Raw genomic sequence first — 105112 nt, 5'->3', positions numbered from 1 at the left:
CGTCCGCACAGCGCCCCGCCTCCGTACATGGACCGCGTCCGCACAGGAACCCGCCCTCACGCAGCGCCCACGTCCCCGCCAGCGCGTGTCTCAGCTCGGCTGGAGGTCACGCGTAGGTTCCGACTGGGCGGCTCCGGCGGGCATCGCGGGGTGCATCCCCAGCAGGACGATGCCCGCGACGACCGCAGCGAGCCCCAGCGCCTCCCAGGTCAGCGCGGCGGTGTCGGTGCGCAGCCGGTCGCCCAGGAAGCCCACCCCGCACACGATCCCGGCCAGCGGCTGGGCCGCCGTCAGTGCGGGCAGCGACATCCGCAGCGGCGCGGTCTCGAACGCGCTCTGCACCAGGACGAGCCCGGTGACACCGAGGGCCAGCACGGCGTACGGCTGCCAGCCGGTCAGCAGCTCCGCGAGGCCGCCCTCGGAGAAGCGCTGGCCGCTGACCCGGGTGAGGGCGTCCTGGACGCCGTACAGCAGCCCGGCCGCCAGGGCCAGCAGGACCGGGCCCCAGCTGAGGCGGGAGCGCTTGGCATAGGCCGTGAGCAGCAGGGAGAGGCCCACCATGACGCCGATGATCAGCCAGTGGCGGAAGGGGTCGGTCACCGCCGTACCGCCGCGCGGCTCGCCCGCCACGATGAACGCGGTCACCCCGCCCGCCAGCAGCACGAGCCCGGCCCAGCCCTGCCGGCCCAGCGGCTGTTTCGTCTGCTTGCGGGAGAGGGCCAGGGCGAAGAGGAGGTTCGTCGCGAGCAGGGGTTCGACCAGGGAGACCTCGCCCTGGCCCAGTGCGATCGCGCCGAGGACCATGCCGGCCACCATCAGACCGATCCCGCCGAGCCAGCGCGGCACCTTCACCAGGTCGAGGAGCAGCCGGGGCGAGAGGAAGTCGCTCAGCGGGGCCTGCTGGGCCGCGTTCTGCTGGAGCACGAAGCCGAAGCCCAGGCAACAGGCAGCACTCACGGCGAGAGTCAGAACCAGAACCGACACGCTGCGTACCTCGATCGTCCGGCCGGGCGGCGGGGTGGTAGTCGCCGACTTTAGCGTCCCAGTGTCCGGCTTGCCCCTGGGAGTACCCGGATTCGGGCCGTCGACTCGGCCACCGAACCATTCTCGGCGGCGGGTGTCCCGTCATGGTGCGGTGCGGGGGAAGGAGGACGCCATGGCGTACGCCACAGAGGAGGTCCCCGACCCGTCCCCACCAGCACAGCGTCGCCACAACTTCCTCTCAGTCATGGAGACTTGACGCGTGTAATGTGCCTTCGGCCCTTGACGCAAACCATTGTCGGAGGGTTGGCTGTGCGTGATCGGTCGATGGCGGTGCGAATCGACCCCCCGACCTGTCCACATCGCCTGTCGGCCTGCCAGCTCGTCAGCCTGCCCGCATCCGCTCAGGCGCCCCGTTCCGCCTTCCCCTCGCATTCCCTCCACTCCTCTCCTCCGGCCCACCGCATCCTCCGCAACTCCAGAAGCCCCCTGCTCAGCCGCCCCACCTGTCTCAGCCCCGCACCCCCGTCCCACCCGCCACGCCCCACCTTCCGTGAGGAAGACCCACCCGGTGTCCCCGCCCCCACCCTCCTTCGGCCGCAGTCGGAAACGCGCCTCCCAGGCCTTCGACGCGGCCCTCGACGACGCCGAACTCATCGACGCGCGCGCCGCGTTGGCGCAGGGCAGGTGGCAGGCGGTCCGGGCGCTGCTCACCCGGACGGGTGACGACTGGGACCGACGGGGTCACCGGGTCACGGTGCTCGCGGCCGAGCCGTACAGCGAGGCCTGGGCCAGGGACTGGCTGGTGGCCGAGCCGGACTCCGCCGACGCCGCCGTACTGCTCGCCCTCGCCCTGGTCCAGCGCGTCCGGCGGGGCAAGGGGAAGCCCGCGGCGGCCCGCGAGGCCTGCCGGACCGCGGCCCAACTCGCGCCCGCCGACCCCACCCCCTGGCTCGGCCTGCTCCTGCTGGAGCGCGACCTCGGGGCCGCTGACGAGGTCGCCGACGTCTTCGGCGAGATCCGGCAGCGGTACGCCGACCACCACCACGCCCACCATCTGATGGTCGCCCGGCTCGCCGAGCGCCGTGCCGAGACCGGACCCGACCCGCTGCACGAGGTCTACGACTTCGCCAACTGGGCCGCCGAACAGGCCCCCGCCGACTCGCCGCTCGCGATCCTGCCGGTCATCGCGCACGCCGAGCGCTACCGCGCCCTGGCCGCGGCGGGCCACGAGCCGCGCGACCCCGCCGCCTCCGCCCACTGGACCGGACGCCGGGCCCGGCAGGTGATGAAGGCGGCCTTCGACTGGTGGCTGGAATGGGAGCACGAGGGCCACCCCCGCCGCCTGGTCGACCTCAACTTCCTCGCCCACGCGAAGGTCTGCGAGGGCCGCAGCGCCGAAGCCGCCGCCCTCTTCCACCGCATCGGCGAACGCCCCACCCCGGCCCCCTGGTCCTATCCGGACCGCGAGCCGTACTCCGCCTTCCGTGCCGCCCGCGACCACGCGCTCGGCACGGTGTGACACCCCCGAACCCCAGAAGGACGGTCCCCATGGCCACCGAGAGTTCCAGCAAGAGCAGACCAGGCATCAGTACGTTCAAGGGGCAGGACCGCGCCCTGCGCGCCGGCCGCCTCGGCACCGGAGGCCTGCTGCTCTCCGTCCTCGCGGCGACCGCGCCGCTCATGGTCGTCGCGGGTGTCATGCCCACTACATTCGCAGTGATGGGGATCGTCGGCCAGCCCCTTCTCTACGTCGTCCTCGGCGTGGTCCTCGTCCTGTTCAGCGTCGGTTACGCCGAGATGAGCCGGCACGTCCACAACGCCGGAGCCTTCTACGCCTACATCTCCCGCGGCCTCGGCGGCACGGCCGGGGCGAGCGCGGCCCTCGTCGCCCTGGTCGCCTACAACGCGCTCCAGGTCGGCATCTACGGCATCTTCGGCTTCGAGGTCTCCGGGCTGTTCGCCACCTACACCGACCTGTCGGTGGCCTGGTGGATACCCGCTCTGGTGGCCGCGCTGGTCGTCGGCGCGCTCGGCTGGCTCAAGATCGACGTCAACGCGCGTGTGCTCGGCGTCCTGCTGATCGTCGAGGTCGCCCTGGTCGTCATCTTCGACATCGCCGCCGTCGCCGACCCCGCGGCCCAGGGCCTGTCCCTGCACGCCTTCAACCCGGACACCCTCAGCGGCGCCGGCGTCGGCACCGCCCTGTGCTTCTGCATCGCCGCCTTCCTCGGGTTCGAGCAGGCACCCGTGTACGCCGAGGAGACCAGCCGCCCGCACATCCTGGTGCCCCGCGTGATGTTCCTGGCGGTCGGCGGCGTCGCCGTGTTCTTCGCGCTCAGCAGTTGGGCCCTCACCGTCGCCACCGGACCCTCGGCGATCGTCGCCGAGTCCCAGAAGCAGAGCGCCGGACTGCTCTTCGGGCTCACCGAGTCCCGCCTCGGCGGCACCTTCACGGACATCCTGCACGTCCTGTTCGTGACCGGCATGTTCGCGGCCATGCTCAGCTTCCACAACGTCGTCGCCCGCTACGCCTTCGCCATGGGCCGCGAGGGACTGCTGCCCGCCGCCTTCGGCCGCACGAACAGTGCCAGCGGCGCTCCCGGCACCGGCTCGCTGCTCCAGACCGCCGTGTCCGTGGTGGTCGTGGCCGTCTTCGCGATCGCCGACGACAAGCCCACCGGCGACCCGACCGTGCCGGTCCTGCACCTGTTCACCTGGTTCGGCAACATCGGCTCCCTCGGCGTCATCGTGCTGATGGCGGCGGCCTCCGCGTCCGTCATCGTCTTCTTCGTCCGGCGCGGCGCGGCGGGCGCCCAGGCCTGGCGGCTGGTCACCTCGGCGCTCGCGGGGATCGCCCTGCTGGTGATCGCCGTCTACACCGTGAAGGACTTCGACGTCCTGGTCGGCGCGGGCCCGGGCTCCTCGCTGAGCTGGGTGCTGCCCGGCATCATCGGGCTGGCCCTGCTGGTGGGCGTGGCTCAGGGACTGCTCCTGCGGGCCCGCAGGCCCGAGGCGCACGCCCGGATCGGGCTCGGCAACGAGGCGTTCCAGCTGGAGAAGGCGGCCGGGGAGACGTCGTAACCCCGCGCACCCTCCGCACAGGCCTCCACGCGCCGGATGCTCACTGAGAACCGGGGGAGAAGTGGTTACGGAAGTCTGACGAGCACCCGCGAGTCCTGGTCCCGCAGGCCTCGCGGGTGTTCGAATGAGTACGTGAACTCCGAACAGCCCGAGGAGCAGCGCGGTACGCCGATCGGCCGCCGTGTCCTCCTCGGCACCCTCGGCCTGGGCGCGCTCGGCGTGGTCGCCGCGCCCACCCTGCAACGCGGTCTGGAGGCCTTCCTCGGCAGCGCCGCCGACAAGGACCCCACCGGTCTGACGGGCCTGCTCCCCAACGGCGGCGGCTTCCGCTACTACTCGGTGACGTCGTCGGTGCCGCACAAGAACACCGAGAACTACCAGCTCAAGATCGACGGCCTGGTCTCGCGCCCGCGGACGTACACCCTGCCCGATCTGCGGGCGATGCCCCAGACCCGGCTGGTCAAGGACGTGCAGTGCGTAACGGGCTGGCGGGTCCCGGACACGCCCTTCGAAGGCGTACGGCTCTCCGCGCTGCTGGACGCCGCCGGGGTGACCGCCAAGGCGGGCGCCGTCCGCTTCACCTGCTTCGACGGGGCGTACTCCGAGAGCCTCACCCTCGACCAGGCCCGCCGCCCGGACGTCCTGGTAGCCCTGCGCATGCAGGACAAGGACATCGGCCACACCCACGGCGGCCCGGTCCGCCTCTATGTCGCGCCGATGTACTTCTACAAGTCGGCCAAGTGGCTGTCCGGCATCACCGTCACCGAGGGCGTGGAGCCGGGTTACTGGGAGGACCGGGGCTACGACGTGGACGCCTGGGTGGGCCGATCGAACGGGCGGGACGATGACCCTACGAGTTGACGCGCCCTCGCAGACACGCCTCCGGCGTTTCGGCCGGAGCCAGAAGTGGGTCCACCGCGCGACCGCCGCACTGATGGGCGTGTGCGTGGTGACGGCGGCCTTTCTGTACATCCCCCAGTTCGCCGAACTCGTCGGCCGCCGTGAGCTGGTGGTCCGGGTCCACGAATGGGCGGGCCTGGCCTTGCCGCTCCCGGTCCTCCTGGGCCTGGCCTCCCGCGCCCTCCGCGCCGACCTGGGCTTCCTGAACCGCTTCGGCCCGCACGACCGGGTCTGGCTGCGGGCCGCGTTGCGCCGCGACAAACGCCGGGCATCCCGTCCGGCGGGCAAGTTCAACGCGGGCCAGAAGGTCTACGCCGCCTGGATCGCGGGGGCGAGCCTGGTCATGCTCGGCACCGGCCTGCTGATGTGGTTCACCCACCTCGCGCCCATCCAGTGGCGCACCGGCGCGACCTTCGTCCACGACTGGCTGGCCCTCACCATCGGCGTCGTCCTCGCGGGCCACATCGGCATGGCCCTCGGCGACCCCGAGGCCCGACGGGGGCTGCGGACGGGGTCGGTGAGCCGGGAGTGGGCGGAACGCGAACACCCCCTGTGGCGGCCGTAGACCGACAGGGGGCGCCGCAGCCGCCGTGCGCCTAGATGATCAGCGAGAGCAGCAGGACCAGACCGCCCGCGACCACCGAGATGATCGTCTCCATGATCGACCAGGTCTTGATGGTCTGGCCGACGCTGAGGCCGAAGTACTCCTTGACCAGCCAGAACCCGGCGTCGTTGACATGGCTGAAGAAGAGCGAGCCGGCGCCGATGGCGAGGACGAGCAGGGCCGTGTGGGTCGTCGACATGTTCGCCGCGAGCGGCGCGACCAGACCGGCCGCGGAGACCGTGGCCACCGTCGCCGAGCCCGTCGCCAGGCGGATCGCCACCGCGATCAGCCAGGCCAGCAGCAGGGCCGGGATCGACCAGTCCTCGGATATCTCCAGGATCATCCGACCGACACCGGAGTCGATCAGGGTCTGCTTGAAGCCACCACCCGCGCCGACGATCAGCAGGATGCCGGCGATGGGCGCGAGGCCCTTCTCGACGAGCGGGGTGAGGCGCTCCTTGCCGAACCCGGCGGGGCGCAGCAGCGTGAAGATGCCCACGAGCACCGAGACCAGCAGGGCGATCAGCGGGGAACCGATGACGTCGAAGACGCGCTGCGCGGTGTGGTCGGGGTCGTCGATCACGATGTCGACCAGCGCCTTGGACAGCATCAGGACGACGGGAAGCAGGATCGTGGCGAGGGTGGCACCGAAGCCCGGGCGCTTCTCCAGGTCCTCCGAGGCACGCTGCGGGACCATCCGGTCGGGCGCCGGCACGTCCACCCAGCGGGCCGCGACCTTCGAGAAGAGCGGACCGGCGACGATCACCGTCGGGATGGCGATCAGCACACCGAGCGCGAGGGTCACACCGAGGTTGGCCTGCACCGCGTCGATCGCCACCAGGGGGCCGGGGTGCGGCGGGACCAGACCGTGCATCACGGACAGGCCGGCGAGGGCCGGGATGCCGATGCGCATCAGGGAGTAGTTGCCGCGCTTGGCGACCATCAGCACGACCGGGATCAACAGCACGACGCCGACCTCGAAGAACAGCGGCAGACCGATCACGGACGCGATCAGGACCATCGCCCACGGCATCGAACGGCCGCCCGCCTTCGCGAGGATCGTGTCGACGATCTGGTCGGCCCCGCCCGAGTCGGCGAGCATCTTGCCGAGGATCGCGCCGAGGGCGATCAGCACGCCGACGCCGGCGACCGTGGTGCCGAGCCCGGTGGTGAAGCTGATGATGGTCTTGTCGAGCGGTGCCCCGGCGACCGCGCCGAGCACGAGCGTGCCCAGGGTCAGCGACAGGAACGCGTGGAGCTTGAACTTGGTGATGAGCAGCACGATGACGGCGATGCCCACCAGGACGGCGATGCCCAGCTGAGCGTGACCGGCCGAGGTGATCGGCTCCGGTGCGTCCGCTGCCAGCATCTCGACACTGAGTCTGGTCACGGGGGGTCCCTTGCAGGTACGGAAGATGTGCTTCGGAAAGGGGGATGAAAAGGGGTGTTACGGGAGCTCGGCGAGCGCCTTCGCGGCCCGCCCGGTGATCTCCTCCGGGCTGCCGGAGACGTCCACCACGACCCCGGCCTCGTCCTCCTGGAGGGGCTGGAGCGTGGCGAACTGCGAGTCCAGCAGTGTGGTGGGCATGAAGTGCCCCTGTCGGTGCGACATCCGGCCCTCGATGACCGAGCGGTCGCCCGCCAGGTGCACGAAGACGACCCCGGGCGCCTCGGCCCGCAGCCGGTCCCGGTACGACCGCTTCAGCGCCGAGCAGCTGACCACCCCGCCGAGCCCCGCCCGCCCGTGCGCCCAGGAGCCGATGGCGTCCAGCCACGGCCACCGGTCGTCGTCGGTGAGGGGGGTGCCGGCCGACATCTTGGCGATGTTGGCCGGGGGATGGAAGTCGTCACCCTCGGCGTACGGGACGCCGAGCCTGGCCGCGAGCAGGGGACCGATGGTGGTCTTCCCGGTGCCCGCGACGCCCATGACCACGACGACCTTCGGGGTACTCATCACTGCCTCACTGTCCGCTGTCTTCGTCGACACCTTTGATGCGTTGATGCGAGCAACTGAAACCGATTAGGTAGTACTAATTCAAGACCCTGTGATGATTAAGTCTGACTTTTTCTGGGTGTGACGTGCCCCGTACTCTGAGTGCATGAGCACATTGGGCCGGGGGCTGCACGGACGCGTACTGGAGGCCCTCGGACCGGCGATCACCGCGGGCGAGTACCCGCCGGGCAGTGTTCTGCGCACGGACGAACTCGCGCAGCGTTTCGACGTCTCACGCTCGGTGATGCGCGAGGCGGTCCGCGTCCTGGAGTCCATGCACCTGGTCGAGTCCCGCCGCCGCGTGGGCGTGACGGTGCGTCCGAAGGCCGAGTGGAACGTGTACGACCCCCAGGTCATCCGCTGGCGACTGGCCGGCGCCGACCGCCCGCAGCAACTGCGCTCACTGACCGTGCTGCGCTCGGCGATCGAGCCGGTGGCGGCGGCCCTCGCCGCGAAGCACGCGACCGCCGAGCAGTGCGCCGAGCTCACCGAGTGCGCGCTCGGCATGGTCGCCAACTCCAAGGGCCACCGGCTGGAGGGCTACCTCTTCCACGACATCGCCTTCCACCGGGTGATCCTCAACGCCTCCGGCAACGAGATGTTCGCCCGCCTCGGTGACGTGGTCGCCGAGGTCCTCACCGGCCGCACCCGCCACGAGGTCATGTTCGAGGACCCCGACCCCGCCGCCGTCACCCTCCATGTCCGGCTCGCCGAGGCGATCCGCGCGGGTGACGCGGGCCACGCGGAGGCGCTGACCCGCGAGATCGCGGAGGGCGCGCTCCAGGAGCTGGACATCCTCGCGCCGTAGGTCAGTCGAGGAACTCCCCGTCGACGTACACCCAGGCTCCGTCGACACGCTCGAAACGGCTGCGCTCGTGCAGCGAACCACCTCTGAACGAGGCGCGGAACGTCACGGTGCCCGTGCTGTGGAACGCCGAGCCGTCCCCCGTGCCGAGGATCTCCAGGCCGGTCCAGCGCATGCCCGCGTCCAGGTCCAGAGAAGCGGGCCGGGTCCGTGGGTGCCAGGTGCGCAGCAGGTAGTCCCGCTCCCGCTTCACGAAGGCGCTGTAGCGCGACCGCATGAGCGCTTCGGCGGTGGGCGCCGCCGACTCACCCGTGGGGGTCCCCCCGGTCGAGGTTGTTCGAGACTGGGGGAGGAAGCGGCCGCAGCAGTTGTCGTACGTCGCTTCGAGGCCGCAAGGGCAATGGGGCCGTTGCCGGGAGGCGCGCCGGGTCACGGCTGCACCGTGCCGGTGTTGGTCGGGGGATGCGCCGGCCGTGCCGGTATCACCGTCGGCAACGACGGCAGCGCCGTCCCGTACACCCACGCGTCGAACAGCCCGTTCAGCGACTCCTCCGTGAACCGGTTCACATGGGCGGTGAACGTCGAAGTGGTCACGGCCCCGCCCCGGTGCAGCCCCGCCCAGCCGCGCAGCATCCGGAAGAACGCCTCGTCGCCCATCGCACAGCGCACCGCGTGCACGGTGAGCCCGCCCCGCTCGTAGAGCCGGTCGTCGAACATCGACTTGCGGCCCGGGTCGGCCAGCCGCAGGTCCTGGGGGAGCGAGGACAGCAACCGGTGCGCCGCGGCGGCCAGTTGCTGTGCCGTACGGCCCCCCGAGCGCTCCGACCACAGCCACTCGGCGTACTTGGCGAACCCCTCGTTGAGCCAGATGTGCCGCCAGTCCGCGATGGACACGCTGTTGCCGAACCACTGGTGCGCCAGCTCGTGCGCGACCAGCCGCTCCCAACCCCGGGCGCCGTCCACGTGGTTGGCGCCGAACAGCGACAACCCCTGTGCCTCCACGGGCACATCGAGCTCCTCCTCCGTGACGACGACCGCGTACTCGTCGAACGGATACGGCCCGAACAGTTCCTGGAACAGCTCCATCATCTGCGGCTGACGCGCGAAGTCCCGCGAGAACTCCGGAAGCAGGTGCGCCGGGATGTGCCCGTGCTGCGGCACCCCGCCCGGACCCGGGTCGCCGAGCAGCACCGTCTGGTACTTGCCGATCGACAGCCCGACGAGATAGCTGGAGGTGGGCGCGGCCTGCTCGTACACCCAGGTCGTCGTGGACGCCTTCGCGGTACGGGTCAGCAGCCGGCCGCCCGCCACGACCGCGTAGGCGGAGGGCGTGGTGATCGAGATCTGGTACGACGCCTTGTCCGCGGGCCGGTCGTTGCACGGGTACCAGGACGGCGCCCCGATCGGCTGGCTCGCCACCAGCGCCCCGTCCTCCAGCTCCTCCCAGCCGAGCCCGCCCCAAGGGCTGCCGACCGGCTGGGGGTTGCCCGACCAGTGCACCTCGACCGTGAACGCGGCCCCGGACCGCACCGGCTTCGCGGGCCGCACCCGCAGCTTCCCGCCCCGGTGCGTGTAATGCGCGGGACGGCCGTCCACCCGCACCCGCCCGATCTTGAAGTCGGAGAGGTTGAGCATGAACTCCGGGAGCGGCGAGCGCCCCGCTATGGCGTTGATCCGGGCGCTCCCGGCCAGCCGGTTCGGGGCGGGGCGGTAGTCCAGCGCGAGCTCGTAGCGGTGCACCCGGTACCGGGCGTCACCGTGGTCCGGGAAGTACGGGTCCGGACCCGCCGCCTGCTGAACTGCCACTGCCGCTTCTGCTCCCTGCGCTGCGTTGCCGCTCGGATCCGCCGGTACACCGCTCACCGACTCCGAGTGGCCCGCGTTCAGGGCCGCCATGCCTCGATCGGGTTGCCGAGCCAGCGGGTGTCGTCCGGGACGGACTCCGCGGCCATGACGAGCGACGCGGGGCCCAGCGTGGTGCGGGCCCCGATCGTGCTGCCGGGCAGCACGATCCCGCCAGGGCCCAGCGTGGCACCCTCACGGAGGACCACAGTATCCGTCCGCAAGATCCGGTCGTGGAAGAGGTGGGTCTGCAGCACACAGCCGCGGTTCACGGTCACCGCGTCCTCCAGCGTCACCAGATCGGTCTCCGGCAGCCAGTAGCTCTCCACCCAGACGCCCTTGCCGATCCGCGCGCCGAGCCCCCTGAGCCACGCCGTCAGCACCGGCGTACCGGGCACGGAACCCGCGAGCCACGGCACCGCCAGCACCTCGACGAAGGTGTCCGCGAGCTCGTTGCGCCACACGAAGCCGCTCCACAGCGGGTGCTCCCCGCTGCGGTGCCGCCCCACCAGCAGCCACTTCGCGACCACCGACACCAGCCCCGCCACCGCACCGGCCGCGACCAGCACCACCCCGGCCAGCAGCCAGGCCCACGGTCCCAGCACGCACAGCGCGGCCACCGTCAGCACGGCCAGCCCGGCCGAGCAGAACACGGGCACGATCCGGCACAGCTCCACCAGACCGCGCGCCCACAGCAACCCCGCCGACGGCTCGTACGTCCGGCTCTGGTCGCTGCCGGCCGCGCTGCGCGGCAGCTTCACCGGCGGCAGCCCCAGGTACGAGGTGTCCTTCTTCGCCTTCTTCGGCGTCGCCGACAGCACCCCGACGAGCCCGCCGTCCGGCACGCTCCGTCCCGGCGCGGTCATCCCCGAGTTCCCGAGGAACGCCCGCCGCCCGATCTCCGCCCGCCCGATCCTGACCCAGCCGCCCCCCAGCTCGTACGGCGCGGTCAGCGTGTCGTCGGCCAGGAACGCGCCCTCGCCGACCGTCGTCAGGCTGGGCAGCGCGAGCACCGTCGACACCTCGGCGCCCCGCCCGATCCGCATCCCGAGCAGCCGCAGCCACACCGGCGTGACCAGCCCGGCGTACAGCGGGAACAGCGTCTCGCGCGAGCGGTCCATCAGCTGCGTCACGGTCCACGCCTGCCACCCGATCCGGCTGTGCGTCGCATACGTCCCCGCGCGCAGCCCCAGGCTCAGCAGCCGTACGGAGATCAGGAGCAGCAGCGCGAAGGCCGCACCGAAGGCCAGCGTCGCCGGGACGAGGGCGAGGAAAGCGCCCCGCAGCGGAGCGTCGCCGGCGAGGAAGGGCCGCGCGACCAGGAAGGCCGCCCCGCCCGCGAGCACGGGGAGCAGGGTCAGCGCGAGACCGGTGAGGCCGTACATCACCCGCCAGTACGTGCCCCGGGCCGGCCGTTCCTTCGGCCAGTTGCGCTTGGCCTTGCCGAGCTTGACCGCGGGCGCGCCCGCCCAGCGCTGACCGGTCGGGATCTGCCCGGTGACCGCCGACCCCGGCGCCACCTCGGCCCGCTTGCCGACCCGGGCACCCGGGAAGAGGATGCTGCGCGTGCCGACGACCGCGTGCGCGCCCACCTTGACCTGGCCGATCTCCAGCCGGTCGCCGTCCAGCCACCAGCCGGACAGGTCCACCTCGGACTCCACGGCCGCGCCCCGGCCCAGCTTGAGCATGCCGGTGACCGGCGGCAGCGAGTGCAGGTCCACGTCAGGACCGACCTTGGCGCCCAGCGCCCGCGCGTACCGCTCCAGCCACGAGCCGGTCAGCGAGGTCGCCCCGGTGAACTCGGCGAGCCGCTCGGCGGTCCACAGGCGCAGGTGGACACTGCCACCCCGCGGATGGCGGCCGGGCTGGACGCCTCGCAGCAGCAGCCGGGCCCCGCCCGCGGCGATCACGAGCCGTCCGGGCGGGCTGAAGAGCGCGAGGCCACCGGCGCCGATCAGCCACCAGGAGGCGGTCGGCAGCCAGCCGTAAGAGGGCAGGAGGTTCCCGACGGCGGCCAGCGGGACCAGCCAGCGCAGGCCCAGCAGCGTGAACAGGGGGAGCAGGACCAGGAGTTGGATCACCTGGGCGCCGAGCGGCACCGGCGCGATCACCCGCGCGACCCCGTCGTCCTGCGCGGACTCCTCCAGGTGCCGGGCCAACTTCCGCAGGGTGGGCCGCTGGTAGATGTCGAGCACGGCCGCGCTCGGGTAGCGGGTGCGCAGCCGGGTGGTCAACTGGGCGGCGGCCAGGCTGGAGCCGCCGATCGCGAAGAAGTCGTCGCGGGCACGGGAGACCGGGACGCCCAGGACTTCCGTCCACTGCTCGGCGAGCCAGGCCTCGGTGCCGTACAACTCCTCCGCGGGACCCCCGGTTTCGAGCCCCTCCAGCGGCCACGGCAGTGCGTTGCGGTCCACCTTGCCGGAGGTCCGGGTCGGCAGGTCGGCGACGGGAGCGATCAACGGCACGAGCGCGGCGGGCAGTTCGGCCCGCAGCTTCTCCACGGCCGCCGCGTGGTCCCAGCCGTCCTGGGCGACGACGTACCCGACGAGAAGCTGGTTGCCGCTGCGGGCCGTGCGCACGGCGGCGGCCGCCCCCGCGACCCCCGGCAGCGCCTGGAGAGCCGTGTCGACCTCACCGAGCTCGATCCGTCGGCCGCCGAGCTTGATCTGCTCGTCGGCCCGCCCGAGGAAGACCAGCCCTTCGGGCTCCGCCTTCACCAGGTCACCGCTGCGGTACGCCCGCTCCCAGCCCAGCGACTTCAGCGGCGCGTACTTCTCCGCGTCCTTCTCCGCGTCCAGGTACCGGGCGAGACCGACCCCGCCGATCACCAGCTGCCCGCTCGCGCCCATCGGCACGGGCTCCCCGGCCTCGTCGACGACGGCCAGCTCCCAGCCGTCCAGCGGCAGCCCGATCCGGATCGGCTCCGCGCCGCTCATCAGCGACGCACAGGCCACGACGGTCGCCTCGGTGGGCCCGTAGGTGTTCCACACCTCGCGCCCCTCCGTCACCAGCCGCTGCACCAGCTCGGGCGGACAGGCCTCCCCGCCGAAGATCAGCAGCCGTACCTCGTCGAGGGTCTCGGGCTCCCACAGCGCGGCGAGCGTGGGCACCGTGGAGACCACGGTGATCTCCTGCTCGACCAGCCAGGGCCCTAGATCGGCCCCACTGCGGACCTGGGAACGCGGCACCGGCACCAGACAGGCCCCGTACCGCCACGCCAGCCACATCTCCTCGCAGGACGCGTCGAAGGCGACCGACAGCCCCGCCATGACCCTGTCACCAGGGCCGATGGGGTCGTCGGTGAGGAACAGCGCGGCCTCGGCGTCCACGAAAGCCGCGGCACTGCGGTGCGAGACGGCGACGCCCTTGGGTCTGCCGGTGGAGCCGGAGGTGAAGATGACCCAGGCGTCGTGCTCGATGCCGGGCCGGGCGGCAGGCGCCTCGCTCCGCTCGTTGACGGTCAGCTCGTGTCCGGCGCCCACCACGGCCCGCACCTCCGCCTCCCCGAACACCAGCTCGGCCCGCTCGTCGGGGTCCTCGGCGTCGACGGGGACGTAGGCGGCACCGGCGGAGAGTACGGCGAGGATCGCGACGTAGAGGTCATTGGTACCGGAGGGCACCCGGACGCCCACCCGGTCGCCGAGCCCCACCCCGGCCCCGGCGAGCCGCCGCCGCAGCCGCTCCACCTCGGCGGCCAGGGCGCGGTAGGTGAGCCGGGTCGTCCCGTCGTCCAGGGCGAACTCGTCGGGGCAGGACCGTACGGAGGCGTCGAAGACGTCGACGAGCGTGCGCGGGGAGGCGGCGGGCCCTCCGGAGAAACGGGCGGTGTCGCCGAACTGTTCGCGGATCTCCGCGCCGAGCTCCTCGTTGAGCAGGCCGAGAGCGCTGCTCTCTTCTGTGGCTGCCATCGGTCCTCGCGTCTCGATCCCGGAGCCCCCGGGGCGCTGGCGGGCCGCAGGTCTGCCTGGGGTTGTCCGGCTCCAGCTCGTAACAAGCCGGAAATTTTAGTACGACGCTAGGTTCGCACCCCCGAAACTGCCACTGGGGAAGACTGTTCGAGGGGCGCGACGGCTCGGCCGCGCGCCTGTGACCTGGTGATCTTCACGCCGAGCGAGAGATGCGCCACACACAGCACACAGGCCGTTGTATACGACGAATCCCCCGGCCGCTGAGCGGCCGGGGGATTCGGCTGGTGTCCGAGGGGGGACTTGAACCCCCACGCCCGATAAAGGGCACTAGCACCTCAAGCTAGCGCGTCTGCCATTCCGCCACCCGGACAAGGTGTCTGTCGCGCGGGGTTCCCCCTCGCGGCGACGAAGGAAACATTACCAGGCTTTCGAGGAGGCCCGATCACCCCCATCCCGTCCCGGGACGCGCGTGAACGGCGTGTGACGGGCCGGGTCCGGTCTTGGGGCCGGGCAGGTCACGGGGAGAGGATGAGGGCGACCACCAGCAGTGACAGCGGGAGGAACAGCGTGAGCGACACCGACACGGCCAGGGGCGTCACCGGCGAGGACGAGGTCGTGGACCTCTGCCGCGAGCTGATCCAGTTCGACACCAGCAACTACGGCGACCACTCCGGCCCCGGCGAGCGCAAGGCGGCCGAGTGGGTCGCGGGAAAGCTCGCCGAGGTGGGGCTCGACCCGCAGATCTACGAGTCGCACCCGGGCCGCGCCTCCACGGTGGCCCGGATCGCGGGCGAGGACCCGTCCCGGCCCGCCCTGCTGATCCACGGCCACCTCGACGTCGTACCGGCCAACGCGCAGGACTGGACCCACCACCCGTTCTCCGGCGAAGTGGCGGACGGGTGCGTGTGGGGCCGGGGCGCGGTCGACATGAAGGACATGGACGCGATGACCCTGGCGGTCGTCCGTGACCGGCTGCGCAGCGGCCGCCGGCCGCCCCGGGACATCGTCCTGGCGTTCCTCGCCGACGAGGAGGCCGGCGGCACCTTCGGCGCCCGGCACCTCGTCGACCACCACCCCGACCTCTTCGAGGGTGTGACCGAGGCGATCAGCGAGGTGGGCGGATTCTCCTTCACGGTGAACGAGCAGCGCCGGCTCTACCTGATCCAGACGGCCGAGAAGGGCATGCACTGGATGAAGCTGACCGTGGCCGGTACCGCCGGGCACGGCTCGATGATCCACCGGGACAACGCCATCACCGAACTGTCGGAGGCGGTCGCCCGGCTCGGCCGGCACAAGTTCCCGGTCCGGGTCACCAAGACCACCCGGGCCTTCCTCGACGAACTCGGCGACGCGCTGGGCACCGAGCTGGACCCCGAGGACATGGAGGGCACGCTGGCCCGGCTCGGCGGTATCGCCAAGCTCATCGGCGCGACCCTGAGCAACACCGCCAACCCCACGCAGCTCGGCGCCGGCTACAAGGTCAACGTCATCCCGGGCGAGGCCACCGCGCACGTCGACGGGCGCTTCCTGCCCGGCTTCGAGGAGGAGTTCCTCGCCGACCTCGACAAGATCCTCGGCCCCAAGGTCAGGCGTGAGGACGTGCACTCCGACAAGGCCGTCGAGACCACCTTCGACGGCGCGCTCGTGGACGCCATGCAGTCCGCGCTGGTCGCCGAGGATCCGGCCGCCAAGGCGATCCCCTACATGCTCTCCGGCGGCACCGACGCCAAGTCCTTCGACGAGCTCGGCATCCGCGGCTTCGGCTTCGCGCCGCTCAAGCTGCCCCCGGAGCTGGACTTCGCCGGGATGTTCCACGGTGTCGACGAGCGGGTGCCCGTGGACGGGCTGAAGTTCGGCGTGCGGGTTCTCGACCGGTTCATCGACGCGAGCTGACGCGTGTTGACGTGATGATTCGGCCGCGCGTGCGAGATCGCCCGGGAAGGGTGAATGCGCTCATAAGCTCGTATCCCCATTACTCCTTCCTCGTTACAGGTGATGCGATCCGCTGATTGGGACCGCATTGCCAACAAGGAGGAATAATGATCAAGAAGATTGTCGCCGCTGCTGCTGCCACTGGTGGTCTGGTTCTCGCGGGCGCGGGTCTTGCCGTCGCCGATGCGGGTGCGCAGGGTGCCGCTGTGGGCTCCCCGGGTGTGCTGTCCGGCAACGTCGTGCAGGTTCCCGTTCACGTCCCGGTGAACGTCTGCGGCAACACGGTCTCCGTGATCGGTCTGCTGAACCCCGCCTTCGGCAACACCTGCATCAACAAGTGACGTTGTGCCTCGCCCTTAGTTAACAGGGATGAGCTTGTCGGCCCCGGAGTGCAAGCCATGCGCTCCGGGGCCGACCGGTCTTTTCGAAAAGAAAGTGAGCCGCGAGGCAGCGGCATTTCGGGACAAGGTCGAAAGCAGGGAATCGGTACATGCGACAAGTCACCCGCAAGGGCTTGATGACAATGGCGGCGGCGACCGGCGTGATCGCCGCCGCGGGAGGCGCCGCCCACGCGGACGCGGGCGCGAGCGGATCGAGCGCCAACTCCCCCGGCGCACTCTCCGGCAACACGGTGTCGGCGCCGGTGCACGCCCCGGTGAACGCCTGCGGCAACACCGTGAACGTGGTCGGGGTTCTCAACCCGGCGATGGGCAACAGGTGCGCCAACAAGGGCGGCGGCAGCGGGGCGCCCGGCGGGTACGGCGGCTCGGGCGGCTCCGCGGGACACGGCGGCGCAGGTCACGGGGGGCACGGGCCTGGCGGACACGGGCCCGGCGGACACGGCGGTTCCGGGGGCCCTGGTGGTTCCGGTGGCTCTGGGGGCTCCCACGCGGGCGGTCACACCGGTGGCTCGCCCGGCGTGGGCTCGGGCAACCACGTCGAGGCGCCGATCGACGTTCCCGTGAACGTCTGCGGCAACAGCGTCGACGTCATCGGCATCGGCAACCCCGCCATGGGCAACGACTGCGGCAGCGGCTCCGGCGGCGGGCAGCACACCCCGCCCGGATCGCCGGAACAGCCCGGCACCCCGGGACAGCCCGGCCACCCCGGCCACCCCGGCAATCCGACGGAGCCCGGCCACCCCGGATCCCCGGCCACCCCGTCCGGGGCGCTCGCCGGCACACCGGGCGGCGCCAACCACCCCGGAACCCAGACGGTCACCCAGCCCCTGGGCAGCGCGCAGCTCGCCCGGACCGGCAGCGACCTCCCGATCGGGCTGGTCCTCCCGGTCGGCGCCGGGGCACTCCTGGCGGGCGCGGTTCTCTACCGCAAGGCACGGGCCTCGGTCTAGGACGTACCGCGTGAAACGGAGCGGGCCCCGCCGCGGCGGGGCCCGCTCCGTTCGTCCCGTCTCACCACGTGGCACGCACCTGGCGGATGATCCGCCGGCGCAACCGCACCCTGCGGCTGCCGTCGCGCATGAGACTCAGTCGGTCCAACTCCCAGTGTCCGTACTCTGCATGGTCCGTCAGTAGACGTGTGGCGTCCTTGCGGGAGACCCCCCGCGGTACGTACACGTCGACAAATTCGTATTCCGGCATCGCATCTATTGTGCGGGCCGGGGCCCGCTACGGATAGCGTCTGCACTATGTCTGATGCTGTGCAGCCCACCGCTGCCGAGGTACGTGCCGCCGCCGACGCGGTCAAGACCGCGCTCGACCGCCACCTGGCCGCGGTCGAACGGAGGTCGGGCGAGGACGACCCGGCTGTCTACGAGGCCTTCAACGAGCTGGCCGCGGCCGCCGAGGTGTACGACGAGCTGCTCTACGACCGTTACGACGAGGTCACCCCGTTCGAGATCCCGGGCGCGGAGGACGCCCCGCCGTACACGGGCCCCGAGGAGCCGAACGCGCTGAGTGTGCTGATCCGCCGTGACTACGCCGTGGTGGAGCCGCAGCGGTTGCTGGCGCAGGCCCAGCGGGTCGAGGCGGCCGACGAGGGTCTCGGCACGGAGGCCTCCGGCACGGTGCACGGCGCGCTGGAAGTGCTGTTCGGCGAGTTCGAGCCCGACGAGATCGCCACCCGGCACAAGGAGTTCGGCCTCGAGGAGGGCGACTCCACGCTGTGGGTGACCGCGGCGGACGAACCGGCCGAGCCGGGGGAGTGGCTGGAGACGCCGTTCGAGCAGGTCGACGTCGAGCGGGTGGTGTGCCGGTTCGATGTCAGCGCGGTGTTCGACGACGACCTGGACGACGACGCGGACGAACCCGACCTCGAGGACCCCGATCTCGAGGACGAGGATCTGGAACCGTTGGACGTGGATCGCCGCTGAGGCACATGAGGGCGCGGCCCCGGAGAGATGATCTCCGGGGCCGCGCCCCTTTTCCGTTCCGGGGCGGGTCAGCCGGCCGTCGGCGACTGTGTCCCGAGGAGGGTGGGCAGCCGAGTCGTCCGGGGCTTGGCCGGGATCTCGGCGACCGCCCTCGCAAGGGCCTGTTCCACGCCGTGGACCACGGACAGATGGCGGTCCGCCCTGCCGAACGCCGTGTAGACCCAGGGCCGGCTCAGGGCCTGCGCCGCGTCCCCGGGCAGGACCACGACCGCCGCGGGCCAGCGGCCGCCCACCGCCTGGTGCGCGGTCAGCGCCCAGCCGTGCCGCACGGACTGCTCCACCCGCTCCTTCGGCACGACGACGGGCTCGCCGGAGCAGGTCAGGTGCAGGCCGTCCGCGTCGGCCCCCACCACCTGACCCGGGAGCGTACGGCCCGGTACGGGGGAGTAGGCGACGCGGTCACCCGGGTCGAATCCACCGAAGCGGCCGGGCCCGGGGTTGAGACGCTCCTTCAGAGCCGCGTTCAGGACGCGGGTGCCCGCGGCGCCGCCGTGGCCCGGGGTGATCACCTGGGTCTCCTCGGGGGGGACCCCGATCGCCCGCGGTATCGAGTCCGCGACCAGCTGCACGGTCCGGTGCACGGCCTCACCCGCGTCCCGCACCGGCACGATCACGACCTCCTTGCCGGGGGCCTCGACCTGGTTCAGCTCACCGATGCCGATCCCGGAGACCAGCTCGCCCAGCGGGCCGGGGTCCGGCCTCCGCGAGGCGATCTGCGGGCAGATCCGCGCGGCGAGCAGATCCGCGAACACCCGTCCCGGCCCCACCGACCACAGCACCGCCGGATCCCCGCCCAGCACCAGCCGCGCCCCGTCCGGCAGGGACTCCACGAGCAGCGCGGCCGTCTCGACATCCAACTGCGGCGCGTCGAGCACGACGAGCAGGTCGAGATCGAACGCCCCGTCGCCGTCCCGACCCGGCCCTTCCGCCCCGGAGAGCAGCCCGGCGACGGTGGTGACGGGCTCCGGCGACACCGAGTCGCCCGGACGTCCGGCTTCGAGCAGCGCGCCGAAGCGGTCGCGGCCCACGGGGCTGTGGGTGGCCGCCCACGCCCGCAGCCCCAGACCCCGCGCCGCTGCCAGCAGCGCCGCCGGTTCCGTCAGGGACGCCTCGGCGCCGGTGTGCAGGACCAGACCGCCCGCCGCGACCGCGCGGATCAGCTCGGCGGCCGAACCCTCGGCCGACGCTGCGGCCCGCTCCCAGTCCTCGGCCGAACCGTCCTCCTTGGGCACGGAGTTGATCAGCCGGGCCAGTCCGTCGGCGAGGCTCTCCTCCGCGAGGGCGTACCGCTCGAGCCCGATCAGGATCCGGACCGGCCGTTCCGCCCCCTCCTCGTCGTCCTCCGCGGGCTCCGGGGCGGTCGGGTCGAGGGCGTCCTGGAAGACCAGGGCCTCGGCCTCGGCGATCGTGCTCTGTACGGCCGCGTCGGCGTCCGGCACGCCCCGCTGGGTCAGCGCGGCGGTCAGCGCCGGCATCTCCAGCGCGGTGTGCCCGGCGAGGGCCGCCTGCTCCAGGAGCCAGACGGTGACCGCCCGCCCCCGCCGCTCGTCGTCCGGTGCGCACTCCGCGCCGAGCAGTGCCCGGGCGAACCCGTCGGCCTGCTCGGGCCGTACGCCCGTGACCCGCAGCAACTGCCAGGGATCGGCCCGCAGTTCGTCGTCCGCCCCGTCCCCGAGGACCGCGGCTGCCTGTGCCGCGAGGGCCTCCGGCGCCCCGCCCTCGGCCAGTACCCGCCGTACGGCCTCCACGGTCTCCGGCGCGGACGGGCCGACGGCGCCGGCGACACCGACCGCACCGCCGGAACCGGCCGCCTCGGCCGACACCGGCCGGGGCCGCACCGGCTCCTGGGCGGGCCGACGCGGTGGCTCGGGCTCACTGAAGACGGCGGCCACGGGCTTCGCCCCGCTCTCCACCGCCCGTACGGCCGCCAGGAGGTCGGCCGCCTTCCCGCTGAGCTTGGCCCCGCTCTCGACAGGCCCCTGCTTCTCGGCCTTCCGCCGGGTGATCCGCTCCTGTTCGATCCGCTGCGCCGCCAACTCGGCCTCGGCCTCGGACAGCTTGGCCTTGGCCGCGTCGTCCGCGTCACCGCTCTCGCCCTCGGCCGCCCCCGGTTCACCAGCGCCGGCTCCCCCCTCGCCCGGCCCTGCCTCACCACCGCCCGCAGAAGCCCCCGCGAAGGCCTCGTCGCCGCCGCTTCGGTCTGCCCCGGCAGCCCCCCGGCCCGTCGATTCTTCGCTGTCGGCGTGCGGTCCCCCGGTCGACCCCTCCGGCCCCGCTTCGCCGCCCCCGGCGCCCGCCCCGGCGCCGTCGGTCTCCGAGCCCGGTGCTCCCCCCGTGCCCTCCGGCTCCGGTGCGGCGCCCCGCGTCCCCGGTTCGGTCTTCTCCGTGGGCTCCGGCTCCGTGCTCACAGCGTGCTCCAGTCGTGATCGGGATAGCGGTGCACGGGCGCCGACACATCGTCGAGCGCCCGGCAGATCTCGTCAGGAAGACTAAGGGCCTCCACTGACAATGCCGCCGTGAGCTGCTGCGAGTTGCGCGCGCCGACGATCGGCGCGGTCACCCCGGGCCGGTCGCGGACCCACGCGAGGGCCACCTGGAGCGGCGTCACCGCGAGCCCGTCGGCCGCCGTGGTCACCGCGTCCACGATGTGGCTCGCGGTGTCGTCGAGGTACGGCGCGACGAAGGGCGCCAGGTGCTCCGAGGCACCCCGCGAGTCGGCCGGGGTGGAGTTGCGGTACTTGCCCGTCAGGACGCCCCGCCCCAGCGGTGAGGAGGGCAGCAGCCCGATGCCCAGGTCGAGCGCGGCCGGCAGCACCTCCCGCTCGAGCCCGCGCTGCAGCAGCGAGTACTCCAGCTGGGTCGCGGCCAGCCGGGTCCGCGTCCCGGGCGCCGCCAGCTGCCAGGTCCCCGCCTTGGCGAGTTGCCAGCCGCAGAAGTTGGACACCCCGGCGTAGCGGGCGCGGCCGCTGCTGACGGCCAGGTCGAGGGCCTGGAGCGTCTCCTCCAGAGGGGTGTGGGGATCGTAGGCGTGGATGTGCCACACGTCGACGTAGTCCGTGCCGAGCCGGGCCAGTGAGTCGTCCAGCGCGGAGAGCAGATGCCCGCGCGAGCCGTCGACACGGACGTCCGGGTCGGGCACGCTGCCCGCCTTCGTGGAGATGACCAGGTCCCGGCGCGGGACCAGTCCTTCTATGAGGCGTCCGAGCAGGTACTCGGCCTCCCCGTCGCCGTACACGTCCGCCGTGTCGACCAGCGTCCCGCCTGCCTCCCAGAATGTTTTCAGGAGGTCCGCCGCGTCGTGCTCGTCGGTGTCCCTGCCCCAGGTGAGGGTGCCGAGCCCGATGCGGGACACACGCAGGCCGGTACGGCCGAGATGCCTCTGCTCCATGAACGCCGAGATTACTGGCCACGACCTGTCGCGTGGGGGCCTGTGGACAACGGATTGGGACAGGTGCGCGAGAATCGCGCCCCGTCACGGCACGGGCCGCGACCTGCCCCGGCGAGCGCGGCCGCGCTAAGGTCTGCCGACAAGGACGTTACTGATCGGTAAGGGGAATCGGCCATGCAGCTCGGGATCAACCTCGGCTACTGGGGCGCCGGAATGGACGCGGACAATCTCGCCGTCGCCCAGGAGGCCGACCGGCTCGGATACGCCGTCTGCTGGGCCGCCGAGGCCTACGGCTCGGACGCGGCCACCGTGCTCACCTGGGTCGCCGCCCAGACCGAGCGCATCGACGTCGGCTCGGCCATCTTCCAGATCCCGGCCCGCCAGCCGGCGATGACCGCGATGACCGCCGCCACCCTCGACTCCCTCTCCGGCGGCCGTTTCCGACTCGGCCTCGGTGTCTCGGGACCGCAGGTCTCCGAGGGCTGGTACGGCGTCAAGTTCGACAAGCCGCTGGCACGCACGCGTGAGTACGTCGAGATCGTACGCAAGGCCATGTCGCGCGAGCGCCTCTCCTACGAGGGACAGCACTGGACGCTGCCCCTGCCCGGCGGCCCCGGCAAGCCGATCAAGCTGACCGTGCACCCCGAGCGCGAGCACATCCCCCTCTACATCGCCGCGATCGGCCCGAAGAACCTGGAGCAGACCGGCGAGATCGCCGACGGCGCCCTGCTGATCTTCCCCTCCGCCGAGCACCTTGAGGACACCGCGATCCGGCATCTGCGTGCCGGGCGCGAGAAGGCGGGCAGGACGCTCGACGGGTTCGATATCGCCCCGACCCTCCCGCTCGCCCTCGGCGAGGACAAGGACGTCACCACGCTCGCCGACACCTTCCGCCCCTACACCGCGCTGTACGTGGGCGGCATGGGCAGCCGCAAGCAGAACTTCTACAACCAGCTCGCCCAGCGCATGGGGTTCGAGGCGGCGGCCGCCGAGATCCAGGACAAGTACCTGGCCGGCGACAAGGAGGGCGCCGCGGCCGCCATTCCGCACGAGCTCATCGACAAGACGACACTGCTCGGCTCCGTGGACCGCATCGCGGACCGCATGAAGGAGTACGCCGCGGCCGGCGTCACCACTCTGACCCTGGCCCCCGCCGGCTTCACCCTCGACGAGCGCCTCGCCTCGCTCCGCGCCGGCACCGAGGCCCTGGAGCGCGCCGGACTCGCGTAACCGGTGCTCAGAAAGCTTCTACGGCCGTGGTGGGGGCTCGGGGGTCTTCCCCGCCACGGCCGTCACGTGATTCAACGCGCCCGCGTCCGCGCGGTTACGCCCCCGGTGTGACCCCGGTGGTCCTCCTTTTGGCGCAGTTGTCCGGCACAGCTGTTGCGGCACCTCTCGCGCCGCATTTGACTCTTTCTTTGCGGGTTGCCGCGGAGTCCGGCAGAGAGGTGCCCCACGATGCTTTCGGCCAAGAGCGTGTTCCAGGAGATCCTCGACCACGACGAGTCCTTCCGGCTGTTCTGCTCCATCGCGGCCAGCGGTGAGTCGCAGGGCGGTTGGGAGAACGCCCGTATCGCCGCTCTGGTGCCGCCGAGCGAACGCGACCTCGCCCCCAAGATCTCCCGGCACGGCGCCGACGAGGACAAGCACGGGCGGATCTTCAACGCCCTGATGAGGAAGCGCGGACTCGAACCCGTCCCCGTCCCGCCGGAGACGGACTACACGATGCTCCTGGAGCAGCAGGGCATCGGTCTCGCCCACGAGAAGCTCAAGGCCGACCAGCCGCTCACCGTGCAGGACGTCATCACGTACCTGGCCCACAGCCGGGTGACCGAACAGCGTGCCGCGGACCAGATGGTGATGCTGCGGAAGTTCTTCGCGGACCACCCTCAGGTCGGCAACGCCGTCAAGATGATCTCCCACGACGAGGACAACCACCTCGCGTACACCCACGAGGAACTGCTGCGTTTCGCGGCCGACGGGCACGGCCCGTACATCCAGCGGACCTTGCGCGCGTGCGCGCTCGCCGAGATCCGCGTCTACCGGGACGTCAGCCTCGCGACCATGGCCCACATGGGCGGCATCCTCGGCTGGCCGACGGCCAAGTCGGCGGTACTCGCGGCGGGCATCGACGCGATGTACGCCTACGAGCGCCTCGGCGGCTGGCGCCGCATGGTCTCCCTGAAGACGCCCGACCGCCGCGACGCCCTCGGCGGACCCGCCACGCCGGCCCCTGAGCTCGCCTAGAGCCATCCCCGGCGTTTGAACGTCCGGTACAGCAGTACTTCCAGCACGCCCATCAGCGCGATCACCGCCGGATACGCCCACACCCAGTGCAGCTCGGGCATGTGGTCGAAGTTCATGCCGTAGATCCCCGCGATCATCGTGGGGATCGCCGCCATGGCCGCCCACGCGGAGATCTTCCGCATGTCGTCGTTCTGGCGGACGCTCATCTGCGCCAGATGCGCCGACAGGACGTCCGACACCAGCCGGTCCAGGCCCTCCACCGACTCGTTCACGCGCGAGAGGTGGTCGTTGACGTCCCGGAAGAAGGGCCGCGCCCGGTCGTTGACGAACGGCACCGTCCCGCCGTACGCCCCCACACCCGCGAGCCGGGTCAGCGGCATCGAGAGCGGGACGGTGGCCCGGCGGAACTCCAGGATCTGCCGCTTGAAGGTGTAGATCCGCGACGCGGTGCCCCGTGAACCGCCGCCGTCCGGCGAGAACACCTCCGCCTCCAGCTCCTCCAGGTCGGTGCCGAGTTCCGTCGCCACCTCCAGATAGTGGTCCACGACGGCGTCGGCCACCGCGTACAGCACCGCAGTGGGCCCCTTGCCGAGCAGCTTCGGTTCATGCTCCAGGCGCTCGCGTACGGCCTTCAGCGGCGAGCCCACGCCATGACGGACCGTCACCACGAAGGCGTCGCCGAGGAAGAGCATGACCTCGCCGGTGGACACGGTGTCGCTCTCCGGCTCGTACACCACCGGCTTGAGGACCACGAACAGCGAGTCGTCGTACACCTCGAGCTTGGGCCTCTGATGCGCCTTGAGGGCGTCCTCCACCGCCAGCGGATGCAGTCCGAACTCCTTCGTGACCAGCTCGAACTCCTTCTCCGACGGCTCGTGCAGCCCGATCCAGACGAACCCGCCCGCCAGCCGCGCCTGATCCAGCGCGTCCGACAGGTCCTCGGGCCCCTCCGAGCGGTGGCCCTCCCGGTAGATGGCACAGTCAACGATCACGGAGCGTGTTCTCCCCTCGCTCGAAGGACGCCGCAGTCCGGCGTACGCCTACCCTGGGCCGCATGCCCACGTTGATCCTTGTCAGGCACGGACGATCCACCGCGAACACCGAGGGGCTGCTCGCCGGGTGGACGCCCGGGGTCGCCCTGGACGAGCGCGGCTCCGCGCAGGCCGCCTCGCTGCCCGGCCGCCTCGAAGGGGTGCCGATCTCCGAGGTCGTCGCCAGCCCCCTGCAGCGCTGCCAGGAAACGATCCAGCCACTGCTCGACGCCCGCCCCGGTCTCCCCGCGCACAGCGACGAGCGCATCGGGGAGTGCCACTACGGCGACTGGTCCGGGCGCAAGCTCGCCGAGCTGGGGGACGAGCCGCTGATGGAGGTCGTCCAGGCGCATCCGTCGGCGGCCGCGTTCCCCGGCGGCGAGTCCATGCGAGCGATGCAGACGCGCGCGGCGGAGGCCGTACGCGAGTGGAACGCGCGCGTGGAGCGCGATCACGGAGCCGACGCCGTCTATCTGATGTGCTCGCACGGCGACATCATCAAGTCGCTCGTCGCCGACGCACTCGGACTTCATCTCGACCTCTTTCAGAGGATCTCTGTTGAACCGTGTTCCATCACCGTCATCCGTTACACCCGTCTGAGGCCGTTTCTCCTGCGCCTCGGTGACACCGGTGACTTCGCCTCCCTGGTGCCGCGCGAGGAGGCCGCGGGCGGTGACGCCCCGGTCGGTGGTGGTGCGGGCGCACCGTGATCGTCGCGCGCAGTAGGGTGAAGCGGTTCGCACAAGCGGTTCACACAAGCGCGTTCACGCATGGACGTTCCCGTCGTTGCCGTCGTTCCCTTACTCACGAATCCCATGGAGACAGGACGTGTCCCGTCAGGTGTTCCTCTATGACCCGCCGGACCGCTTCGTGGCCGGAACGGTCGGACTGCCCGGACGCCGTACGTTCTTCCTCCAGGCCACGGCCGGCCCCCGAGTGACCAGCGTGGCCCTGGAGAAGACGCAGGTGGCCGCTCTCGCCGAGCGGATGGAAGAACTCCTCGACGAGGTCGTGCGCCGCAGCGGCGGCAGCGCCCCCGTGCCGGCCGTGCCGCCCACCGAGATCGCCGACACCGCGCCCCTGGACACCCCCGTCGAGGAGGAGTTCCGGGTCGGCACCATGGCCCTCGCCTGGGACGGCGAGGAGCAGCGCATGATCGTCGAGGCGCAGGCCCTCGTGGAGCTCGAGGCCGACTCCGAGGAGGACCTCGCCGAGGCCGAGGAGAGACTCCTCCAGGACGAGGAGAACGGACCCCCGATGCTGCGGGTCCGGCTCACCGGCGCGCAGGCCCGAGCCTTCGCCAAGCGCGCCCTGGACGTCGTCAACGCGGGGCGGCCGCCGTGCCCGCTGTGCAGCCTCCCGCTCGACCCGGAAGGACATGTATGTCCGCGCCAGAACGGATACCGCCGCGGAGCGTGAGCACGGCAGAGCTGCTCGCCCGGGGTGAGCTGACGGTACGCGGGCAGATCCGGGACGCCTCCAACGCGGTGCTGCACTGCTCCGTCTCGTACGAGGGCCAGGAGGTCCTGTGCGTCTACAAGCCGGTCCGCGGCGAGAGACCACTGTGGGACTTCCCCGACGGCACCCTCGCCCAGCGCGAGGTCGCCGCGTACGAGGTGTCCGAGGCGACCGGCTGGGGGCTCGTGCCGCCCACCGTGCTGCGGGACGGGCCCTTCGGCGAGGGCATGTGCCAGCTGTGGATCGAGGGTGCGCCCGGCAGTGAGCTGCTCGCCCTGGTCGACGGCGAGGAGCCCGAGCCGGGTTGGAAGGCCATCGGCTTCGCCGAGGTCGACGAGGGCAGGACCGCGCTGCTGGTGCACGCGGACGACGAGCGGCTGCGCAGGCTCGCCGTCCTCGACGCCGTGATCAACAACGCGGACCGCAAGGGCGGCCACCTGCTGCCCGCCGAGGGCGGCCGGCTCTACGGCATCGACCACGGTGTGACCTTCAACGTCGAGAACAAGCTGCGGACCCTGCTGTGGGGCTGGGCGGGGGAGCCGTTGACGGGGGAGGCGGTCGACGTCCTCAAAGGCCTCAAGGAGGCCCTGTCGGGCGAGCTGGCCGCCCGGCTGGCCGCTCTGATCACCCCGGCCGAACTCGACGCCACACGCGCGCGTGTCGACGCGCTGCTGGACTCCGGGAAACACCCGGAACCGAGCGGCGAATGGCCGGCCATTCCCTGGCCGCCCGTTTAGCAGGACACTGCACACGGGCCCGTACCTCGCAAGAAGGCCTTACCGGCCATCCGGCCCGGTCCGGTTCGTATACGGAACATCCGTCCGGTTAGGCTCATGACATGCATGCCTGGCCCGCTTCCGAGGTCCCCGCCCTGCCTGGTCAGGGCCGCGACCTGAGGATCCACGACACCGCGACCGGTGGCTTGGTCTCCCTTGCCCCCGGTCCCGTCGCCCGTCTCTACGTCTGCGGCATCACGCCGTACGACGCCACCCACATGGGGCACGCGGCGACCTACAACGCGTTCGACCTCGTGCAGCGCGTGTGGCTCGACACCAAGCGCCAGGTTCACTACGTCCAGAACGTCACCGACATCGACGACCCGCTCCTGGAGCGCGCCGAGCGGGACAGCCTCGACTGGGCCGCCCTCGCCGAAAAGGAGACGGCCCTCTTCCGCGAGGACATGACCGCCCTGAGGATGTTGCCCCCGCGGCAGTACATCGGCGCGGTCGAGGCGATACCGGGGATCGTGCCGCTCGTCGAGCGGCTGCGGGACGCCGGTGCCGCGTACGAACTCGAAGGGGACGTCTACTTCTCCGTCGAGTCCGACCCGCACTTCGGCCAGGTCTCGAACCTCGACGCGGCCGCCATGCGGCTGCTGTCCGCCGAGCGCGGCGGCGACCCGGACCGCCCGGGCAAGAAGAACCCGCTCGACCCCATGCTGTGGATGGCCGCCCGCGAGGGTGAGCCGCGCTGGGACGGCGCCTCGCTCGGCCCTGGGCGCCCCGGCTGGCACATCGAGTGCGTCGCGATCGCCCTCGACCACCTCGGCATGGGTTTCGACGTCCAGGGCGGCGGCTCCGACCTCGCCTTCCCGCACCACGAGATGGGCGCCTCGCACGCCCAGGTGCTGACCGGCGAGTTCCCCATGGCCAAGGCGTACGTCCACGCCGGCATGGTCGGCCTCGACGGCGAGAAGATGTCCAAGTCCAAGGGCAACCTGGTCTTCGTGTCGCAGCTGCGGCGCGAGGGCGTCGATCCCGCCGCCATCCGGCTGGCGCTGCTCGCCCACCACTACCGGGCCGACTGGGAGTGGACCGACCAGGTCCTCCAGGACGCCGTGGAGCGGCTGGGCCGCTGGCGTGCCGCCGTCTCGCGGCCGGACGGACCGTCCGCCGAGACCCTCGTCGAGGAGATCCGCGAGGCCCTCGCGAACGACCTCGACGCGCCCACCGCGCTGGCCGCCGTCGACCGCTGGGCCGCCGTGCAGGAGGAGCAGGGCGGTACCGACATGGGCGCGCCCGGTGTGGTGACACGTGCGGTGGACGCACTGCTCGGCGTGGCCCTCTAGAACGGCCTCTGCCAGAAGCCGCAGCGACAGGGAAGCGGCCCTTGTCGCTGCGGCCACCGGTCAGGCCCCGTGCCGAACTGCCGCGGTCGCGGCGGGAGTTCATGGCGATAAGGACTGTGACGGCGGCCGTCATGTGATGGGGTGGGAGCGTCGCCTGACCGTTCGGCCGGCCGTGCGCCGGCCCCCTTGCAGAAGGACGCACCATGGCACTCGCAGACCGTTCCTTCGCACGTCGCACACTCCTGACCACGACCGCCGCGCTGGGCGGAGCGGCCCTGCTCGGCGGCACCGCGCACGCGGCCGAAACCCGGCACGCCGCGTGGCCCGCGCAGTTCCCCCTCCCCGACGGCTTCCGGCCCGAGGGCATCACCATCGGCTCCGAGCCGTACGCCTACTTCGGCTCGCTGGCGAACGGCGACATCTACCGGGCGAGCCTGGCCACCGGCCGCGGCAAGGTCGTCGCGAAGGGCTCCGGGCGCCCGACCGTGGGTCTGAAGATCGACCGGCACGGCAGACTCTTCCTCGCCGGCGGCGACAGCGGCGAGATACGGACCGTCGACGCCCGCTCCGGCGTGACCGAGCAGGTCTACGCCACCGGCGGCACCTTCGTGAACGACGTGATCCTCACGCCGGGCGCCGCCTGGTTCACCGACTCCTTCAAGCCGGTGCTCTACAAACTGACCAAGGGCGCGCTGACGACCGTACCGCTGACCGGGGACTGGCAGCAGGGCCCCGACTTCACGGCCAACGGCATCGAGCGCACACCCGACGGCCGCGCCCTGCTCGTGGTGAACGACTTCGCGGACGGCGGCAGTCTCCTGCGGGTCGACCCGCGCACCGGCGCCGCGCGCGCCGTCGACCTGGGCGGGGCGAAACTCCCCAACGGCGACGGTCTGTTGCTGCGCGGCCGGATCCTCTACGTCGTCCAGCAGCGGCAGAACGCGATCGACGTGTTCCGGCTGAACGACTCGGGCACCCGGGGCACCGCGATCGCCCGGATCACCGACCCGCGCTTCCGCATCCCGACGACGGTCGCCGCCTGGGGCGGGCGGCTGTATCTGCCCAACGCGCGCTTCGACGTGGAGCCGACACCCACCACGGACTACGACGTGGTGGCGGTGCGGCAGGTCTGACACGGCCGAGGGCGGTGCGCATCCCGCGCACCGCCCTCACCATCCTGACCGACCCCGGCCCGGCCCCGGCTCAGTCCTCCGGCGAGGAGTCCTCGTCGTCCGTCTCCGGCTCACGCTCCGGTTCCGTCTCCGGCTTCGGCGCCTTGGGAGGCTTCGTACGACCACCGGGGCTGTCCCGCAGATAGGTCGTGCTGTCGCTGCCGTCCGCGGTCGCGTGTCCGCCCGGCTGACCCGGCTGGCCGCCGTCCCGGCGCCGCAGATACCGCTCGAACTCCCGGGCGATCGCCTCGCCCGAGGCCTCCGGCAGCTCCGCGGTGTCCCGGGCCTCCTCCAGCGTCTGGACGTACTCCGCGACCTCGCTGTCCTCTGCGGCCAGTTGGTCCACGCCCACCTGCCAGGCGCGCGCGTCCTCGCCCAGCTCGCCCAGCGGGATCCGCACGTCGATCAGGTCCTCCAGACGATTCAGGAGGGCCAGCGTCGCCTTCGGGTTCGGCGGCTGCGACACATAGTGCGGTACGGCCGCCCACAGCGACACCGCGGGCACGCCCGCGTGGGTGCAGGCCTCCTGGAGGATGCCGACGATGCCCGTGGGGCCCTCGTACTTGGTCTCCTCCAGGTCCATCCGCTGGGCCAGGTCCGGATCGGACGTGGTCCCGCTGATCGGCACCGGACGGGTGTGCGGGGTGTCACCGAGCAACGCGCCGAGGATCACCACCAGTTCCACGCCCAGTTCATGCGCGAAGCCCAGCAGCTCGTTGCAGAACGAGCGCCAGCGCATCGACGGTTCGATGCCTCGGACGAGTACGAGATCGCGCGGCTTCTCCCCGCCGACGCGGACCACCGACAACCTTGTCGTCGGCCATGTGATCTTGCGCACTCCGCCGTCCAGCCACACCGTGGGGCGGTTCACCTGGAAGTCGTAGTAGTCCTCGGCGTCTAGCGCCGCGAACACCTCGCCCTTCCACTCCTTGTCCAGATGCGCGACCGCGGTGGAGGCGGCGTCGCCGGCGTCGTTCCAGCCCTCGAACGCGGCCACCATGACCGGGTCGATCAGCTCGGGAACCCCCTCGAGCTCGATCACCCAGCGCCTCCTTCCGACGTGCCCTCGCCTAACGCACCAACCTTACGGCGTCCGGCGGGGGCGCCCGCAGCCCCCTTGCACGGGGGAGTGAACGATCACTGCCCCGTTCGCCACCCCCGAACACCCCGCCCTTCGGGCAGGCCGTCCCCGGAGCGGCTCACAGCGTGGAGCGCAGCCATTGTTCGACGCTCGCGATGTGGACCGTCGCCCAGGAGCGGGCCGCCTCGCCGTCCCGGTCCCGCAGGGCCGCCAGGATCGCGCGGTGCTCGTGCAGCGTGCGGCTGACCGCGTCCTCCTGGGTCAGGCCGCGCCAGATGCGGGCCCGGGTGGTGGGCCCGGACAGGCCGTCAAGGAGGGAGCAGAGCACGGAGTTGCCGGAGCTCTGCACGATCCCGCGATGGAAGTCGAGATCGCAGGCGACCAGTTCCTCCACCGACGGGCTGTCGCCCAGCTTGTCCAACTGTGCGGCCAGCGCGTCCAGTTGCTGCTCGCTGATCCGGGAGGCGGCCATCGCGGTGGCGGCCGGCTCCAGGATGCGGCGCACGGCCAGGAACTCCAGGACCGTGTCGTCGCGGTGGAAGTCCACGACGAAGCTCAGCGCCTCCAGCAGGAGCTGCGGGTCCAGGCTGGTCACGTAGGTGCCGTCGCCCTGGCGCACGTCCAGGATGCGGATCAGTGACAGCGCCCGTACGGCCTCGCGCAGCGAGTTGCGGGACAGCCCCAGCTCGGAGGCGAGCTCGCTCTCCTTGGGGAGCCGGTCGCCGGGGCGCAGCGCGCCGGAGACGATCATGCCCTTGATCTTCTCGATCGCCTCGTCGGTGACAGCCATGTGCGGCCTCCTTCTCGCCCCGTGGTGCGCTGAGACGTCGGATGTATCAGCTCATTATGAGGTCCCCACAGGACGGGGCGCGTCCAGACCCATAGTCGGAGCGGACCGCCGACCGGGTCGTTCCCCCAGGCCATGTACGGTGGCGAGACTCACCGCAATATCAGGAGTGCCCCGAAATGCCCCAGGAACTGCGTGCTGTCGAATGGACAGGATCCGGCCTCGCGCTCATCGACCAGACGCTGCTCCCGCATCGTACCGAGACGAGGGTGGTCCGCGATGTGGACACTCTGGTCGACGCGATCCAGCGCCTCGTCGTGCGGGGCGCCCCGGCCATCGGGGCGGCCGGGGCCTACGGCGTCGCGCTGGCTCTGATCGAGGGGGAGCGGGAGGGGTGGTCGCAGGCCGAGGTGCGTGCGGCCGTCGCCCGGGTCCGGGAGGCCCGCCCGACCGCCGTCAATCTCATGGTGTGCGTGGACCGGGTGATGACCCGCTTCGAGGAGGGGCTCGACGCGGTGCTGCAGGAGGCCGAGGCGGTCCAGCGCGAGGACGTCTCGGCGAACCGGGCGATGGGCACGTTCGGTGCGGACTGGCTGCTCGAACGGGTCGGCCGGGACCGCCCGTTGCGGATCCTGACGCACTGCAACACCGGTGCGCTGGCGACGGCCGGGTGGGGCACGGCCCTCGGCGTCATCCGTGAACTCCACGCGCGCGGGCGCCTGGAGGTCGTCTACGCCGACGAGACGCGTCCCCTGCTCCAGGGGTCCCGGCTCACCGCCTGGGAGCTGGTCCAGGAGGGCATCCCGCACTACGTCCAGGCCGACGGGGCCGCCGCAGGAACGATCCTGCGCGGCGAGGTCGACGCGGCGATCGTCGGGGCGGACCGCATCGCGGCCAACGGCGACACGGCGAACAAGGTGGGCACGGTGGCCCTCGCCCTCGCCTGCGCCGACGCGGGCATCCCGTTCCTGGTGGCGGCACCGACCACGACGGTCGACCTCGCCACCAAGAGCGGCGACGACATCCACATAGAACTGCGCGCCGAGTCCGAGGTGCTGGAGTGGGGCGGTGTGCGGACGGCTCCGGCGCGGTCCCGCGGCCACAATCCGGCCTTCGACGTGACACCGGGGCGCCTGGTGACCGGTCTGGTGACCGAGCGGGGCGTGCTGGAGGTCTCGGCGGGCGAACTCCCGGGCGACCGGCTGAAGTAGCCGCCCGAAACAGCGGGGATCCCCGGAACCGGGGATCCCTTCCGCCGTCTCAGCGGCCCGTCAGCTCCAACTCCAGCAGCCACTCCACCACTTCGGTGTGATGACGGGCCTGCCGGGGATCCGCACCCCACACGTACAGCCCGTGCCCGGCCACGACCACCGCCGGCATCCGGGGGTCCCGCGCCGCCTCCAGACGGTCCCCGAGCACCTTCATGTCCTGGCTGTTGGCGATGACCGGCAGGGTCACCTCGACGTCGTGTGCGCTCTGGCCGACGCCCTTGAGCATCTCCAGGTCGCTGAAAACGATGCCGCCCGGCTTCCGCCTGCCCATGGCCACCGAGGCGACGGTGTGTACGTGGACCACGGCACCGGCCCCGGTGAGCGCCGCGACGCGCGCGTGCAGCTCGGCCTCGGCGGACGGCTTCCCGCCCTGCACCGCGGCCCCCTGACCGTCGACCAGCACCACGTCCGCGGGCGTCAGTTCACCCTTGTCGTGCCCGCTGGCGGTGACGGCGAGCCGCAGCGGCTCACGGGAGAGCACCACGGACAGGTTCCCGGACGTCCCGCGCATCCAGCCGAAGGAGGCGAAACGGGCGGACTCGGCGGCGAGGACCGCCCCCGCCTCCTCCAGGTCGAGTGCGCTGATGTCGGCGGTCACGAAGTGCTCCTTGAAACGGTGATCTCGTCGAACGTCCCCGCCACGGCGTGGTCGCCGACGCCCTGTTCGAAGTACGGCTCCCCGGGCCGACGGATCCCGACGGCATGCCAGCCCGCCTCGCGGGCCGCGTCCAGCTCGCCGGGCCGGTCGGAGAGGAACAGCAGGCGGCCCGGCGCGACGCCGGTCGCCGAGGCGATCCGGCGGTACGACTCCGCCTCCTGCTTGGGCCCGGCGTTCTCCGTGTCGTAGAGCCCGGAGACCAGCGGGGTGAGGTCGCCCTCCGGGCTGTGGGTGAACCACGCCCGCTGCGCGGCGACCGACCCCGACGAGTACACGTGGAGCCGTACGCCCGCGGCGTGCCAGGTGCGCAACCGCGGTACGACGTCGTCGTAGAAGTGCGAGACGAGGTCGCCGCGGGCGAAGCCCTCGGACCAGACGATGCCCTGGAGGGTCTTGAGCGGGGTCGCCTTGCGGTCCTCGTCGAGCCACGCGTTGAGCGCCTTCTCGACGCGGACAGCGTCGGCGTCCGGTTCGCCGATCTCCTCGCGGACCTGAGCGACGGCCCGTGCCACCTCGGGGTCCCCGGACCGCTCGGTGAGCAGCGCGGCGAACCGCGAGCGGGAGTACGGGTACAGCACGTCGACGACGAACCCCGTGGCGCTCGTGGTGCCTTCGATGTCGAGCACCACGGCGTCGACGTCGTAGTGCAACGTCATGCGGCGGTCCTGTCGGCCTCGTAACCGGCCGCGATGGTGTCGTAGTCCGGGAAGCGGGAGGCGATGGGGGAGCCGGTGAAGGTGCCGACCCAGCCGTCCTCCTCGTGGAAGAAGCGGATCGCGGTGAACGACGGACGGGTGCCCATGTCGAACCAGTGCGTGGTGCCGCGCGGCACGCCGAGGAGGTCGCCCTTCTCGCAGAGGACCGCGTGCACCTCGCCGTTCACGTGCAGGTAGAAGATGCCGGAGCCGGAGACGAAGAAGCGGACCTCGTCATCGTCGTCGTGGGTGTGCTCCTGGAGGAACTTCTCGCGGGCCGCCTTGGCCTTCGCGGGGAACTCCGGGTCGTCGCTCGGGTGCAGACCGAGGACGTCGACGGTGGTGAAGCCCTCCTCGGCGTTCAGCTTGTCGATCTCGGGGCCGTAGGCGGCGAAGACCGTCTCGCTGTCGGCGTCGGACGGGACGTCCTCGCGGACCGGCCACTGCTCGTAGCGCACACCGATCGGCTTGAGCGCCTCGGCGATCTCGACGGGGTCCGAGGTGCGGCGGACCAGGGTCTCGGGGCCGGACTCGGACCAGGTGGTCAGCAGCGTCATGGGAGCAACTCCAGGCTTCTGGAAGGAAAGTCCGGATACTGAGACGAGCACCGGACGGAAGGGGGAGGAAGAGGGACGGCGGAGGACGGTCGGCGGCGGTGGGTCAGCCGCGACATGACGCGCCGGGACAGCGGTGCATGCCGGGCATACACGTCGCTTTCGCGCCAGGTGTCGTCATCGGAGCCTCACTGTGCCGGGTCGGGTGCCGGTTCTGCGATGGTAACTCCGGGCAGGCAGGCGCTCCGGTGTGACGTAGTCGTTGTCTCACCTGCTGAGAAAGCGGTTCCATATCTTTGACGTGTGGCTGAAAACGTTCTCATGATCTGCGTATGAAGACGCTGCTGCTCGTGCGGCGGCTGTACGTGGACTTGCTCCGGTCGACCACAGCCAGCTGTCGCTGACCCCTCCCGGAGCCCTCGCGCGCCCCCGCCACCCCTGACATCAGTGGCGCATTTCTTTCGCTCGCTCCGGGACACGCACTCCCTCTGTCTTCCTCACCCCGTACCTGGAGCCCCTCATGTCCCGTACCCGTCTGCCCCTCGCCGCGCTATCCCTCGCGTCCGTCTCCGCCCTCGTGCTCTCGGGCTGCTCGCAGTCCACGGACGCGTCGAAGAACACCGGCGACACCACCGCCTCCGCCTCGGCCGCCACCGGCAAGAAGCCCGCCCCGTTCAGTGCGGGCGCGGTCAAGGTGGCCCTGGTCCGGCAGAGCGGCGCCGGCGACTACTTCGAGCAGTGGGGCAACGGCGCCAAGGCCCAGGCCAAGGCCCTCGGCATCGACCTGACCGTGTACGACGCCCAGGCCGACAACGCCAAGCAGGCCACCGACCTGTCCTCGGCGATCAACTCCGGCGCCAAGGCGATCATCATCGACCACGGCTTCCCGGCCACGATCCAGCCGGAGATCGACAAGGCCGTCAAGAAGGGCATCAAGGTCGTCGTCTACGACGTCGAGACCCCCACCAAGGGCGTGGTGAGCACCGAGCAGGACGACGCCAGCATGGCGCAGGCCGTCCTCGACGTGATGTCCAAGGACCTCGGCAAGAACGCCAAGGTCGGCTACGTCAACGTCGCCGGCTATGCCGCCCTCGACAAGCGGAACACCGTCTGGGCCAAGGAAGTCGCCGCGCAGGGCTGGAAGCAGCAGTTCAAGGTAGGCAAGGTCACCGACTCCACGGCCACCGACAACGTTCCCCTGGTCTCGGCCGCGCTCACCCAGCACTCGGACGTGACCGGCGTCTTCGCCCCCTACGACGAGCTGGCCAAGGGCACGGTCCTCGCGGTGCAGAACAAGAAGCTCCAGGACAAGGTGAAGGTCTTCGGCGCGGACGTCTCCAACGCCGACATCCAGCAGATGACCGCCGCCGACAGCCCGTGGGTCGCCACGGCGGGCACCGACCCGTCCGCGGTCGGCGCCGCCGTCGTCCGCACGACCGCCCTGGAGCTGGCCGGTCAACTGGGCAAGAGCTCGGTGGAGTTCCCGGCCGTCGCCATCACCCAGGACTTCCTGCGCGAGAAGAAGATCGAGAACATGGACCAGCTGCGTGAGGCGCTGCCCGCGCTGAACCTGTCGCAGGTGTCGACCGCCGACTGGATCTCGAATGTCGCCCACTGAGGCTCCCGCTGTCGCCCTCACCGACGTCAGCATGGCGTTCGGCGGCAAGACCGTCCTCGCCTCCGTCACCCTCGACATCGCCCCGGGCAGCGTGACCGCGCTGCTCGGCGCGAACGGCGCCGGCAAGTCCACGCTGATCAAGATCCTTTCGGGGGTGCACACGGACCACGGGGGCCAGGTGCGGGTGGCCGGCGAGCCCGCGGCTCTGCGGTCCCCGCTCGCCGCCCGCCAGTTGGGCATCCAGACCGTGCACCAGCGCATCGGCGAGGGCATCGTGCCGGGCCTCACGGTCGCCGAGAACCTGGTCTTCGAGGAGCTGGCACAGGCGCGCGGCAACCCGTTCCTGAACAGGCGCCGTGTCCTCGCGCGGGCCCGCGAGATCCAGGCGGGCCTCGATCTCGGCTGGAGCGACTCGGTGCTGCGCCGCGATGTGAGCGAACTCGGCATATCCGACCGCCAGTTGCTGATCCTCGCCCGCGCCCTGGCCACCCGCCCCCGGCTGCTGATCCTCGACGAACCCACCTCGGCCCTGTCCGCCACCGAGGCCGAACGCCTCTTCGCGCTCGTGGAGAAGATGCGCGACGACGGCATCGCGGTCCTCTACGTCTCCCACCGCCTCGGCGAGATCGACGCTCTCGCCGACCGTCTGGTCGTCCTGCGGGACGGCCGTCTCACCGAGGACCAGGCCAAGCCCTTCGACTGGGACAGCGCCCTGCGAGCGATGCTGGCGCAGGCCCACGAGGCGACGACGGCACGGCCGGTGCGGGAAGGCGCAGAAGGCGGTGTCGCCCTCTCGCTGCGCGGCGTACAGCTCTTCGAGGGCCGTTCGCTCGACCTCGAACTGCGCACCGGCGAGGTCACCGGAGTCGTGGGCCTGTTGGGCGCCGGCAAGACCGAGCTGGCCCGCGGCCTTTTCGGCGCCGAGCCCTTCGCGGCCGGGTCCATGCACCTGGACGGCACACCGTACGCGCCGAAGAGGCCCTCCGACGCGATCCGCAAGCGCGTCCACCTCGTCCCCGAGGACCGGCACGCCGACGCGCTCGTCCCCGGCTGGTCCCTGGCCCAGAACATCTCGCTGCCGTTCCTGAAGTCGCTGTCCAGGACGGGGCTGGTGAACACGGGCAAGGAGGACGCCCTCGGCCGCCACACCATCGAGGCCCTCGGCGTGGTCGCCCGCGACGAGCACAGCACCGTGGAGGAGCTGTCCGGCGGCAACCAGCAGAAGGTCGTCGTCGGCCGCTGGCTCGCCGAGACACCCCGTGTCCTCATCCTGGACGAGCCGTTCCGAGGCGTGGACATCGGTGCCCGGCGTGACATCGGCCGCCGGGCCCGCACCCTCGCCGCCGAGGGCGCCGCCGTGCTCGTCCTGTCCGCGGACGTCGACGAGGTCCTGGAGATCGCCGACCGGGTCGTCGTGCTCGCCGCCGGTGAGATCCACCTCGACGCGTACGGCGAGGACGCGGAACGCGACCGCGTCATCCAGACCATCTCCGCGTCCGTGTGACCCCGGCTCCCTGAGGAACTACGCCATGACCACCACCCAGAGCACGGAAGTCCCCACGAAGGCGGAGCTCCCGCCCGCCGACAGCACCGCCGTACGCGTCCAGAACGCCGTCATCAAGTACGGCTTCATCTTCGTCACGGTCGCGCTGTTCCTGTACTTCGCGCTGAGCGAGGGCTCCTTCCGCGAGTCGGCGACCCTCCTCGACACCCTCCGGTACGTCTCCGTCGCCGCGATCCTCGGCCTCGGCGTCACCCTCACCATGGCCGTCGGCGGAATGGACATGTCCGTCGGCGCGGTCGCGGGCCTCGGCGTCTCGGTCGCCGCCCAGACCATGGTCGTCCAGAACCAGGTCGGCGCGGTCGCGATCACCGCGGTCCTCGTGGCGGGCGCCCTCGCGGGCCTGCTCAACGCCCTGCTCATCGTCGTACTGAAGATCCCCGACATGCTCGCCACCCTCGGCACCATGTTCGTCATCCAGGGCGGCAAGCTGATCCTGGTCGACGGACAGTCCATCACCCCGGGGATGACCCTGGACGACGGCACCACGGCCCCCGGCAAGTTCACCGCCGGCTTCCTGCGCATCGACCGCGGCACCGTGCTCGGCATTCCCGTCTCGGTCCTCATCTTCGGCGGACTGACGGTCGCCGCCTGGGTGTTCCTCGCCCGCACCCGCTGGGGCCGGGTGCTCTACGCGATCGGCGCCAACCCGGAGGCCTCCCGCCTGGCCGGCATCCGCGTCGGCGCGTACCGGGCACTGGCCTACGTCGTCTCCGGCGTCCTCGCCTCCATCGGCGGCCTGATCCTCGCCTCCCGCATCGGCCAGGGCGACGTCTCCGCGGGAACCTCCCAGCTCCTGGAGGCGGTGGCCGTGGCGCTGGTCGGCACGTCGGTCCTCGGCCGGGGCCGCCCGAACGTCTGGGGCACGGCCCTCGGCGCGGTGCTCATCGGCATCATCACCACCGGCCTGACCATCAAGGGCCTGCCGTACTACACCCAGGACGTCGTCGAGGGCGCGGTCCTCATCCTCGCCCTGGTCTTCAGCTTCACCCTGTCCAAGCGCCGTACGTCTTGAGGAGACACATGGGCTACCGCATCCTGGAGACCGACGACATCCCGGCGTACCTGCGCGAACGCGGCCACTGGGACGACCTGGGCGACATCGCCGTACGGGAGGTCTCCGACGGCAACATGAACCGGGTCTTCCTCGCTTCCTCGGCCGACGGCAGCCGCAGCCTCGCCGTGAAGCAGGCCCTGCCCTGGGTGCGCGTGGCGGGCCCGTCCTGGCCGATGAACCCGGACCGTGCCGACGCCGAGGCCCGCGCCTACGAGCAGATCGCGAAGGTCGCCCCCGACGAGATCCCGGCGATCCACGGCTACGACAGCGAGAACTACGCGCTCGTCATGGAGGACATGTCGGACCTGGAGGTCCTGCGCACCCTCCTGAACGAGGGAGCGTCGTACGGCCCCCACACCTCGGCCCGCGTCGGCGAACTGGTGGCCCGGCTCTCCTTCGCCACCAGTGACTTCGGCATGCCCTCCGCCGAACGCAAGGCGCTGATCGCGGCCTCGGTGAGCCCCGAGCTCTGCAAGATCACGGAAGACGTGGTGCTGTCGGAACCGTACATCGAGCACGAACACAACCACTGGCACGAGGGCGTGGACGACCTGGCGGCCGCCTTCCGCGCGGACGCGACGCTCCGCACGGAGGTGGCCGAGCTCAGGCACCTGTTCATGACCAGCGCCCAGGCCCTCCTCCACGGGGACCTGCACACCGGCAGCATCATGGTCGGCGACCGTGAAGGGGCCCAGGTCGTCCGGGTCTTCGACCCCGAGTTCTCCTTCGTGGGGCCCATCGGCTTCGATCTCGGCCTGTACTGGGCCAACGCCCTGGTCTCGGAGGAACGGGCCCGCGCGCTGGGCGGCCTTACGGACCACGCCGACCAACTCCGGCTGTCCTGGGAGGCGTTCGAGACGGAGTTCCGCCGCCTGTGGCCGACCCGGGTGGACAGGTTCTTCGACGACGCCTACCTGGACCGCTTCCTGAGGAGGGTCTGGACGGAGTCCCTCGGCTACGCGGGCACGGAAATCATCCGCCGCATCATCGGCTTCGCCCACCTCACCGACCTCACAACGCTCCCGGACCAGGTCCCGGCATCCCGGCGAGCACTGCTGCTCGGTCGCGAACTCATCGTGCGCCGCGCTGAGTTGACGTCGCCGGGCGCCGTACGCGATCTCGTGGCGTCACTCGTCTGAACGCTCTGCGGTCGTGTGTCCGACGACGAATCCGAGGCTGGGCTGCAGGTCGATATAGACGTCGCTGTCGGCAAGTTCGTGAGCCGCGGTGATGACGGTCATGCGTGCTCTGGCCCTCAACGGACGCCGGGCCCAAGCACTTGAGGTGATTGGCAGGTTGCGGACCCGGTTGGTCGATGAGATCGGCATCGACCCCGGCCATCCGCTGCAGCAGCTCCAGCTGAAAATTCTGGACTCACGCACTACTGAATACTTGCCACTGGCCGCAGGATAAACACCAGACGACTGGTTGAATGCATCACATCAATTCTACCGCCAAGCTACTGCTTGCTCGGCGGTAGAATCGAACTTAATCGACCAAAGCGATGGAAACCTCCAAGTAGGCCATTTCCGAATCTCCATATGTTACATCGCCAAAGATAACTCGGTCGGTTCGGCAGGAGAGTACGGAATTCTGTCGTGCGTATCCCTACTGAGAGGATGGCCGGATGTCCACAAGTTTGTGACCCTTATGGGCGTGCACGATGAGTGTCTGATTGCGGCAGCCGTAGAAATCAGTACGACCACGCGCAACGGCGTTGTACGGGTACCAAGGCGATCGCCTCCCGTTGGCTCCACTTGATCACTCGTTCTCAGGCCTTCTGGGCAGGCCAGGCGAGCGGGGACTGGTGAACGCGACCAGTCCCCCTCGGGAGAGCACCACGATGGCGTTGCAACTGTACTGGCAGTATTCGATCTCGCCGTCGGATGTCGAGTGGCTGGACAGCAAGTTCCAGGCCGGCTGGCTCAGAGAGGCGGTACAGCCCCACTCCTGCAGCGGGCAGACTTCCTGAGTCTCAAGATCCGGCGCCTGCTCATCCCGGCTGCGCCGAGGGCTTTCGGTGCTGCGGGTGGTCAGTCGTGGTCGGGCCGGGCGTGAGAGAGCGCGGCATCGGTGTCGTCTCCCTTCAGATGTGCCGCAGCCCCAGGCTGCGGAATGACGGGTTCGAGAAGGGTGCGGAAGAACAGCCAGCTCAGTGCCGGCATGAGGACGAGTGGTGCCAGGGCGGTTTGCAGGGATGTCGCGTCGGCGAGACTGCCGATGAGGGGACTTGCCAGGCCGCCGATGCTGACGGTCAGGCCGAGCGTGATTCCGCTGGCGGTGCCGACGCGCGAGGGCAGGTAGTCCTGGCCGAGCGTGACCTGCAGCGAGAATGGGACGTACAGGCCGGCCGAGGTCAGCGCCACGAACAGGTACAGGGCCGGACCGGGAATGAACACCACGCCTGCGACCGATCCGGCCGTGAGCAGGTACGACCAGCGGGCCACGGTGACCCGGTCCCAGCGATTGGCCAGCGCGCCGCCCAGTACGGAACCCACCGCGCCGCCGAGGTAGAGCACGAACAGCGCCGCGGTGCCCGCCGCCGTGCTGCCGCCCATGCGTTCCTTGGCGTACAGCGAGATGAAGGTGCTCAGGCCGATGAAGACGATCGAGCGACACACCACGGCCAGGGACAGTTTCACGAACGATGCTGTGTCGTCGGCCCCGGCCCATACGGCCGCACCGGCCCCGGCGGACTTCTGCTGCTCCAGCGCGCGCAGCACGGGCAGGCACAGCGCGGCACCCACGAGCGCTGGCAGCACCAGCAGCGGCGTCAGGCGCAGCCCCCCGGTGGTGACAACAGCGGCGACCACGAGTGGGGCCGCCGCGAAGCCGAGGTTGCCGCCCAGTGAGAACCAGCCCATCCCGCTGTGGTTGCCTCTGCTGGCGAGCCGGGCGACCCGTGCGGACTCGGGGTGATAGGCAGCAACGCCCACCCCGGACACCGCCACGAACGCGAGTGTCAGCGCGTAGGAGCCGTTCACCCCGCTCAGCGCGATGCCCAGACCACCCAGCAGCGTGCTGGCCGGCAGTAGCCAGGGCATCGCCCAGCGGTCGGTGAGGACGCCGAAGGCCGGCTGCACCACTGATGACAGGAGGGAGGCGGCGAGGACGATGCCCGAGACAGCGGCATAGCTGTAGGCGCGCTCGACGACGAAGAACGGCACCAAGGACGCTACCGCGCCCTGGTAGACGTCGACGCAGGCGTGCCCGATGGACAGCAAAGTGATGGATGCTTTTCTTCGCACCCCCTCATGGTCGACGCCAGGCAGGGTGTCGCACTTCCGATAAACTGCCAGACAATGACGAACATCCGCCATGAGCCGGTAGCACCGACCCGCACCCAGTGGCTGGCGCCCGGCGCCGCGATAGACGCCCACCGCCACGACGACCACCAGATCGTCTACGCCGGCCGCGGCGTACTGGCCGTCACCACCAGCGCAGGGTCCTGGGTCGCCCCGGGCACCCGCGCCATCTGGGTACCGGCCGGAACCGTCCACGCCCACCAGGCCCACGGCGAGCTCGAACTACATCTTGTGGGGCTGCCCGCAGCCGAGAACCCACTCGCCCTGACTACACCGACCGTACTCACAGTGGGTCCCCTGCTGCGCGAACTGATCGTCACCTACACACGCACCGAGGACGACCACAGCCCCGAACGAGCCCGCCTGCGCGCAGTATTGCTCGACCAGCTGCGCGCCTCCCCCCAGCAGCCCCTGCACTTGCCCACCCCCACCGCCCCCCTGCTGCAGACACTGTGCGACATCCTGCGCGCCCACCCGGCCGACAGCCGCACCCTCGCCGACCTGGGCCGTCAGATCGGAGCGAGCGACCGTACCCTCTCCCGGCTGTTCCGCAGCGAACTCGGCATGACCTTCCCGCAATGGCGCACCCAACTACGGCTGCACCACGCACTGGTCCTGCTGGCCGACAACACGCCCGTGACCACAGTTGCACACCTGTGCGGCTGGTCGTCCACCAGCGCCTTCATCGACGCCTTCCGCCGCACCTTCGGCCACACACCAGGCACTCACCCAAGAACCTGACCAGGCACAGCGACCCGGTCGGCGTCCCGCTACTACCGGGGCGGGTCTGCCAAACGAGCGGCTCTGACACGTAGTCGGTGGTGACGCCGGGTAGCCGTCCTTGATCATGATCTTGTGATAGATGCCAACCCCCTTGTCAGCACGGTGTTTTCCGGGCTTTCGGTGCTGGTCGTCGTGGACGTGGCGGACGGTGGTGACGCGGTACGACCCAGGAGGGGCGATGATCGAAGACGGGCTCTCGATCGGGAAGGGGCTGGGGCTCGCCACGGCCGAGGGTCGTGCCCCGGCCCGCGGTGGTGGTGAATGCCATCCTCGAACCCGGTGGCAGGACGGTGACAATCGGGACGGATCCGTAGCGGACGTACAGGGCAACCGTCACGGGTGGTGGTGGGTCGTACGGGGGGCAAGGGCACAAGCCCGCGCATTCGACGGGGGAACCAATGGGGGAGACCATGCAGATCCGTACCCGAGGCATCCGTACCACTGTGGCCGCGCTGGCGGCCGTGGCCGGTGTCGCCGCAGCCGCTGTCCCGGCCGCCGCCGCCACGCCGGCCTCCGACACACCCCGGTTCGTGGAGCCGGCCGACCTGCCGCCCCACCCGTCCTCGCCGTGGTACGCCGGAGCGGTCACGGCCGGCCAGCCCGACCCGCTGCCGATGTGCGTGGGCGACGCGCTGCCGTCCACCACCTGGCACCGGGAGTACTGGACGGAGTACGACACGAACGCTCAGCAGCTCACGGTCGAAGGGCGCAGCGAACAGTGGGCGAAGGACTTCGCGGCGCTGTTGCGCAAGGACCTGGCCAGCTGCGCGAAGAAGCTGATGCAGCAGGACCCGGACATCACGGCGACGCAGAAGTACTACGGCCGACTGAACGTCGAGGAGGGCGCCGACGTCTACGGCATCCACACAGCCTCCGCCTGGGGATCCTCCGACATCGGCCTCTTCTCGGTCGGCCGCGACGGCGCCACCGTGACGGTCGTCCGGTGGGGCCAGATGGGCACCTTCCAGCACGCCCAGGTGGCCGACTTCAAGGCCACAACCGTCACGGCGGTGAACAAGCTGTACTGAGCTTGTCGCGCACCACCACGGCGCCCCCCGTCCCCGGGAGGGCGCCGTCGTTGTTCCCGGCCGGAATGGAGCAGCGTCGGTAGAACCAGGTAGACCGGATTCTTCTGGAGCAGCAGAACAAACCCATCGTCGCCCGCGGAGACAGAGGAGGTGGCCTCCGGGCCGCGAGCGGGACGGCGGTGGCCGGCGTGGTTACCCCGGCTCAAGGCCCCGGGCAACTGGCCAGCCGCCGACGCCGAGACCCATGACCATCCACCCCAGGACGCCGACAACCTCACCACACAGGGCGTGCATCCCGCGGAGTCGGATCCGCAACCAAGTCGCTAGACCCACTGCGGCTGCCACCGCCCCGACCCCCCCGAACGGTCTCTGTAGACGAGCTGTACCGCCAGGCCATCAAGACCGGGCACGCCGTCTACGCACTGACGGCCGCCTACAACCTCGCATGTCGCTCAGACGATCCGGAGACGAGGAGGCCAGGACCTGGCTGGAGTACGCGGCGGCCTCCGCCCTCCGCACGGTCGCCTCGATGGCGCATACCGAACTCGACACCGCCCAACCCGGAAGGGGCGCGGAGGGAACAGCCCCGGGCCGTTCTGACGTCACCATCGGGGTTGCGGTGTCGGCGCCCGGCACATCCGGCACGTCACCGATGTGGGCGCCACGGCAGGCGAAAGGGGGCGGCTCCCTCGGCAGGGAGCCGCCCCCTTTCGCCTGCCGGCCCCTCCAGGGGAGGAGAGGGGCCGTTCTCGGGATGCCGGTCCAGGTCGGGGAGGGACCGGACCCGGGGCTATTGCTTGTCGAGCAGGTCCTGGACCTTCGCGCGGACCTCGTCCGTGGCCAGACCCCGGATCGTCAGCGTCGTACGGCGGCGCAGCACGTCGTCCGGCGTCTCGGCCCACTCGTTGTCCCGTGCGTACACGACCTGCGCCCAGATCTCCGGGGCGTCCGGGTGGACGCGCTCGCCCAGCTCGGGGTTCTCGTTCGCGAGGCGCGCGATGTCGAAGGCGAGGGAGCCGTAGTGGGTCGCCAGGTGCCTGGCCGTGTCGGCGGCCATGCGCGGGCCCGGCGCCGGGTTGTCCACCAGCAGGCGGTGCGCGACCGCGCGCGGGTTGGCGACACCCGGCAGCGGGAGCCGCTTCGGCAGGGAGGAGATGGGCTCATAGCCGTCACCGAGCGGAGCGCCCGGCAGCGCCTCCAGCTTCTGCATGACCGTACGGCCGATGTGCCGGAAGGTCGTCCACTTGCCGCCCGCGACGGACAGCATGCCGCCACGGCCCTCCGTCACCACGGTCTCGCGCTTGGCCTTCGCCGTGTCACCGGGACCGCCCGGCAGCACCCGCAGACCCGCGAACGAGTAGGTGATCAGGTCACGGGAGAGCTGCTGGTCGCGCACGGAGAACGCGGCCTCGTCGAGTATCTGGGCGGTGTCCTTCTCCGTGACCGTGACGTCCGCCGGGTCGCCCTCGAACTCCTCGTCCGTGGTGCCGAGCAGGAGCATGTCCTCCCAGGGCAGCGCGAAGGTGATCCGGTACTTGTCGATCGGGGTCGCCAGGGCGGCCCGCCACGGCGCGGTCCGCTTCAGGACCAGGTGGGCGCCCTTGGAGAGGCGGATGGACGGCGCCGCGTTCGGGTCCTCCATCTTGCGCAGGTGATCCACCCACGGGCCGGTCGCGTTCAGCACCAGCCGGGCGTTCACGCCGAACTCGTCACCGGACTGCCGGTCGCGCAGATCCGCGCCGGTCACCCGGCCCTTGGTGAACCTGAGCCCGGTCACCTCGGCGTGGTTGAGCACGACCGCGCCGGCTTCGACGGCCGCGCGGACCGTCATCAGCGCCATGCGCGCGTCGTTCATCTGGTCGTCGCCGTACACGGCCACGGCCTTGAGATTGTCGGTGCGCAGCTCGGGCACGTCCTGCGCCGCCCGGGCGGGGGACAGGAGGTGGCCGACGCCGTCCCCGAACGCGGAGAGCGCGGAGTAGGCGAAGACGCCCGCCCCGAGCTTCGCGGCGCCGTGCGGCCCGCCCTTGTACACGGGGAGGTAGAAGGTGAGCGGGTTCGCCAGGTGAGGTGCCACCTGGCGGGAGACCGCACGGCGCTCGAAGTGGTTCTCCGCCACCAGCTTCACCGCGCCGGTCTGCAGATAGCGCAGACCGCCGTGGAGCAGCTTGGAGGAGGCGGAGGAGGTGGCGCCGGCGAAGTCGCCGGCGTCGACCAGTGCCACCCTGAGGCCGGACTGCGCGGCGTGCCAGGCGGTGGAGATGCCCAGGATGCCGCCGCCGATCACGAGAAGGTCGTACGACGCCTTGGAGAGCTGCTCCCGGGTCTCGGCGCGGCTCGGAAGGGAGCCGAAGGCCGGGCGCGTACCGAGGGCAGGCACGGACTGCAGGGTGGACTGACTGGTCATGTGGGGTTCTTACTCCTCATCAGAACGGCGAGATGAGCTTTTGTGAGCTCTCTCGTCAGTTCTCGTCCTCGAGCCAGCCCATGGTCCGCTCGACGGCCTTGAGCCAGCTCTTGTACTCACGGTCGCGGGTTTCCGCGTCCATGCGGGGGGTCCACTCGGCGGCCCGGCGCCAGTTGGCGCGCAGGTCGTCGGTGCTGGTCCAGAAGCCGACGGCGAGACCGGCGGCGTAGGCGGCGCCGAGGCAGGTGGTCTCGGCGACCATCGGGCGCACCACGGGGGCGTCCAGGAAGTCCGAGAGGGTCTGCATCAGCAGGTTGTTGGAGGTCATGCCGCCGTCGACCTTGAGGGCCGCGAGCTCGACGCCCGAGTCCTTGGTCATGGCGTCGGTGATCTCACGGGTCTGCCAGGCGGTGGCCTCCAGGACGGCACGCGCCAGGTGCGCCTTGGTGACGTACCGGGTCAGACCGGCGATCACACCGCGGGCGTCGGAGCGCCAGTATGGGGCGAAGAGGCCGGAGAAGGCCGGCACGAAGTAGGCGCCGCCGTTGTCCTCGACGGAGAGCGCGAGCGTCTCGATCTCGGCGGCGGTGGAGATCAGGCCCATCTGGTCGCGCATCCACTGCACCAGCGAACCGGTGACGGCGATGGAGCCCTCCAGGGCGTAGACCGGCTTGTCGTTGCCGATCCGGTAGCCGACCGTGGTCAGCAGCCCCGAGTAGGAGTTGATGATCTTCTCGCCGGTGTTCAGCAGCATGAAGGTGCCGGTGCCGTACGTCGACTTGGCCTCGCCCTCGGCGAAACAGGTCTGGCCGAACAGGGCCGCCTGCTGGTCGCCGAGCGCCGACGCGACGGGGATGCCGCCGAGGATGTCGCCGAGCTTGCCGCCGGTGACCTCGCCGTAGACCTCGGCCGAGGAGCGGATCTCCGGGAGCATCGACAGCGGCACGCCGATGGACTCGGCGATCTTCTCGTCCCACTCCAGCGTGTGGAGGTTCATCAGCATGGTGCGCGAGGCGTTGGTGACGTCGGTGTAGTGCTTGCCGCCGTTGACACCACCGGTCAGGTTCCAGATGACCCAGCTGTCCATGGTGCCGAAGAGGATGTCGCCGCGCTCGGCGCGCTCACGCAGGCCCTCGACGTTGTCGAGCAGCCAGCGGGCCTTGGGGCCGGCGAAGTAGGAGGCCAGCGGCAGGCCGGTCTCGCGGCGGAAGCGGTCCTGGCCGACGTTGCGGCCGAGCTCCCGGCACAGGGCGTCGGTGCGGGTGTCCTGCCAGACGATGGCGTTGTGGACGGGCTCACCGGTGTTCTTGTCCCACAGGAGAGTGGTCTCGCGCTGGTTGGTGATGCCGATGGCCTTGATGTCGTCGCGGGTGATGCCGGCCTTCTGGATGGCTCCGGCGACGACTTCCTCGACGTTGGTCCAGATCTCGGTGGCGTTGTGCTCGACCCAGCCCGGCTTCGGGAAGATCTGCTCGTGCTCCTTCTGGTCGACCGAGACGATACGGCCGTCCCGGTCGAAGACGATGCAGCGGCTGGACGTGGTGCCCTGGTCGATGGCGGCGATGAACGGGCCGGCGGTGTGGGCGTCGGTCACTGTGTTCTCCTGGAGTTCCGTGGGTGAAGGGGACGTTCTACCGGTGCTTTAGGCAAAAGCGACGTTGTAGATGCCTGCGGCGATCGCACCGCCGATCAGCGGACCCACGATCGGAACCCAGGCGTAGCTCCAGTCGGAGCCGCCCTTGTTGGGCAGGGGCAGGAGGGCGTGCACGATACGCGGGCCGAGGTCACGGGCCGGGTTGATCGCGTAGCCGGTCGGGCCACCGAGGGACAGACCGATGGAGACGACCACGAGCGCGGTGATCAGGGCGCCCAGGGTGCCCAGGCCCTTGCCGTCGCCGTTGAGACCCTGCGTGAGGACGGCCAGCACCAGCACGATCGTGCCGATGACCTCCGTGGCGACGTTCTGCCAGGCGACCCGGACCTCGGGGCCGGTGGAGAAGATGCCCAGGACCGGCCCGGCGCCCTTCTCCTGCGCCTCGACGGCCTTGGCGGTCGTGGCCTGCGCGCCGGGAGCGCCGACGATCTCCTTGTCGGTCAGGTGCGCGTGGAACTGGCCGTAGTAGGCGATCCAGACCAGCGCCGCGCCGATCATGGCGCCGAGCAGCTGACCGCCCCAGTAGATCGGGACGTCACTCCAGGAGATGCCGTCCTTCTTCAGCGCGAGCGCCAGCGTCACGGCCGGGTTGAGGTGGGCGCCCGAGAGCGGCGCCGAGGTGTATACAGCCGTCAGAACGGCGAAACCCCACCCGAAGGTGATGGCGAGCCAGCCGGCGTTGCGGGCCTTGGAGGCCTTCAGCGTGACAGCGGCGCACACGCCACCGCCGAGCAGGATGAGTATGGCGGTACCGATGGTCTCGCCGATGAAGATGTCGGAGCTGGACACCCGCGACTCCTTTGTCCTTCGTCCAGGGGACCGAACCCCGGGTCCCTCCGGAGGTTCGAGCTGCCCTCGGGGGTGAGGGCGATGCCGGCCCTTGGCGTTGTCACACTCTAGCGCGTATTGCCGGTAGGTGTTCGACAATGCCGACCGATGGACGGGAGTCTTGCTCCGGGGTTACGTGCACGTCAAGGGTTCTGTTGTCGAAAACACGATCGTTATTCATAACTGTGAGTCAACGATCTTGTTCTGGCGGTTTGTGCCGTTGTGTCAGGTACGGCAGAGGGCCGGTACGCCACCGACGTACCGGCCCTCTCGCGGTCTTTTACGGTGCTCAGAACCGCCCGGCGCCCAGGTCCCGCGAGACCGCGCGGGCGCAGTCCCGCACCGCCGCGATCAGCTCGGGACGCAGCGCGCCCTCCTCGTCGGGCCGGCACAGCCGCTCCACGGCGCCCGTGATGCCGACCGCGCCGACCGGCATCCGCCGCCGGTCGTGAATGGGTGCGGCGATGGACGCGACGCCCTCCCAGGTCTCCTCGACGTCCGCCGCGTACCCACGCGCGCGCGTGACGTCGAGGATCTGCTCGAAATCCTCCAGGTCGCACACGGTCCGTTCGGTGAACGCCTTGCGGTCGCTCTCCAGCGCCTCGCTGTGCGCCACCGGGTCGTAGGCCGAGAGCACCTTGCCGAGCGCCGTGCAGTGCAGGGGCTGCATGGCTCCGATCTCCAGCACCTGCCGGCTGTCGTCGGGCCGGAAGACGTGGTGCACGATCAGCACGCCCTGCTGGTGCAGCACGCCCAGATGGACGCTCTCGCCGCTGGAGCGGGCCAGATCGTCCGTCCACACGAGCGCACGCGCGCGCAGTTCGTGCACGTCCAGGTAGGTGGTGCCCAGGCGCAGCAGCTCGGCGCCCAGCTGATACCGCCCGGAGGCCTCGTCCTGCTCCACGAACCCCTCCTGCTGGAGGGTGCGCAGGATGCCGTGCGCGGTGCCCTTGGCGAGGCCCAGGGACGAGGCGATGTCCGACAGGCCGAGTCTCCGCTCGCCGCCCCCGAGGAGCCGCAGCATCGCGGCCGCCCGTTCCAGCGACTGGATGTTCCGTGCCATCGCCGTTCTGCCTCCGTCCCCTTCGACAGCCGAGTGTTACGGCGTCGCTGCCGCTGTTCGGCAATGTCGAACACTACCGGTCGATGCCGACCTCCCGCTAATGGTCGGTCGGCATCTGTTCCGCCACCGGCGACACGCTGGTGACCTGCCCGCCATCCTCGTCCGTCCCGTGGACGTGCCGACCATCGCCGCGGGGACCCGGCTACCCTGGCGTGGTGCGCCGGCGTGGGACGACTCGCGGGCGCCGTGAAGCCGACAGCCGTCGCAACCGAGGGAGCCCCTTCATGGCCTCGTCGCCACTGACCCCTTCCGCCGACAGCCGGACCCGTGTGTCCGCGCTCCGTGAGGCGCTCGCCACCAGAGTGGTGGTCGCCGACGGAGCGATGGGCACCATGCTGCAGGCCCAGGACCCCACCCTCGAGGACTTCGAGAATCTCGAGGGCTGCAACGAGATCCTCAACGTGACCCGCCCGGACATCGTCCGCTCCGTTCACGACGCGTACTTCGCGGTGGGCGTCGACTGCGTCGAGACCAACACCTTCGGGTCCAACCACACGGCCGCGTCGGAGTACGACATCGCCGACCGTGTGCACGAACTGTCCGAGGCGGGTGCCCGGATCGCCCGCGAGGCGGCCGACGAGTACACCGCCCGCGACGGCCGCCCGCGCTGGGTCCTGGGTTCCGTCGGCCCCGGCACCAAGCTGCCCACCCTCGGCCACATCGACTACGCCACGATCCGCGACGGCTACCAGGCCAACGTCGAGGGACTGCTCGCCGGGGGCGCCGACGCCCTGATCGTCGAGACCACCCAGGACCTGCTCCAGACGAAGGCCTCCGTGCTGGGCGCCCGCCGCGCCCTGGAGGCCACCGGCGCCGATGTCCCGCTGGTGGTCTCCATGGCCTTCGAGACCACCGGCACGATGCTGCTCGGCTCCGAGATCGGCGCCGCGCTCACGGCGCTGGAGCCGCTCGGCATCGACATGATCGGCCTGAACTGCTCGACCGGCCCGGCCGAGATGAGCGAGCACCTGCGCTACCTCGCCCGGCACTCCCGCATCCCCCTGCTGTGCATGCCCAACGCGGGCCTGCCGATCCTCACCAAGGACGGCGCGCACTTCCCGCTCGACCCCGAAGGCCTGGCCGACGCCCAGGAGACCTTCGTCCGCGACTACGGCCTCTCCCTGATCGGCGGCTGCTGCGGCACCACCCCCGAACACCTGCGCCAGGTCGTCGAGCGGGTCCGCGACCTCACGCCCGGGGAGCGCAACCCGCAGCCCGAGCCCGGCGCCGCCTCCCTCTACCAGACGGTCCCCTTCCGCCAGGACACCTCCTACCTGGCGATCGGCGAGCGGACCAACGCCAACGGCTCGAAGAAGTTCCGCGAGGCCATGCTGGAGGCCCGCTGGGACGACTGTGTGGAGATGGCCCGCGAGCAGATCCGCGAGGGCGCCCACATGCTGGACCTCTGCGTGGACTACGTGGGCCGTGACGGTGTCGCCGACATGAAGGAGCTCGCCGGCCGCTTCGCCACCGCCTCCACCCTGCCGATCGTCCTGGACTCCACCGAAGTCCCCGTCATCGAGGCCGGCCTGGAGAAGCTCGGCGGCCGCGCGGTCATCAACTCCGTCAACTACGAGGACGGCGACGGCCCCGAGTCCCGCTTCGCGAAGGTCACCAAGCTCGCCCAGGAGCACGGCGCCGCACTGATCGCGCTGACCATCGACGAGGAGGGCCAGGCCCGCACCCCCGAGCACAAGGTCGCCATCGCCGAACGGCTCATCGAGGACCTGACCGGCAACTGGGGCATCCACGAGTCGGACATCCTCATCGACACCCTGACCTTCACCATCTGCACCGGTCAGGAGGAGTCCCGCAAGGACGGGCTCGCCACCATCGAGGCGATCCGCGAGCTCAAGCGCCGCCACCCGGACGTCCAGACCACGCTGGGCCTGTCCAACATCTCCTTCGGCCTCAACCCGGCCGCCCGCGTCCTGCTCAACTCGGTCTTCCTCGACGAGTGCACGAAGGCGGGCCTGGACTCGGCGATCGTCCACGCGTCGAAGATCCTGCCGATCGCCCGCTTCACCGAGGAAGAGGTCCAGACGGCCCTCGACCTCATCTACGACCGTCGCGCCGAGGGCTACGACCCCCTCCAGAAGCTGATGGCCCTGTTCGAGGGCGCCACCACCAAGTCCCTGAAGGCGGGCCGCGCCGAGGAACTGGCCGCCCTGCCCCTGGACGAGCGCCTCAAGCGCCGCATCATCGACGGCGAGAAGAACGGCCTGGAGGCCGACCTCGACGAGGCCCTCCAGTCCCGCCCCGCCCTCGACATCGTCAACGACACCCTCCTGGACGGCATGAAGGTCGTCGGCGAACTGTTCGGCTCCGGCCAGATGCAGCTGCCGTTCGTCCTCCAGTCCGCCGAGGTCATGAAGACCGCGGTGGCCTACCTCGAACCGCACATGGAGAAGGTCGAGGGCGACGAGGCCGGCAAGGGCACCATCGTGCTGGCCACCGTCCGCGGCGACGTCCACGACATCGGCAAGAACCTCGTCGACATCATCCTGTCCAACAACGGCTACAACGTGGTCAACCTCGGTATCAAGCAGCCGGTCTCCGCGATCCTGGACGCCGCCGCCGAGCACCGCGCAGACGTCATCGGCATGTCCGGCCTCCTGGTCAAGTCCACCGTGATCATGAAGGAGAACCTGGAGGAGCTCAACCAGCGCGGCATGGCCGCCGACTTCCCGGTCATCCTCGGCGGAGCCGCACTGACCCGGGCGTACGTCGAACAGGACCTGCACGAGATCTACGAGGGCGAGGTCCGCTACGCCCGCGACGCGTTCGAGGGACTGCGCCTCATGGACGCCCTCATCGGCGTCAAGCGGGGCGTGCCCGGCGCCAAGCTGCCCGAGCTCAAGCAGCGCCGGGTGCGCGCCGGTGCCGTACAGGTGGAGGAGGAGCAGCGGCCCGAGGAGGGGCATGTCCGCTCCGACGTGGCCACCGACAACCCGGTGCCCACCCCGCCGTTCTGGGACACCCGCGTCATCAAGGGCATCCAGCTCAAGGAGTACGCCTCCTGGCTCGACGAGGGCGCCCTGTTCAAGGGCCAGTGGGGCCTCAAGCAGGCCCGCACCGGCGAGGGACCGACGTACGAGGAACTCGTCGAGACCGAGGGCCGGCCCCGGCTGCGCGGCCTGCTGGACCGGCTCCAGACCGAGAACCTCCTCGAAGCCGCCGTCGTCTACGGCTACTTCCCCTGCGTGTCCAAGGACGACGACCTGATCATCCTGGACGAGGAGGGCAACGAGCGCACCCGCTTCACCTTCCCGCGCCAGCGCCGCGGTCGCCGGCTGTGCCTCGCCGACTTCTTCCGCCCCGAGGAGTCGGGGGAGACCGACGTGGTCGGCCTCCAGGTCGTCACCGTCGGCTCGCGCATCGGCGAACAGACCGCCAAGCTCTTCGAGGTCAACGCCTACCGCGACTACCTCGAACTGCACGGCCTGTCCGTCCAGTTGGCAGAGGCGCTCGCCGAGTACTGGCACGCACGCGTGCGTTCCGAACTCGGCTTCGCGGGCGAGGACCCCAGCGACGTCGAGGACATGTTCGCCCTGAAGTACCGGGGCGCCCGCTTCTCCCTCGGCTACGGCGCCTGCCCCAACCTGGAGGACCGCGCCAAGATCGCCGACCTGCTCCGCCCCGAGCGCATCGGCGTCCAGCTGAGCGAGGAGTTCCAGCTCCACCCCGAGCAGTCCACCGACGCGATCGTCATCCACCACCCGGAGGCGAAGTACTTCAACGCCCGCTGAGCCGCCGAGATCCGGCTCACCGAGCACACTGATCGGATAAGTCGTACACTGGTCGGTCCACCGCAGGCCGGTTCCTTTCGTGGGAACCGGCCTGCTCGTCCCCCAAGGAGGTACGTGGATGACCAGTACGGTCCCCGCGCCGATCACCCGTACGGCAGACGGCTCCGCCCTCCAGGCCGTCCTCCTCGACATGGACGGCACCCTGGTGGACACCGAGGGCTTCTGGTGGGACGTCGAAGTGGAGGTCTTCGCCCGGCTCGGCCACACCCTCGACGACTCCTGGCGCCATGTCGTGGTCGGCGGCCCTATGACCCGCAGCGCCGGTTTCCTGATCGAGGCCACCGGCGCCGACATCACCCTCCCCGAGCTCAGCGTCCTGCTCAACCAGGGCTTCGAGGAACGGATCGGCCACGCCCTGCCCCTGATGCCCGGCGCCGCCCGCCTGCTGGCCGAACTGTCCGCGCACCGGATCCCCACCGCCCTGGTCTCCGCCTCGCACCGGCGCATCATCGACCGGGTCCTCGACGCCCTCGGCCACCGGCACTTCGCCCTCACGGTCGCCGGCGACGAGGTGCCGCGCACCAAGCCGCACCCGGACCCGTATCTGTTCGCCGCCGCCGGTCTCGACGCGGACCCCGCCAGATGCGCGGTCGTCGAGGACACCGCGACCGGTGTCGCCGCAGCCGAGGCGGCCGGCTGCCAGGTCGTGGCCGTGCCCTCCGTGGCCCCCATCCTCCCGGCCCCCGGACGCACGGTCGTCGGCTCGCTCGAAGACGTCGACCTGGCATTTCTGCGCGGCCTGATCACCCTTCGATGACGGAAATGCCTCGGGTGTTCACCCAGCGTGCAGCACGGATAGCGCGGTAATTCCCCAGGGCCCTGTCGCAGGAATTCGCAGCGCCCCGCACGCCCGAATTCCAGCCCGCCACACCCCCCTGCGGGTGTGAGGTTCCCCACTCGGCGGGCCCTCGACAGGCGACCGGGGCTGTGCCGGACACCCCCCTTCGAAGGGCGCGGACGCGCCCATGTGTCCCGATTGATGAAACCCTGCACCAATCCTTCCCCTGGCGGGCTTTCGGTGCGTCCACACCCGGTTTCACTCTGTGATGGAAGCTCAACTCCGGTGGCTGCGAACCCTCCTGCAGGTGCGGACTAATCTCCTGGTGAGAACATCGCCCTAACCCCGTGATCCGCCACGCCAACCCCTGCATGCCGGGTACACGGACTGAACAGCTGTGGAGAAACCCGAGCATGAACCGCAAGACTTTGGTGCTGCCGGCCGTCATCGGTCTGCTCGCGCCGGTGCTCGCCGCCTGCGGCGGCTCCGGCAGCGGCAGCGGCGGGGGCGACGCGATCGGCGTCGGCACCACGGACCGGTTCACCGCCACGAAGGCAGCTCCCGCCCCGCTCGACCCCGCCTACGCCTACGACGTCGGCACCTGGAACGTCCTGCGGCAGACCGTACAGACCCTGATGATCCAGCCCAAGGGCGAGGGCGACCCCGTCCCCGAGGCCGCCCAGTCCTGCGGCTTCAGCGACAGCGGCAACGAACGCTACGTCTGCACCCTGCGCGACGGCCTGAAGTTCGCGAACGGCGACTCCATCACCGCGGCCGATGTGAAGTACTCCATCGATCGCGCCCGCGCCATCAAGGCCGACTCCGGCGTCTTCGCCCTGCTGTCCACCATCGACACCGTCGAGACCAAGGGCGCCCGCGAGGTCATCTTCCACCTCAAGACCGCCGACGCCACCTTCCCGTACAAGCTGTCGACTCCGGTCGCCGGCATCGTCAACCCCGGCGACTACGCGAAGAACAAGCTCCGCGACGGCTTCGACGTCGACGGCTCCGGCCCCTACACCATGAAGGCCGACGTCAAGAACGACGAACTCGTCGACGCCGTGTTCACCAAGAACCCCCACTACAAGGGGGCGTTGACGGTGAACAACGACAAGGTCGTCCTGCGCTCCTACGCGGACGCCGACGCCATGGGCACCGCCCTCGAAAAGGGCGACATCGACCTCATCACCCGCACCATGTCGCCCCAGCAGATCCAGAAGCTGTCGAACGAGTCCGGCGGCGACGTCGACCTCGTCGAAATGGCCGGCCTGGAGATCCGCTACCTCGCCTTCAACACCAAGGCCCCGGTCGTGAAGTCCCGCGCCGTGCGCCAGGCCATGGCCCAGCTCATCAACCGCAGCGAACTCGTCTCCAAGGTCTACGGCACCCAGGCCGAGCCGCTCTTCTCGCTGGTCCCGGCCAGCATCACCGGCCACTCAAACTCCTTCTTCAACAAGTACGGCGACCCGAGCGTCACCAAGGCCAAGTCCCTGCTGACCCAGGCCGGCATCACCACCCCGCTGAAGCTGACCCTCCACTACACGACCGACCACTACGGTCCGGCCACCAAGGAGGAGTTCGAGGGCCTCCAGAAGCAGCTCAACGCGAGCGGGCTCTTCGACGTCAGCATCAAGGGCGCACCCTGGTCCACGTTCCGCCCGGCCGAGCAGAAGGGCGAGTACGACGTCTACGGCATGGGCTGGTTCCCGGACTTCCCCGACGCCGACAACTACCTCGCCCCCTTCCTCGACAAGGACAACTTCCTCGGCTCGCCCTACGCCAACAGCGATATCCGCAACACCCTCATCCCGGACTCCCGTCGCGAGGCCGACCGTCTCGCCGCGTCCGGAAGCCTGACCGAGATCCAGGACATCGTCGCCAAGGACGTCCCCGTGCTGCCGCTGTGGCAGGGCAAGCAGTACGTCGCCGCGCGCGACGACGTCACGGGCACCGCCTACGCACTCAACTCCTCGTCGACGCTGCAGCTGTGGGAACTCGGCAAGGGCGTGAGCGGCTGACCGGCCGGCACCTCCTTCACCCGGGCCCAGGCGGTCGGGCCCGGGATTCCACAAGAATCGACGACAAGGCACTCGCACGTGAACAAGCGCATCCAGTGGCAGGTCCTGCCGATCGTGGCGGGGCTCGCCTCCGGTCTGCTGACCGGCTGCGGCACGGAGTCGGGGGACTCCGGTTCCGGCGGCTCCTCCGTGGTCATGGGGATGTCCGACGACGTCCTCGCCACCGACCCGGCCTCCGGCTACGACCCCGGCTCCTGGCTGTTGTTCAACAACGTCTTCCAGTCTCTGCTCAGCTTCCCCAAGGGCGGCACGGAGCCGGAGCCGGACGCGGCCAAGAGCTGCGAGTTCACGGACACCAGGACCCAGGTGTACGAGTGCACCCTCAAGTCCGGCCTCAAGTTCAGCAACGGTGACCCGCTCACCTCCGAGGACGTCAAGTTCTCCTTCGACCGCATGCTGAAGATCAACGACGACGCCGGCCCCGCGATCATGTTCCCGATGCTCGACAAGGTCGAGACACCGGACGAGAAGACCGTCGTCTTCAGGCTGAACACCCCCGACGCGACCTTCCCGAGCAAGATCGCCTCCGGCGCCGGCTCCATCGTCGACCACACGCAGTACGACCCCGACGGCCTGCGCGAGGACAGCAAGGCGGTCGGCTCCGGCCCCTACCAGCTCGACTCGTTCGACGACGACCAGGCCGAGTTCTCCGTCAACGAGAACTACAAGGGCACCGCCGAGCCCCAGAACTCCGGCGTCACGCTGAAGTTCTTCCACGGCGACCAGAGCGCCCTGAAGACCGCCCTGACCGACAAGAAGGTCGACCTCGCCTACCGCGGCCTGAGCGCCGGCGACATCACCGACATCGAGAACGCCTCGCCCGACTCCGGCGTCGAGGTCGTCGAGGGCACCAGCGCCGAGGTCCAGCACCTCGTCTTCAACATGGACGACCCGGTCACGGGAAAGCTCGGCGTCCGCAAGGCGATCGCCTACCTCCTGGACCGCGAAGCCCTCATCCACGACGTCTACCAGGGCACCGCGACCGCGCTCTACTCGATCATCCCGGCCGGTATCGCGGGTCACAACACGGCCTTCTTCGACACCTACGGCGCCCAGCCCTCCCGGTCCAAGGCCTCAGCCGCCCTCGCCGACGAGGGCATCACCGGCAAGGTCAAGCTGACCCTGTGGTCGACGCCGTCGCGCTACGGCCCCGCCACCGACCAGGAACTCAAGACGATCGCCCAGCAGCTCAACGCCAGCGGTCTGTTCGACGCCGACGTGAAGTCCGTGGCCTTCGACCAGTACGAGAAGGACATCGCGGCCGGCAAGTACGGCGTGTACGTCAAGGGCTGGGTGCCCGACTACCCCGACGCCGACAACTTCACGGCCCCCTTCTTCGGCAAGGGCAACGTGCTGGACAACAACTACAGCAACAACAAGATCACCGGCTCGCTCATCCCCGAGACCGCCGCCCAGCCGGACCGCGCCGCGACGGACGACCCCTTCGGCACGCTCCAGAACCTCGTCGCCGAGGACGTCCCCGTCCTGCCGGTCTGGCAGGCCAAGCAGTACGCCGTCGTCCGCGACAACGTCTACGGCCTGGAGTACTGCCTCGACGCCTCCACGGTGTTCCGCTTCTGGGAGCTCAGCAAGGGCTGACCCGGCGGCGGCGTGCCGTTGCCGCACACACGAAGAGGGCGCCCCCAGTCAGGCGGGGGACGCCCTCTTCGCTCTTCAGCCGACCGGTCTACTGCGCGCCGGGACGCACCAGACCGCTCTCGTACGCGTACACCGCGGCCTGCACCCGGTCCCGCAGCCCCAGCTTGGTCAGCACATGACCCACATGTGTCTTCACCGTCGTCTCGCTGACGAACAGATCCGCGGCGATCTCCGCGTTGGACAGCCCGCGCGCCACCAGCTTCAGCACCTCGACCTCGCGGTCGGTGAGCGTGTGCAGCGTGTCCGGCACCGGCTCGTCACCGGACGGCAGATGCGTGGCGTACTTGTCGAGCAGCCGGCGTGTGATGCTCGGCGCGAGCATCGCCTCACCCGCGGCCACCACCCGGATCGCCTGCACGAGTTCGTTGGCCGGGGCGTCCTTGAGCAGGAAGCCGCTGGCCCCCGCGCGCAGCGCCTCCACCACGTACTCGTCGAGGTCGAAGGTGGTCAGCACCAGCACCTTGGCCGGGCCGTCCCGCCCGGGACCGGTGATCTGCCGGGTCGCCTCCACTCCGTCCATCCGCGGCATACGGATGTCCATCAGGACCACGTCGGGCTGCAGTGCCCGCACCTGGTCGATGGCCTGAAGGCCGTCTCCGGCCTCGCCCACGACCGCGAGATCCTGCTCGGCCTCCAGAATCATCCGGAACCCGGTACGCAGCAGCGGCTGGTCGTCGACGAGTAGGACGCGGATGGCCACGTAAGTCTCCTTCGCTAGTCCGGCCCCATTCTGCCCTGCTCGCCGGTCGCGGACGTCACCGGTAGTGGGTAGGGCGGGGGAGTGCCGCCGAACTCCGGGCAGTGCGCCTGGTGGTCGCACCAGCCGCACAACTTGGTCGGCCGCGGTCGCCAGTCGCCCGTCTGCGTGGCCTGCCGGATCGCCTCCCACAGCGCCAGCAGCTTGCGCTCGACACGCTCCAGGTCGGCGAGTACCGGGTCGTACGTCAGGACGTCACCACTGCCGAGATAGACGAGTTGGAGGCGGCGCGGGATCACGTTCTTCAGCCGCCACACCACCAGGGCGTAGAACTTCATCTGGAACAGCGCGCCCTCGGCGTACTCGGGCCGGGGCGCCTTGCCGGTCTTGTAGTCGACGATCCGCACCTCGCCGGTCGGCGCCACGTCGACCCGGTCGATGATCCCGCGCAGCCGCAGCCCCGAGTCCAGCTCCGCCTCGACGAACAACTCCCGCTCGGCGGGCTCCAGGCGCGTCGGGTCCTCCAGCGTGAACCACCGCTCGACCAGCTGCTCCGCCTCGGCGAGCCATGTCGCGAGCCGCTCGCCTTCCGGATCGTCGGCGAACAGCTCCACCACCTCCGGCCGGCTCTCCCGGAGCCGGTCCCACTGACCGGGGATCAGCGACTTGGCCGCGGGCGCGGTCCGCTCCCCGGCCGGGGCGTCGAAGAGCCGCTCCAGCACCGAGTGCACCAGGGTCCCCCGGGTCGCCGCCGCGCTCGGCTTCTCCGGCAGCCGGTCGATCACCCGGAACCGGTACAGCAACGGACACTGCATGAAGTCATTGGCACGAGAAGGGGACAGGGAGGCGGGCGCGGCAGGCGTCACACCGACGGAGCGGGCCACCACACCGACGTCCGCCCCAAGGTCAACCCCCGCCTCGCCCGCAACCGGCGCTACGTCACCATCCCCTCCGGCCCCGACCACCGCCGGCACAACCCCGGGTCCGGCCTGGACCGGCCCCCCGCCCGTCACAGGTCCGGGGGCGGCCGGTGCCGCGCCCGTCTCGGACCGTGCGGCAGGGGGTTCCTTGCTTGTCGCGGGTTCGGGGGCGACCGGTTCGTCGGCCGTCCGAGGCTCCGCCGCAGCCGGCTTCCCGCTTGCCGCGGGTTCGGGGGCGGCCGGTGCCCCGCCCGTCTCGGGCCGTGCGGCAGGGGGTTCCTTGCTTGTCATGGGTTCGGGGGCGACCGGTTCGTCGGCCGTCCGAGGCTCCGCCGCAGCCGGCTTCCCGCTTGCCGCGGGTTCGGGGGCGGCCGGTGCCGCGCCCGTCTCGGGCCGTGCGGCAGGGGGTTCCTTGCTTGTCGCGGGTTCGGGGGCGACCGGTTCGTCGGCCGTCCGAGGCTCCGCCGCAGCCGGCTTCCCGCTTGCCGCAGGTTCGGGGGCGGCCGGTGCCGTACCCGGCCCGGGCCGGGCCGTGGCCGGTTCTTCGACCGCCCCGGCCTCCGCCGTGACCGCTGCTACCGGCGTCTCCGCCGTGACCGCCGCTTGCGGCGTTCCCGGGTCATGGACGGTGGCCTCGGCCTCGCCCTCCGTGCTCGTCTCCATGACCACAGACCATACGGCCCGCCACTGACAGTGACCCACTCACCGCCGTGTCCGCTGCGGCCCCCGAGGAAACACGGGGGTGCCGGGGCCGGGCGCGTCGCGACCGCCGCATACCATCGACCCGAGACCTTCCGCACGGCAGGCGCGGAAGACGCTTCGAACGAGGGGACATCGTGGACGAGAGCGGCGGGAGCGGGCAGCCGCGGTCCGGCACGGACCGGCCGGCCAAGCCCCACGCAGGGCCCACGGCCCAGACCACCGACCCCACCGCCCCCGACCCGCACGAGAACGGGACCCCGTCCACCAGCGCCCCCACCGAGGGCGCAACCGACGGCACCGCACACGGGCCGGCCGCGGACGACGATGCCACCCAGGCCCCGCCCACCCTGGCGCCCACCGACGTCGCGGCCTCCGGGAGCGAGACCGGCACCGGAGACGGAGAGCACCCGCCCGCCCCCGAGGCCGCCCCCGACGCGACGCACCAGGCACCCGCCGACCTGCGCAAAACCGAAGCGCCCCGCGAACCCGACACCACCGACGACCACCGCACCCTCGCCCACTCAGGCGCCCCCAAGAGCCCCCCGCCCCCGTCCCCCCAGCCGCGCGGCGGACTCCTGATGGGCCGCCCCTTCGGTGTGCCCGTCTACGTCGCCCCCAGCTGGTTCCTCGTCGCCGCGCTCATCACCTGGGTGTTCGGCGGCCAACTGGACCGCGTGCTGCCGGAACTCGGCGCCGCCCGCTACCTCGTCTCCCTCTTCTTCGCGGTCGCCTTCTACGCCTCCGTCCTCGTCCACGAACTGGCCCACACCGTCGCGGCCCTGCGCTTCAAACTCCCCGTCCGCCGCATCCAGCTCCAGTTCTTCGGCGGCGTCTCCGAGATCGAGAAGGAGGCCGAGACCCCCGGCCGGGAGTTCGTGCTCGCCTTCGTCGGCCCGCTGCTCTCCCTGATCCTCGCCGGCCTCTTCTACCTCGCCATGCAGCCCGTCGAACCCGGCACGGTCCCCGGCGTCCTGCTCGCCGGCCTGATGGTCTCCAACCTCATCGTGGCCGCCTTCAACCTCCTGCCCGGCCTCCCCCTCGACGGCGGCCGCATGCTCCGCGCCGTCGTCTGGAAGATCACCGGCAAGCCCATGACCGGCACCGTCGCCGCTGCCTGGGTCGGCCGCGCCCTCGCCGTCTGCGTCCTCATCGGCCTCCCGCTGCTCACCCAGTCCGGAGCCCTCGGCTCCTCCGCCGAGGACAACGTCGGCATGGACACCGTGATGGACGCCCTGCTCGCCGCCATCCTCGCCGCGATCATCTGGACCGGCGCCGGCAACAGCCTGCGCATGGCCCGCCTGCGCGAACACCTCCCCGAACTGCGCGCCCGCACCCTCACCCGCCGCGCGGTCCCCGTCGAGACCGACACACCCCTCTCCGAGGCCCTGCGCCGCGCCAACGACGCCGGCGCCCGCGCCCTGGTCGTCGTCGACGCCGACGGCACCCCCCTCTCCCTGGTCCGCGAGGCCGCCATCGTCGGCGTACCGGAACACCGCCGCCCCTGGGTCGCCGTCAGCGGACTCGCCCAGGACCTCACCGACGGCATGCGCGTCTCCGCCGAACTCGCCGGGGAAGATCTGTTGGACACCCTCCGCGCGACGCCGGCCACCGAATACCTCGTCGTCGAGGACACCGGCGAGATCTACGGCGTCCTGTCCGCGGCCGACGTGGAACGCGCCTTCGTGAAGGCCATGGCCAGACCCTCCTAGTGGTCGGCGGCCCCTCGGGGGACCGGTAGGCTGTTCACATGTCCGAACCGACCGGTGCCGCCCGCAGGCGCGGGCCCTTCAAGGTCGGGGACCAGGTTCAGCTGACCGACCCCAAGGGCCGTCACTACACGTTCACGCTCGAAGAGGGAAAGAACTTCCACACCCACAAGGGTTCCTTCCCGCACGACGAGCTGATCGGCGCACCCGAGGGCAGCGTTGTCCGCACCACCGGTAACGTCGCCTACCTCGCGCTGCGCCCCCTGCTCCCCGACTACGTCCTGTCCATGCCCCGCGGCGCCGCCGTGGTCTACCCCAAGGACGCGGGGCAGATCCTCGCCTTCGCCGACATCTTCCCCGGCGCCCGCGTCGTGGAGGCCGGTGTCGGCTCCGGCTCGCTCAGCAGCTTCCTGCTGCGCGCCATCGGCGACCAGGGCATGCTGCACAGCTACGAGCGCCGCGAGGACTTCGCCGACATCGCCCGGCAGAACGTGGAGCGCTACTTCGGCGGCCCGCACCCCGCCTGGCAGCTCACCGTCGGCGACCTCCAGGACAACCTCTCCGACGCCGACGTGGACCGCGTCATCCTCGACATGCTCGCCCCCTGGGAATGCCTGGAGGCCGTCTCCAAGGCACTCGTGCCCGGTGGCATCCTGTGCTGCTACGTCGCGACCACCACCCAGCTGGCCCGGACCGTCGAGTCCATCCGCGAGATCGGCTCCTTCAACGAGCCGACCTCCTGGGAGACGATGATCCGCAACTGGCACGTCGAGGGCCTGGCCGTCCGCCCGGACCACCGCATGATCGGCCACACCGGCTTCCTCCTCACCGCCCGCCGCCTCGCCGACGGCGTCGAGCCCCCCATGCGCCGCCGCCGCCCCGCAAAGGGCGCCTACGGCGAGGACTACACCGGCCCCAACGCCGACGGAGGCTCCGGCCGCTAGGGCGGCCCCGTTCCGCATTCAACGTACAGGCGTCGGGGTGGAGTTCCCGCAGACCAGCAGAACTCCACCCCGACGCCTTCGTGTTGAGGGAGCGGCAGAAACCGCCACAGAGCAACCAGGACACGTACCCACCCCGCCGTTCCCCAGGCCTGTGACGTGTGGCACCATGCTGGCCACCCCCCCCACCGGCACAGCCCTCACAGGAGACGCTCCTAGTGCAGCAATCCGCCGTCCCGGAACTGGCACACACGCACACCCGCCCGATCCACTGGGTCGCCACCGCCACCGCCGTGGCGGCAGTCGTGGCCCTCTCCTCGGTCCTGCAGCCCAACCCCGCCACCGCGGCACAGGCGGCCGGCCCCGAGGCCAGACCCGCCCCGGTGGTCACGACGGCGCCCGACCCCGCGGACGTCCACTTCCCGATCGACTGCGGCCCGGTCAAGGCGAAAGTGCAGAAACGGGTCTCCGGAGACCTCGACGGCGACGGACGGCCGGAAACAGTCGTCGTGGTGCACTGCGACGCCCCCATGGGCACCCCGCCCGACGCCGTCTACGTCATCACACACGCGAAGGACACCGGTGAACCCCGGGTCGTCGCCACCCTGCTGAGCCCGAAGACCCGCAACACCGTCACCGACTTCACACTGAGCGACGGCGCCGTCCTCGCGACCCTGCTCGGCTACTCCACGTCCGACGTACCCAGTTGCTGCCCGGACGTGACGGACAAGGCGAAATGGCAGTGGAAGGACGGCGCATTCATCCGCTCGACCCCCGCGGGCACGCACACCGTCTGACCGAAGCGATCACAGCTGTGAGAAATCAGACAGCTCTCACGCAGGGTGGCTTTCCAGTCACCCTGCGTCCGGCCCGTAGATCTCGACGCTGTCCGAAACCCGACGTACATGGATGCACGCGCCCGGACACTCCTTCGCCGAGTCGACCACATCGGTGAGAAGCGGCAGCGGTACGGGCGTTGTCGCGCCCTTGTCCTGCAGCAGCTCGTCGTCCGAGCCCTTCACATAGGCCAGACCGTCGATGTCCAGCTCGAACACCTCCGGCGCGTACTGGACACAGATGCCGTCACCGGTACAGAGGTCCTGATCGATCCAGACCTCCAGGGTCTCGCCGCCGGCCCCGACCTCCTGCTGCACTCTCATCTCTCCTGCCGTTTATGCGTCCGGCTGAACGGGAATCCGGCCAGCTCTGACGGGTGTTGAACACTTCGACCCTACCTTCGGCAGCTTTCCAATCTTGTTCGGTGGGTATTCCCCTGGCGTGAGGGAGAGCGCAAGGGTGAAGATCGGACACACCTCGACAGTCTTTGTGATCTAGGGGTTTCAATCGACACCCACCCAGGTAGGGTCTGGAAGCGTCCAGCTCCCCTTGGAGGAGGTGAGGACCGTGGCAGCCCACGACGACGACATGAACCGCGGCATCCGCCCGGGACGAGGGTCCGACGACCCGTCCGGGCAGATTGCCTACCTTGAGCAGGAGATCGCCGTCCTGCGACGCAAGCTCGCCGACTCTCCGCGACACACGAGGATTCTCGAAGAGCGGATCGTCGAGCTGCAGACCAACCTGGCCGGCGTGTCCGCCCAGAACGAGCGACTCGCCAACACACTCCGTGAGGCCCGCGACCAGATCGTGGCCCTCAAGGAGGAGGTCGACCGGCTCGCACAGCCCCCGGCCGGCTTCGGTGTCTTCCTCGAAGCGAACGAGGACGGCACCGCCGACATCTTCACCGGCGGCCGCAAACTGCGGGTGAACGTCAGCCCCAGCGTCGAACTCGAAGAGCTCCGGCGCGGCCAGGAAGTGATGCTCAACGAAGCTCTCAACGTGGTCGAGGCCATGGAGTACGAGAGCGTCGGCGACATCGTCACCCTCAAGGAGATCCTCGAGGACGGCCAGCGCGCCCTCGTACAGGGGCACACCGACGAGGAACGGGTGGTCCGGCTCGCCGAGCCACTGATGGACGTCACCATCCGCCCCGGCGACGCCCTGCTCCTCGAACCCCGCTCCGGCTACGTCTACGAGGTCGTGCCCAAGAGCGAGGTCGAGGAACTCGTCCTCGAAGAAGTCCCCGACATCGGCTACGAACAGATCGGCGGACTCGGCGGCCAGATCGAGGCCATCCGAGACGCCGTCGAGCTCCCCTACCTCTACCCGGACCTGTTCAAGGAGCACGAACTGCGCCCGCCCAAGGGCGTCCTGCTCTACGGGCCCCCCGGATGCGGAAAGACGCTCATCGCCAAGGCCGTCGCCAACTCGCTGGCCAAGAAGGTCGCCGAAGTCACCGGCCAGGCCACCGGCAAGAGCTTCTTCCTCAACATCAAGGGCCCCGAGCTCCTCAACAAGTACGTCGGCGAGACCGAGCGGCAGATCCGCCTCGTCTTCCAGCGTGCTCGCGAGAAGGCCAGCGAGGGCACCCCCGTCATCGTCTTCTTCGACGAGATGGAATCCCTCTTCCGCACCCGCGGCTCCGGTGTCAGCTCGGACGTGGAGAACACCATCGTCCCCCAGCTGCTCGCCGAGATCGACGGCGTGGAGGGCCTGCAGAACGTGGTCGTGATCGGCGCCTCCAACCGTGAGGACATGATCGACCCCGCCATCCTGCGCCCCGGCCGGCTCGACGTGAAGATCAAGATCGAGCGTCCCGACGCCGAGGCCGCCAAGGACATCTTCGCCAAGTACCTCACCGAGCGCCTCCCGCTGCACTCCGACGACCTCGGCGAGCACGGCGGCAGCAAGGCCACCACCGTCCAGAGCATGATCCAGACGGCCGTGGAACACATGTACGCCGAATCCGAGGAAAACCGCTTCCTGGAAGTCACCTACGCCAACGGAGACAAGGAAGTCCTCTACTTCAAGGACTTCAACTCCGGCGCCATGATCGAAAACATCGTCGGCCGCGCCAAGAAAATGGCGATCAAGGACTTCCTCGACCACAACGCCAAGGGTCTCCGCGTCTCCCACCTCCTCCAGGCCTGCGTGGACGAGTTCAAGGAGAACGAAGACCTGCCCAACACCACCAACCCGGACGACTGGGCCCGCATCTCCGGCAAGAAGGGCGAGCGGATCGTCTACATCCGCACCCTCATCACCGGAAAGCAGGGCGCCGACACCGGACGCTCCATCGACACGGTGGCCAACACCGGTCAGTACCTGTAAAGACAGGGCGGCTGCGGGTGCCCTCACCGGGGTACCCGCAGCCGACTGTTTTTCAGGCAACTAACCGGACCAAAGGCGAGCAAGGCAATGACGCAAATGATCTCCCCACCAGCGCAGAGGCGTTCTAGGCTCTTCGGTACCGCCGAGTCGCGCAGTGCGGGGACGGGCACCGCACACGCACCGGAGCGCCAGCGGTACTTGAGCGCCGCCCCCGACCGAGGGCGCCGCCGGGCAAGGAGGGCCGCATGACCGTACGGCGAGTAATGGGCATCGAGACGGAGTACGGGATCTCCGTCCCCGGCCACCCCAACGCCAATGCCATGCTCACCTCATCCCAGATCGTCAACGCCTACGCGGCGGCGATGCACCGGGCCCGCCGGGCCCGCTGGGACTTCGAGGAGGAGAATCCGCTGCGGGACGCGCGGGGCTTCGACCTCGCCCGCGAAGCCGCCGACTCCAGCCAGCTCACCGACGAGGACATCGGCCTCGCCAACGTCATCCTCACCAACGGCGCACGGCTCTACGTCGACCACGCACACCCCGAATACAGCAGCCCCGAGGTCACCAACCCCCGCGACGCCGTCCTCTGGGACAAGGCCGGCGAACGCATCATGGCCGAGGCCGCCGAACGGGCCGCCCAGCTCCCCGGCGCCCAGCCCATCCACCTCTACAAGAACAACACCGACAACAAGGGCGCCTCCTACGGCACACACGAGAACTACCTGATGAAGCGGGAAACCCCCTTCTCGGACATCGTGCGCCACCTCACGCCCTTCTTCGTCTCCCGCCAGGTCTTCGCAGGCGCCGGCCGCGTCGGCATCGGCCAGGACGGCCACGAACACGGCTTCCAGCTCAGCCAGCGCGCCGACTACTTCGAGGTCGAAGTAGGCCTCGAGACGACCTTGAAGCGCCCCATCATCAACACGCGCGACGAGCCCCACGCCGACGCCGAGAAATACCGCCGCCTCCATGTGATCATCGGCGACGCGAACCTCTCGGAGATCTCGACCTACCTCAAGCTCGGCACCACGGCCCTCGTCCTGTCGATGATCGAGGACGGCTTCATCGCGGTGGACCTCGCGGTCGACCAGCCGGTACGGACCCTGCACCAGGTGTCGCACGACCCCACCCTCCAGCGACTGGTCACTCTCCGCAGCGGCCGCACACTCACCGCGGTCCAGCTCCAGATGGAGTACTACGAACTCTCCCGCAAGTACGTCGAAGAACGCTTCGGCGCCGACGCGGACGACCAGACCAAAGACATCCTGGCCCGCTGGGAGGACACCCTCAACCGCCTCGAGAACAACCCCATGAGCCTCGCCGGCGAGCTCGACTGGGTTGCCAAGCGCGAGCTCATGGAGGGCTACCGGCGCCGCGACGACCTCGACTGGGACGCGGCCAAGCTGCACCTCCTCGACCTCCAGTACGCCGACGTGCGGGCCGACAAGGGCCTGTACAACCGTCTCGCGGCCCGCGGCCGCATCAAGCGCCTGCTGGACGAGAACGAGGTCGAGCGAGCCCGTACCAAGCCCCCGGAGGACACCCGCGCCTACTTCCGCGGCCGCTGCCTGGAGCAGTACGCCGACGACGTCGCCGCGGCCTCCTGGGACTCGGTGATCTTCGACCTCCCGGGCCGGGACTCGCTCCAGCGGGTCCCAACCCTCGAACCGCTTCGCGGAACGCGAAATCACGTCAAGGAGCTCCTGGACCGCTGTCGCACGGCAGAAGACCTGGTCAGGGTCCTGTCGGGCAACTGAACGGATACCCGGGCCGGGTCGTCCCGCAGGGTGGAAAACCCGGCCAGAGGGAATCATCGAGATGGCCCCCGTACGTTGTAGGAACTGCGGGGCCGATGTCAGACCCTGCTTGTAGGGTCTGATCAAGAACGGCGAACCGAGCGGGGTGAGGGGTTATGGCGACCAAGGACACCGGCGGCGGACAGCAGAAGGCCACGCGCAATACCGAGGAGGTCGAGGAGCAGACTGCGGAGACGCAGGGTTCCGAGGACCTCAAGGAGCGCCAGGAGAAGCTGAGCGACGACGTGGACTCCGTCCTCGACGAAATCGATGATGTGCTCGAGGAGAACGCCGAGGACTTCGTGAGGTCCTTCGTTCAGAAGGGTGGCCAGTAGGCCGCTTTCCCCTTCGAATCGAAGGTGGACGGGGTGGAGTGGTGGCAAGCGCGTCGGAGGTGAAGCGCTGCGCGCGGTGCGGCGAGGTCAAGCCGCGCGCAGCGTTCGCGCTCAAGCGCACGAACCTCGACGGCCTGCAGCACCGATGCCGTGATTGCGCTGCTGAGTCCGATAGGAAGCGGCAACAAGCCATGGGCCGGTCACTGCCCAAGCGCGGGGGTGTCCCCGAGGGATACAAGCATTGCCAGGGGTGTGGCGAGACCAAGCCGCACTCGGATTGGCACCGGAAAGGCTCGGCCTCGGATGGGCGGGCGTCGCGTTGCAGGGCGTGTCGTGCCATTGAGGCTCGTGCGAACCACCTGAAGCGCCACTACAACCTCACCGAAGCCGAGCGTGACGAGATGGTCGCCTCTCAGATGGGGCTCTGTGTGATCTGTCTGAAGGCTCCGGCCGTTCATGTGGATCATTGCCACAAGACGGGTAGGGTCCGAGGCGTACTGTGCTTCAACTGCAATTCGGCCATCGGCAAGTTGGGAGACGATCCCGACGCCGTCCGTCGGGCCGCCGCTTACCTGGAAGGAATCGCGTGGAAGCCAACACTCGTAGCACCGGGCGTCTACCAGCTGCCTTCCTGACGCCTGGGTCGTCGTCCTTCATGGACTTCCTGTCCGAGCACCAGCCGGAGATGCTGCCGGGCAACCGGCAGCTGCCGCCCATGCAGGGTGTGATCGAGGCGCCGCACGGCACCACGATCGTGGCGGTCACCTTCCCCGGTGGTGTCGTGCTCGCCGGTGACCGGCGCGCCACGATGGGCAACGTCATCGCCCAGCGGGACATCGAGAAGGTGTTCCCGGCCGACGAGTACTCGGCCGTCGGGATCGCCGGCACCGCCGGTCTCGCCGTCGAGATGGTGAAGCTGTTCCAGTTGGAGCTGGAGCACTTCGAGAAGGTCGAGGGCGCGCAGCTGTCGCTGGAGGGCAAGGCGAACCGGCTGTCCACCATGATCCGTTCCAACCTGGGCATGGCGATGCAGGGGCTGGCCGTGGTGCCGCTGTTCGCGGGGTACGACGTGGACCGCGGCAGGGGGCGGATCTTCTCCTACGACGTCACCGGTGGCCGTTCCGAGGAGCACCACTTCGCCGCAACCGGTTCCGGCTCGATCTTCGCGCGCGGTGCCATGAAGAAGTTCTTCCACGACGGTCTGAGCGAGGCCGAGGCCACGATGCTCGTGGTGCAGGCCCTGTACGACGCGGCCGACGACGACTCGGCGACCGGTGGTCCCGATGTCGCCCGCCGGATCTACCCGATCGTCACCGTGATCACCGAGGACGGCTTCCGCCGGCTCACCGACGACGAGTCCTCCGAGATCGCCCGTTCGATTCTCGAGCGGCGGCTGGAGCAGCCCGACGGCCCGCGGGCCGCGTTGCTCTAGGCGCCACCTGTCTTGTTCAAGGTGATCGCAGTGACTTCCACAGAAAGGGACGGATAACCGGTGTCGACGCCGTTCTATGTCTCCCCCCAGCAGGCGATGGCCGACCGGGCGGAGTACGCCCGCAAGGGCATCGCCCGTGGTCGCAGTCTGGTCGTGCTGCAGTATGCCGACGGCATCGTGTTCGTCGGCGAGAATCCGTCCCGCGCGCTGCACAAGTTCAGCGAGATCTACGACCGGATCGGCTTCGCGGCCGCCGGCAAGTACAACGAGTACGAGAACCTGCGGATCGGTGGTGTGCGGTACGCCGACCTGCGGGGTTACACCTATGACCGTGACGATGTGACCGCCCGTGGTCTCGCCAACGTGTACGCCCAGACGCTGGGCACGATCTTCTCCTCGGCCGGTGAGAAGCCGTACGAGGTGGAGCTGGTCGTGGCGGAGGTCGGTGAGACTCCGGACGGTGACCAGATCTACCGGCTGCCGCATGACGGTTCCATCGTGGACGAGCACGGCTCGGTGGCGGTGGGCGGCAACGCGGAGACGATCAGCAGCTATCTGGATCAGCGTCACCAGGACGGTATGAGTCTGGCGGAGGCGCTGAAGCTGGCCGTGCAGGCGTTGTCCCGTGACACGAACGGCAGTGAGCGGGAGATTCCCGCGGAGCGGCTGGAGGTCGCGGTGCTGGACCGGACGCGTCCGCAGCAGCGCAAGTTCAAGCGCATCGTGGGGCGTCAGCTGGGCCGGTTGCTGGAGGCCGGTGGTGCGTCCACCGAGGCGGAGAGTTCGGATGAGGCGGAGGGTGCCGAGGACGAGTAGTCCCGGCGGGTTCCGCCCGACGATCACCCCTTCTGTGCCCCGGCCGTTCACCAGGCCGGGGCACAGGGCGTTCAGGGGGTGCTGGGGGGCGCTGTGGAGCCTCGTACGACCAAGTCGACGGGGATGTCGCCGGCGGGTGGTGTACGGCCTTCCAGGACGGCCAGGAGGGCTTCCATGCCGCGTTCGCCGAACAGTTCGGCGTCCAGTCGTACGGTCGTGAGTTCGGGGTCGATGGCGGTGGCGAGGGCGAGGTCGTCGAGGCCGGTGACGGAGATGTCGTCGGGGACGCGCAGTCCGAGTCGGCGTACGGCCTTGTAGGCGCCGGCGGCGAGTTTGTCGTCGTCGCAGACCAGGGCGGTGGGCCGGGGGCCGGGGGCGGCGAGGGCGGCCTCGGCGGCGGTCAGGGCGCCGTCGATGGAGATGGGGGCGTGGGCGGTGCGGAGGGTGGTGCCGGGGACCGTGTCGAGCTGGGCGGCCAGTTCGCGGGCGCGGACGTCGAAGGTCCAGGAGGGGATGTCGGCGGCGAGGTGCAGGAAGCGGCGGTGGCCGAGGTCCAGGAGGTGGGTGGCGACCTGGCGGATGCCGTCAGCGATGTCGAGGTTGACGGTGGCGGCGCCGAGGCTGCCGGAGGGGTCGCTGTCGAGCATGACGAGGGGGAGTTGGTCGCCGCGGATGGCGGTGAGGGCGTCGGCTGCCATGGAGGAGGCGATGACGCCGTCGAGGGCGGCCTGGGAGGAGGCGAAGGGGTCGCGGGCGGGGCCGATGCCTTCGGGGGAGGGGTAGAGGACGACGCCGAAGCCGTGGTCGGCGGCGACGCGTGCGGCGCCGGTGTAGACGCCGGCGAAGAACTCGGTCGTGAGGGCGGGGACGACGAGGAGGACGGTGCGGGTGTGACCGAGTCGGAGGTTGCGGGCGGCGAGGTTGGGGCGGTAGCCGAGGTCGCGGGCGGCTTCCCGGACTCGTTCGGCGGTGGTCTCGGAGACCCGGCCGCGCCATTTGTCGCCGAGGACGAGGGAGACGGCGGCCTGGGACACTCCGGCCGCATGTGCGACGTCGCGGCTGGTCGGTCGCGTGCTGCTGCGTGCCACCGTGGGTCCGCTCCTTCGTCTGGACGTCCGAACAGCGCACATGGTACGTATGGGAGTCGACGTTATACGTATGACTTGGAGGCGGGACATGGCCGCGGGATACCTGGAGATCCTCAGGGCGAGGCACGCGGCGCGCCTGCTGACGGGGACGCTGGTGGGCCGGCTGCCGAACGCCACCGCGGCGATCGCGATCGTGCTGTTCGTCCGGGCGCAGGGCGGTACGTACAGCCTCGCCGGGGCTCTCGCGGCCGTGTACGGGGTCGCCAACGCCGTGGGGCAGCCGGTGCTCGGGCGGCTGGTCGATCTGCACGGACAGCCTCGTGTGCAGCTTCCGTCCGCCGTGCTGTCGGCCCTCGCGATGGCCGTGTTCGCCTTCACCGGCACCGATCCGCTCCCGCTCGCCTATGTGGCCGTGGCGGCCGCGGGGCTCTTCACGCCGCCGCTGGAGGGCGGGCTGCGGGCGCTGTGGCCGAGCGTGCTGCGCCGGGAGGACCAGGTGCACACGGCGTACGCCATGGACGCGGTGGCGCAGGAAGTCATGTTCACCGTGGGGCCGTTGCTGGTGACGCTGTGCGCGTCGCTGTGGTCGGCGCAGGCGGCGCTGGTGGTGCTGAACGTCATCGGGGTCCTCGGGGCGCTCTCGGTCGTGGTGTCGCCGCCCTCGCGCGCGTGGCGCTCCGGTCCGCGTGAGGCGCACTGGCTCGGTGCGTTGCGCTCGCCCGGACTCCTGGTGCTGCTCGGCGCGTTCCTGTTCGTGGGGATCGCGCTGGGGTCCATCACGGTCGCCTCCGTGCCGTACGCGGACGAGCACGGCGGGGACGCGGTGTACGGCTGGCTGCTGGCCGGGATCGGTCTGGGTGCCCTGGTGGGCGGCACGGTGTACGGGGCGCGGCAGTGGGCCGGTGAGCCCGCGCGGCGACTGCGGGTCCTGGTGGGCCTGCTGGCGGTGTGTTACCTGCCGCTGACGCTGATGCCGGGGGCCGTCGCCATGACGCTGCTGATGGTCCTGGCGGGGGTGTTCCTGGCGCCGGTGATCGCGTGCGCGTTCGTCCTGGTCGACCGGCACGCGCCGGCCGGGACGGTGACCGAGGCCTTCTCCTGGATCGTGACGACGTTCACCGTGGGCGCATCGGTCGGAACGGGGCTCGCGGGCCCGGTCGTCGAGGGGGGCGGGGCCCTGTGGGGCTTCGCCGTGCCGGGGGTCGCGGGGGGTGTGTCGCTGCTGGTTCTGCTGGTCACGGGAGGCGTCCTCACAGCTCCCGTGGGAGGGGCGGTGGTTGCGTCTTCATCGGAAAATGATCCAAACCGTGCTGCCGAACCCCGTTTCAGCTCGGGGGATCGGGCGTAATGTTCACTCATGGACCGCCGCATTTTCGGGCTGGAGAACGAGTACGGCGTCACGTGTACGTTCAGGGGACAGCGACGCCTGTCTCCCGACGAGGTGGCGCGGTACCTCTTCCGCCGTGTCGTGTCATGGGGCCGCAGCAGCAATGTCTTTCTGCGAAACGGCGCACGCCTCTATCTCGACGTGGGCTCACATCCGGAATACGCGACACCCGAATGTGACAACGTGACCGAACTGGTCACCCACGACAAAGCGGGCGAGCGCATTCTCGAAGGACTCCTGGTGGACGCCGAACGACGCCTGCACGAGGAAGGAATCGCGGGCGACGTCTACCTCTTCAAGAACAACACGGACTCGGCCGGCAACTCCTACGGCTGTCACGAGAACTATCTCGTGGCCCGCCACGGGGAGTTCTCCCGGCTCGCGGACATTCTCATTCCGTTCCTGGTCACCAGGCAGCTTCTCTGTGGTGCCGGCAAGGTGCTGCAGACCCCGCGGGGCGCGGTGTACTGCGTCAGCCAGCGGGCCGAGCACATCTGGGAGGGTGTCTCCTCAGCGACGACCCGTTCCCGGCCGATCATCAACACCCGCGACGAACCGCACGCCGACGCCGAGCGCTACCGCCGCCTGCACGTGATCGTGGGCGACTCGAACATGTCCGAGACGACCATGCTGCTGAAGGTCGGTGCGACCGACCTGGTGCTGCGCATGATCGAGGCGGGCACCGTGATGCGTGATCTGACCCTGGAGAACCCGATCCGGGCGATCCGCGAGGTCAGCCATGACATCACCGGCCGGCGCAAGGTGCGTCTGGCCAGTGGTCGGGAGGCCTCCGCGCTGGAGGTGCAGCGCGAGTACTACGACAAGGCCGTGGACTTCGTCGAGCGGCGCGGGATCCGCACCGGCACGGTCGACCAGGTCCTGGAGCTGTGGGGCCGCACGCTGGACGCGATCGAGGCGGAGGACCTCGACCGGATCGGCACCGAGATCGACTGGGTCATGAAGTACAAGCTCATCGAGCGGTACCGGGCCAAGCACAACATGACCATGTCCCACCCGCGGGTCGCGCAGATAGACCTCGCGTATCACGACATCCACCGCCGTCGTGGGCTGTACTACCTTCTGGAGAGGAAGGGTCAAGCCGCCCGTATCTGCAACGACTTGAAGATCTTCGAGGGCAAGTCCGTTCCCCCGCAGACCACTCGGGCCCGGCTGCGCGGTGACTTCATCCGCAGGGCCCAGGAACAGCGCCGGGACTTCACCGTCGACTGGGTCCACCTCAAGCTCAATGACCAGGCGCAGCGCACGGTGTTGTGCAAGGACCCGTTCCGATCGGTCGACGACCGGGTGGAGAAACTGATCGCCGGAATGTGAGCAAAGCGTTCCGCATCACTGCCGGAACGCAACACGGGCGCCGTACGTTTCCCGTACGGCGCCCTTCTCACGCCGTAGAGTTGCGCGCACGCCATCAACAAGATCGACCGATTACGAGGCTCTCACCGTGCGCCGACGCTCCCTTCTCATTGCCGTTCCCGCAGGACTGGCCACACTCGCCGCATGCGGTGACGACAAGTCCGACTCGAGCAAGGCGAGCGACAGCACGTCACCCTCGCCGTCGTCCTCGGCCCCCCCGCCACCGGCGCCGAAGATCGTCGACGGTCCGCTGCCGGCGGTCACGGCGGGCGTGAAGTTCGGTGAGAAGCCGACGGTCGCCAAGGGCACCGGCGATCCGTCGAAGGATCTCGCGGTCAAGACGCTCATCGCGGGCGGCGGCACCACCATCGCCGAGGGCGACTACATCCAGGCCCACTACCTGGGCCAGATCTGGAACACCGCCAAGGTCTTCGACAACTCCTACGACCGTAAGACGGCGCTGGTCATCCAGCTCGCGCAGAACAGCATCATCGACGGTTGGCGGTACGCCCTGGCGGGCAAGAAGGCCGGCAGCCGGGTGCTGTTCTCGATCCCGCCGACCTGGGGGTACGGCAAGGGGGGCAACGCGCAGGCGGGCATCAAGGGCACCGACACGCTGGTGTTCGTCGTCGATGTGCAGGCCGCCTTCAACGCGAAGAGCTCCGCCAAGGGCACAAAGGTCGCGCAGGGTGACGCCGCTCTGCCCAAGGTCGGCACCAACACCGACGGCAAGGCACCATCGATCGAGATCCCCAAGGCGGACGCGCCGACCAAGCTGGTGGCGGAGTACGTCATCGAGGGCGACGGCGACAAGGTGACGGCCGAGAACTCCCTGCTCGTCCAGTACAAGGGCGTGGTGTGGGACACCGGCAAGGAGTTCGACTCGACGTACAAGCGCGGGCAGCTGGCGTCGTTCTCGCTGCAGCAGGTCGTCAAGGGCTGGGCGCAGGGTCTGACCGGCAAGAAGGTGGGCAGCCGGGTGCTGATCTCCATTCCGCCGAAGCTGGGTTACGGCGACAACCCGCCCGCCGGCAGCGGGATCAAGAAGGACTCCACGCTGGTCTTCACCGTGGACATCCTCGCGAAGATGTGACGCACGGGGGGACATGCGCGCAGGTCCGTGCGACAGGGATGTAAGACTGGTCCCTGTTGCCTTTCCGTGAACAAGCAGGAGCGAGTGACGTGAGCATCGACAAGCCCGAGATCGACTTCCCCGGCGGCGAGCCCCCGGCGGAGCTGGAGATCAAGGACATCTGGGAGGGCGACGGCGAGGTTGCGCAGGCCGGCCAGACCGTCACCGTCCACTACGTGGGCGTGGCCTTCAGCACCGGTGAGGAGTTCGACGCCAGCTGGAACCGTGGTCAGCCGTTCCGCTTCCCGCTGGGTGGCGGCCGGGTCATCAAGGGCTGGGACCAGGGCGTGCAGGGCATGAAGGTCGGCGGCCGTCGCCAGCTGACCATCCCGGCCCACCTGGCCTACGGCAACCAGAGCCCCACCCCGGCGATCAAGCCCGGCGAGACCCTGATCTTCGTGGTCGACCTGCTCGGCGTCTGATCGTCGTACGACGTCCGACCGGACCTGATCGACCAGGGCCCATGCCTGTCCGGGCATGGGCCCTCGGCTTTTGCCTTGCTCCTTCGGGGCGGTACGGTCATCGTCCGTAAGCACCATAGGGAGGCGAAGGGCGTCGATGGCCATTGCCAAGGCCGAGCGGCTGATGAACCTGGCGCTGTGTCTGCTCGGGACGCGACGGCCGCTGACCAAGCGTGAGCTCAGGGAGTCCATCGAGGCCTACCTGGAAGCCAATTCCGACGACTCCTTCAACCGGATGTTCGAGCGCGACAAGGATGATCTGCGCGAACTCGGGCTCGTGATCGAGACCGTTGAGAACCTGGACGGCGAAGTCGGCTATCTCGCTCGCCGGGACAGCAACCGGCTGCCGCCCATCACCCTCGACGCGGAGGAGGCCGCCGCCCTGGGCCTGGCCGCCAAGGTGTGGCAGCAGGCCCGGCTCGCCGGCGCGGCCAGCGGCGCGCTGCAGAAACTGCGCGCGGCGGGGCTGCCCGAGGACGTCGACCCGTACGAGGCGCACGGTGCCCTGGAACCGCGGATCCCGGTGCACGAGGCCTCCTTCGAACCGCTGATGCTCGCCTGCCGCGACCGCCGCCCGGTCCTCTTCGACTACCGCAAGGCCACCGCCGCCCGCCCCGAGCCGCGCCATGTCGAGCCGTGGGCGCTGGAGTGCTGGCGCGGCCACTGGTACCTGGCCGGATTCGACCGGGACCGGGGTGCCGAGCGGGTGTTCCGGCTCTCCCGGATCACCGGCAAGGTCCGCTCGCGCGGCACGCGGTTCACGGTCCCGGTCCCCGACGTCGTCACCGTCCGCGAGACCGTGGCGAGCTGGGCGGGGGAGACCGCCGACCGCAGCGCGCGGATCCGGCTGCGCACGGGCGCGGGGTACCCCTTGCGGGCGAAGGCCACCTCGGTGCGGGAACTGGGCGACGGCTGGGACGAGTTGGAGATTCCGTACGGTCACGGCCTGGACGCCTGGCTGGTGGAGTTCGGTCCCGACGTGGTGGTCCTGGAGCCCGCCGAGTTGCGGGCCGACGTGGTGGACCGGCTGCGCGCCGTGGCCAAGGGCTGAGGGGGAACGGAAGAGAACTGTGGCAGGCAAACCGGTCAGGCCCACGAACGCCATCGACCAGACCCGGCGGATGCTCTCGCTGGTGACCTATCTGAAGGAGCGTCCCGGAGCGCGCGTCGAGGACGTGGCCCGCGCCTTCGGGATCACCGAGGACGAGCTGGTCTCCGACCTCGATGTGCTGCCCATGTGCGGCACCAGCTTCCGCGGCGGCGATCTGCTCGACATCGACACCGACGGCGAGCGGATCTGGTGGCACAACCCCGCCGCCCTCGGCGAGGAGACGGCCGAGCCGCTGCGGCTCGCCGCCGACGAGGCGACCGCGCTGCTGGTGGCCGCCCGCGCGGTCTCCACGCTGCCCGGCCTCCGGGAGAGCGACCGGCAGGCACTGCTGCGTGCCACCGCCAAGGTGGAGACCGCGGCCGGTGAGACCGCCGGTGCCAGCGCGCGTCTTTCGGTGACCTTCGAGTCGGAGGGCGGCGTCTTCGCGGACGTCGACCGGGCCATCTCCGAGCGTCGGCGCCTGTGGATCCGCTACTACTCGCCCGCCCGGGACGAGCTCACCGAGCGCGAGATCGACCCGATCCGCCTGGTCAGCGTCGGACACACCTATGTCGAGGCCTGGTGCCGCCGCTCCGAGGCGCGGCGTACCTTCCGGCTCGACCGGGTCGCCGAGATCAAGATCCTCGACGAGCCGTCCGCGCCGCCCGAGGTCGAGCTCAGGGACCTGTCGGAGGGGCTCGTGCAGCCCGCGGCCGAGGACCCCGAGGTGGTCGTCGAGGTCGGCCCCGGCGGACGGTGGGTCGCCGAGTACTACCCGCACGACAGCGCCGATGAGCTTTCCGACGGCGGGCTGCGTATTACCCTCCGCACCCCGGACCCGGCATCGCTGCGCCGACTGGCGCTCCGGCTCGGCCGCGACGGCCGTATCGTCTCGCCGCGCGACCTCGCCGACAGCGCCCGTGAGGCGGCCCGCGAGGCCCTGGCGGCCTATGACGGGGTCGAGGCGGGCAAGACCCCGGGGACGCGGGTGCATGACGGTGGGTACGACAGGCAGGAGCAGGGGCTTTGAGCGAGTCGGCGACGTCTGGTGCGGGCATGACGGTGGCTGCCGCCTTCGCGGGGATGAGAAGCGCGGCCCCGGCGACCTTCAGGGCGAGCTGCCCGGACTGCCGGGAGCGGTTCGAGCTGGCCGCCGCCGCCCTGCGTCTCGCCATCGGCGCGACCAGCCGTGCCACGTTCTACTCCTTCACCTGCCCCGAATGCGGCGCGGCCGTCCGCAAGCCCGCCGGTGAGCGGATCGTGGAGCTGCTGACCGGCGGCGGGGTCCGTACGCTGCGGCTGCACTCCACCCTCTAGGCTCGGTGCCATGTTCTGGCCGATGTTCGCGGTAGCTGTGGGATTCGTGAGTCTCGCTGTCCTGGGTGTGCTCGCCGTCCGGGTCTTTGTGGAGGCGCAGCGTCTGGGGCGCCAGGTCAACGACTCGGCGCGGCGCATCAACCGGGCCGCGGAGGATCTGGAGCGGGCGGCGGTGAGCACGGCCCGTTCTGTGGACTCACTGTGAGTGCTGCTGAGAGTCGGGTGTGAGTCGTGCGCCGGATGCGTTTTGGGCCACTTCGCCCTGTCACCGGAGTGGGGTCGGCAGGTACGCTGCTGGTCGCGGTCCGGATAACGAGGCTCGGCCGCGAACCGGGAGTACGCACAGGGATTGCCAGCCGTTCACCCCTGGGCGTTACGATCGCTGCCAGCACGATTGATCGGACACATGTCCGACCGGTCGGACAGCACCCCACAAGCCGCCTCGGTGAGAAGGTAAAGACTTATGTTCGGAAGGCTCGGCGCCCCCGAGATCATTCTCATCCTCGTCGTCATCATCCTGCTGTTCGGCGCGAAGAAGCTTCCCGACATGGCGCGCTCGCTCGGCAAGTCCGCTCGCATTCTCAAGAGCGAGGCCAAGGCGATGAAGGAAGAGGGCGGCAGCACGGCCACTCCGGCCGGTCCGCCCACCACCGACGAGCAGAGCCCGTCCCAGCGCACCATCCAGGCCGCCCCCGGCGACGTGACCAGCTCGCGCCCGGTCAGCGAGCCGACGGACACGACCAAGCGCTGACGCGGGGCCGGTGACCTCCGGCCCGCCCGCACGAGATGGGAACGTGGGTTGCTGAAGTCTGCCCGCAAAGAGGAGAGGGATCCCGAGGGGCGGATGCCTCTCGCGGATCACCTTCGTGAGCTCCGCAACCGGCTCGCGAAGGCCCTGCTGGCCATCGTCCTCGTGACGATCGTCGCTGCCTTCTTCTACAACGACATCATCAACTTCCTGACGAAGCCGATCCTGGACTCGATCGGTTGTCAGCAGAGCTTCGCGGAGCTCGCCAAGTCGTCCTCGGCCGACGCGACTCACAAGTGCGCCCGGATCACCATCAACGGCCTGCTCGCGCCCTTCACGCTGGCTCTCCAGGTCTCGTTGACGGCGGGTGTCGTCCTGGCCTCGCCGATCTGGCTGTACCAGCTCTGGGCGTTCATCGCCCCGGGTCTGCACCGGCACGAGAAGAAGTACGCGTACGCGTTCGTCTTCACCGGCGCCCCGCTGTTCATGGGTGGTGCCTACTTCGCGTACTCGGTGCTTCCCACCACCGCGAAGGTGCTGATCGACTTCACGCCGAGCGGCAGCATCGACAACCTGCTGCCCCTCGACGACCTGCTGCAGCTCGTCACGCGCATGGTGATCGTCTTCGGTCTCTCCTTCGAACTGCCGCTGCTGCTGGTGTTCCTCAACCTCACCGGCATGATCACCGGCAAGCGGATGCTCGGCTGGTGGCGGGGCATGATCATGGGCATCACCGTGTTCGCCGCCGTGGCGACGCCGAGCACGGACCCGCTGAGCATGCTCGCGCTGGCCGGCCCGATCTGGGTGCTGTACTTCTTCGCGGTGGCCTTCTCCCTGGTCAACGACAAGCGTCGGCGCCGCCGGGAGGCCGAGGGCCCCGACGACGACGAGGCCTCCGACCTGGATCTCACCCCCGAGGCCATCGGCGAGGTCGAGACCGTCGCCGCGAGCCGGGCACTGCCCGAACCCTCCGGCACGGACCGGGTCAACGGTTATGACGACGTGACCTGACGACCGGGAAGCGGCTCGTAAGGTCACTTCCGTGACCAGCGAGATCACCCTCTTCGTCAACCCCACCGCGGGCCGCGGCCGGGGCGCCCACGCGGCGCAGCCGGCCGCTTCCGCGTTGCGGGCGGCAGGCTTCGCCGTGCGCACCGTGCTCGGCGAGGACGCGGCCGACGCCCTCGCACGCGCACGTGCCGCCGTCAAGGACGGCACCGGCGCCCTCGTCGCCGTCGGCGGCGACGGCATGGCCAACCTCGCCCTGCAGGCCGTGGCCGGCACCGCCACCCCCTTCGGGCTGGTCGCCGCCGGCACCGGCAACGACTTCGCCCGCGCACTGGGGCTGCCGGTGCGCGATCCCGCCGCCGCGGGCCGGCTGATCGCCGGGGCACTCAAGGAGGGCCGCCTCCACGACGTCGACCTCGGCCGGGTCGGTGACCACTGGTTCGCCACCGTCCTCGCCTCTGGCTTCGACTCCCGCGTCAACGACCGCGGCAACCGCATGAGATGGCCCGCGGGCCGCCTCAAGTACGACCTCGCGATGCTCGCCGAACTGGCCGCATTCCGGCCCGTGCCGTACCGGATCACGCTCGACGACGGCCAGGTCCGCGAGGTCGAGGCGACGCTGGTGGCCGTCGGCAACGGATCGTCGTACGGCGGCGGCATGCGGATCTGCCCGGGCGCGGACCTCACCGACGGGCTGTTCGACCTCACCGTGGTCGGCGACTGCAGCCGGACGACCCTGCTGCGGGTCTTCCCGAGCGTGTACCGGGGCACCCACGTCGACCATCCCGAGGTCACCGTGGTGAGGGCCGCACAGGTCGAGATCGCCGCGGAGGGCGTCACGGGGTACGCCGACGGCGAGCCGCTCGGGCCCCTGCCGCTGACGGCGCGCTGCGTCCGCGGAGCGGTGTCCGTGGTGGGCCCTTGAACTGCGTGAAGGGCAGGTTTCGCGGGCCCCGATCCGGATAATGATCGTCCTGTTGTCAGTGGTGCCGGGTACGCTCGAAAGCACGATGACAGAGGACCTCTCACCGGCCGAGCGGTACGCGGCAGCCCGCCTGCGGGCAGCCGAGCAGGCCACCGCGCTCGCGGGCTTCCGCGAGATGTACGACTTCGATCTCGACCCCTTCCAGATCGAGGCCTGCAAGGCTCTCGAAGCCGGGAAGGGCGTGCTGGTGGCCGCCCCCACCGGCTCCGGCAAGACGATCGTCGGCGAGTTCGCCGTCCACCTCGCCCTCCAGCAGGGCAAGAAGTGTTTCTACACGACCCCCATCAAGGCGCTGTCCAACCAGAAGTACGCCGACCTGAGCCGCCGTTACGGCGCCGACAAGGTCGGCCTGCTCACCGGCGACAACAGCGTCAACTCCGACGCCCCCGTGGTCGTGATGACCACCGAGGTCCTGCGCAACATGCTGTACGCGGGCTCGCAGACCCTCCTGGGCCTCGGATACGTGGTCATGGACGAGGTGCACTACCTCTCCGACCGCTTCCGGGGCGCCGTATGGGAAGAGGTGATCATCCACCTCCCCGAGTCGGTGACCCTGGTGTCGCTGTCGGCGACCGTGTCCAATGCCGAGGAGTTCGGCGACTGGCTCGACACCGTCCGCGGCGACACCCAGGTGATCGTCTCCGAGCACCGGCCCGTGCCGCTGTTCCAGCACGTGCTCGCCGGGCGGCGGATGTACGACCTGTTCGAGGAGGGCGAGGGCAACAAGAAGGCCGTCAACCCCGATCTCGTGCGGCTGGCCCGGATGGAGGCCCAGCGGCCGTCGTACCAGGACCGCAGACGCGGCCGGGCGATGCGCGAGGCCGACCGGGAGCGTGAGCGGCGGCAGCGGTCGAAGGTGTGGACGCCGAGCCGGCCCGAGGTCATCGAGCGCCTCGACGCCGAGGGCCTGCTGCCCGCCATCACGTTCATCTTCAGCCGCGCCGCGTGCGAGGCGGCCGTACAGCAGTGCCTGTACGCGGGGCTGCGGCTGAACGACGACGAGGCGCGGGGCAGGGTGCGCGCCCTCGTCGAGGAGCGCACCGCGTCCATTCCGCACGAGGACCTGCACGTCCTCGGGTACTACGAGTGGCTGGAGGGCCTGGAGCGCGGTATCGCGGCCCACCACGCGGGCATGCTGCCGACCTTCAAGGAGGTCGTCGAGGAGCTGTTCGTCCGGGGCCTGGTCAAGGCCGTGTTCGCGACCGAGACGCTCGCGCTGGGCATCAACATGCCCGCGCGTTCCGTGGTGCTGGAGAAGCTCGTCAAGTGGAACGGCGAGCAGCACGCCGACATCACGCCCGGCGAGTACACCCAGCTGACGGGGCGTGCGGGGCGGCGCGGCATCGACGTCGAGGGCCACGCCGTGGTGCTGTGGCAGCGCGGGAGCAGCCCCGAGCACCTGGCGGGGCTCGCCGGCACGCGCACGTATCCGCTGCGCTCCAGCTTCAAGCCGTCGTACAACATGGCGGTCAACCTGGTCGAGCAGTTCGGCCGGCACCGCTCGCGTGAGCTCCTGGAGACGTCGTTCGCGCAGTTCCAGGCCGACAAGTCGGTCGTCGGGATCTCGCGTCAGGTGCAGCGCAACGAGGAGGGGCTCGACGGCTACAAGGCCTCCATGACCTGCCACCTCGGCGACTTCGAGGAGTACGCGCGGCTGCGCCGCGAGCTCAAGGACCGGGAGACGGAGCTGGCCCGGCAGGGGGTCTCCCAGCGGCGGGCCGAGGCGGCCGTGGCGCTGGAGAAGCTCAAGCCGGGCGACGTCATCCATGTGCCGACGGGCAAGTACGCCGGTCTCGCGCTGGTGCTGGACCCGGGCCTGCCCGCCGGACGGTCCAACGGCCACCGGGGCTTCGAGCACCACGACGGCCCGCGGCCGCTGGTGCTGACCGCCGAGCGGCAGGTCAAGCGGCTCGCCTCGATGGACTTTCCCGTGCCGGTCGAGGCGCTGGAGCGGATGCGGATCCCGAAGTCCTTCAACCCGCGTTCGCCGCAGTCCCGTCGCGACCTTGCCTCCGCGCTGCGCACCAAGGCCGGGCACATCCCACCGGAGCGGGCCCGTAAGCAGCGCTCCCAGGCCGCGGACGACCGCGAGATCGCGCGGCTGCGGACGGCGATCCGGGCACATCCCTGCCACGGGTGCAACGACCGTGAGGACCACGCCCGTTGGGCCGAGCGCTATCACCGGCTGCTGCGCGACACCTCGCAGCTGGAGCGGCGCATCGAGGGACGTACAAACACCATCGCGCGGACCTTCGACCGGATCGTGGCCCTGCTGACCGAGATGGACTATCTGCGCGGCGACGAGGTCACCGAGCACGGCAAGCGGCTGGCCCGGCTCTACGGCGAGCTCGATCTGCTGGCCAGCGAATGCCTGCGGGAAGGCGTCTGGGAGGGGCTCGCCCCTGGTGAACTGGCCGCCTGCGTGTCGGCGTTGGTGTACGAGTCCCGCATGGGCGACGACGCCATGGCGCCCAAGGTGCCGTCCGGCAAGGCGAAGGCCGCGCTGGGGGAGATGGTGCGGATCTGGGGACGGCTGGACGCCCTGGAGGAGGACTTCCGGATCAACCAGACCGAGGGCGTGGGCCAGCGTGAGCCCGACCTCGGCTTCGCCTGGGCCGCCTACATGTGGGCTTCTGGCAAGGGGCTGGACGAGGTGCTGCGGGAGGCGGAGATGCCCGCCGGGGACTTCGTGCGCTGGTGCAAGCAGGTGATCGACGTGCTGGGGCAGATCTCGGCTGCGGCGCCGGTTTCCGGGGGCGAGGGGTCCACGGTCGCGAAGAACGCGCGCAAGGCTGTTGATCTGTTGCTGCGGGGGGTTGTGGCCTACTCGTCGGTGGGGTGAGGACGCGTCGGCGGGGCGGGGAGGTCGCGGCCGGCCGGGCAGTTCCCCGCACCCCTGAGTGAGTTGCCGTCACCCGCGTTCCACGTACGGGCGCCAGCCTCCGTACGCCGTGATGTCCTCGGTGTCGGTCAGTGCTGCCGGCTCGCACAGGAACCCGGGGACGGCGGTGCCGTCGGCCAGTTGCACGCTGCCCAGCGTCATCGGGCGGGGGAGTGCTGCCAGGAGCCGGCCGAGGCCCTCCGCCGGTAGGCTCCACACTTCCGCCTCGATCGCCGCACCGCCGTCGCCGACATGAACCAGACCCGGTTTCGGCGGGACCGTCCGCAGGGCGTGCAGGCGGTACACCGGCGCGGTGGTGGTCGTACGGTCCAGGCGGGCGCCCAGGGCGAGGAGTTGGGGATTCAGCGGCTGCCCCGTCAGGTGGGCGCCGACCACCGCGAGGCGGGTCTCCGGCCGGAGCAGGCGCGCGATGCTCGCCAAGCGTTCATCGGTGTGCGCCGGGCCGATCAGCATCACGCCGAACGGGAGACCGTTCACCTCGCCCGCCGGGACGGCCACGGCCGCCAGGTCGAAGAGGTTCGTGGAGTTGGTGAAGCGGCCCAGGCGGGCGTTGGCGCCCAGCGGGTCGGCGGCAACCTCGGCAAGGGTGGGGTGACCGGGGGCGGTGGGCAGGAGAAGGGTGTCCGCGTCGGCCAGTTCGGCCACGGCCCGGGTGCGGAGCGTGGCCAGGCGGTCCAGGTCGGCGTAGAGCTGGTGGGCCGGCAGGTCGCGGGCGCGAGTGATGATGGCGGCGACCGTGGGATCGAGGGAGTCGTCGTTCGCTTCCGTCGCCTTGTCGACGAAAGCCCCCACCGCTGTGTAGCGCTCGGCCACGAACGCACCCTCGTAGAGCATCGCCGCCGCCTGTGTGAAGGGCGTGAGGTCGAGCTCGCGCACCGAGGCGCCGGCCCTGATCAGTTGATCCACCGCCTCCTCGAACGCCGCTGCCCACCCCTCGTCCAGTTCGCCGAGCTGCTCGCGCGCGGGGACCGCGATCCGCCAGGGCCCGGGGCGGCGTCCTGGCAGGGACGGGGCGGTACCCGTGATCATGTGGGACAGCGCCTGCTCGGCCTCCGGGAGGGTGCGGGCGAAGACGGTCACGCAGTCGATCGAGGCGCAGGCCGGGACGACCCCGGCCGTGGGGACCAGGCCGCGGGTGGGCTTGAGGCCGACGATGGCGTTGAAGGCGGCCGGAACCCGGCCCGAGCCCGCCGTGTCGGTGCCCAGGGCGAAGTCGACGATGCCCAGCGCCACCGCCACCGCCGATCCGGAGCTGGAGCCGCCGCTCACCCGCAGGGGATCGTACGCGTTGCGGACCGCGCCGTACGGGGAGCGGGTGCCGACCAGGCCCGTCGCGAACTGGTCCAGGTTCGTGGTGCCGAGCACGATCGCGCCCGCCGCGCGGAGACGGGCGACCACCGGGGCATCGGCCTCGGGACGGTAGGCGTACGACGGACAGCCCGCGGTGGTGGGCAGGCCGGCCACGTCGATGTTGCCCTTGGCGGCGAACAGGCGGCCCGCGAGGGGGAGGTACCGGCCCTCCGCGAGCTGTTCGTCGATCGACCGGGCCTCCCGCTCGACCTCCTCCCGCGGACGCAGGTCGATCCAGATCTCGGGCCGGTCCACGGCCTCGACGCGGTCGTAGGCGGCACGGACCCGGGTGACGGTGCTGGACATGGCTCGCTCCTCTTTCACTGTGCGGCCGGGTTTCACTGTGCGGGCGGGGCCAGGACGAGCAGTGCCGTCCCCGCCTCCACCTGGTCGCCCGGCCTGGCCAGGATCTCCGCGACCACGCCGGCCGTCGGCGCGTGCACCCTGGACTCCATCTTCATAGCCTCCAGGGCGAGCAGCGGCTGCCCCGCCGTCACCACGTCACCCGGCTCGACGTTCAGCTGCCATACGGACGCGGCGAACTCGGCCTCGATCAGGCGGCCGCCCGCAGGGACCGCGATGTCGGCGGGGGCGGCTGCCGGTGCGGACACCGACTCGGCCCGCGCGAACTCGCCCGCCGCCTCCCACGCGTCCCGCTCCGCCGCGAAGGCCGTCTGCTGGCGCCCCCTGAACTCCGTGATGGACTCGGCGTGTTCGGCGAGGAAGGTCTGGTACTCGGCGAGCGAGAAGGTGCCCTCCTCGATACGGGGCACGAAACGGCCGGACGTGATGTCGGCGCGCAGCTCCAGGAGTTCGTCCGCGTCCACCGGATACCACTTGATGCGGTCGAAGAAGCGCAGCAGCCAGGGCGAGCCCGGCTCGAACGCGCCGCGCTGCTGCCAGGGCGACCACACCTGGGTCGTACGGCCCACGAATTGGTAGCCGCCGGGGCCCTCCATGCCGTAGATGCACAGATACGCCCCGCCGATGCCGACCGAGTTCTCGGCCGTCCAGGTGCGCGCCGGGTTGTACTTCGTGGTCACCAGGCGGTGGCGCGGGTCGAGGGGGGTGGCCACCGGGGCGCCGAGGTAGACGTCGCCCAGGCCCAGGACGAGGTACTCCGCGTCGAAGACCGTGCGGTAGACGTCGTCCACCGAGTCCAGGCCGTTGACGCGGCGGATGAACTCGATGTTCCACGGGCACCAGGGCGCGTCGTCGCGGACGCCCGCCATGTAGCGGGCGATCGCCTCGCGGGTGGCCGGATCGTCCCAGGAGAGCGGGAGGTGGACCGTGCGGGAGGGGACGACCAGTTCGTCGGACGGGGGCAGGGACGCGGTGATCTCCCGTACGGCGGCCAGGAGTTCGTGCTGGGGCAGCCGGTTCGGCTCGGTCCGGATCTGGAGGGAGCGGATGCCGGGGGTGAGGTCGGTGATGCCGTCCGGGCCGTGTTCGGCGACCGCCTCCATCAGCGCGTGGACGCGCATGCGCAGCGCCAGGTCCAGCTGCATGGGGCCGAACTCGACCAGCAGGTTGTCGTCGCCGCTGCGGCGGTAGGTCACATCGCCGTCGCGGGCGAGGATGCCGCCGTCCACGATCGCCGGGCGTGCCGAGCCGTCCGTGGTCACCGGGACGAAGCGGACCGTGTCACCGGGGCGCAGCTGGCCCAGCTTCCAGCGCTCGGTGCTGATGACGGTGGCCGGGCACACGAAGCCGCCGAGGGAGGGCCCGTCCGGGCCCAGCAGCACCGGCATGTCGCCCGTGTAGTCGACCGCACCGACGGAGTACGGCGTGTCGTGGATGTTGGACGGGTGCAGGCCGGCCTCGCCGCCGTCGGAGCGGGCCCAGCGGGGCTTGGGGCCGACCAGACGGACCCCGGTGCGGGCCGAGTTGAAGTGGACCTTCCAGTCGGCGGCGTAGAAGTCGCGGATGTCGTCCTCGGTGAAGAACTCCGGGGCGGCGTGCGGGCCTTCGGCGGCGGCGATGTGCCAGGTGGAGGTGAAGGAGGGGCACGTGGGCGTGACGGAGGGGCGGTCTTCGACGGGCGTGGCGTCGGCCCGGCCCGACCCGTGCAGTACGTCGCCCGTCCGCAGCGCCCGTCCGCCGTGTCCGCCGAAGCGGCCCAGCGTGAAGGTGCTCGCGCTGCCGAGGAAGGCCGGCACGTCGAGGCCGCCCGCGAACAGGACGTACGTCCGCAGGCCGTGTTCGGCGGGTGCGCCGATCTCCAGGACCGAGCCCGCGGGCACGGTCACCGGCTCCCACTGTGCCACCGGTGTGCCGTCGACGGTGACCGGGGCCGGAGCGCCCGTCACGCAGACGGTCGTGGTGTGGGTGAACCTCAACGACGGTCCCTGCAAGGTGCATTCGAGACCGGGGGCTGCTTCCGGGTTGCCCAGCGCCCCGTTGCCGAGCCGGAAGGAGAGGTCGTCCATCGGGCCGGACGGCGGCACGCCGACCTGCCAGTAGCCGGTGCGGCCCGGCCAGTCCTGGACCGTGGTGAGGGTGCCGGCCGCGACGACCTCGATGCGCGGGGTCGGGTCCTGAACCCCTGAGAGGGTGGCCGTGGAGTGCGCGGCCGTCCTGAAGTCGGCGTCGGCCAGCGCCGCCCGGACCAGGCCCAGATTGGTCTCGATGCCGTCGACACGGGTGCGTGCCAGGGCCTCGTCCAGCCGTTGGAGCGCGTGGGCACGGTCCGGGCCGTACGCGATGATCTTCGCGAGCATCGGGTCGTACGACGTCGTCACCTCGGTGCCGGTCTCCACCCAGCCGTCGACACGGACCCCGCCGGGGAACTCGACCCGGGTCAACAGGCCCGCGCTGGGCCGGTGTTCGCGGGAGGGGTCCTCGGCGTAGACGCGGGCCTCGACGGCGTGGCCGCGCGGGGGGCCCGGCTCGCGTACGACGTCCCGCTCGCCCCGGGCCAGGCGGAGCATCCAGGCGACCAGATCGACGCCGTAGATCTCCTCGGTGACCGGATGCTCTACCTGGAGACGGGTGTTGACCTCCAGGAAGTAGGCCTCCTCGCGGGCGGCGTCGTAGACGAACTCCACGGTTCCTGCGGAGCGGTAGCCGACGGAGGCGCACAACCCGCGGGCGCTGTAAGCGAGTTGTGCGCGGACGTGGGCGGGAAGGCCCGGTGCCGGAGCCTCCTCCAGGACCTTCTGGTTGCGGCGCTGGAGGGAGCAGTCGCGGTCGCCGAAGGTGACGACTCTGCCCTCGCCGTCGCCGAAGACCTGTACCTCGACATGGCGGGCGTGCTCGACGAGCCGTTCCAGGAAGACGCCGGCGGAGGAGAAGGAGGCGGCGGCGACGCGCTGCACCCGGTCCCAGGCGTCGGTCAGTTCGTCGGCGGAGTGACAGGCCGACATGCCGATGCCGCCACCGCCGCCGGTGGCCTTGAGCATGACGGGATAGCCGATGGCTCCGGCCGCTTCGAGGGCTTCGTCGAGAGAGGGCAGCAGGCCCGTTCCCGGCGCCAGCCGCACTCCCGCCGCCTCGGCCGCGGCCCGTGCCGTGTGCTTCGCGCCGAACAGCTCCAGCTGCTCGGGCGCCGGGCCCACGAACACGATCCCCGCTTCCTCGCAGCGGCGGGCGAAGACGGCGTCCTCGGACAGGAAGCCGTAGCCGGGGTGGATCGCGCCCGCGCCCGAGTCCTTGGCCGCCTTCAGCACCAGGTCGGCGTCGAGATACGACTCCTTCGCGGGCGCCGGGCCGAGACGTACGGCCTCGTCGGCGAGCCGGACGTGGGGGGCGGCCCGGTCGGCGTCGGAGTACACCGCGACGGTCCGCAGGCCCAGTTCGCGGGCCGTGCGGATGATCCGGACCGCTATCTCGCCCCGGTTGGCGACGAGGAGGGTGTCGAAGGTCATGCGCCGGCCCCGATCGTCGTCTCCACAGACCCGATCGTCATTTCCACGGGTGTCGGGTCGAAGCCGTTGCAGGGGTTGTTGATCTGGGGGCAGTTGGAGACCAGGACGAGGACGTCGCGTTCGGCGCGCAGGGTCAGGGAGAGACCCGGGGCGGAGATGCCGTCGACGATGCCGAGGGTGCCGTCCTTCTCGACCGGGACGTTCATGTACCAGTTGATGTTGGAGACGAGGTCGCGCTTGCCGAGGCCGTACTTCGCGCCCTCGGCGAGGAAGTTGTCCACGCACGCGTGCTGCGACCAGGTGTGGTGGCCGTAGCGCAGCGTGTTCGACTCCTTGGAGCAGGCGCCGCCGACCGTGTCGTGGCGGCCCACGTCGTCGGCGGTGACCGTCATCAGCGGGGTGTGCTCGTTGGACATCAGCACGCTGCCCGTGGTGAGGAAGATGCCGCCCTGCGCCTGGACGGTGTCGGGGGCGCTGTAGCGGACCGCCGTGTCGTGGGCGTCGTAGACGAGGAAGTCGACGGCCTGGTTGCCGTGCAGGTCGGTGATGGTGAGCGTCTCGCCCTCGCGGATGAGGGAGGACCAGGCGGAGCGGGCGGCAACCACCGCCTTCGTGTGCGTCCCTTCGAGATTCATGCGCGTCCCTTCGAGGCGAGGAAGTCGGCGGTGTTGAGGAAGGCTCGGCGGCCTTCGGGGGTGGCGTCCCAGAGGGGGTCGCCGGCGCGGGTGGGTTCGGCGCGCCAGGCGAGGACCTCCAGCGGGGTGCTGACGTAGGCGGGCCGGGGGTCGGCGGGGTGCGGGACGTTGGCGATCAGCACCGTCACGTCCTGTTCGGCGCGGAGGGTCACGCCGGCGCCGGGGCCCGCCGAGCCGGTGAAGTCGAGGGTGCCGTCCTCGCGGATCCGGACGCCCTGGAAGAAGGAGAGGGAGGGCGGCAGATCGCGGGGTTCGAGGCCGTTCTTCGCGGCCGCCAGCTTGAAGAGCTCGCGGCCGGCGGGGGAGGGGCTCTGGGGGGTGCCGTCGCCGTAGCGCTCGGTGTTGCGGGCCAGGGTGGAGGTGCCGCACAGGGCGTCGTGGCGGCCGGAGGTGTCGGCGACGACGCTCGCGAGGACGCGGCCCTGGTCGGACAGGAGCAGTTGGCCCTCACCGAGGTAGGCGTTCCACTGGACCTTGACCGTGTCGGCGACGTTCAGGCGCTCCCAGGGGCGGTCCTCCGCGTACAGCAGGAGGTGCGCGCAGGCGTCTCCGTGGAGATCGGTGAGGCGCAGTTCGGTGCCGCGTGCGAGGACGCGGTGCGTGTAGTTGCCGCCCGCCACGGTCTCCGCCCACACCAGGGGGCCCGCCGCGGAGGGCGGCTCCGGCCAGTCGCCGGCCGGCACGACGGGCATGGCCTCGGCACGGGTGCCCTCCTGGGCGCGGGCGTGTGCTCGGGCTCCGTATGTGGTCTCTGTGGCCATGGCGGACCTCCGGCTCCGGGGGGTGTTTCTGTCGCTTGACAGAAATTAAGGGCGGGGTAGGTCGGGGGGATTGCCCGGGTGTTGCGGGGGAGTTACCGGGGGCTCACGGGGGTGGGGCGAGGTGCGTTGTCGTTGTCGGGGGTGGGTGGGTGTGTCGTCGGGGGTGGTGCGGCAGGTCCCGAGCGTTGTCGGGTGCGGCGCGATGGATCCGGTGCGCTGCCGGGCGCGGGACGGTGGGGGTTGGTCGCGCAGTTCCCCGCGCCCCTGGAGGGTGGTGTGGTGCGTGTCGCTGGGCGGCGGGGGTGCGTCCGGTGATCCTCGGTGGGCGTTCCGGGAGCCTGGGTGTGGTCGTCCCGTGGCTGCCCGAAGATCACCCGGCGATCACCCCGCGCCCCGTGTGCGAGGATCGAACGCATGGGTACGACAGGTGGGGCGGCGGAGTCCGGGCGGCGGGTCGGCAGGCCCCGGGCCGATCGGCGGCCGGACAGCGGGCTGGCGCCACGCGACGAACTCCTTGTCGCCGCAGCCGAGTTGTTCACCTCCCTGGGTTATGCCGCCACCAGCACCCGGGCCGTCGCCGAGCGTGCGGGCATGCGGCAGGCGTCCATGTACCACTACGTCTCCGGCAAGGAGGAACTCCTCGCCCAGCTCCTGGAGTCCACCGTCACGCCCTCGCTGGCGTACGCCCGTGAGCTGCTGGCGGACGACAAGACCCCGGCCGAGGGCAGGCTGTGGGAGCTGTGTCGCGCGGACGTCGAGGTGCTGTGCGGCGGCCCGTACAACCTCGGCGGGCTCTACCTGCTGCCTGAGGTGCGCGCCGAGCGCTTCGCCGGCTTCCATGCCGTGCGCACCGAACTCAAGGACGCCTACCGGCAGTTGCTCGCCGCGACGGCCGCGGGCGGCGCCCTCGCCAAGAGTGAGCTCGAACTCCGCACGGACCTGCTGTTCGGCCTGATCGAGGGCGTGATCCTGGTCCACCGCTCCGACCCCGAGCGGCCCGTCTCCGTCTTCGCGGAGGCCACCGCGGACGCGGCCCTGCGCATCGCCGGAATCCCAGTCGGGCACCCGGCCGAGAACTGATCTTCACTCACCGCGGTGAGTGGGTTTCGTGCGCCCGTACGCCATGACTCCGTGTGTTCGACTGATCTCGGAGCGTGTAAATGGACCGAGGTTACTCCAGTCGCAATGCCCGTTTCAGGCGCTTGCTGAATATGACACGGCGATGATCCGGTCGGACTAAGCTCGCCCGCAGCGCACCGAGTTGATGTGTATTCGTGCGCTTGTTCCCTATATGTGCGACTCCCCGTCGATACGTCTCAGAGGGCCCACATGGTGAGTGTTCAATCCCCCCCAGGACGCCGTGAACTGCCGTATGCGCGCGTGCTGTTGCTCCCCGCCATAGTCATGGCCGCGGCGACCGGGGCCGGTGTCGCGCTGGTGCAGCAGCCCGCCAGGGCCGCTGTCGGCTGGTGCGGTGCGATCGCCACGCTGCTGGTGATCGCGGTGGCGGCCGAGGCCGTACGGCGCGGTCGTGAACTGCGTGACCAGAGACTCGAGCACATCCAACACACGGCCCACCTGAAGCAGCGCATCGCCGACCACGACCAGGACATGATCCGGTTCGCCAAGGAGATCGCGCCCGCCGCGCTGGACTGGCTGCGCCGCGGAAGTTCCCCCGGAGAGGTGATTCGCCGACTCGGTGAGTTCGACCCCGCGTGGGCGAACCTGCCCGAGGCGCAGATCCGGTTGCTCAAGACGGTGCTCACCATCGTCGACACCGAGGAGATCATGCGTGACGCCGCGCAGCGCTCCTTCGTGAACATCGCCCGGCGCGTGCAGGCCATCGTCCACCAGCAGGCCAACGAACTGCGGGAGATGGAGGAGGACCACGGCCGCAACCCCGAGGTCTTCGACGACCTCCTGCGCATCGACCACGGCACCGCGCTGATCGGCCGGCTTGCCGACTCCATCTCCGTCCTCGGCGGCGGCCGCCCCGGTCGACAGTGGCCCGAGCCCGTCGCGCTGTACAGCGTGCTGCGCGGTGCCATGTCCCGGATCCTGGAGTACCGGCGCATCGACCTCTCCTCGATCGCCAAGGTCAACGTCAAGGGCACCGCCGTAGAGCCGGTCATCCACGCCGCGGCCGAACTCCTCGACAACGCCACGCGCTACTCGCCGCCCCAGAGCAAGGTGCACGTCACCGCCACCGAGGTGCAGACCGGCGTCTGCATCGAGATCGAGGACGCCGGCGTCAGCCTCAGCGAGGAGGCCCGGCTGCGGGCCGAGGGCATGCTGGAGCGGGCCAAGGCCGGCGTGGACCTCCAGGACCTCGGCGAGTCGCCGCGCCTCGGCCTCGCCGTCGTGGGCCGCCTGTGCGCCGCGTACGACATGCAGGTCTCCCTGCGCGCCTCCGCGTACGGTGGCGTCCGCGCCATCCTCGTCGTGCCCAGCGACATGCTCACCGACGAGCCCGGCGTCGGCCTCGCCCACGGCATCGGCGCCACCGCCGTGCCCAAGGCCGAACTCGGCGCCCTGCCCGGCCCCAAGCGCACGATCAAGAAGCGCCGGCCCACCAGCCCCAAGTTCACGACGCCGGTGTCCATGGAGGACGACGTCCCCGAGGTCACCGAGTGGACGGCCAACGGGCTGCCGCAGCGCCGCAGCCGGGTCAAGACCTCGTTCACCCAGCGCTACGCCGAGCAGGCCGAGATCGAGCGCGCCGAGCGGGAGGGCCGCCCGACCATCTGGTCGACGGCCAAGCGCGAGCCCGAGCCCGAGCCGAAGCCCGACGACACCCCGCCGGGCCTGTGGGTCCAGGCGTTCATGGACGGCCTCAAGCGGCCCACCTCTTCCGCAGTCACCCAGCCGACCGACGAACCGGCCCGTACCGAGGCCGAAGACGAGGGGAACCTCAAGTGATCCAGCAGCGAGGCAACTTCGACTGGATGCTCCAGGACCTCGCCAAAGGCGTACCGGGCATCCAGATGATCGTGGTGCTCTCCGCCGACGGGCTGCGCATCGCCCGGCACGGCGGAGACCCGGACACCGCCGACCGCGTCGCCGCGGCCTGCGCGGGCCTGCAGAGCCTGGCGGGCGCCGTGGCCGGGGAGATCCCCGGCAGTGACGGCAAGATGAAGATGGTCCTCATCGAGATCCACGGGGGCTACTTCTATCTGATGGCCGCCGGCCCCAACGCCTACCTCGCGGTGCTCTCCGACATCATCACCGAACCCGGCCACATGAGCGCCCGTATGAGCGATCTGGTCGTCCGCATCGGCGCGCACCTGACGAGCCCGCCCCGGCGCAACGGGCAGACCGTATGACTCCTCCGCAACGCCGACGGCGATTCCCCAAGGCCGGTCCGGAACCGACCCCGCCACCCCCGCAGGAGGGCCAGGACCCACCCGAGGGACCGAAGAAGAACCCCGAGCGGCTGTACGTCATCACCGGCCCCGACGGAGTCGAGCGCTCGGAACTCGACCTGGTCACCTTAATCGTGGCGCACGCCGACCCGCCGCCCTCCGCCACGCCCGAGCAGGCGGCGCTGCTCAGGCTCTGCACGGCCCCCCTGTCCGTGGCCGAGCTGTCCGCCTATCTCAGCCTGCCGTTCAGCGTGGTGACCGTCCTGCTCACCGAGCTGCTGACGGCCGAACTGGTGACGGCGCGCGCCCCGGTGATCCGCCAGGCGCTGGCCGACCGTTCCCTCCTCGAAGCGGTGATGCATGGACTTCAAAGGCTCTGACACCATCCCCGGTCCGCGAACAGAGGACCACCTGCCCCAGACCGCCGAGGCCGCGGTGAAGATCGTCATCGTCGGCGGCTTCGGCGTCGGCAAGACGACCATGGTCGGCTCGGTCAGCGAGATCAAACCGCTGACCACCGAGGAGACCATGACCCAGGCCGGCATCGGGGTCGACGACAACTACGGCTCCGAGACCAAGACGGCCACCACCGTGGCCATGGACTTCGGCCGCATCAGCATCACCGACCAGCTGGTCCTCTACCTCTTCGGCACCCCGGGCCAGGAGCGCTTCTGGTTCCTGTGGAACGGCCTGTTCGAAGGCGCACTCGGCGCGGTGGTCCTGGTGGACACCCGACGCCTCGAGGTCAGCTTCGACGTGATGGACCGCCTGGAGGAACGCGGCGTGCCCTTCGTCGTCGCCATCAACACCTTCCCCGACGGCCCCCGCCACGCCATCGAGGACCTGCGCAGCGCGCTCGACCTGAGCGAGGAGATCCCGATCCTCGAATGCGACGCGCGACGGCGGGCGTCGAGCCGGGATGTGCTGATGACGTTGTTGCAGTTCCTTCATTCGCTGGCGGTGGAGAAGGCGCCTGTGTGAGGCGAGTCCCCACAGAGCCGTCGCCGCTTGACCTCCCCGACGCTCCCGGCCCCTCTCGAACCGCTCGGGCCGGGACAGCCCATGACTTTCTCCAGACCAGATCGACCTCAGCTCCGGAGCGACCATCGTGACGCCTGAATCCTTCTCCCCGGCCGGTACGTACGACCCCGCGGGCGCCCCGCCCCCAGGCTGCCCCGCGCACGGCATCGGCGTCGGCGGACTGCGCCGGCTGTACGGACCCGGTGCGGAGGATCTGGGTGCCGTGTACGAGGAACTCCGCGCCGAACACGGAACCGTGGCTCCAGCGCTGCTTCACGACGACGTGCCGATCTGGGTCGTGCTCGGCCACAGCGAGAACATGCACTTGGTGCGCACGCCCTCGCACTTCAGCCGTGACACCCGGCTATGGACACCCATGCAGGACGGCACGGTCAAGCCGACTCACCCGATGATGCCGCATCTCGCCTGGCAGCCCCTCTGTTCACATGCCGAGGGCGACGAGCACCTGCGGCTGCGTGGCGCGGTCAACGGCGCCATCTCGACCATCGACCACCGGGGTGTCCGCCGCCATATCAACCGCGCGACCCAGCACCTCGTCAACGAGTTCTGTGAGCAGGGCAGGGCCGATCTGGTCAGCCAGTTCGCCGAGCGTCTGCCGATGATGGTGATGTGCGAAATCTTCGGCATGCCCGACGAGTACAACGACCGGATCGTGGAGGCCGCCCGCGACCTGCCCAAGGGCACCGAGACGGCCATCGAGAGCAACGCCTACATCATGGACGTCCTCACTCGGCTCACCGCCCGTCGCAGGGCCGCACCCGAGGACGACTTCACGAGCCATCTCATCAACCACCCGGCGAGGCTCACCGACGAAGAGGTCAGCCAGCACCTGCGCCTGATCCTGATCGTCGCGTACGAGAGCACCGCCAACCTCCTCGCCAATGTGCTGCGGGTGGTGCTCACTGATCCGCGGTTCCGTGCGCAGCTCAACGGCGGCCAGATGACGGTGCCTCAGGCGGTCGAGCAGTCCATGTGGGACGAGCCGCCCTTCAGCGCCGTTCTGGGCTACTTCGCCAAGCAGGACGCCGAACTGGGCGGTCAGCACATCCGCAAGGGTGACGGCCTGATCCTGGGCATCGCGCCGGGCAACGTCGATCCGCGCGTCCGTCCCGACACCAAGGCCAACATGCAGGGCAACCGCTCCCACCTCGCCTTCAGCGGTGGTCCCCACGAGTGCCCGGGTCAGGACATCGGCCGTGCCATCGCCGATGTCGGCGTCGACGCGCTGCTGACCAGGCTTCCCGATGCTGAACTCTCCTGCGACGAGGAGGCGTTGGAGTGGGAGGAGACGCTCTCCAACCGGCATCTGGTGGAGCTGCCGGTGAAGTTCTTGCCCAAGCCCCAGCAGGACGTCATGGCGCGGCCGGCGCACCGGGTGCCGTCGCCACGCCCCAGGGACTGGCAGATCAGCACGCCTCTGCCCCAGAAGCCAGCCGCTCCGGAGCCGAGCGTGTCGGTCCCCGAACCCGCGCCCGAACCGGTCAGGCGTCCCGGGGCCTTTCAGCGCCTGCTGCGCTGGTGGCGCGGCGAATGAGCCGAGGGCACCCTGCTATCCGGTCGCCCACTCCTCATACGACGACCAGGCCCGCAGCACGCGCGGACTGACGAGGCGATGCTCACGTCCGGTGACCGGATCGGTGAACTCCATCGTCCGCGCCAGCAGTTGGAGCGGACGCCGGAAGTCGCCGGGCGCCACTGGAGCGGTGACCACCGGATAGAGGGGGTCGCCGAGGATCGGCACCCCCAGAGCGCTCATGTGTACCCTCAGCTGGTGCGTCTGCCCGGTACCCGGTGTGAGCCGGTACCGGGCGCGCTCACCCCGGTGCTCCAGCAACTCGACCCGGCTGACGGCGTTGGGCTCACCGTCGACCTCGTGGGCCGCCAGGACTCCGCGCTCCTTGACGATGCGGCTGCGCACGGTACGGGGAAGGGCCAGTGCCGGGTCGTAGGGGGCCACGGCTTCGTACTCCTTGGCCACCCGTCTGTCCCGGAACAGGGATTGATAAGCGCCGCGTTCCTCGGGACGCACGGTGAACATCACCAGGCCGGCCGTCAGCCGGTCCAACCGGTGCGCGGCGCCGAGCGCAGGGATGGCCAGATCCCGCCGCAGCCGCGCCAGGGCCGTCTCGGCGACATGACTGCCGCGCGGGGTGGTGGCGAGGAAGTGCGGTTTGTCGGCCACCACCAGGTGCTCGTCCCGGTAGACGACGTCGATCGGGAAGGGAACCCGCTCCTCTGCGGGCAGGTCCCGGTGGAACCACACGAACATCCCCGGCGCGTATGGCATGTCCCGCGGCACCGGATGCCCGGAGGCATCCACGATCTGCCCCGCCTCCAGCATCCCGTCGATCATCTCGGCCCCGGCCGCGAGCCGCGCCACGAGATGATCCCGCACGGTCGGCCAGGCATCACCGGGCGGCAGCCGTACCCGCACCGGATCGACCCCGTCGCGCTGCGGCAGGGGGGAGGGCGGGGGCGGAGTACGGCGTCTCATCACGATCAAGCGTACGGCCGGGTACCGAGGGAGAGGCTCAGTCGCCTCCCACGGGTGAACCTCCCGGGCTCACGCACCGACAGTACCGAGGGATCGGGCTCATGGGATCACTTCTGCTCCGTTCCGGCCGGAGAACAATGTGCTCCGGTCTCGTACGGCTGACGCGCAGGCGAGGGCCAGCCGCTGGAGGTCTGCCACACCGAAGTGCGCATCCCAGCGGTCGCGCAGCCAGCCCCGCACGATCGTCGAGCTGCCGGCGTAGAGCCTGTCGAGTGCCGGCCCGACGTTGACGGGCTCCGCCTGGTCCGTGCAGGTGCATCCGGCCCGTGAGAAGTACTCAGCCAGCCGGGGCGCGTACGTCCACTCCATGCTCGGCCGGAGCTTCTTGCGCACGATCGTCTCGGTGCCGTCGTGCACCCGCTCCCGGCCGCCTCGTGCGTACAGGCATGTGCCCACAACGAAACCCGCGACAACGCGTTGCCACTGTTCGCCCCCGACAGCGCAGGTGTGGCTCAGGCAGACCTCCAGGATGTCCCAGAGCTGACCGCTGTCGTGCAGCCGCAGCACCAAATTGTTGCGGTTGCCGTTCTCGGCGTCACGCCCCTGGTCGATCAGGTCATGAGCGAGCACGGCAACCATCGTGGTCTCATCGACGATCTCCCGAAAACGCTCCGAGCGGTCGTCCTGGACGGTGTAGATGTGCACCCCGATGTCCGCGCCCCTGATCCGGATGTACTCCTCGGGGCCGAACAGATCAGGAAGTTGGAGGATTCCGGTCAGATTGTCGACGAGCTGAACGGCGCCGCACTCCACTTGCGCGGCGACCACCAGTTCGCCCTCGTCCCCGAGTAACCGCACGCATTGCTGGGACGCGGCCACCGCCTCCCGCGCGAGTCGGCCGATCTCCTGGACCTGTGGTGTGGTTCCCGCGTAGTACTCGCTGATTCCCGCCAGCACGCCCCACAGGAACGTGGTCCTGGCTTCGAGAGCAGTGCTCCATTCGGGCGCGGTGCACAGAGCGGTGAAGAGCCCCGCCATTTCCATGGCGAAGGAGTACGGAGCCGTACGGCCTACGGCCCGTCGGCACCACTGCTGGGCTCGGTCGACGGAGAGCTCCCCGCGTACGTCGATCAGTGGGGGGCTCTCCGAGTTGCGCATCAGCCGGTCGCAGGCAACGGTCAACAGCCCACCGGTATCCCTGCCGAGCAGTGTCTGCCAATTCACCTGCCGCTGATCACGCCGCAGCAGGGTACGCACTGCCCGCAGGGCGGGGGACCGGATCGCATCGAGATGCGAGCTGGGCGACCTCAGCACGGATCGACTGCCGTTGGCGGTCTCCGCGTCGATCGCATGGCAGAGCATTCCGGACAAGGCCGTGGCACGAGGGTCGGAAAGAAGAGAGCCAACCGAACTCCGCCAGTGTGCGGGTTCCAGGATCGGTATGACCTGACCAGGGGTTACTGGGCTCAGGGCGCCTGTCAGGCCCGCCAGGTCACTCACTTGACGCTCCCTCTGCCCGGAGCCCGCCTCCCCTGGTGCGCATCTGCTTGTGAATCGCCTCGTGTGATGAAAGGCCGGAATAAGGCCCCCTGTTGTACGTCCATGCGTAAGATATCGAGAACGAGGTAATACTCATCGTGCTGATCTCCCGTCGCGTATTCAAGACCTGGAATGGCCAGTCCTTCTCAGGTCCTTCGGCTTGGGTAGGACACGGAATCGAAAGGCGTTCCGGGGGGTACGCGGGATGCGAGGGGGCGCGCGTCACGGCCAGGGTGACGGGCGCCGAGCGAGGTGTGCGTGCCCGATCAGTGGAACGGCCCGGGCGACTCGCCTGGAGCAGACACATGCATGATGCCCTCCGGGTGGCGGCGGAGCCGACGAAGTCCATGAACTACGCGTTGTGTTCCGTACGCTGCGCCCGCAGCGCGGCTGAACTCGTGCACGAACGAACCCGGCCTCGTCAACTGCGCTCCAGGCGGCCGTGGTCTGCGCGGCGGCAGCCGGACGGTACGTGGGATCGGTGGCCACCACCGCCACGACAGCATTGTCGGAGGCGAGGTCGTGGATCATCACTACCTTCCAGTGCCACCGTGGGTTTCGTCAACTGTCCGGGGCGAGTTGGAGCTGGTGCGAGGCACCGTGGGGGACGGCTGCGAGGGGCGCACAGGGCACAGGCCGGGCCGTTGTTCGCGGCGACATTCCGGGCGGCCCGGTCGGTAAGAGGCAGGCGTTCGTCGCCGGTGGATTCGCACGGGTACACGGCCACGCCGACGGTACCGACCGCGTCCGCGCCTTACGCGCGACACGCTTCCGAGGCCCCCCGCCGACCGTCGCAGGCATTCGGCCACCACCCTCACGGGCCCGGGTGCGACACCGCTCATGCCCGCAATTCACCCTGACAGCCCACCACTTCGCACCATGCGACGATTTCCGGCCGCGGGGAAGGGGGCGCAGCCCCGGCGCACGGAGCGGATCCCCTGGCCGCCGGATGCACGGCCGCGCATTCCAGGCCACCGATGCGCCGCGGGTACCACCCTCGTTTGCGGCAGTTGGGAAGCAAGTTCGCCGCGGGGCCAGTACGTCCGGTCCCAGCGGCCGGGGCGTGGACAGCGGTCGCGCGCGGATGGGTTCCGAGTTGCTGTGTCTCATCGTCGGTGAGGGAAAAAACCGGTTGGGACGGGCCTCGCCCGATTGGCAGGATGCGGGTCATGCCGTACCTCACCGGCCCGGTGCTCGCACCCGGCACCCTCTCCAGCACCGCTCAGCCCACCCTCCCCACCGGTGACGGACTGCTCCTGCGTCCCTGGCGAGCCGAGGACGCTCCCGCGGTCCATGCCGCGTTCCAGGACCCGGTGATGCGCCAGTGGCACGCCCGAGCCGCCGACTCCGTGGACGAGGTCGGCGGCTGGATCGAGGAGTGGCGGGAGGCCTGGGCGAGGGAGCAGACCGCTCAGTGGGCCGTGGTCGACGGGGGCACCGGTCTGCTGCTCGGCCGCGTGGCACTGCGTGAGATCCATCTCGGCGACGGGCAGGCCGAGATGGCGTACTGGACGACCGCCGGAGCCCGGGGGCGGGGGGTCGCGGCGCGTGCCACGGTCGCCCTGTCCCGCTGGGCTCTCGACGAGGTCGGGTTCCACCGTCTCGAACTCATGCACGCCGTCCGTAACGAGGCGTCGTGCCGTGTCGCCACCAAGACGGGCTTCGTCCTGGAAGGGACCAAGCGGAGTGCGGTTCTGCACCCGGACGGCTGGCACGACATGCATCTGCACGCGCGTGTGCGGGGTGACTCGGGTACGGGGTGACCGAGGGGCCGGCAGCTGAGTGCTCCCGAGCCCCGCAGTCATCCCGCGGTCATGGCGCCGGCGTACGCCCGCGCAGTGCACGCCATGTCACGCCCACCGCCAGCGTCGCGGCCAGGAACAGCACCGTGAACCACTGGAAGTACCAGTGCCCGCCCGCCGGGTCGTACACCTCGGCGCGGGGCCAGGCCAGGTTGACGGTCATCAGGAGGCCGTAGAGGAGGGCCAGGGCGTTGACCGGGATGCCCCAGCGGCCCAGGGAGAACAGGCGGGCGCCTTCCTCGTCGGTGCCTGACGAGGAGAACTCGCCGCGCACCCGGCGGAACAGCAAGGGGCCCGTGACCATCGCGTACGCCAGGTACAGCATCACGATGCAGGTCGTGCCGATCGCCAGGAACGCCTCCGGCGAGGCGAAGTTGAGGAGAAGCAGGGCGGCGGCCAGGATGCCGACGACCAGAGCGGGGGCCGTGGGCATGCCCGTGCGGGGGTTCACGCGCGCGAGGCGGCCCGCGAAGGGCAGTTGGCCGTCGCGGGCCATGGAGAAGAGCATGCGGCAGGCCGCGGTCTGGATGGCGAGGGTGGCCACCGCGATCGCGACCACCACGTCGGCCAGCAGAGCCTTGCCGACACCGTCGCCGAGGCTGCTGGTGAGGACGTAGCTGAGGCCGTCGACCGACAGATGGCCGTCGGTGAGGCTGGGGGCGGCGAGCAGGCCGGCCAGGACGATCAGGCCGCCGAGCGCGCCGGCCGCGGCGAGTGCGGTGAGGATCGTACGGGGTGCGGTGCGCCGGGGGTTGCGGGTCTCCTCGCTCATCTCGCCCGCGCTGTCAAACCCGATCATCACGTACGCCGCCGTGAACGAGCCCACCAGTAGTGCCCCGAACAGGCCGTTCTGTGCGGCGCCCGTGGTGTGGAAGGTGATGCTCGGGGTGCGCTCGGAGTGGGTCAGCAGCAGCACGATGATCAGGACCGCACCGATGATCTCGGCGGTGACGCCGACCCGGTTGATCAGGGACATCACCCGGTTGTCGACGACGTTCACGAGGGTCGTCAGGACGAGCAGGATCACGCCGAGGACGGCCGCGTTGGCGGCGCCGTCCGCCGAGGTGGGCGCCGGGTCGGTGCCGACCAGCTGGAAGCCCGACCAGATCGCCGGGAGCACCATCTGCAGGGCCAGCGCCGCCGCGGCGACCACGACGATCTGCCCGATCACCATGATCCAGCCGGCGAACCAGCCGAAGGTCGCGTTGGAGAGGCGGGACGACCACTGGTAGATCGCGCCCGAGAGGGGGTAGCGGGCCGCCAGTTCCGCGAAGCAGGCGGCCACCAGCAGCTGCCCGACCAGTACCGCCGGCCAGGCCCAGAAGAAGACGGGGCCGCCGAACGCGTACCCGAAGGCGAAGAACTGGAAGACGGTCGTCAGGACCGAGATGAAGGAGAACCCCGCCGCGAAGGACGCGTACCGGCCCAGGCTGCGGTGCAGCTCCTGGGAGTAGCCGAACTCGGTGAGGGACCGGTCGTCGGGGGAGGGGGAGTGCGGAGGATCGGGACGGACGTCGGAGGGACTGGTCGTCGTCACGGCGGTACCTGCCTTCGGCGGCATGAGGGCGGAAGCGCGGAACAGCGGTGCGGCAGCTGAATTCCTGTCGGGTGACAGAAATTAGGGAGAAGCTGTTTCGGGTGCGTGACGCGGCCGTGTCGGCGCGGAGCCCAAGTCCTCACGTGCTTGCGCGGACCGCCTATACGCGATACATCGTGTCTATTGACGGGTTCTCGTGGGTCGCGATATGTTCGCCTACGGATATTCGGATGCGAGGTGAATCATGGGGCGTCGTAAGCTCCGCAACCCCCTGGCGCTCGCCGTGCTGGCGACGCTGTGGCAGAAGCCCATGCATCCCTACGAGATCGCCCAGACCCTGCGCCGCCAGGGCAAGGACTCCAGCACGAAGATCAACTACGGCTCGCTCTACACGGTCGTGCAGAACCTCGAGAAACATGGATTCGTTGAGGTCACGGACGTGGAGCGGCAGGGCAACCGGCCCGAGCGGACCGTCTACGGCATCACCGCGGCCGGGCGCCAGGAGACCACCGAGTGGATGTCGGACCTGGTCGCCTTCCCGGCCAAGGAGTACCCGATCTTCGAGACCGCGCTCTCACTGCTCGGGGTGCTCCACCCCGACGACGTGGTGACGCTGCTGAAGGAGCGGCTCGACGCTCTGGAGGTGCAGATCGCGAGCGGCCGGGGCGCGCTGGAGAAGCTGTACGAGACGCTGCCCCGGCTCTTCCTCGTGGAGAACGAGTTCCAGCTCCACATGATCGAGGCGGAGGCGCAGTGGGTCCGCGGCTTCCTCGACGAGCTCAGAAAGGGCACGCTGCCAGGCATCGAGGAATGGAAGGCGTTCCACGAACCATGACCTGAACGAACCGTGACCTGAACGAGAACAGGCCCCGGCACGGCTGTTGCAGCAGCCCGCCGGGGCCTCGAACCCCGAACTGAATCCGCCCTGAGGCACATCCAGGCGATCGAGGTGCGGCACACCCAGGATAGCCCGGTGCTCCTCCAGCGGATCAGTCGTCATTCACCAGGAGAGCACCTGCCATGAACACCCGTGCGCCCGCGATCGAGGCGCGTCAACTGATCAAGACCTACGGCGGTGAGGTCACCGCCCTCAACGGCATCGACCTCGTCGTCGAACGGGGCAGCGTCTTCGGTCTGCTCGGCCCGAACGGCGCCGGCAAGTCCACCACCGTCAAGATCCTCACCACCCTGGCCCGCCCCGATTCCGGCTCGGCCACCGTCGCCGGCCACGACGTGCTGCGCCACCCGGACCGGGTCCGGCGGGCCATCGGGGTGGTCGCCCAGGGCTCCGGCGCCGACCCGGTCGCCACCGGCCGCGAGAACCTCCGGCTCCAGGGCAGGCTCTACGGCTTGAGAGGCGCCGCCCTGGACCAGCGGGTGGACGAGCTCCTGGAGCGTTTCACGCTCACCGAGGCCGCCCGGCGTCCGGTCAAGGGCTACTCGGGCGGCATGCGACGCCGGCTCGACGTCGCCCTCGGCCTGGTGCACCGCCCCGAGGTGCTCTTCCTCGACGAGCCCACCACCGGTCTCGACCCCGAGGCCCGCACCGCGATGTGGGACGAGATCGCGCGGCTCGCGGGGGAGGAGGGGCTGACGATCCTGCTCACCACGCACTACCTCGAAGAGGCCGACCGGCTCGCCGAAAAGGTCGCGGTCGTCGACCGCGGCCGGATCGTCGTCGAGGGCACCCCGGACGCGCTCAAGGGCGAACTCCGCGGCGACGCCGTGCACGTGGAGCTGCGCGAACCGCTCGGCGACGCCGGGCGCACGCTGCTGACCGGCGCCCTGCGCGGGGTGCCGGGCGTGCACGAGGTGCTGGCCGACGGACACCGCGTCAGCGTCCGCGCCGACGACGGGGCAGCCGCCGTACCCGCCCTGCTCGCCGCGCTGGAGCGGGCCGGGGTCAAGGTCGCCACCGCGACCGTCGCCCGCCCCTCCCTCGACGACGTCTACCTGCGCTACGCGGGCCGCCGTTACTCCGATGCCGAAGACCTGGTGGGTGCCCGATGAGCATGGCCGTCTCCCAGACCTGGTACATGACGCAGCGTCAACTCATGGTGTTCGTACGGCAGCCCGCGTTCGCCGTCATCACTCTGATCCAGCCGGTGATCTGGCTGTTCC

Annotated in this window: 90 protein-coding genes and 1 tRNA gene (1 of these 91 cut by a window edge); 59 read left to right on the top strand and 32 right to left on the bottom strand. The window is 70.3% G+C overall.

Going from position 1 to position 105112, the window contains the following annotated elements; genetic code table 11:
- Positions 1-90 precede the first annotated feature (90 nt).
- Positions 91-984 (bottom strand): DMT family transporter, encoded by an 894-nt coding sequence (locus ACIRP7_RS16635; RefSeq protein WP_403659172.1) that lies wholly within the window; start codon positions 982-984, stop codon positions 91-93.
- Positions 985-1552: 568 nt separating this feature from the next.
- Between ACIRP7_RS16635 and ACIRP7_RS16630 the strand changes: the two genes are divergently transcribed.
- The 4 genes from ACIRP7_RS16630 (at position 1553) to ACIRP7_RS16615 (ending at position 5530) form a co-directional block, all read left to right on the top strand.
- The gene (locus ACIRP7_RS16630) at positions 1553-2503 is read left to right on the top strand and encodes a hypothetical protein (RefSeq protein WP_403659168.1); all 951 of its coding nucleotides are present in this window, start codon (positions 1553-1555) and stop codon (positions 2501-2503) included.
- A gap of 29 nt (positions 2504-2532) precedes the next feature.
- Positions 2533-4065 (top strand): APC family permease, encoded by a 1533-nt coding sequence (locus ACIRP7_RS16625; protein WP_403659165.1) that lies wholly within the window; start codon positions 2533-2535, stop codon positions 4063-4065.
- Between the two features lie 132 nt (positions 4066-4197).
- Positions 4198-4926, top strand: a complete 729-nt coding sequence (locus tag ACIRP7_RS16620) for a molybdopterin-dependent oxidoreductase (RefSeq protein ID WP_403659162.1) — start codon at positions 4198-4200, stop codon at positions 4924-4926.
- On the top strand, positions 4910-5530 hold the full coding sequence (locus ACIRP7_RS16615; RefSeq protein WP_403659159.1) for a cytochrome b/b6 domain-containing protein: 621 nt from the start codon (positions 4910-4912) through the stop codon (positions 5528-5530). Before ACIRP7_RS16620 ends, ACIRP7_RS16615 begins: the two co-directional genes overlap by 17 nt.
- 31 nt (positions 5531-5561) lie before the next feature.
- Here ACIRP7_RS16615 and ACIRP7_RS16610 read toward each other — a convergent pair whose 3' ends face one another.
- Both ACIRP7_RS16610 and ACIRP7_RS16605 read right to left on the bottom strand, forming a co-directional pair.
- Positions 5562-6959: a GntP family permease gene (locus ACIRP7_RS16610; RefSeq protein ID WP_403659156.1), complete on the bottom strand. Its 1398-nt coding sequence runs from the start codon at positions 6957-6959 to the stop codon at positions 5562-5564.
- Between the two features lie 57 nt (positions 6960-7016).
- Positions 7017-7523 carry a gluconokinase gene (locus ACIRP7_RS16605; protein ID WP_352390933.1) on the bottom strand — a complete coding sequence of 169 codons (507 nt, stop codon included), beginning with the start codon at positions 7521-7523 and terminating at the stop codon, positions 7017-7019.
- A 145-nt stretch (positions 7524-7668) separates the two neighbouring features.
- On the opposite strand from ACIRP7_RS16605, the gene ACIRP7_RS16600 reads away from it, so the two are divergent.
- The gene (locus ACIRP7_RS16600; protein ID WP_352390934.1) at positions 7669-8370 is read left to right on the top strand and encodes an FCD domain-containing protein; all 702 of its coding nucleotides are present in this window, start codon (positions 7669-7671) and stop codon (positions 8368-8370) included.
- A gap of 1 nt (position 8371) precedes the next feature.
- Here ACIRP7_RS16600 and ACIRP7_RS16595 read toward each other — a convergent pair whose 3' ends face one another.
- From ACIRP7_RS16595 to ACIRP7_RS16580, 4 genes are all read right to left on the bottom strand, one after another.
- Positions 8372-8800, bottom strand: coding sequence for a YchJ family protein (locus tag ACIRP7_RS16595; RefSeq protein ID WP_403659151.1), 429 nt, complete (start codon positions 8798-8800; stop codon positions 8372-8374).
- The gene (locus ACIRP7_RS16590; protein WP_403659148.1) at positions 8797-10173 is read right to left on the bottom strand and encodes a M1 family metallopeptidase; all 1377 of its coding nucleotides are present in this window, start codon (positions 10171-10173) and stop codon (positions 8797-8799) included. The genes ACIRP7_RS16595 and ACIRP7_RS16590 overlap by 4 nt, the downstream gene beginning before the upstream one ends.
- A 77-nt stretch (positions 10174-10250) precedes the next feature.
- The gene (locus ACIRP7_RS16585; protein WP_403659145.1) at positions 10251-14117 is read right to left on the bottom strand and encodes a Pls/PosA family non-ribosomal peptide synthetase; all 3867 of its coding nucleotides are present in this window, start codon (positions 14115-14117) and stop codon (positions 10251-10253) included.
- A 282-nt stretch (positions 14118-14399) separates the two neighbouring features.
- A tRNA-Leu gene (locus ACIRP7_RS16580) sits at positions 14400-14487 on the bottom strand.
- 197 nt (positions 14488-14684) lie between these two features.
- On the opposite strand from ACIRP7_RS16580, the gene ACIRP7_RS16575 reads away from it, so the two are divergent.
- The 3 genes from ACIRP7_RS16575 (at position 14685) to ACIRP7_RS16565 (ending at position 17400) form a co-directional block, all read left to right on the top strand.
- The gene (locus ACIRP7_RS16575) at positions 14685-16010 is read left to right on the top strand and encodes a M20/M25/M40 family metallo-hydrolase (RefSeq protein WP_403659142.1); all 1326 of its coding nucleotides are present in this window, start codon (positions 14685-14687) and stop codon (positions 16008-16010) included.
- 146 nt (positions 16011-16156) lie between these two features.
- A complete protein-coding gene (chpH, locus tag ACIRP7_RS16570) occupies positions 16157-16390 on the top strand; it encodes a chaplin ChpH (protein ID WP_020117753.1) in 234 nt (77 codons plus the stop codon).
- A gap of 149 nt (positions 16391-16539) precedes the next feature.
- On the top strand, positions 16540-17400 hold the full coding sequence (locus tag ACIRP7_RS16565; RefSeq protein WP_403659139.1) for a chaplin: 861 nt from the start codon (positions 16540-16542) through the stop codon (positions 17398-17400).
- A 61-nt stretch (positions 17401-17461) separates the two neighbouring features.
- Here the strand turns inward: ACIRP7_RS16565 and ACIRP7_RS16560 are convergent, their stop codons facing one another.
- The gene (locus ACIRP7_RS16560; protein ID WP_007380901.1) at positions 17462-17650 is read right to left on the bottom strand and encodes a DUF5703 family protein; all 189 of its coding nucleotides are present in this window, start codon (positions 17648-17650) and stop codon (positions 17462-17464) included.
- Positions 17651-17697: 47 nt separating this feature from the next.
- Here ACIRP7_RS16560 and ACIRP7_RS16555 point away from each other — a divergent pair, with 47 nt between their 5' ends.
- On the top strand, positions 17698-18381 hold the full coding sequence (locus ACIRP7_RS16555) for a hypothetical protein (protein ID WP_403659136.1): 684 nt from the start codon (positions 17698-17700) through the stop codon (positions 18379-18381).
- A 68-nt stretch (positions 18382-18449) separates the two neighbouring features.
- Here ACIRP7_RS16555 and ACIRP7_RS16550 read toward each other — a convergent pair whose 3' ends face one another.
- Both ACIRP7_RS16550 and ACIRP7_RS16545 read right to left on the bottom strand, forming a co-directional pair.
- Entirely contained in the window at positions 18450-20849 is a 2400-nt protein-coding gene (locus ACIRP7_RS16550; RefSeq protein ID WP_403659133.1) for a helix-hairpin-helix domain-containing protein, read from the bottom strand.
- The gene (locus ACIRP7_RS16545; protein ID WP_403659130.1) at positions 20846-21829 is read right to left on the bottom strand and encodes an aldo/keto reductase; all 984 of its coding nucleotides are present in this window, start codon (positions 21827-21829) and stop codon (positions 20846-20848) included. Before ACIRP7_RS16545 ends, ACIRP7_RS16550 begins: the two co-directional genes overlap by 4 nt.
- A gap of 174 nt (positions 21830-22003) precedes the next feature.
- On the opposite strand from ACIRP7_RS16545, the gene ACIRP7_RS16540 reads away from it, so the two are divergent.
- Together ACIRP7_RS16540 and ACIRP7_RS16535 are read left to right on the top strand one after the other, a co-directional pair.
- Complete coding sequence (locus ACIRP7_RS16540; protein WP_352390943.1) at positions 22004-23059, top strand: LLM class F420-dependent oxidoreductase; 1056 nt, start codon at positions 22004-22006, stop codon at positions 23057-23059.
- Positions 23060-23287: 228 nt separating this feature from the next.
- Positions 23288-24076: a ferritin-like domain-containing protein gene (locus ACIRP7_RS16535; protein WP_403659127.1), complete on the top strand. Its 789-nt coding sequence runs from the start codon at positions 23288-23290 to the stop codon at positions 24074-24076.
- On the opposite strand, the gene corA is transcribed toward ACIRP7_RS16535, so the two are convergent.
- Positions 24073-25068 carry a magnesium/cobalt transporter CorA gene (corA, locus tag ACIRP7_RS16530; protein WP_403659124.1) on the bottom strand — a complete coding sequence of 332 codons (996 nt, stop codon included), beginning with the start codon at positions 25066-25068 and terminating at the stop codon, positions 24073-24075. The genes ACIRP7_RS16535 and corA overlap by 4 nt on opposite strands.
- A 62-nt stretch (positions 25069-25130) precedes the next feature.
- Here corA and ACIRP7_RS16525 point away from each other — a divergent pair, with 62 nt between their 5' ends.
- The 5 genes from ACIRP7_RS16525 to ACIRP7_RS16505 all read left to right on the top strand — a co-directional run bounded on the left by ACIRP7_RS16525 (position 25131) and on the right by ACIRP7_RS16505 (position 29766).
- A complete protein-coding gene (locus tag ACIRP7_RS16525) occupies positions 25131-25817 on the top strand; it encodes a histidine phosphatase family protein (protein ID WP_403659121.1) in 687 nt (228 codons plus the stop codon).
- Between the two features lie 118 nt (positions 25818-25935).
- Complete coding sequence (locus ACIRP7_RS16520) at positions 25936-26526, top strand: DUF3090 domain-containing protein (protein WP_352390947.1); 591 nt, start codon at positions 25936-25938, stop codon at positions 26524-26526.
- Positions 26490-27302, top strand: a complete 813-nt coding sequence (locus ACIRP7_RS16515) for an SCO1664 family protein (protein WP_403659118.1) — start codon at positions 26490-26492, stop codon at positions 27300-27302. Before ACIRP7_RS16520 ends, ACIRP7_RS16515 begins: the two co-directional genes overlap by 37 nt.
- Before the next feature lie 101 nt (positions 27303-27403).
- Positions 27404-28633 (top strand): cysteine--1-D-myo-inosityl 2-amino-2-deoxy-alpha-D-glucopyranoside ligase, encoded by a 1230-nt coding sequence (gene mshC, locus ACIRP7_RS16510; RefSeq protein ID WP_403659115.1) that lies wholly within the window; start codon positions 27404-27406, stop codon positions 28631-28633.
- Between the two features lie 203 nt (positions 28634-28836).
- The gene (locus ACIRP7_RS16505) at positions 28837-29766 is read left to right on the top strand and encodes an SMP-30/gluconolactonase/LRE family protein (RefSeq protein WP_403659112.1); all 930 of its coding nucleotides are present in this window, start codon (positions 28837-28839) and stop codon (positions 29764-29766) included.
- 70 nt (positions 29767-29836) lie between these two features.
- On the opposite strand, the gene ACIRP7_RS16500 is transcribed toward ACIRP7_RS16505, so the two are convergent.
- Together ACIRP7_RS16500 and ACIRP7_RS16495 are read right to left on the bottom strand one after the other, a co-directional pair.
- Positions 29837-30847: a PAC2 family protein gene (locus ACIRP7_RS16500; RefSeq protein WP_403659109.1), complete on the bottom strand. Its 1011-nt coding sequence runs from the start codon at positions 30845-30847 to the stop codon at positions 29837-29839.
- A gap of 157 nt (positions 30848-31004) precedes the next feature.
- Positions 31005-31676, bottom strand: coding sequence for a FadR/GntR family transcriptional regulator (locus tag ACIRP7_RS16495; protein WP_403659106.1), 672 nt, complete (start codon positions 31674-31676; stop codon positions 31005-31007).
- Positions 31677-31852: 176 nt separating this feature from the next.
- On the opposite strand from ACIRP7_RS16495, the gene mtnA reads away from it, so the two are divergent.
- Complete coding sequence (gene mtnA, locus ACIRP7_RS16490; RefSeq protein ID WP_403659103.1) at positions 31853-32884, top strand: S-methyl-5-thioribose-1-phosphate isomerase; 1032 nt, start codon at positions 31853-31855, stop codon at positions 32882-32884.
- 49 nt (positions 32885-32933) lie between these two features.
- Here mtnA and mtnB read toward each other — a convergent pair whose 3' ends face one another.
- The 3 genes from mtnB to ACIRP7_RS16475 are packed head-to-tail and all read right to left on the bottom strand — an operon-like array spanning position 32934 to position 34854.
- Positions 32934-33542 (bottom strand): methylthioribulose 1-phosphate dehydratase, encoded by a 609-nt coding sequence (gene mtnB / locus ACIRP7_RS16485; protein WP_403659100.1) that lies wholly within the window; start codon positions 33540-33542, stop codon positions 32934-32936.
- Positions 33539-34258: an acireductone synthase gene (gene mtnC, locus ACIRP7_RS16480; protein WP_403659097.1), complete on the bottom strand. Its 720-nt coding sequence runs from the start codon at positions 34256-34258 to the stop codon at positions 33539-33541. Before mtnC ends, mtnB begins: the two co-directional genes overlap by 4 nt.
- Positions 34255-34854, bottom strand: a complete 600-nt coding sequence (locus tag ACIRP7_RS16475; protein WP_403659094.1) for a 1,2-dihydroxy-3-keto-5-methylthiopentene dioxygenase — start codon at positions 34852-34854, stop codon at positions 34255-34257. The genes mtnC and ACIRP7_RS16475 overlap by 4 nt, the downstream gene beginning before the upstream one ends.
- A gap of 517 nt (positions 34855-35371) precedes the next feature.
- Here ACIRP7_RS16475 and ACIRP7_RS16470 point away from each other — a divergent pair.
- The 5 genes from ACIRP7_RS16470 (at position 35372) to ACIRP7_RS16450 (ending at position 40500) form a co-directional block, all read left to right on the top strand.
- The gene (locus ACIRP7_RS16470; protein WP_403659091.1) at positions 35372-36469 is read left to right on the top strand and encodes a substrate-binding domain-containing protein; all 1098 of its coding nucleotides are present in this window, start codon (positions 35372-35374) and stop codon (positions 36467-36469) included.
- Positions 36456-37973 carry a sugar ABC transporter ATP-binding protein gene (locus tag ACIRP7_RS16465; RefSeq protein WP_403659088.1) on the top strand — a complete coding sequence of 506 codons (1518 nt, stop codon included), beginning with the start codon at positions 36456-36458 and terminating at the stop codon, positions 37971-37973. The genes ACIRP7_RS16470 and ACIRP7_RS16465 overlap by 14 nt, the downstream gene beginning before the upstream one ends.
- A gap of 25 nt (positions 37974-37998) precedes the next feature.
- Positions 37999-39045: an ABC transporter permease gene (locus ACIRP7_RS16460; RefSeq protein ID WP_403659085.1), complete on the top strand. Its 1047-nt coding sequence runs from the start codon at positions 37999-38001 to the stop codon at positions 39043-39045.
- An 8-nt stretch (positions 39046-39053) separates the two neighbouring features.
- Positions 39054-40226 carry an S-methyl-5-thioribose kinase gene (mtnK, locus tag ACIRP7_RS16455; RefSeq protein ID WP_403659082.1) on the top strand — a complete coding sequence of 391 codons (1173 nt, stop codon included), beginning with the start codon at positions 39054-39056 and terminating at the stop codon, positions 40224-40226.
- Between the two features lie 91 nt (positions 40227-40317).
- On the top strand, positions 40318-40500 hold the full coding sequence (locus ACIRP7_RS16450; protein ID WP_403659079.1) for a BTAD domain-containing putative transcriptional regulator: 183 nt from the start codon (positions 40318-40320) through the stop codon (positions 40498-40500).
- A gap of 620 nt (positions 40501-41120) precedes the next feature.
- On the opposite strand, the gene ACIRP7_RS16445 is transcribed toward ACIRP7_RS16450, so the two are convergent.
- Complete coding sequence (locus tag ACIRP7_RS16445; protein WP_403659581.1) at positions 41121-42335, bottom strand: MFS transporter; 1215 nt, start codon at positions 42333-42335, stop codon at positions 41121-41123.
- A gap of 54 nt (positions 42336-42389) precedes the next feature.
- Here ACIRP7_RS16445 and ACIRP7_RS16440 point away from each other — a divergent pair, with 54 nt between their 5' ends.
- Both ACIRP7_RS16440 and ACIRP7_RS16435 read left to right on the top strand, forming a co-directional pair.
- Positions 42390-43133 (top strand): AraC family transcriptional regulator, encoded by a 744-nt coding sequence (locus ACIRP7_RS16440; RefSeq protein ID WP_403659076.1) that lies wholly within the window; start codon positions 42390-42392, stop codon positions 43131-43133.
- Positions 43134-43573: 440 nt separating this feature from the next.
- The gene (locus tag ACIRP7_RS16435; protein ID WP_403659073.1) at positions 43574-44203 is read left to right on the top strand and encodes a hypothetical protein; all 630 of its coding nucleotides are present in this window, start codon (positions 43574-43576) and stop codon (positions 44201-44203) included.
- Between the two features lie 790 nt (positions 44204-44993).
- On the opposite strand, the gene ACIRP7_RS16430 is transcribed toward ACIRP7_RS16435, so the two are convergent.
- From ACIRP7_RS16430 to ACIRP7_RS16415, 4 genes are all read right to left on the bottom strand, one after another.
- A complete protein-coding gene (locus ACIRP7_RS16430) occupies positions 44994-46610 on the bottom strand; it encodes an FAD-dependent oxidoreductase (RefSeq protein ID WP_403659070.1) in 1617 nt (538 codons plus the stop codon).
- Positions 46611-46665: 55 nt separating this feature from the next.
- Complete coding sequence (glpK, locus tag ACIRP7_RS16425; protein ID WP_403659067.1) at positions 46666-48204, bottom strand: glycerol kinase GlpK; 1539 nt, start codon at positions 48202-48204, stop codon at positions 46666-46668.
- Positions 48205-48252: 48 nt separating this feature from the next.
- Entirely contained in the window at positions 48253-49053 is an 801-nt protein-coding gene (locus ACIRP7_RS16420) for an MIP/aquaporin family protein (RefSeq protein WP_403659064.1), read from the bottom strand.
- Positions 49054-49381: 328 nt separating this feature from the next.
- Positions 49382-50155 (bottom strand): IclR family transcriptional regulator, encoded by a 774-nt coding sequence (locus ACIRP7_RS16415; RefSeq protein WP_403659061.1) that lies wholly within the window; start codon positions 50153-50155, stop codon positions 49382-49384.
- A gap of 284 nt (positions 50156-50439) precedes the next feature.
- Here ACIRP7_RS16415 and metH point away from each other — a divergent pair, with 284 nt between their 5' ends.
- The 4 genes from metH to ACIRP7_RS16395 all read left to right on the top strand — a co-directional run bounded on the left by metH (position 50440) and on the right by ACIRP7_RS16395 (position 58479).
- Complete coding sequence (metH, locus tag ACIRP7_RS16410) at positions 50440-53964, top strand: methionine synthase (protein ID WP_403659058.1); 3525 nt, start codon at positions 50440-50442, stop codon at positions 53962-53964.
- Between the two features lie 118 nt (positions 53965-54082).
- A complete protein-coding gene (locus tag ACIRP7_RS16405; RefSeq protein WP_403659055.1) occupies positions 54083-54781 on the top strand; it encodes an HAD family hydrolase in 699 nt (232 codons plus the stop codon).
- A gap of 434 nt (positions 54782-55215) precedes the next feature.
- Positions 55216-56820, top strand: a complete 1605-nt coding sequence (locus tag ACIRP7_RS16400) for an ABC transporter substrate-binding protein (RefSeq protein WP_403659052.1) — start codon at positions 55216-55218, stop codon at positions 56818-56820.
- A gap of 78 nt (positions 56821-56898) precedes the next feature.
- Positions 56899-58479 (top strand): ABC transporter substrate-binding protein, encoded by a 1581-nt coding sequence (locus ACIRP7_RS16395; RefSeq protein WP_403659049.1) that lies wholly within the window; start codon positions 56899-56901, stop codon positions 58477-58479.
- A gap of 88 nt (positions 58480-58567) precedes the next feature.
- Here the strand turns inward: ACIRP7_RS16395 and ACIRP7_RS16390 are convergent, their stop codons facing one another.
- On the bottom strand, positions 58568-59239 hold the full coding sequence (locus tag ACIRP7_RS16390) for a response regulator transcription factor (RefSeq protein WP_007380871.1): 672 nt from the start codon (positions 59237-59239) through the stop codon (positions 58568-58570).
- Positions 59240-59253: 14 nt separating this feature from the next.
- Positions 59254-60123, bottom strand: coding sequence for a RecB family exonuclease (locus ACIRP7_RS16385; RefSeq protein WP_403659046.1), 870 nt, complete (start codon positions 60121-60123; stop codon positions 59254-59256).
- 869 nt (positions 60124-60992) lie between these two features.
- Here ACIRP7_RS16385 and ACIRP7_RS16380 point away from each other — a divergent pair.
- The 3 genes from ACIRP7_RS16380 to ACIRP7_RS16370 all read left to right on the top strand — a co-directional run bounded on the left by ACIRP7_RS16380 (position 60993) and on the right by ACIRP7_RS16370 (position 64302).
- Entirely contained in the window at positions 60993-62567 is a 1575-nt protein-coding gene (locus ACIRP7_RS16380) for a site-2 protease family protein (protein WP_403659043.1), read from the top strand.
- 38 nt (positions 62568-62605) lie between these two features.
- Positions 62606-63508 (top strand): tRNA (adenine-N1)-methyltransferase, encoded by a 903-nt coding sequence (locus ACIRP7_RS16375; protein WP_352390127.1) that lies wholly within the window; start codon positions 62606-62608, stop codon positions 63506-63508.
- Between the two features lie 215 nt (positions 63509-63723).
- On the top strand, positions 63724-64302 hold the full coding sequence (locus ACIRP7_RS16370) for a hypothetical protein (RefSeq protein ID WP_352390126.1): 579 nt from the start codon (positions 63724-63726) through the stop codon (positions 64300-64302).
- A gap of 57 nt (positions 64303-64359) precedes the next feature.
- Here the strand turns inward: ACIRP7_RS16370 and ACIRP7_RS16365 are convergent, their stop codons facing one another.
- The gene (locus ACIRP7_RS16365) at positions 64360-64665 is read right to left on the bottom strand and encodes a ferredoxin (protein ID WP_403659039.1); all 306 of its coding nucleotides are present in this window, start codon (positions 64663-64665) and stop codon (positions 64360-64362) included.
- Positions 64666-64909: 244 nt separating this feature from the next.
- Here ACIRP7_RS16365 and arc point away from each other — a divergent pair, with 244 nt between their 5' ends.
- From arc to prcA, 6 genes are all read left to right on the top strand, one after another.
- A complete protein-coding gene (gene arc / locus ACIRP7_RS16360; protein WP_403659036.1) occupies positions 64910-66676 on the top strand; it encodes a proteasome ATPase in 1767 nt (588 codons plus the stop codon).
- Positions 66677-66921: 245 nt separating this feature from the next.
- Positions 66922-68433 (top strand): depupylase/deamidase Dop, encoded by a 1512-nt coding sequence (gene dop, locus ACIRP7_RS16355; RefSeq protein ID WP_359384033.1) that lies wholly within the window; start codon positions 66922-66924, stop codon positions 68431-68433.
- A 155-nt stretch (positions 68434-68588) separates the two neighbouring features.
- A complete protein-coding gene (locus tag ACIRP7_RS16350) occupies positions 68589-68807 on the top strand; it encodes a ubiquitin-like protein Pup (RefSeq protein WP_020117720.1) in 219 nt (72 codons plus the stop codon).
- A 41-nt stretch (positions 68808-68848) separates the two neighbouring features.
- On the top strand, positions 68849-69442 hold the full coding sequence (locus ACIRP7_RS16345) for an endonuclease VII domain-containing protein (protein WP_403659578.1): 594 nt from the start codon (positions 68849-68851) through the stop codon (positions 69440-69442).
- Entirely contained in the window at positions 69394-70239 is an 846-nt protein-coding gene (gene prcB / locus ACIRP7_RS16340; RefSeq protein ID WP_059207841.1) for a proteasome subunit beta, read from the top strand. The genes ACIRP7_RS16345 and prcB overlap by 49 nt, the downstream gene beginning before the upstream one ends.
- A gap of 60 nt (positions 70240-70299) precedes the next feature.
- Complete coding sequence (gene prcA, locus ACIRP7_RS16335; protein WP_403659031.1) at positions 70300-71055, top strand: proteasome subunit alpha; 756 nt, start codon at positions 70300-70302, stop codon at positions 71053-71055.
- 71 nt (positions 71056-71126) lie between these two features.
- Here the strand turns inward: prcA and ACIRP7_RS16330 are convergent, their stop codons facing one another.
- Entirely contained in the window at positions 71127-72143 is a 1017-nt protein-coding gene (locus ACIRP7_RS16330) for a LacI family DNA-binding transcriptional regulator (RefSeq protein WP_403659028.1), read from the bottom strand.
- A gap of 88 nt (positions 72144-72231) precedes the next feature.
- Between ACIRP7_RS16330 and ACIRP7_RS16325 the strand changes: the two genes are divergently transcribed.
- The 12 genes from ACIRP7_RS16325 (at position 72232) to ACIRP7_RS16270 (ending at position 84484) form a co-directional block, all read left to right on the top strand.
- Entirely contained in the window at positions 72232-73491 is a 1260-nt protein-coding gene (locus tag ACIRP7_RS16325) for an MFS transporter (RefSeq protein WP_403659025.1), read from the top strand.
- 9 nt (positions 73492-73500) lie between these two features.
- Positions 73501-74862, top strand: a complete 1362-nt coding sequence (gene pafA / locus ACIRP7_RS16320) for a Pup--protein ligase (protein WP_007380857.1) — start codon at positions 73501-73503, stop codon at positions 74860-74862.
- 127 nt (positions 74863-74989) lie between these two features.
- Entirely contained in the window at positions 74990-75994 is a 1005-nt protein-coding gene (locus ACIRP7_RS16315; RefSeq protein ID WP_403659022.1) for an FKBP-type peptidyl-prolyl cis-trans isomerase, read from the top strand.
- An 89-nt stretch (positions 75995-76083) separates the two neighbouring features.
- Positions 76084-76455 (top strand): FKBP-type peptidyl-prolyl cis-trans isomerase, encoded by a 372-nt coding sequence (locus ACIRP7_RS16310; protein ID WP_403659019.1) that lies wholly within the window; start codon positions 76084-76086, stop codon positions 76453-76455.
- A 136-nt stretch (positions 76456-76591) separates the two neighbouring features.
- Positions 76592-77545 carry a helix-turn-helix transcriptional regulator gene (locus ACIRP7_RS16305; protein WP_403659016.1) on the top strand — a complete coding sequence of 318 codons (954 nt, stop codon included), beginning with the start codon at positions 76592-76594 and terminating at the stop codon, positions 77543-77545.
- 19 nt (positions 77546-77564) lie between these two features.
- Positions 77565-78614, top strand: a complete 1050-nt coding sequence (locus ACIRP7_RS16300) for a helix-turn-helix transcriptional regulator (protein WP_403659013.1) — start codon at positions 77565-77567, stop codon at positions 78612-78614.
- Positions 78611-78901, top strand: a complete 291-nt coding sequence (locus ACIRP7_RS16295) for a hypothetical protein (protein ID WP_352390116.1) — start codon at positions 78611-78613, stop codon at positions 78899-78901. The genes ACIRP7_RS16300 and ACIRP7_RS16295 overlap by 4 nt, the downstream gene beginning before the upstream one ends.
- A gap of 10 nt (positions 78902-78911) precedes the next feature.
- Entirely contained in the window at positions 78912-79106 is a 195-nt protein-coding gene (locus ACIRP7_RS16290) for a hypothetical protein (RefSeq protein WP_403659010.1), read from the top strand.
- A gap of 258 nt (positions 79107-79364) precedes the next feature.
- Positions 79365-79652, top strand: coding sequence for a Sec-independent protein translocase subunit TatA (gene tatA, locus ACIRP7_RS16285; RefSeq protein ID WP_352390115.1), 288 nt, complete (start codon positions 79365-79367; stop codon positions 79650-79652).
- A gap of 48 nt (positions 79653-79700) precedes the next feature.
- Complete coding sequence (tatC, locus tag ACIRP7_RS16280; RefSeq protein WP_403659007.1) at positions 79701-80660, top strand: twin-arginine translocase subunit TatC; 960 nt, start codon at positions 79701-79703, stop codon at positions 80658-80660.
- A gap of 31 nt (positions 80661-80691) precedes the next feature.
- The gene (locus ACIRP7_RS16275) at positions 80692-81582 is read left to right on the top strand and encodes a diacylglycerol kinase (RefSeq protein WP_403659004.1); all 891 of its coding nucleotides are present in this window, start codon (positions 80692-80694) and stop codon (positions 81580-81582) included.
- 40 nt (positions 81583-81622) lie between these two features.
- Positions 81623-84484, top strand: a complete 2862-nt coding sequence (locus ACIRP7_RS16270) for a DEAD/DEAH box helicase (protein ID WP_403659001.1) — start codon at positions 81623-81625, stop codon at positions 84482-84484.
- Positions 84485-84553: 69 nt separating this feature from the next.
- Here the strand turns inward: ACIRP7_RS16270 and atzF are convergent, their stop codons facing one another.
- Genes atzF through ACIRP7_RS16250 form a run of 4 tightly spaced genes read right to left on the bottom strand, consistent with a single transcriptional unit; the run spans position 84554 to position 91216 of the window.
- On the bottom strand, positions 84554-86200 hold the full coding sequence (atzF, locus tag ACIRP7_RS16265) for an allophanate hydrolase (protein WP_403658998.1): 1647 nt from the start codon (positions 86198-86200) through the stop codon (positions 84554-84556).
- Between the two features lie 32 nt (positions 86201-86232).
- Complete coding sequence (locus ACIRP7_RS16260) at positions 86233-89760, bottom strand: 5-oxoprolinase/urea amidolyase family protein (protein ID WP_403658995.1); 3528 nt, start codon at positions 89758-89760, stop codon at positions 86233-86235.
- The gene (locus ACIRP7_RS16255; RefSeq protein ID WP_403658992.1) at positions 89757-90395 is read right to left on the bottom strand and encodes an urea amidolyase associated protein UAAP2; all 639 of its coding nucleotides are present in this window, start codon (positions 90393-90395) and stop codon (positions 89757-89759) included. The genes ACIRP7_RS16260 and ACIRP7_RS16255 overlap by 4 nt, the downstream gene beginning before the upstream one ends.
- Complete coding sequence (locus ACIRP7_RS16250) at positions 90392-91216, bottom strand: urea amidolyase associated protein UAAP1 (protein ID WP_403658989.1); 825 nt, start codon at positions 91214-91216, stop codon at positions 90392-90394. The genes ACIRP7_RS16255 and ACIRP7_RS16250 overlap by 4 nt, the downstream gene beginning before the upstream one ends.
- Positions 91217-91630: 414 nt before the next feature.
- On the opposite strand from ACIRP7_RS16250, the gene ACIRP7_RS16245 reads away from it, so the two are divergent.
- From ACIRP7_RS16245 to ACIRP7_RS16220, 6 genes are all read left to right on the top strand, one after another.
- Entirely contained in the window at positions 91631-92296 is a 666-nt protein-coding gene (locus ACIRP7_RS16245; RefSeq protein WP_403658986.1) for a TetR/AcrR family transcriptional regulator, read from the top strand.
- 249 nt (positions 92297-92545) lie between these two features.
- Complete coding sequence (locus ACIRP7_RS16240; RefSeq protein ID WP_403658983.1) at positions 92546-94135, top strand: sensor histidine kinase; 1590 nt, start codon at positions 92546-92548, stop codon at positions 94133-94135.
- Positions 94132-94539, top strand: coding sequence for a roadblock/LC7 domain-containing protein (locus tag ACIRP7_RS16235; protein ID WP_007380839.1), 408 nt, complete (start codon positions 94132-94134; stop codon positions 94537-94539). The genes ACIRP7_RS16240 and ACIRP7_RS16235 overlap by 4 nt, the downstream gene beginning before the upstream one ends.
- Positions 94536-94958 carry a DUF742 domain-containing protein gene (locus ACIRP7_RS16230; protein ID WP_403658980.1) on the top strand — a complete coding sequence of 141 codons (423 nt, stop codon included), beginning with the start codon at positions 94536-94538 and terminating at the stop codon, positions 94956-94958. The genes ACIRP7_RS16235 and ACIRP7_RS16230 overlap by 4 nt, the downstream gene beginning before the upstream one ends.
- Positions 94939-95559, top strand: a complete 621-nt coding sequence (locus ACIRP7_RS16225) for a GTP-binding protein (RefSeq protein WP_403658977.1) — start codon at positions 94939-94941, stop codon at positions 95557-95559. The genes ACIRP7_RS16230 and ACIRP7_RS16225 overlap by 20 nt, the downstream gene beginning before the upstream one ends.
- Positions 95560-95686: 127 nt before the next feature.
- The gene (locus ACIRP7_RS16220; RefSeq protein WP_403658974.1) at positions 95687-97153 is read left to right on the top strand and encodes a cytochrome P450; all 1467 of its coding nucleotides are present in this window, start codon (positions 95687-95689) and stop codon (positions 97151-97153) included.
- A 15-nt stretch (positions 97154-97168) separates the two neighbouring features.
- Here the strand turns inward: ACIRP7_RS16220 and ACIRP7_RS16215 are convergent, their stop codons facing one another.
- A complete protein-coding gene (locus tag ACIRP7_RS16215) occupies positions 97169-98113 on the bottom strand; it encodes an RluA family pseudouridine synthase (RefSeq protein WP_403658971.1) in 945 nt (314 codons plus the stop codon).
- A 99-nt stretch (positions 98114-98212) separates the two neighbouring features.
- Positions 98213-99295, bottom strand: coding sequence for a hypothetical protein (locus ACIRP7_RS16210; RefSeq protein WP_403658968.1), 1083 nt, complete (start codon positions 99293-99295; stop codon positions 98213-98215).
- Between the two features lie 1526 nt (positions 99296-100821).
- Between ACIRP7_RS16210 and ACIRP7_RS16205 the strand changes: the two genes are divergently transcribed.
- Positions 100822-101415: a GNAT family N-acetyltransferase gene (locus ACIRP7_RS16205; protein ID WP_403658965.1), complete on the top strand. Its 594-nt coding sequence runs from the start codon at positions 100822-100824 to the stop codon at positions 101413-101415.
- A 49-nt stretch (positions 101416-101464) separates the two neighbouring features.
- Here ACIRP7_RS16205 and ACIRP7_RS16200 read toward each other — a convergent pair whose 3' ends face one another.
- Positions 101465-102991 (bottom strand): amino acid permease, encoded by a 1527-nt coding sequence (locus tag ACIRP7_RS16200; protein WP_403658961.1) that lies wholly within the window; start codon positions 102989-102991, stop codon positions 101465-101467.
- Between the two features lie 244 nt (positions 102992-103235).
- Between ACIRP7_RS16200 and ACIRP7_RS16195 the strand changes: the two genes are divergently transcribed.
- The 3 genes from ACIRP7_RS16195 to ACIRP7_RS16185 all read left to right on the top strand — a co-directional run.
- Positions 103236-103826 carry a PadR family transcriptional regulator gene (locus ACIRP7_RS16195; protein ID WP_403658958.1) on the top strand — a complete coding sequence of 197 codons (591 nt, stop codon included), beginning with the start codon at positions 103236-103238 and terminating at the stop codon, positions 103824-103826.
- Between the two features lie 185 nt (positions 103827-104011).
- Entirely contained in the window at positions 104012-105001 is a 990-nt protein-coding gene (locus ACIRP7_RS16190) for an ATP-binding cassette domain-containing protein (RefSeq protein WP_403658955.1), read from the top strand.
- Positions 104998-105112, top strand: the 5' end (the start) of a protein-coding gene (locus ACIRP7_RS16185; protein ID WP_403658951.1) for an ABC transporter permease. Its footprint extends 662 nt past the window's final position; only the first 115 of its 777 coding nucleotides appear in the window; the start codon lies at positions 104998-105000; its stop codon lies beyond the right edge, outside the window. The genes ACIRP7_RS16190 and ACIRP7_RS16185 overlap by 4 nt, the downstream gene beginning before the upstream one ends.

Origin of the sequence: Streptomyces sp. NPDC102270, assembly GCF_044766405.1 — a bacterium.
Classification (GTDB): domain Bacteria; phylum Actinomycetota; class Actinomycetes; order Streptomycetales; family Streptomycetaceae; genus Streptomyces.
This window is presented reverse-complemented; position numbering and strand designations above follow the sequence as displayed.

Excerpts from the sequence above, each read along its gene's own strand:
- ACIRP7_RS16350 (WP_020117720.1), top strand. The coding sequence starts at position 68,589 with ATGGCGACCAAGGACACCGGCGGCGGACAGCAGAAGGCCACGCGCAAT.
- ACIRP7_RS16240 (WP_403658983.1), top strand. The coding sequence starts at position 92,546 with ATGGTGAGTGTTCAATCCCCCCCAGGACGCCGTGAACTGCCGTATGCG.
- ACIRP7_RS16430 (WP_403659070.1), bottom strand. The coding sequence starts at position 46,610 with ATGACCAGTCAGTCCACCCTGCAGTCCGTGCCTGCCCTCGGTACGCGC.
- mshC (WP_403659115.1), top strand. The coding sequence starts at position 27,404 with ATGCATGCCTGGCCCGCTTCCGAGGTCCCCGCCCTGCCTGGTCAGGGC.
- ACIRP7_RS16305 (WP_403659016.1), top strand. The coding sequence starts at position 76,592 with ATGGCCATTGCCAAGGCCGAGCGGCTGATGAACCTGGCGCTGTGTCTG.
- ACIRP7_RS16545 (WP_403659130.1), bottom strand. The coding sequence starts at position 21,829 with ATGGAGCAGAGGCATCTCGGCCGTACCGGCCTGCGTGTGTCCCGCATC.
- ACIRP7_RS16535 (WP_403659127.1), top strand. The coding sequence starts at position 23,288 with ATGCTTTCGGCCAAGAGCGTGTTCCAGGAGATCCTCGACCACGACGAG.
- ACIRP7_RS16270 (WP_403659001.1), top strand. The coding sequence starts at position 81,623 with ATGATCGTCCTGTTGTCAGTGGTGCCGGGTACGCTCGAAAGCACGATG.
- ACIRP7_RS16625 (WP_403659165.1), top strand. The coding sequence starts at position 2,533 with ATGGCCACCGAGAGTTCCAGCAAGAGCAGACCAGGCATCAGTACGTTC.
- ACIRP7_RS16435 (WP_403659073.1), top strand. The coding sequence starts at position 43,574 with ATGGGGGAGACCATGCAGATCCGTACCCGAGGCATCCGTACCACTGTG.
- ACIRP7_RS16440 (WP_403659076.1), top strand. The coding sequence starts at position 42,390 with ATGACGAACATCCGCCATGAGCCGGTAGCACCGACCCGCACCCAGTGG.
- ACIRP7_RS16245 (WP_403658986.1), top strand. The coding sequence starts at position 91,631 with ATGGGTACGACAGGTGGGGCGGCGGAGTCCGGGCGGCGGGTCGGCAGG.
- ACIRP7_RS16560 (WP_007380901.1), bottom strand. The coding sequence starts at position 17,650 with ATGCCGGAATACGAATTTGTCGACGTGTACGTACCGCGGGGGGTCTCC.
- ACIRP7_RS16605 (WP_352390933.1), bottom strand. The coding sequence starts at position 7,523 with ATGAGTACCCCGAAGGTCGTCGTGGTCATGGGCGTCGCGGGCACCGGG.
- tatA (WP_352390115.1), top strand. The coding sequence starts at position 79,365 with ATGTTCGGAAGGCTCGGCGCCCCCGAGATCATTCTCATCCTCGTCGTC.
- pafA (WP_007380857.1), top strand. The coding sequence starts at position 73,501 with ATGGACCGCCGCATTTTCGGGCTGGAGAACGAGTACGGCGTCACGTGT.
- ACIRP7_RS16515 (WP_403659118.1), top strand. The coding sequence starts at position 26,490 with ATGTCCGCGCCAGAACGGATACCGCCGCGGAGCGTGAGCACGGCAGAG.
- ACIRP7_RS16505 (WP_403659112.1), top strand. The coding sequence starts at position 28,837 with ATGGCACTCGCAGACCGTTCCTTCGCACGTCGCACACTCCTGACCACG.
- ACIRP7_RS16450 (WP_403659079.1), top strand. The coding sequence starts at position 40,318 with ATGACGGTCATGCGTGCTCTGGCCCTCAACGGACGCCGGGCCCAAGCA.
- ACIRP7_RS16475 (WP_403659094.1), bottom strand. The coding sequence starts at position 34,854 with ATGACGCTGCTGACCACCTGGTCCGAGTCCGGCCCCGAGACCCTGGTC.
- ACIRP7_RS16415 (WP_403659061.1), bottom strand. The coding sequence starts at position 50,155 with ATGGCACGGAACATCCAGTCGCTGGAACGGGCGGCCGCGATGCTGCGG.
- ACIRP7_RS16190 (WP_403658955.1), top strand. The coding sequence starts at position 104,012 with ATGAACACCCGTGCGCCCGCGATCGAGGCGCGTCAACTGATCAAGACC.
- ACIRP7_RS16465 (WP_403659088.1), top strand. The coding sequence starts at position 36,456 with ATGTCGCCCACTGAGGCTCCCGCTGTCGCCCTCACCGACGTCAGCATG.
- ACIRP7_RS16375 (WP_352390127.1), top strand. The coding sequence starts at position 62,606 with ATGTCCGAACCGACCGGTGCCGCCCGCAGGCGCGGGCCCTTCAAGGTC.
- ACIRP7_RS16205 (WP_403658965.1), top strand. The coding sequence starts at position 100,822 with ATGCCGTACCTCACCGGCCCGGTGCTCGCACCCGGCACCCTCTCCAGC.
- ACIRP7_RS16290 (WP_403659010.1), top strand. The coding sequence starts at position 78,912 with ATGTTCTGGCCGATGTTCGCGGTAGCTGTGGGATTCGTGAGTCTCGCT.
- ACIRP7_RS16495 (WP_403659106.1), bottom strand. The coding sequence starts at position 31,676 with ATGGCTGTCACCGACGAGGCGATCGAGAAGATCAAGGGCATGATCGTC.
- ACIRP7_RS16555 (WP_403659136.1), top strand. The coding sequence starts at position 17,698 with ATGTCTGATGCTGTGCAGCCCACCGCTGCCGAGGTACGTGCCGCCGCC.
- ACIRP7_RS16540 (WP_352390943.1), top strand. The coding sequence starts at position 22,004 with ATGCAGCTCGGGATCAACCTCGGCTACTGGGGCGCCGGAATGGACGCG.
- chpH (WP_020117753.1), top strand. The coding sequence starts at position 16,157 with ATGATCAAGAAGATTGTCGCCGCTGCTGCTGCCACTGGTGGTCTGGTT.
- ACIRP7_RS16230 (WP_403658980.1), top strand. The coding sequence starts at position 94,536 with ATGACTCCTCCGCAACGCCGACGGCGATTCCCCAAGGCCGGTCCGGAA.
- ACIRP7_RS16405 (WP_403659055.1), top strand. The coding sequence starts at position 54,083 with ATGACCAGTACGGTCCCCGCGCCGATCACCCGTACGGCAGACGGCTCC.
- ACIRP7_RS16585 (WP_403659145.1), bottom strand. The coding sequence starts at position 14,117 with ATGGCAGCCACAGAAGAGAGCAGCGCTCTCGGCCTGCTCAACGAGGAG.
- ACIRP7_RS16460 (WP_403659085.1), top strand. The coding sequence starts at position 37,999 with ATGACCACCACCCAGAGCACGGAAGTCCCCACGAAGGCGGAGCTCCCG.
- dop (WP_359384033.1), top strand. The coding sequence starts at position 66,922 with ATGACCGTACGGCGAGTAATGGGCATCGAGACGGAGTACGGGATCTCC.
- ACIRP7_RS16255 (WP_403658992.1), bottom strand. The coding sequence starts at position 90,395 with ATGAATCTCGAAGGGACGCACACGAAGGCGGTGGTTGCCGCCCGCTCC.
- ACIRP7_RS16365 (WP_403659039.1), bottom strand. The coding sequence starts at position 64,665 with ATGAGAGTGCAGCAGGAGGTCGGGGCCGGCGGCGAGACCCTGGAGGTC.
- mtnA (WP_403659103.1), top strand. The coding sequence starts at position 31,853 with ATGCCCCAGGAACTGCGTGCTGTCGAATGGACAGGATCCGGCCTCGCG.
- ACIRP7_RS16260 (WP_403658995.1), bottom strand. The coding sequence starts at position 89,760 with ATGACCTTCGACACCCTCCTCGTCGCCAACCGGGGCGAGATAGCGGTC.
- atzF (WP_403658998.1), bottom strand. The coding sequence starts at position 86,200 with ATGTCCAGCACCGTCACCCGGGTCCGTGCCGCCTACGACCGCGTCGAG.
- ACIRP7_RS16565 (WP_403659139.1), top strand. The coding sequence starts at position 16,540 with ATGCGACAAGTCACCCGCAAGGGCTTGATGACAATGGCGGCGGCGACC.
- ACIRP7_RS16250 (WP_403658989.1), bottom strand. The coding sequence starts at position 91,216 with ATGGCCACAGAGACCACATACGGAGCCCGAGCACACGCCCGCGCCCAG.
- ACIRP7_RS16525 (WP_403659121.1), top strand. The coding sequence starts at position 25,131 with ATGCCCACGTTGATCCTTGTCAGGCACGGACGATCCACCGCGAACACC.
- ACIRP7_RS16225 (WP_403658977.1), top strand. The coding sequence starts at position 94,939 with ATGGACTTCAAAGGCTCTGACACCATCCCCGGTCCGCGAACAGAGGAC.
- mtnK (WP_403659082.1), top strand. The coding sequence starts at position 39,054 with ATGGGCTACCGCATCCTGGAGACCGACGACATCCCGGCGTACCTGCGC.
- ACIRP7_RS16215 (WP_403658971.1), bottom strand. The coding sequence starts at position 98,113 with ATGAGACGCCGTACTCCGCCCCCGCCCTCCCCCCTGCCGCAGCGCGAC.
- ACIRP7_RS16400 (WP_403659052.1), top strand. The coding sequence starts at position 55,216 with ATGAACCGCAAGACTTTGGTGCTGCCGGCCGTCATCGGTCTGCTCGCG.
- mtnC (WP_403659097.1), bottom strand. The coding sequence starts at position 34,258 with ATGACGTTGCACTACGACGTCGACGCCGTGGTGCTCGACATCGAAGGC.
- metH (WP_403659058.1), top strand. The coding sequence starts at position 50,440 with ATGGCCTCGTCGCCACTGACCCCTTCCGCCGACAGCCGGACCCGTGTG.
- ACIRP7_RS16615 (WP_403659159.1), top strand. The coding sequence starts at position 4,910 with ATGACCCTACGAGTTGACGCGCCCTCGCAGACACGCCTCCGGCGTTTC.
- ACIRP7_RS16195 (WP_403658958.1), top strand. The coding sequence starts at position 103,236 with ATGGGGCGTCGTAAGCTCCGCAACCCCCTGGCGCTCGCCGTGCTGGCG.
- ACIRP7_RS16325 (WP_403659025.1), top strand. The coding sequence starts at position 72,232 with ATGGCCGCGGGATACCTGGAGATCCTCAGGGCGAGGCACGCGGCGCGC.
- ACIRP7_RS16600 (WP_352390934.1), top strand. The coding sequence starts at position 7,669 with ATGAGCACATTGGGCCGGGGGCTGCACGGACGCGTACTGGAGGCCCTC.
- ACIRP7_RS16470 (WP_403659091.1), top strand. The coding sequence starts at position 35,372 with ATGTCCCGTACCCGTCTGCCCCTCGCCGCGCTATCCCTCGCGTCCGTC.